Raw genomic sequence first — 110317 nt, 5'->3', positions numbered from 1 at the left:
GGTCAGCATCGACATCGGCGCGAAGAAAAGGCCACCCAACTGACCGCTGGCGCGCATCGCCTGCAACTTGTCCTCGATGTTGCCGGCGCGCTCGGCAAGCACGCCGAGGAGGAACAATACGAAGCCGCCGCCGACCCACAAAATGGCTGAGACGACGTGAAGGAATTTGACGATGGAATACCAGTCCATTGTTTGCTCCTGGGACATTTCTTGTTGTTCGCAGCCGGGCGGATATGCACCAGCCGTCAGAGGAGCGGGCGTTTAGCGTAGTGCCTGTTTCGGCACGATGTCGCGGAAAAACAGCTTTTGTTTCGGCGGTTTTCGATCAGCGCTGATTCTCGACAACCACCGATGCGCGGCTTCATTTTCTGCTATTGTCGGATGCGTCAGGGGGAGCGCGACATCGTCTGGAAACAGTACCGATGCTAGTGCGCCGAGGCCGGGAGCCCGGTGGCGACAGCAGACGCCGGACGATCAACCCATTCCCACAACGGGAAGAGGCAATGAGGGGGAACATTATGCAAGGGGTAGCACGCAATTTCTTCACGCTGGCCATCATCTATGCGCTGTGCGGCATGGCGCTCGGCATCCATATGGCGATCAGCGAAGACCATGGCCAGATGCCGACTCACGCTCACATTATGGTGGCAGGCTGGCTGATGTCGGCGGTCTTTGCCTTCTTCTACCATCTGTTTCCTACGGTCGGGCTAAAGACGATCGCCGTCGTACACTTCTGGCTGACCGCGATCAGCGGAATTGGGCTCATGATCGGCCTCTTCATTCTGCTTGCCGGCACGCCCGCAATAGAACCGCTGCTGGGGATAGCCTCGATCGGCTTCTATGCCGGCATGCTGCTGTTTGCCTTCATCGCTTTGCCGGTGGTCTGGAAGAAAGCCTGAGCCTGAAGCGAGCTTCGGGTCTGTGCTGTTACGGCACAGGAATGGGGCGTTCGGTCAAAAAACATCGGTGCCGTTAAAGGTTCATTAAGCTTTACAGGCGTTTACTATGCGCATCCAGTGATCTGGATTCTTACCGAGTGGTTGGAGCCACTTTGTTTGACGCCTCCCTGTTAAACTCCTGAGAGCCGCCTTATCCGCGGCTCTTTTTTTGTCCGCATTCCGGTGGCACGCCGGGTGTCGGTCCGCTGTTAACCTTCTGTTAAACATGTGCTTGCCTTCACCCCCGGCGAAGCGCATTTTCAAGCTTCAGTCAGATAGGGTGCCGGGTGTATCGGCAGTGAACCGAATCGGCCGGTTGCAAGTGCAGGGGCGTATCAATGAACGAGCCTTCGAAGGGCAGTGCGAAAACCGTCAAACTGGCGGAGCGCCGGGTTTTTTCGCATTCCTTCAAACCGCTCTACCAGGAAGGCATGGGGCTGGTCGAACAGGCGGCCGAGTATCTCGACGGCAAGGGCCGTGCCGAGGCCAAGAAGCTGTCGCGCCTGGCGGCCACGCTCTACGCGGCCGAATCGATGCGGCTGACGACCAGGCTGATGCAGGTTGCCTCCTGGTTGCTTTTGCAGCGCGCGGCCAATTCCGGCGAGATGACCCGCGACCAGGTCGCTTCGGAAAAGTCCAAGGTGCGCCTCGATACCGCTTCCGCGCATGACGAAGCCGCCGGCTGGGCCGAACTGCCCGAGGAGTTCCTCGACCTGGTCAACCGCTCGCTTCGCCTGCAGGCATTGGTGCGCCGCATGGACGACGAGATCTACGGCGCCGGCGCGGTAGTCGACATGCAGCCCATGGGCCGCCGGCCCAATCCGGTTTCCGACCAGATCAGCCTGCTCAACACGGCGTTCGCCCGCAACTGAGCGGCTTCGGAATATTTCCAGCTCGACAGGCCTCCGTTTCCGGTTTGTTCACATTTCGCTGGCATCGCTGTCCCCCGGAGGTAAAGTGACCGGATGGGGGACGTGATTCGCATCATCGGCATTGATCCGGGGCTCAGACGCACCGGCTGGGGCATCGTCGAGAGCCTCGGCAATTCCTTGCGCTTCGTCGCGTCCGGCACCGTGCGCTCCGAGGACAAGGCGGCGCTGGCGACGCGGCTCTGCCAATTGCATGACGGGCTCGCCGAAGTCCTGCATGCGGCAATGCCGCATGAGGCGGCCGTCGAACAGACTTTCGTCAACAAGGATGCCGTGGCGACGCTGAAGCTCGGCCAGGCGCGCGGCATCGCCATGCTGGTGCCGGCGCGTGCCGGCCTTGTCGTCGCCGAATACGCGCCCAATGCGGTGAAGAAGGCGGTCATCGGCGTCGGCCATGGCGACAAGAAGCAGATCCACATGATGGTGAAGGTGCTGCTGCCGAAAGCGACCTTCGATACCGAACACGCCGCCGACGCGCTGGCCATCGCGATTTGCCACGCGCATCACCGCCAGAGCGCCGCCTACCGGATGGCGCTTGCCGGCTAGCGATGTTCTTGACTTGTTCACGTTGAGCGGATAAGTAATACCTTGGAGGTATTACCATGCGCGTCACCACCAAGGGGCAAGTGACAATCCCCAAGCCGATAAGGGACCATCTGGGCATCGGTCCGGGTTCCGAGGTGGAGTTCGTGGCCACCGACGGGGGCGTTCAGCTGGTTGCCGTCAAGGAGAACCTCTCCGAGGAGGAGAAATTGCGCAGGCTCCAAGATGTCCTCGACCGGATGGAGGGGACGTTGGACCTGGGGGGCATGACCACCGACCAATACATGGAGTGGTCGAGGGGGCCGCGTGAAGATCTCGACGTTGATTGACACAAATGTCCTGATCGACGTTTGGGGACCAGCCGGGCCGATGAAAGAATGGTCGGCATCGGCGATCGCCTTCTGCCGCCGCGACGGTGCGTTGGTCGTCAATTCGATCATCTGGTCCGAGTTAGCACCGCTGATCGCGACAGAGGCCGCACTTCGAAAAGCCGTCGCCATGCTGGAGATGGATCGCGAACTTGTGCCCTGGGACGCGGCATTCCTTGCCGGCGTCACGCATTCCCGCTATCGCCGGGCCGGTGGCATCAGGGAAAGGACCTTGCCTGATTTCTTTATCGGCGCTCATGCAACCGTTGCCGGGCATCGTCTTTTGACCCGCGACGCCGCACGTTATCGCAGTTACTTTCCCGACCTCGACATCATTTCTCCGGAAACCCACCCATGAGGGCCCATCTTCCATGAAAGACCCGGCATGATAGGCAAGCTCAAGGGCACGCTGGACGAGATCGACGAGGATCATTGCCTCGTCGACATCCACGGCGTCGGCTATGTCGCCTATTGCTCGGCGCGCACGCTGGCAGCGCTGCCTTCGCCCGGCGAAGCGGTGGTGCTGTTCATCGAGACCTATGTGCGCGAGGATATGCTGCGCCTCTATGGTTTCCAGTCGCAGCTTGAGCGCGAGTGGTTTCGGTTGCTGATGAACAATGTGCCGGGTGTCGGCGCCAAGGTGGCGCTGGCCATCCTGTCGACGCTGGCCCCGGCCGACCTCGCCAATGCGATCGCGCTGCGCGACATCGCCATGGTTTCCCGCGCGCCTGGCGTCGGCAAGAAGGTGGCCGAGCGCATCGTCACCGAATTGAAGAACAAGGCGCCCGCCTATGCGGGCGCCGCCTCCGGCACCATCGGCCTGAAGCAGGAACTCGGTGAAGGTGTCGCCCCGGCCCCGATCACCGACGCGGTCTCGGCACTGGTCAATCTCGGCTATTCGCGCGACACCGCCGCCAATGCGGTGGCCGCGGCACTGAAGACGGCAGGCGAGGACGCGGATGCCTCGAAGCTGATCCGCTTCGGGCTGAAGGAACTGGCGCGGTGAGGGCTCGCTTGTCCCTCCTCTTGCCATATGCAAGGAAGACAGTATGAGCCTGTCGCCCCGTCTCATTGCGCCGGAAAAACGCGGCGAGGATGCCGATCAGACCTTGCGGCCGCAGACGCTCGCCGACTTTGTCGGCCAGGCGGCGGTGCGGGCCAATCTCAAAGTCTTCATCGAGGCCGCCAAGGGCCGCAACGAGGCGCTCGACCATGTGCTGTTCGTCGGACCGCCGGGGCTGGGCAAGACGACGCTGGCGCAGATCATGGCGCGTGAACTCGGCGTCAATTTCCGCTCGACCTCCGGACCGGTCATCGCCAAGGCCGGCGATCTCGCGGCACTGCTGACCAATCTCGAAGAAGGCGACGTGCTGTTCATCGACGAGATCCATCGGCTGAACCCGGCGGTGGAGGAAATCCTCTATCCGGCGATGGAGGATTTCCAACTCGACCTGATCATCGGGGAGGGGCCGGCGGCGCGTTCGGTCAAGATCGACCTCGCCCGTTTCACGCTCGTAGCCGCCACCACGCGGCTTGGCCTGCTCACCAATCCGCTGCGCGACCGGTTCGGCATTCCGGTGCGGCTCAACTTCTATACGGTCGAGGAATTGGAGCAGATCGTGCGGCGCGGCGCGCGCATCCTGCAAATGCCGCTCGGCGACGACGGCGCGCTGGAAATCGCGCGGCGCGCGCGCGGCACACCGCGCATCGCGGGGCGGCTGTTGCGCCGCGTGCGCGACTTCGCCTCGGTCGCCGGCGACGGCCATGTCGATCGCCTGATCGCCGACGAGGCATTGACCCGGCTGGAGGTCGACGCGCTCGGGCTCGATGCGCTCGACCGCCGCTATCTCTCGATGATCGCCCGCAATTTCGGTGGCGGTCCGGTCGGCATCGAGACGATCGCCGCCGGCCTGTCCGAGCCGCGCGACGCCATCGAGGACATCATCGAGCCCTATCTGATCCAGCAGGGTTTCATCCAGCGCACGCCGCGCGGCCGCATGCTGACGGCCAATGCCTGGCGCCATCTCGGCCTCGATGCGCCGAAGGATTTGGCGCAGCAGCAGATCAACCTGTTCCAGGAAGAATAGCCCCCAACCGTTCAGGCGCGGGTTCCCAGACCATCGATCAAGGATATGTGACCCGTCTTGCGCAAAATCTGCGCGTCCTCGCCGATTTGCCGGCGTAATCGTGGATTTTATCGGACGCGTGCGGGCAACCGCTGCGATCGAGGGGCCGGGAGCCAGTCCATGATCACCAGACGCGGGTTCCTGCGCTTCATCGGCGGGTCGTTCCTGACGGCTGCCGCGCTCGGCGCCTATGCGGTCGGCATCGAGCCGATGCTCTTGACCCATGTGAAGCGCTACGCGCTGACGCCGCCGCACTGGCCTGATGGCCTGAAGCTGCGGGTTGTGGCGCTCGCCGATATCCATGCCTGCCGACCCTGGATGACGCAGGAACGGATTGCTTCGCTCGCCGAAGACGCCAATGCACTGCAGCCGGACCTCATCGTGCTGCTGGGCGACTATATTGCCGGCATGCCGCTGGTGACGGGGCCGGTGACGCCATCGCAATGGGCGTCCGCGCTGTCGGGCCTCAAGGCGCCGCTCGGCGTGCTGTCGATCCTCGGCAATCACGATTGGTGGAACGATGGTTTCGCGCAGCGCGCCGGAGCCGGCCCGACCATTGCGCGCAAGGCGCTGGAAAAGGTCGGCATCCCGGTGCTGGAGAACGATGTCGTTCGCCTGGAGAAGGATGGCCATGGTGTCTGGATCGCCGGCCTGGCCGATCAGCTGGCGTTGCTGCCGGCCAGGAAGGGCGACGGGTTCAGGGGGCTCGACGATCTCGACGGCACGCTGGCCAAGGTTGGCGACACCGCGCCGATCATCCTGCTCGCCCACGAGCCTGATATTTTTCCGACCGTCCCGTCGCGGGTTTCGCTGACCTTGTCGGGCCACACCCATGGCGGGCAGGTGCGATTGTTCGGCTATTCGCCTGTCGTGCCGTCGCGTTTCGGCAACCGCTACGCCTATGGCCACGTCGTCGAGAACGACCGCAATTTGATCGTCTCAGGTGGGCTCGGCTTCAGCATCATGCCGGTGCGCTTCGGCGTGCGGCCGGAGATCCTGCAGATCGACCTCGGCTGATCTGAACAACGGCTCTCAGTGAAGCGAGCGGATCACGTCCATCACATCCGGCTCGACCTTGTCACTATTGAAGGCATCGACGATGCCGAAGGCGCCGCCATAACTCCACACCGACCATGAGAAACCATGCGCCTCGGCCCTGGCGATCATGTCCTTGACGTAAGCGGCGCGGTACGGCGCCGGCATCACATAGGCGTTGCCGTATTCCTGGCGGATCATGCCGAACTCGCCCAGCGTGATGTTTTCGGGCTTGATGCCGTTGGCCTTCGCCCATGCCTCGACCCTTTTGAACGGCGCGTCCATCAGGCCGAGCAGCTTGTCGGGGCTGTCCATGCGGGCGACCTGTTCGTCGAGATAGGCAAGCAGCCCGCTCTGCCGCGTCCACGGCGCCTCGGCCTTGATCCGGGCGCGGATGGTGTCGAGCGCCACGTCGAGCTGCGCATTCGGCACGGCATCAAGCGGATAGGGCAGGCCGGTCACATAGGGGATAAAGTCGCCGGCCCAGGTCGCGCCCTGGTGGGTGAGCAGGAACGGATCGTAGGAGTGGAAGGTCCAGATGACAATATTGTCGTCGGGGATCGCCTTGGGATCGATCTTCTCCAGGGACGAGGCGGCGGAATAGCAGGCTCCGGTCAGCACCAGCGTCAGTTTCCCAGCCGACGATCGTGCCGCGGCGAACAATTCGCGCTGGCGGTCCGGCCACAGGCTGGTGCCGTCGCTGTCGCAGTCGACGATCGGTTCGTTCATAAGCTCGAAGGCGACTTGGCCCGGATCTTCGCCGGCCAGGGTGCGGGCCATCTTGCGCACCATGTCGACGTAGCGGTCAAAGGTCCGCGGATCATCCATCACCTGCGCCATGCCGATCTTGCGGCTGCCGCCGGCCGGGATCAGGTGCATGTCGACGATCACCTTCAGGCCGGCACGGTTGATCATGCGCACCGAGTCCAGCACGCTGGCATAGAGGTCATGGCGCAGCGCCGTTGTCTGGTCGGACAGGAAAGGCGACGGGTCTACCGGCATACGCAGGAAATCGAAGCCTGCTTCCTTGAGCGCTCTGAGATCGTCATCTCCAAGGAATTTGCGCCATTCCGGATAGGGCAGTATGGTCCTGGCGTCGCCCCATTGATCCTCGCCGGGCCAGGTGACCCACTGGTCGAGATTGAGGCCGCGCTTCATCGTGAAAGTCGCTGCCTGGCCAGGCAGCACCAAGGCCATGAGCACCAGCAGCGCCGCCATCAAACTCTTGATCATCGCCGTCAACGGTGCCATCCGATGCTTTGTCGCGCGGAGAACAGGTGCCTCGTCGGGACTTAAAAAGGAAGCGCAATGGACGATCATGGTGAATCGGCGACGCTGCTGGCCGGGCTTTCCGGCGCGCTGACGGCGTTCGGCCACCGGCTGATGGCGCGGGTCTATTATGCCGACACCGATTTCTCCGGCGTCGTCTACCATGCGCGCTATCTCGAATTCCTCGAGCGCGGCCGCTCCGACTATCTCAGGCTCAGCGGCGTGCATCACACGGAGCTCGCCGACGGCAAGCATGGCGAGAAGATCGTCTGGGTGGTGCGGCGCATGGAGATCGATTTCCGCAGCCCCGCCCGCATCGACGACATCCTGACCGTCGACACCCGCACCGACACCATTTCCGGCGCGCGCATCTTCATGGCGCAGCAGCTCAAGCGCGGCGACGAGGTGCTGGTCGAAGCCAAGGTCGAGGCGGCGATCATCGGCGAGAATGGACGACCGCGGCGCTTTCCCAAGGAATGGGTCGCGGCGTTCATGCCCAAGTTTCGTGTTTCGCCTGATTAAACGGTTGGCCCGACAACGGAGCTTGTGTGCCTCCTGAAAATGGTACGACAGTGTCATACATTGTGCTACAAGGTAGGACAGGGAAGACATTCGCCATGAGAACCAGCAAACCCATAAGCGTGACGCTCGGCCGCCAGCAAAGCAGCCTGGACGCCCGCTTGGCGTCGGGAGCTTATGATTCCGCGAGCGAAGTCATGCGTGCCGCGCTTCGCGCCCTTGACCGCGAGGAGCAGGTCATCACCGCCATCATGCGAGCCAAGGTGCAGGAAGCTCTTGACGATCCTCGCCCGGATATCCCGGCCGAGGACGTGTTTAAGGCATTGCGCGAGCATCATGCAGACCGCCTGAAGGTCGCCAAGCGTGACGCATAGGGTCGTTTTCAGACCTTCGGCGCAGTCCGACCTCTTTGCCATTTACAATTACATCGAAAAGGAAAGCGGTGCCGCGCGCGCCGGTGGCTATATCGACCGCATCGAGGCCGCGTGCATGGCGCTATCAACGTTCCCGGAACGCGGCTCCGTTCGCGATGCCATCGGATCCGGAATCCGGGTTGTCGGCTTTGAACGGCGTGCGTCCATCCTGTTCCGGGTCGACGGGCAGCAAGTGCTGATCCTGCGCGTCCTCTATGGCGGGCAGGACTACCCCACCGACCACGTGGATGAGACGGACTCCTAGGGAGTGGAAGCGCATCGGTCTCGCCACCAGGCGCGGCAATGCGCCGCGCCTTATTCACTAACCCATCCTTAACCATAACGGTTCATGAAGAGATTGGTGAAGATTGGCGCTATCCAGCGCCTTCCTTTCACCAATATTTGCCCTGAAAAGGCCGCTAACGGCACGGTTTGGGGCGTCCGGTAGCTTCGTGCGAACCGACCACAAGGGATGCCAGGGGCCAGCCGCCAGCTTCGCCCGGAAATCTTAAGGACGTAACGATGGAAAATATCGCACTCGCCGAACCGGGCGCGCAATTGTCGATTTGGGCGCTGTTCATGCAGGCCAGCTGGGTGGTCAAGCTGGTCATGATCGGGCTGCTCTGCGCCTCGGTCTGGACCTGGGCGATCATCATCGACAAGCTGGTTGCCTATGGCCGCATGCGGCTGGCGCTGAACCGCTTCGAGCAGGTCTTCTGGTCCGGACAGTCGCTGGAGGAGCTCTACCGCACGCTCGCCGACCGCAAAACCTCTGGCATGGGCGCCATTTTCGTCGCCGCCATGCGCGAGTGGAAGAAGAGTTTTGAGAAGGGCGCCAAGACGCCGCTCGGGCTGCAGACCCGCATCGACAAGGCGATGGACCTGGCGCTGACCCGCGAGATGGAGAAGCTTGAGGGTCGTCTCGGCTTCCTGGCTACCACCGGCTCGGCGGCCCCGTTCATCGGTCTGTTCGGCACGGTCATCGGCATCATGACGTCGTTCCAGGCCATTGCCGGCTCCAAGAACACCAGCCTCGCGGTGGTCGCACCCGGTATCGCCGAGGCGCTGCTGGCGACGGCCATCGGCCTGCTCGCCGCCATCCCGGCGGTCATCGCCTACAACAAGCTGTCATCGGATGCGAGCAAGCTCGCGGTGCGCATGGAAGGGTTCTCCGACGAGTTCTCCGCCATACTCTCGCGCCAAATCGATGAAAAAGTCGCGCCGAAGGCCTGAGGAGTAGCTGATGGGTATGTCCGTAGGCATGGCGGGACGCGGCGGGCGCGGCCACAGGCGGCGCGGCCGTCACCATGGGCTGATGTCGGAGATCAACGTCACGCCGATGGTCGACGTCATGCTGGTGCTGCTGATCATCTTCATGGTCGCCGCACCCATGCTGACCGTCGGCGTGCCGATCGACCTGCCCGACACGCAGGCCAAGGCGATGAATGCCGACACGCAGCCGATCACCGTCTCGATCAACGCCGCCGGCCAGATCTATCTCCAGGAAACCGAGATCCCGATCGAAGAGCTGGTGGCCAAGCTGCAGGCGATCTCGAAGACCGGTTACGAGGAGCGCATCTTCATCCGTGGTGACAAGTCCACCGACTATGGCACGGCGATGAAGGTGATGGCCCGCATTTCGGCCGCCGGTTACAAAAATATCGGCCTGGTTTCGCTGCAGGAACAGGATCAGTAGACAAGAAGATGAAGACCGGCCTCACCACATCGGTGATCTTGCACACGGCGGTGCTGGCCTTCGGCCTGTTCACCCTGTCGGCGCCGGCCGCGCTCCCGTCCGCCGATGTCGAGTCGGTCGCGGTCGATATCGTGCCGATGGAGGCGATCGCGCAGACGCTGCAGGGCGACAAGAAGGCCGTGATGCATGAAAAACCGGCGCCACTGCCGACGCAGCGCCCGGATATCGTGCCGGCGTCGCAGAAGGTCGGCGAAAACAGCGTCGATACCGACAAGCCGATAACGCCGGAAGCCAAGCCGAAGCCCGTCGACATGACCTCGGCCCCGCCGCCCGCGCCGACTCCCAAAGAGACGCCGAAGACCGAGGACGTGCCGAAGCCGCAGGAAAAGCCGAAGCCCATTCCGGCGACCGAAGTGGCGCCCGCGCCGACGCCCAAGGAAGAGGTCAAGCCCGAGCCGGTCAAGCAGACCGAGCCGAAGCCGACGCCGGCCAAGCCGGCGCCGACCCCGCCGCCGCAGGACAAGACCGCAGCCATCGATCCGACACCCGAGGTCAAGCCGGATGCCGTCGCCGAGGCCATAGCCAAGGATCCGCCGACCGAAGAGACGCAATTGCCGAGCTCGGCGCCCGCGCCGGAAGCGCGGCCGAAGCCGCAGCCGGCACAGGCCGAAAGCGCCAAGGCGCCTGAACGCAAGGATGCCGACAAGCCGGTCAAGGAAGCGTCGTCGAAACCGAAATCCGACGACAAGCAGTTCAACGCGAACGAAATATCCGCGCTCCTCGACAAGCAGAAGCCCTCCGGCGGCGGGGCCAAGCGTTCTACGCAGCAAGCCTCGCTCGGCGGCGACAAGGACCAGGGCCAGAAACTGTCGAAGTCGGAGCAGGGCGCCCTGGAAAGCCAGTTGGGTGGGTGCTGGACGCTGCCGGTTGGCCTCGAGGGCTCGGAGAACTTCGTCGTCGTCGTGCGCTTCAACCTCGACAACTCTGGCAAGCTCGATGGCCGTCCCTCCGTCGAAAAGTCGAGCGGCAACCGGCAGTTCGATGAAAGCGCGGTGCGCGCGGTGCAGAAATGCGACGTGGCCGGCTTGCAGGTTCCTGCCGGCAAGCAGGACATCTGGAACGACATCCGGGTCACTTTCGATCCAAGGGAAATGCTCGGCCTCTAGGCCTGGCGCCCAACCAATCAAAAGAAGAGAAGCGAGAAGATATGAGATCCTTCCTCAAGCCGCTCCTGACGATTGCAGCCATGGCGCTGGGCATGACCGCCATTGTCCCCATGCCGGCATGGGCGCTCGTCGAGCTCAACGTCAACAAGGGCAATGTCGAGCCGCTGCCGATCGCCATCACGGATTTCCAGGGCGGTGACGCGCTTGGCGCGCAGATTTCCCAGATCGTCACCGCCGATCTGAAGCGTTCCGGCCTGTTCGCGCCGATCGACAAGAGCGCCTTCATCGAGAAGATCTCGAACCCGGATGCCGCACCCCGCTTCGACGACTGGAAGGTGATCAACGCCCAGGCGCTGGTCACCGGCAGCGTCAGCAAGGAGGCCGATGGGCGCATCCGCGCGCAGTACCGGCTTTGGGACACTTTCGCCGGACAGCAGATGTCGGGTGAGCAGTTCTTCGCCAACGACGCCAACCAGCGGCGCGTCGCCCACATCATCGCCGACGCCATCTACGAGCGGCTGACCGGCGAGAAGGGCTATTTCGACACGCGTGTAGTATTCATCGACGAATCCGGCGCCAAGAACGCGCGCAAGAAGCGTTTGGCCATCATGGACCAGGACGGCGCCAATGTCCGCTATCTCTCGGACGGCCGCTCGATCGTGCTGACGCCGCGTTTCTCGCCGAACCGGCAGGAAATCACCTACATGTCCTATGAGAGCGGCCAGCCGCGCGTCTATCTCCTGCAGATCGAGACCGGGCAGCGCGAACTGGTCGGCAATTTCCCCGGCATGACCTTTGCGCCGCGCTTCTCGCCCGACGGCCAGAAGGTGATCATGAGCCTTCTGCGCGACGACGGCAATTCCAACATCTTCGCCATGGACCTGCGCAGCCGCTCGACGACGCGGCTGACCAATTCGACGGCAATCGACACATCGCCTTCCTATTCGCCCGACGGCAGCAAGGTGGTGTTCACCTCCGACCGCGGCGGCCGCGCGCAGATCTATGTCATGGGCGCCGACGGCTCGGGCCAGACCCGCATATCCTTCGGCGACGGCGTCTATTCGACGCCGGTGTGGTCGCCGCGTGGCGATCTCATCGCCTTCACCAAGCAGACCGGCGGCGAATTCCAGATCGGCGTCATGAAGACCGACGGTTCCGGCGAGCGCATCCTGTCGTCCGGTTTCCAGCAGGAAGGACCGACCTGGGCGCCAAACGGCCGCGTCTTGATGTTCTTCCGCGACTCCAATGGCGGCCCGAAACTTGTTTCGGTCGACCTCACCGGCCGCAACGAGCAGCCGATTCCGACGGCGAATTTCGCGTCGGATCCCGCCTGGTCGCCGCTGTTGGAATAGCGTCGGCCGAATTGCCACACATGCTGAAAAGGGGCCGTTTCGGCCCCTTTTCCATGCCTTCGTCGCGTTTTGGCCGCATTTCCGCCTAGGGTCCGCGCCAACTGTGACCCCGGCTTAAAGGTTGCGGACGGGCAGCCTAAACCAAATTTTAACCGTGTTTCTTGAATGCCGGTTAACCCAAACGTGGTTACTGGGTGATCAACGAAATCACTCGAAATGCGAAGGAGAGGCGGCATGGGCCGTATCGCAGCACTTACCAGAAACCCGGTCATGATCGCGCTGGTGGCGATGCTCGCCATCGCCGGTTGCGCTTCGAAGAAGACGCCCAACAGCGCCGCTGATCTTGGCCTCAACGGTGCCGGCGCCGCAACACCCGGCTCGGCGCAGGACTTCACCGTCAACATTGGCGACCGTATCTTCTTCGATACAGACTCGTCCTCGATCCGCGCGGATGCACAGACGACGCTCGCCCGCCAGGCGCAGTGGCTGAACCAGTACAAGCAGTACGCCATCGTCGTCGAAGGTCACGCCGACGAACGCGGCACGCGCGAATACAATCTGGCGCTCGGCGCCCGCCGCGCCGCCGCCGCCCGCGACTTCCTCGTTTCCAAGGGTGTCGCTTCCAGCCGCCTGAAGACCATTTCCTACGGCAAGGAACGTCCGGTCGCGGTGTGCGACGACATCTCCTGCTGGTCGCAGAATCGCCGCGCCGTTACCACGCTCAGCGGCGCCGGTTCCTGAGTTGGCCGCGCGTCGAGAGACGCGATCGCGCCGGCTGGCAAAAATGCAACACAGCTTCGCGAAAGGCGGCCTTCGGGCCGCCTTTTTCATATCCGGGTGACCGAAACAAAATTTGGCCGAAGTCTCGCGTCCTGCTATGAGCCGAGGGCGCCTGGCTGGTCCCATCCTGATTGGAAGGCGCGAACAGACTAACGACACACCGCGAGAGGCACATGCATTTGAGATCGGTTCTGAGCGGCACGCTTGCGGCGCTGCTCCTATCAGGCTTCACCGCCCTGGCAAACGGTCCGGGGGCAAGCGGCCCAGGGCAGTCAACCGACAGCGGCTTTTCCTTCCATCTGCCGAGCCTCGAGTTGCCGAGCCTCTTCGGCGACAAGAAGAAACCCGACCAGGTCCAGCTCGCGCAGCAGTCGAACGGCGCCGGCGCCACCGGGCTCGAGGACCAGCTGCGCCAGATGAACGGCAAGATCGAAGAGCTCAATTTCCAGATCCTGCAGATGCAGGAACAGATGCGCAAGCAGCAGGAAGACAACGAATTCCGCTTCCAGCAGCTTGAAGGCGGCGCACAAGGCGGACAGCCTCCGGCGCAGAAGAAATCCGATGCCACCACCGACACCAACACCGACGTCGCGGCGGCCCCGGCAACCCAGGCTCCGGCCGATGCCGGCGCCGCGCCCGGCGGCAATCAGTCCGCGGGCGGCAAGACGGTCGAAGACGTCATCGTCGAATCGCCCGATGGCGACCCCGGCAAGGTGATTCCCGGCACGGGAGCCCCGGAAAAGACCTTCGGTTCCATTACCGTCGACAAGAACGGCAATGTGATCGATGCCGGCGGCAACACCCAGTCGACCGCGCCGACACAAGACGCTGCTCCGGCCACCAAGGCCCCGGCCAAGGCCGGCAAGTCCAACGCAACGATCGTCGCGGCGCTGCCTTCCACCAACGACCCGGAGGAGCTTTACCGCAATTCCTATCAGTTCATCCTGTCGGGCGACTACGGCACCGCCGAGCAGGGTTTTCGCGATCATATCTCGCGCTTCCCGCGCGATGCGAAGGCGGCGGACGCGCATTACTGGCTGGGTGAATCGCTGCTTGGCCAGCAGAAATACCGCGACGCGGCCGAGGTCTTCCTCGCCGCCAGCAAGGACTACCCCAAGGCCAAGAAGGCGCCCGACATGCTGTTGAAGCTTGGCGTGTCACTGGTCGGCCTCAAGCAGCACGACGTCGCCTGCGCCACCTTCAGCGAAGTCGGCAAGCGCTACCCCGATATCTCCAATGCACTCAAGGAACGCGTCAAGCAGGAGAAGGCCCTGGCTGCGTGCTGATGTTTCCCAGGCATGTCCTGGTCCCGGGACCGGGACCGTTTTTGGACGACATGCGTTGATGCTCGATACCGAGCCTGATCTTTCGACCAGACTTTTTTCGCCTATCGATTTTACCCGCGGCGCCATTGCGGCCGTGTCCGGCGGCAGCGACTCGACCGCCCTGCTTCTCCTTCTCAAACAGTATCTCGACCGAACCGCATCGCCCGCGAAACTGCTGGCCGTGACCATCGACCATGGCTTGCGTCAGGGTTCGGCAGCCGAGGCGCAAGCCGTGGCGAAGTTGTGCGCCGAGCGCGGCATTGCCCACCGCACCCTGACGTGGTCCGGGCGCAAGCCATCGACCGGTCTGCCGGCGGCGGCGCGGGAAGCGCGCTACCATCTGCTGGCCGAGGCGGCGCGCGCGGAAGGCATCGGCCTGATCGTCACCGGTCATACCGCCGACGACCAGGCCGAGACGGTGCTGATGCGGCATGCACGGGACCGGGAGCTCGCCGACATGGCAGGTCGTGGGCTTGCCGGCATGGCGCCGGCCACCCTCTATGATTGGCGCGAGTGGATCGTTCGGCCGCTTCTGGGGATGCGGCGCTCGGCGCTTCGCGATTTCTTGCGGCATGAACATGTCGGCTGGGCCGATGACCCGACCAATATCGACGAGGCCTTCGAGCGACCGCGCGTGCGCGCAGCACTTGCCGGCGAAAGTGTCGGCTATATGGAAAATGCGCTGCTGCTCGCCGGCCAGGCCGCCGTCGAGCGCAGGCAGCTTGGCGTCAGCGCAGCCGGTCTGATCCATCGCTTCGCCAGCCAGCCGAGCACGGGCCTCATCTGGCTCGATCCCGCTCTGCTGACCGCGGAAGACGACCGGGCGGCCGTCTATGCGTTGCGCATCCTGATGGCCACAGCCGGAGGCGTGGCCTTCCTGCCGGACCAGGCGCGCAGCGAGGCGCTGTTGGGCCGGCTGAAGACCGGATTTCTTTGCGCCACATTGTCGCGGACGGTGGTCGATTTCCGGCGTGCCGGCCTCTTCCTGCGCCGCGAGGCGCGGGGTTTGCCGCCCGCCGCAATCGCTGTCGACAACACCGTCTGGGACGGCCGCCGCCACATCACATTGAACGACAGGCCCGGCGCATTGTTGATCGCACCGTTGGGTGCGACAGCAGCGAGGCGGCTGGCAATCGATGAGGGAGAAACCCCGGCAAGCCTGATGCGCGCCGCAATGGCCGCGGAACCGACATCGCGGCAAGCCCTTGAAAACCCTGGTTTGCCGCCGCGTCAGCCGAGGCCACCAGCGTTCGCTGCGCGACCGGTCGTGTCGCCTTTTTCCCGCTTTCTGCCGTCCTTCGATCTGGCGCCGGCGCGGGCTGTCGCCGAGCTGATCGGCGCGTCACCGCTTCCCGCTTCGCCATTGGGCGGCCACGGTGCCAATTGATGGTGGTCGAAAGCTTAACCCAGACATGCTGTTCTGCTTGGCAAGGGGAGACGCTCTCCCTATGTTAGGCTCAAGTTTCCTCTCATGATGCTGTCCGTGCGCGGACGCCAACGGGACAATTGATGAATCCGAACTATCGCAACCTCGCGCTCTGGGCGATCATAGCGGTCCTGCTCATCGCTCTCTTCAATCTGTTCCAGACGCCGCAGACGCGCGGGGCTTCGAGCGATGTGCCTTATTCGCAGTTCTTGCAGGATGTCGCGGCCGGCCGGGTTAAGACGGTGACCATTGCGGGCGCCCGCATCACCGGCACCTACACCGACAATTCCACCGGCTTCCAGACCTATTCGCCCGGCGATCCCCAGCTGGTCTCGCGGTTGCAGGACAAGAACGTCACCATCAATGCGCGGCCAGAGACCGACGGTTCCAATTCGCTGTTCGGCTACCTGATCTCCTGGCTGCCGATGATCCTGATCCTCGGCGTCTGGATATTCTTCATGCGCCAGATGCAGTCCGGATCCGGGCGCGCCATGGGTTTTGGCAAGTCGAAGGCCAAGCTTCTGACGGAGGCGCATGGCCGCGTCACCTTCCAGGACGTCGCCGGCGTCGACGAAGCCAAGGAAGATCTGGAAGAGATCGTCGAGTTCCTGCGCGATCCGCAGAAGTTCCAGCGCCTTGGCGGCAAGATTCCGCGCGGCGTGCTTTTGGTCGGCCCTCCCGGCACCGGCAAGACGCTGCTCGCCCGCTCGGTCGCCGGCGAAGCCAATGTGCCGTTCTTCACCATTTCGGGTTCGGACTTCGTCGAGATGTTCGTCGGTGTCGGTGCAAGCCGCGTGCGCGACATGTTCGACCAGGCCAAGAAGAACGCGCCCTGCATCATCTTCATCGACGAAATCGACGCGGTCGGGCGCCATCGTGGCGCCGGCCTCGGCGGCGGCAACGACGAGCGCGAGCAGACGCTGAACCAGCTGCTGGTCGAGATGGACGGCTTCGAATCCAACGAAAGCATCATCCTGATCGCCGCCACCAACCGTCCCGACGTGCTTGATCCGGCGCTGCTGCGTCCGGGCCGTTTCGACCGCCAGGTGGTGGTGCCGAACCCCGACATCGTCGGCCGCGAGAAGATCCTCAAGGTGCATGTGCGCAACGTGCCGCTGGCGCCCAATGTCGACCTCAAGGTCGTCGCGCGCGGCACGCCGGGCTTCTCCGGCGCCGACCTAATGAACCTGGTCAACGAATCGGCGCTGATGGCGGCGCGGCGCAACAAGCGCCTCGTCACCATGGCCGAGTTCGAGGACGCCAAGGACAAGATCATGATGGGCGCCGAGCGCCGCTCGTCGGCCATGACCCAGGCCGAGAAGGAGCTGACCGCCTATCACGAGGCTGGCCACGCCATATTGGCGCTCAACGTGCCGTCGGCCGACCCGCTGCACAAGGCCACCATCATCCCGCGTGGCCGTGCGCTCGGCATGGTCATGCAGTTGCCGGAAGGCGACCGTTACTCGATGAGCTACAAGTACATGATCTCGCGCCTTGCCATCATGATGGGCGGCCGCGTTGCCGAGGAGTTCAAATTCGGCAAGGAGAACATCACTTCGGGCGCCTCTTCCGACATCGAGCAGGCGACCAAGCTGGCGCGCGCTATGGTCACGCGCTGGGGCTTCTCCGACAAGCTCGGCCATGTCGCCTATGGCGACAACCAGGAGGAAGTGTTCCTCGGCCATTCGGTGGCGCGCACGCAGAACATCTCGGAAGAGACCGCGCAGATCATCGACGCCGAAGTGCGCCGCCTGATCGACGAGGCCTATTCGACGGCCAAGTCCATCCTGACCAAGAAGAAGAAGGAATGGATCGCGCTGGCGCAGGGGCTGCTCGAATACGAGACGCTGTCGGGCGACGAGATCAAGCAATTGATCGCCGGCGAGAAGCCCGCGCGCGACCTCGGCGACGACACGCCGCCCAGCCGCGGCTCGGCCGTGCCGAAGTCCGGCGGCCGCCGCAAGAAAGGCCCCGAGCCCGAAGGCGGCATGGAGCCACAGCCGTCGAGCTGAGCCAGGGCGGACAGCAGATCCTCGGGAACAAGCCCGAGGATCACGGCTCAACGTCTGCGTGACCGCTTCATCCGCCGTATTCGATTTTTATGATTCAGCTTTTAGCCGCGCATTGCACAGGCTGTAATAACCGCCGCCCTTCTGGATCCAGCGAAGGCCGTTCAACGTACCCGCCTCCTTGTTGCCGTGGTAACCCTGCAGGCAGGTCTTCATCCGCGCCTTCGCGGGCTTTTCGGTCTTGAACTCGGCGGCGAGGGTGGTTGGGAATGTCACGCCTGCCGGCGCTACAGTGGGGGCGACCGCCGCGTCGGTTTCCTTTTTCGGCTGCGGCGCGGTTTTGACGGTATCCCCGCTGACACTCTCCGCAGCGGGCATCGCGCATTTCTCCTTGCGGAAAGCGGCCCAGTCCATGCCGTTCAGAGTGCCGCCTTCTTTCGCTGTCCGATAGGTCTCGCCGCATTCCTTCATCGTCAGTGCGCTTGCAGGGGCGACGCTCCAAGCAACCGATGCCGTCACAGCCAATACCGCCAATTTCAAATTGGGCATAAGATCCTCCCGGTTGATAACAAGTTAGACATCCTTTTGTATACTGTTTGTTCCCTATATGTTCAATTGGAATCTTTTGGGAGCTAGCGATAAGCCCGACGGTGGGCAGTGTGGGCGAATTGATGCCGACAGTTCCCGCGAAAGTGCGAGCAAGGCCCGGGTGTCGTCGCGAGCAACAAAAGGCCCGCGAAGCAGATGCATCGCGGGCCTTTGCCTGTCCTTGCCAGACTTTCCGTCTAACTCAATTCGATCTCAACCGGCTCATGCCTCATCGATCCGGGGGAATGCGTAGCTTAGCCCTTCAGCTTGGCATTGCACAGGCTGTAGAAGCCGCCGCCCTTCTGGATCCACTTCAGGCCGCCAAGCGCATTGGCGTCCTTGAGGACATAGTACTGGTCGAGGCAGGTGTGCATGCGGCCCTTTCCGGGGGTCTCGCTGGCATATTTCGGCGAGATCGCGGACGGGAAGGTGACGCCCTTGGGCGCAGCCGTCGTCGGCTTCGCCGGCTCCTTGGTGTAATTTGCTTCGCTCGGAGCTGGCACGCTGTCGTCATCGGAGGCGGCGGCGCCGCATTCGGCCTTGCGGAAGTCGTTCCACTTCTGGCCCTTCAGCGTGTTCGCCGTCTTCGCCGCCTGGTACTTGGTGCTGCACTCGGCCATGGTCAGGCCCTTGCCTTCGGCGGGAGCCGCGGCTGCCTTGGTGGTTGCCGGCTTGGTGGTGTCAGTGGCGGCGGATGCGCCGGCGGCGCATTCGGTCTTGCGGAAGTCGTTCCACTTCATGCCGTTCAGCGTGCCGGCGGCCTTCGCCGCCTGGTACTTGGCGCTGCATTCCTTGGCCGTCAGGCCTTTCGCGGCGCCCGCGTCGGCGGCCGCTGCCTTGGCCGCCTTGGCCGGCTTGGTTTCGGCTGCCTTCTTCGTGTCGGCCGGCTTGGTGTCCGTGGTGGCGGCGGCATCGGTGCCGCATTGCGCCTTGCGGAACTGGTTCCAGGTCTGTCCGGCCAGTGTCCCCGCATCCTTGGCGGCGTTATACTTCGTGCTGCACTCGGCCATCGTCAGTGCGTTGGCTGGCGCGGCCAGGAACAACGTCACTACGGCGAGGCCGGTCAAAGTGGCAAGTCGGTGGATGAGCATAGCGTTTCTCCGTTGCAGCAGCCCATTATACGTCCCAGCGAATCAATAACGCTCAACGGTCGGTTGCGCCAGATGCTAAGTGGCGTATATATCGCCCAAAGCTTGCTCCTCCCGATAAGGTGATGAAATCATTGCCCCTTGCCGGGTCAAGAACAAGATTTTCCGCGTGCAGCTGCGGCGTATAGCTCGCAGAACTGGTATATTGCAGCGCCGCGGTGCCTTCATGTTGGGCTGCTGCCTTGTTGTGTGCAGCGCACAACAATGATTTTCTAAGGATTGGTAACATATAATCACACAATGTGATCATGGCGCGCCGGTCAATTATGGCATTAAAATGCCCGGCAAAGAACCTTCAGGAATTGAACTCGCATGGCAGGGAATTACTTCGGCACGGACGGCATTCGCGGGCGCGCCAACAAGTTTCCGATGACCGCGGAAATCGCCATGCGGGTCGGCATGGCCGCCGGCCTTTCGTTCCAGCGCGGCAGCCACCGCCATCGCGTCGTTCTGGGCAAGGACACCAGGCTTTCCGGCTACATGATCGAGAATGCGATGGTGGCGGGTCTCTGCGCCGCCGGCATGGACGTGTTCCTGCTCGGCCCGATCCCGACCCCGGCCGTCGCCATGCTGGTGCGTTCACTGCGCGCCGATATCGGCGTCATGATCTCGGCTTCGCACAATCCCTATTACGACAACGGCATCAAGCTGTTCGGGCCGGATGGCTACAAGCTTTCGGACGAGATCGAAGAGCGCATCGAGAGCATGCTCGACAAGGATATCGAACTGACACTCGCCGATTCCGACGGGCTTGGCCGCGCCAAGCGTGTCGACGGCGTGCATGACCGCTACATCGAGTTCGCCAAGCGTACATTGCCGCGCTCGATGTCGCTTTCGGGCCTCAGGATCGTCGTCGATTGCGCCAATGGCGCGGCCTACAAGGTGGCGCCCGAGGCGCTGTGGGAGCTCGGCGCCGAGGTCGTGGCCATCAATGTCGAACCCAACGGCTTCAACATCAACAAGGAATGCGGCTCGACGCATCCGGCCGGCCTGCAGAAGAAAGTGCATGAAGTGCGCGCCGATATCGGCATCGCGCTCGATGGCGATGCAGACCGGGTCGTCATCGTCGACGAGAATGGCGCGATCGTTGACGGTGACCAGATCATGGCGATGATCGCCGAGTCCTGGCACCAGAGCGGACGGCTTGCCGGCGGCGGCGTGGTTTCGACGGTCATGTCCAATCTCGGCCTCGAACGCTTCCTCGGCGACATGAAACTGCAATTGCACCGCACCAAGGTCGGTGACCGCTATGTCGTGGAGCATATGCGCGCGCATGGGCTCAATGTCGGCGGCGAACAGTCCGGCCACATCGTGCTGTCGGATTTCTCGACCACCGGCGACGGCCTGGTGTCGGCGCTGCAGGTGCTGGCCTGCATCAAGCGCCAGGGACGCCCGGTCAGCGAACTGTCGAAGAAGTTCGAGCCGGTGCCGCAACTCTTGAAGAATGTCCGTATCGCCGGCGGCAAGCCGCTCGAGGAAGCTCCCGTCAAGGCGGCGATCGAGGATGCGCGCAATCGTCTCGGCAAGACCGGGCGTCTGGTCATCCGTCCGTCCGGCACCGAGCCGCTGATCCGTGTCATGGCCGAGGGCGACGATCCGCAACTGGTGGAGGCCGTCGTCAACGACATTGTCGAGGTCATTTCGGAGACCCGCAGCGCCGCCTGACCTCCCCCGTGCCCTCAGGCGTTACGTCGCTGCCGTCGCATCCAGCCCGCCCCTGAGGCGGGCTTTTTGTTGGCCGGAACCGGTCTTCTTGTTTGTCGAAATCATTCCCCAATTCCTCGAATTTTAGAGATTCGTGGTTAATCGACAGGGTTAAACGCCTTTTAACTTTTCCAATTCATTATCCACGCCTGAAAGCCAATCTCGTTCGGCCGCGATCGCGTTCCGAGGGTTCCTAGGGGTGACAAGCATGTTCAATACAGCAAGAAAGGCCCTGTTCGCGTTGCTGTTCGCGGGCCTGGCCTGGCCGGTGTTCGCAGCCGACCTGCCTGAGCCGCAGGTCGAAGAGGCACCGCCACCGGTCTACGAACAGCCGGTCGACGTCGGCGGCTGGTATATCCGCGGCGACATCGACTATCACAAGTCCGATGTGCGCGGCATCGACTACATGACCTACGGCATCGATCCCTGTAATTGTACGGTCATACCGGGCGGCAAGAGTTTTGATTACGGCAAGCTCAAGGGCGGCTTCTCGCTCGGCGGCGGCGTCGGCTACAAGATCAACGATCACCTGCGCACGGACGTGACCGCCGACTACTGGTTCAAGTCGAACTTCAACGGCGGCACCTCGGATCTCGTCTCGACGTCGACCGAAGTGTCGAAGATGAGCGCCCTGTTGCTCTTGGCCAATGCCTATGTCGATATCGGCACCTGGCACGGCATCACGCCTTATGTCGGCGCCGGTATCGGCGGCGCGCGCGTCAAGTGGGATACCGTCTACGATCCGAACACCACCGAGACCAACCCCGGAGCATCCAACTGGCGCTTCGCTTATGCTCTGATGGCCGGTGCCTCCTACTGCTTGACCGACAAGATCATCCTCGATGCGGGCTATCGTTTCTCCCATATTCAGGGCGGCCGCATGTTCGAATGGGATGCGAGCAGCGCCGGCCCGGGTTTCGACCGCGGCATCAACACCCACGAGGTGCGCGGCGGCCTGCGCTATCAGTTCGGTGGCAACAATGGGTGCGCGGCACCGGTGGTGGCCTACCAGCCCGAACCTGAGCCGGTCTACACCAAGTAAGAAATCTCCAAGTAAGAAATCTACTGCCTCCAATATACACGAACCGCCCGGCTTGACCGGGCGGTTTTCGTTTGAGCTGTCGCCAATGAAGTGCCCGGACAGGGAGGGCAATTTAGAGCGCCATGCATTAGCTGAAATGAATTCGCTAACGCTCTATTAGCCTTAACCGTGACTTAACCACTATGGTTAACAATGCTTCCTGAAACGATGGCTGCCGTGTTGATCGCAGGTGTCGTCAAATCCGGGAGTCGGGACTATGACACTCACATTGCGTATTGTGCTGGCGCTTGCCGGACTCGGTCTCTTGCCACTGACGCCGGCAATCGCTGCCGACTACGATCCGCCGATCTACACCGATCAGGCGCCCGACTATGTGCCGGTCGAGGTCGGCTCCGGCTGGTATCTGCGCGGCGACGTCTCTTATCTGGTGCAGAAGAGCTTCAAGAACGATGATTTCGCCTTCACGCCGGCGAGCTTCGACGAGAAAGAAGATCCGATCTTTGCCAGCATCGGCTTTGGCTATCACTTCAACGACTATCTGCGCGCCGATCTCAATCTCGGCTATCTGCCAGGCAACAAAATCGGCGTTGGCTATGACGATACACTGAGCGTTGTGCCGCCGGCAACCTCTACCGTCGCATCGGCGAACCTGAAGAATTACGCCTACTCGCTCATGCTCAACGGCTATGTCGACCTTGGCACTTATGTCGGGATCACCCCGTATGTGGGCGGTGGCGTTGGTATCGTACAGAGCACGCGCCAGCTCTCGGCCAACTATTTCACCAACAATGGCGACCCCACCGACGATTTCGTCCAGACAGACGACAAGACGAAGTACTCCTTGGCCTATACGCTGAATGCGGGCCTTGCCTACCAGGTGTCGAAAAACGTTTCGGTCGACCTCGGCTATCAGTACTTCTCCGCCCCGGATGCCGAATATGTCACGGCCGCGAGTCTGACCTCCTTCCCGGTCCACAAGGGCATCAGCAATCACCAGATCAAACTCGGACTGCGCTACGATCTCTGGTAGACAAGGGACCGGGCGAGACTTTAGCGGCGGATCCCAGCGGTCCGCCGTTCGCGTTTGAGATCACGCGATCCTGATCGCGGGAGCGCCGGTATCCCGGCAGCGACAAAAACTTTCCTCTTGACGCCCGAGGCCTGAACGCATATCGCCGTCCGTGGGCCACCCCTCCCCAACGAGGGGCCACTATCTGGAAGGATAGACCACGATGACGACGCATACGAAGCCCGGACTCCGTCCGGCAAACCCCAATTTCTCCTCAGGTCCTTGCGCAAAACGCCCCGGCTGGTCGGTCGAGGCGCTCAAGAATGCCGCGCTCGGCCGTTCTCATCGCGCCAAGATCGGCAAGACCAAGCTCGAACAGGCGATCGAGCTGACGCGCGAAATCCTCCAGGTTCCGGCCGACTACCGCATCGGCATCGTACCGGCGTCGGACACAGGCGCCGTCGAGATGGCGCTGTGGTCGCTGCTCGGCGAGCGCGCCGTCGACATGGTCGCCTGGGAAAGCTTCGGCTCCGGCTGGGTCACCGACGTGGTCAAGCAGCTGAAGCTGCCCGACGTGCGCAAGCTCGAGGCCGGCTATGGCGAATTGCCGGATCTGGCCAAGATCGATTTCGACCGCGACGTGGTCTTCACCTGGAACGGCACCACGTCGGGCGTGCGCGTGCCGAATGGTGACTTCATCCCGGCGGATCGCAAGGGTCTGACCATCTGCGACGCCACTTCGGCGGCTTTCGCGCAAAAGCTCGATTTCGAAAAGCTCGATGTCGTCACGTTCTCCTGGCAGAAAGTGCTGGGCGGCGAGGGCGCGCATGGCATGCTGATCCTGTCGCCCCGCGCCGTCGCACGGCTGGAGGGCTACAAGCCTTCATGGCCGCTGCCGAAAATCTTCCGCCTGACCTCCGGCGGCAAGCTGATCGAGGGCATTTTCAAGGGCGAGACCATCAACACGCCGTCGATGCTGTGTGTCGAGGACTATCTCGACGCGCTGCACTGGGCGAAGTCGATCGGCGGCCTCGATGCACTGGTCGCCAGGGCGGATGCCAATGCCGCCGTGCTCGACGGATTTGTCGACAAGTCCTCCTGGCTCGGCCATCTCGCCGTCCAGCCGGCGACGCGGTCGAACACCTCGGTCTGCTTGTCCTTCACCGATGCCGATGTGGCGGCGCTCGACGCCGACGGTAAGGCGGCTTTCGCCAAGGGGCTGGTCTCGGCGCTCGACAAGGAAGGCGTCGCCTATGACATCGGCTCCTATCGCGACGCGCCTCCCGGCCTGCGTATCTGGTGTGGTGCGACGGTCGAGACATCCGATCTCGAGGCGCTGCTGCCCTGGCTCGACTGGGCCTTCGCCGCGCAGAAGGCTTCGCTGAAAGCGGCGGCCTGAGACTTTCCGTGGCGGCCCGCGGGCCGCCCATTCCCGGATCAATCCCATTTCAAGGAGGCCGCCATGGCGCCCCGCGTTCTCGTCTCTGACAAACTCTCTCCCACCGCCGTGCAGATCTTTAAGGATCGCGGCGTCGAGGTCGACTATCTGCCCGACCTCGGCAAGGACAAGGAAAAGCTGCTCGAGGTGATCGGCCAGTATGACGGCCTTGCCATCCGCTCGGCGACCAAGGTCACCGAAAAGCTGATCAACGCCGCCACCAGGCTCAAGGTCATCGGCCGCGCCGGCATCGGCGTCGACAATGTCGATATCCCGGCGGCGAGCCGCAAGGGTATCATCGTGATGAACACGCCCTTCGGCAATTCGATCACGACAGCCGAGCATGCCGTGGCGATGATCTTCGCGCTGGCGCGCCAGATCCCGGAAGCCAACGCCTCGACCCATGCCGGCAAGTGGGAGAAGAACCGTTTCATGGGTGTCGAGATCACCGGCAAGACGCTGGGTGTCATCGGCTGCGGCAATATTGGCTCGATCGTCGCCACACGCGGCGTCGGCTTGAAGATGCATGTCATCGCCTTCGACCCGTTCCTGTCGGACAAGCGTGCCGAGGAGCTCGGCGTCGACAAGGTCGAGCTCGACGAGCTGTTCGCGCGCGCGGACTTCATCACGCTGCACACGCCGCTGACCGACAAGACGCGCAACATCATCGACGCCGGGGCAATCGCCAAGATGAAGAACGGCGTGCGCATCATCAATTGCGCGCGCGGCGGGCTGATCGTCGAGGCCGATCTGATCGCGGCGTTGAAGAGCGGCAAGGTGGCGGGCGCCGGCATCGACGTGTTCGAGGTGGAGCCGGCCGAGCAGAACGCCCTGTTCGGCATGGAAAACGTGGTGGCGACACCGCATCTCGGCGCCTCGACGGCGGAAGCGCAGGAGAATGTCGCGCTGCAGGTCGCCGAGCAGATGGCCGACTATCTGATCAAGGGCGCGGTCTCCAACGCCATCAACATGCCGTCGATCACGGCGGAAGAAGCGCCGCGGCTAAAGCCCTTCGTCAAGCTCGCCGAAGTGCTCGGCGCCTTTGTCGGCCAGGTTACCGAGGATCCGATCACGGAGGTTGAGATCCTGTTCGACGGCTCAACCGCGACGATGAACACGCGCGCGCTGATCAGCGCGACGCTGGCCGGGCTGATCCGGCCGCAGGTCTCCGACGTCAACATGGTTTCGGCGCCGATCATGGTGAAGGAGCGCGGCATCATCGTCGCCGAGGTCAAGCGCGACAAGTCAGGCGTGTTCGACGGCTACATCAAGCTGACGGTCAAGACCGAGCACAGGACGCGCTCGATCGCCGGCACCTGCTTTTCGGACGGCAAGCCGCGCTTCATCCAGATCAAGGGCATCAACCTCGACGCCGAGGTCGGCCAGCACATGCTCTACACCACCAATGCCGATGCCCCCGGCATCATCGGCCTGCTCGGCACGGTGTGCGGCGAGAATGGCGTCAACATCGCCAACTTCCAGCTTGGCCGCAACCGGCCGGGCGGCGACGCCATAGCGCTGCTCTATCTCGACGCGCCGTTCCCGGAAAAGGTGCTGGAGCAGGTGCGGGCGCACAAGTCGATCGACTCGGCCAAGCGGCTGCAGTTCGACGTCGGCGGCATCTGATCCAGGCTTTTCGCCAAGATTAGCAGGCGCGGCGTTTGTCGCGCCTTGCTGCTCAGCGCGCCTTGGCCGACCGGGTCATAGCGCTCTTGCGCCCGCTATGTTCGGCAAGCCAGATGCCGCCCAGCACGAGCACAAGCGCCAAGGCCTGATAGAGCTGGAACGTCTCGCCGACGATCAGCACCGAAAGCAACGTGCCGAAGATCGGCACCAGGTTGATGAACAGGCCGGCGCGGTTGGCGCCGATCAGCTCGTTACCCCTGATGTAGGTTATCTGCGAGACGACCGAGGCGCCGATCGCGGTGTAGACGATGACCGTCCAGCCGCGTGCGTCGGGCATGATGGCCTTGCCGGCGACGACCTCCCACAGCAAGAAGGGCAGCGAGGTGATGAGCGCGGCGATCGACATGGCCAGCATCAGGCTTTGCCAGCGCAGCGCCGGCTTCAGCCGCAGGCCGACCGAATAGCCGCTGTAGAGGACGACCGCCACCAGCATTATGGCGTCGCCGAAATTGAGCTCCAGCGTCAGCAGCCGGCGCGGATCGCCGTGGCAAGCGGTCAGGATCACGCCGGCAATGGTCAGCACGACGCCGGCGATCTGCGCCCAGTTTACGCGCAGCCGGAAGAAGACGAAATTGGCCGTCATGATCAGGATCGGCATCGCCGCCTGTTCGATCGAGACATTGATCGCCGTCGTGTAGTTGAGTGCCGTGTAGAAGATCACGTTGAACAACGTGAAGCCGCTGGCGCCGAGTGCCGCCAGAACGAGCCAGTGCCGGCGCACCACAGGCCAGTCCTCCTGGATCGTGCGCCAGCCGATCGGCAGCAGGATCGCCACCGCCAGCACCCAGCGCAGGAAGACCAGCATCATCGGCGAGACGTGGTCGACCGCCAGCTTGCCGGCCACCGAATTGCCACCCCACAGCAAGGTGGTGAGCAGCAGGAATAAGTAGGCGCTTCGATGCATCGCGGGATTCCGGCCGCGACGGATGCGTTGCGGTGTTTGCCGGCCTATTGCCCCTCTCAGCCCAAGTAAATGATGTCAAAGCCGAAAATTGTTGTGCCTCAGGGCATTTTCGGCGGCAAAGAAAGGTCGCACTCGCGAGGTCTTGACGCTATAGAGGCCTGTCGTTTCGAACCATATCCAAGCCGCTCGGCGGCGTCTCAAGGGAAAAGAAACATGGCCAATGTGGTGGTCGTCGGCTCGCAGTGGGGTGACGAAGGCAAGGGCAAGATCGTCGACTGGCTGTCGGAGCGCGCCGATGTCGTGGTGCGTTTCCAGGGCGGCCACAATGCCGGCCACACTCTGGTCGTCGACGGCAAGGTCTACAAGCTGTCGCTGTTGCCGTCGGGCGTCGTGCGGCAGGGCAAGCTGTCCATCATCGGCAATGGCGTGGTCTTCGACCCGCATGCTTTCGTGGCCGAAGTGGCGAAGCTCAAGGCGCAGGGCGTCGAAGTAACGCCGGATCGCCTGAAAATAGCCGAAAACACAGCGCTTATCCTGTCGCTGCACCGGGAGCTGGACGGATTCCGCGAGGACGCCGCGTCGAATTCCGGGACGAAGATTGGCACGACCCGCCGGGGCATTGGTCCGGCCTATGAAGACAAGGTGGGTCGACGCGCGGTGCGGGTGATGGATCTGGCGGATTTGGAAACGCTGCCCCTGAAGGTCGACAGGCTGCTGACGCATCACAATGCGCTGCGCCGCGGGCTTGGCCATGGCGAAGTCACGCATGACGCGATCATGGCCGAATTGACGTCGGTCGCCGACGAGATCCTGCCCTATATGGACCGTGTCTGGAAGATACTCGACGACAAGCGCCGCGCCGGCGAGCGAATCCTGTTCGAGGGCGCGCAAGGCACGCTGCTCGACATCGACCACGGCACCTATCCGTTCGTCACCTCGTCCAACACGGTGGCCGGCCAGGCCGCCGCCGGCTCGGGCGTCGGTCCGGGCGCCATCGGTTATGTGCTCGGCATAACCAAGGCCTACACGACGCGCGTCGGCGAAGGTCCGTTCCCGACCGAACAGAAGAACGAGATCGGCGAATTCCTCGGCACGCGCGGCCATGAGTTCGGCGTCGTCACCGGGCGCAAGCGCCGTTGCGGCTGGTTCGACGCGGTGCTGGTGCGCCAGGCTGTCGCCGTCAACGGCATCAAGGGCATCGCGCTGACCAAGCTCGACGTGCTCGACGGGCTGGACGAGATCAAGGTCTGCACCGGCTATCGCCTCGACGGCGAGATGATCGATTACCTGCCTGCGAGCCAGGGCGCGCAGGCCCGTGTCGAACCGGTCTACGAGACGCTGGAAGGGTGGAAAGGCACCACTGCCGGCGCGCGCAGCTGGAACGACCTTCCGGCCCAGGCCGTCAAATATGTCCGATACATAGAGGAGTTGATCGGCGCGCCGGTGGCACTCCTCTCCACCAGCCCGGAACGGGACGATACGATACTTGTGACCGATCCGTTTCAAGACTAGTTTCTGAAGCCTTTCCGGGCATCACGGCTGATTTGCGGGGGCCGGCGCGGAAGCAAAATACAGGTCGACTGAAGCATGGCAGATTTTGTTGCTGTTCTGAAAAAGGCGCTCGACAAGCACGGTGACGAGACGCCCGAAAAGCGTACGCGCATCTATGACAGCGTTCGTTCCATGCTGGCCAAGAAGCTCGCGGAATATTCGCCGCCGCTGGCCACCGAAGCCATAAGCGCGCAAAAGCGCTCACTGGAAAACGCCATTACGAGCGTCGAGCGCGAGTATGCCAAGAGCGTGCCGGAAACGGACCCGCTCGCGGAGCTGGAGCACATCTTTTCCTCGATCGACCGCAACAAGAACCAGCCGAGCCACACGCGCCAGCCGGTGAAGGCGGAGCCGGCGTGGCCGGCACCGCCCGCCGCCAAGGCCGAGCCTTACCGTCCCGCGCCGCCGCCTGCCGCCACGCCGGAACCTTACCAGTCCGCGCCTTCGCCCGTAGCCAAGGCCGAGCCAAGCTGGCAGAAACCCACGCCGGTGCAACCGGTGGCCCCCGATCTCGCCGATCCTGCCTTGCCGGGCATGGATGCGGACCAGGACGATGACCGCGCCGATGTCTTCCCGAACGATGAAGAGCCGGCGGCAGCCGACACTTTCCGCCTGCGTCCGGCCGAGCGCAAACGCAGCTATGGCGGGCTGATCGCCGCCGTCGTGGCCTTGCTGGTCGTTGCCGGCGGTGGCTATGGCATCTGGCTCAACAAGGACGCCTTCAGCAAGATGCTGGGCCTGGACGGCAGCAAGGTCGTCGCCAAGACCGAACCGGTGAAACCGGCGCCGGCCAAGCCGGCGACCGACGCCCCGGCGGCACCAGCGCCCGCGGCAGGTGCCGAGGCGACGAAATTCACGCAGCGGCTGACGCCCGAAGGTGGCGAAACCGACCCCGGCCCGGCTGGTGGCCAAACCGGTATAGGCGAGGGTGAATCCGTCGCCGCGCTGACGACACCGCCATCGGCGACGAATGCGCCGGCCAATCCGCCCCCGGCTGCAGCCGCGCCCGCGGCAGCGCCCGCCGCGGCAGCACCTGCCGCGACCGCACCCGCGGCGGGCGCCGCGCCCGCCGCAACCCCGCCTGCCAACGGAACTACACCCGCCGCCCCGGCCAATGCTGCCGCTACGCCGCCCGCCCCAGCGGGCGCCACGCCCACGGCACCGGCTGCCCCGGCGGCGGCGGCCTCGGTGCCGGTCGGCCAGAAGGCGATCTTCTATGAGGAGCGCACCAGCACCGCGCAGGGCTCGGCCGAGCCTGGCAGCATCGTCTGGTCGCTGGTGCAGGAATCGCCCGGTGGCGACCTGCCGCCCGAGCCGGCGATCCGCGCCGAGGCGACCATACCCGGCAAGGACATCCAGTTGCGCATGACCATCCGCCGCAACACCGACCAGACGCTGCCAGCCAGCCACATCATCGAGATGATCTTCCTGACGCCCGACGGTTTCGAGGGCGGCGGCGTCGACAACATATTGCGCGTCGCGATGAAGAGTTCCGAGCAGGATGCCGGCAGCCCGCTGATCGGTATACCGGCCAAGATCGCCGACGGATTCTTCCTCGTCGCGCTCAACGACACCAAGGCCGACGAGGACGCCAACATGACCTTGCTGCGCGGCCAGGACTGGATCGACGTTCCGGTCGTCTACAAGACCGGGCGCCGGGCCCTGCTGACCATGGAAAAAGGCATTCCCGGCGAGAAGGTGTTCGACGAGGCGATCAAGGCCTGGCAGGCGAAGACGGCAGGCTGAGAAGGCGGCGTAACGGCCGCCTTCGTTCAGAAGCCTTGTAACAGCATGTCGAGCGCGGCGACGATGTCGTCGTGGTGCTTCGTCAGGTTCAGCCGACTTTCACCCAATTCGCTCGCTGGAACGGTGGCAATAAGGTGCGTGGCCATTACCAGCTTTCGGCCGTTGATCTCGAAGGTCGGATGAAGCTTTCGCATCGGCGGCGGCACTGTTGCAACGGGCAGAAGCGGGACGACCACCCGCGTCTTGAAATTGTCGAGCAGGTCGGATTGAACGTCGAGCAGATAGTTGCCTTCGATGCGGCCAGCGAAGACGTCATAGCGAGGCATCAGAACTGCAGGAACTCTTCCAGCGGAATGCCGTGTTTCTCGAAGTAATCGTTCCAGGCATCCATGGTCGCGCGGTTCTCAAGTTTCCACAGCCGCGCTTTTTCCGCCGCAACCGCCTCCGCGATGCCGGCTTCCGCGGCGCGTGAGACATTCACGTCAAGCCCCTTGGCTTCCCTCATGAGGTTCGAGTCGATCGACAGATTGGCTGGCTGACGGATCGCATTCAAGGCAATCTTGCGCATAATAGCCTCCGCAACATGCGCATAATGTATGCGCATCTTCATGCGGGGGCAATAATGGAGTGGCTCTGGCTGCGGGTGAGAGGGCCTGGCCCTCCGCTATGGCTCCCAGCCCTTCGGGCGTTCAATCCGTTCCAAAGGTCCACTGGATCTTTCGATTCGCCTGAAGGCGAACCGGGCTTTCACCGTTCGTCGCTTCAATCGACAAATCGTTGTCGATCGATTGGCCTACGGCCGAACGCTCCTCACCCTTCCATCTCCTCGCGCAGCATCTCCAGCTCCAGCCACTCTTCCTCGAGCGCGGCCAGCGTCGCGCGCTCCTTGTCGAGGGCGGCGATGGTTTTCTGGAAGGAGGCCGGATCGCGCTCGTAATAGGCCGGGTCGGCGATGTTGTTCTCCAGCCGCGAGATCGACGCGGTCACCGCCTCGATCTTCTTGGGGAGCGATTCCAGGGCGAATTTCTGCTTGAACGACAGTTTCTTCGCCGGCCCTTTTGGCGCCGCCGGCTCGCTCTTGCCTTGCGCCTGTGCGTCAGGGGCTTCGGCCCTGGCGCGCGCCTTGCGGTCGTCGAGCCTTGTGCCGCCGCGTTGCGCCAGCATGTCGGAATAACCGCCGGCATATTCGACCCAACGGCCGCCGCCATCCGGCGCGATGATGCTGGTGACGGTGCGGTCAAGGAAATCGCGGTCGTGGCTGACCAGGATGACGGTGCCGGCAAAGCCGGCGACCAGTTCCTGCAGCAGTTCCAGCGTCTCCATGTCGAGATCGTTGGTCGGCTCATCGAGCACCAGCAGGTTTGCCGGTCGTGCCAGCACGCGCGCCAGGATCAGCCGCGCCCGCTCGCCGCCGGACAGTTCGCGCACCGGCGTGCGCGCCTGCTCCGGCTTGAACAGGAAATCCTTCATGTAGGAGACGACATGGCGCTGCTCGCCATTGATGACGAGGTTTTCGCCGCGTCCGTCGGTGAGGTATTGCGCCAGCGTCTCCTGCGGGTCGACTGCCTCGCGCTTCTGGTCGAGCGTGGCGATTTCCAGATTGGTGCCGAGCCGCACCGAGCCAGCATCCGGCGCCAATTCGCCGGTCAGCATCTTCAAAAGCGTCGTCTTGCCGGCGCCGTTCGGTCCGACGAGGCCGACGCGATCGCCGCGCTGGATGCGGGTCGAGAAGCCCTTGACCACGGTGAGGTCGCCAAAGCTCTTCTCGATGTTCTTCGCTTCGATCACCAGCTTGCCGGATTCGGCGGCGTCGCTCGCCACCATGGTCGCGGTGCCTTCGGCGCCCCTATGGCCGCGGAAACGCTGGCGCATGGTCTGCAACTCGCCGAGGCGGCGCATGTTGCGCTTGCGCCGCGCCGTCACGCCATAACGCAGCCAGTGTTCTTCACGCACGATCTGGCGGCCAAGCTTGTGCTGCTCGCGCTCTTCCTCTTCCAACACCTGGTCGCGCCATTCCTCGAAATGGCCAAAACCCTTGTCCAGCCTGCGGGTCTGGCCACGATCGAGCCAGACGGTGGCGCGCGACACGCGCTCCAGAAAGCGGCGGTCGTGCGAGATGACGATGAGTGCCGAGGAGGTGCGCACGAGCTCCTCTTCCAGCCATTCGATGACCGACAGGTCAAGATGATTGGTCGGCTCATCAAGCAGCAGGATGTCGGGTTCCGGCGCCATGACACGGGCCAGGGCTGCGCGCCTGGCCTCGCCACCTGAGAGATCACCCGGCCGTTCCTCGCCGGTGAGGCCAAGATGCTCCATCAGATAGGAGGCGCGGTAGGGATCGTCGGCTGGCCCGAGGCCCGCCTCGACATAGGCACGCACGGTGGCGAAACCTTCCATGTCGGGCATCTGCGGCAGATAGCGGACGGTTGCCGAGGGCTGGCGAAACACCTCACCGTCCTGCGGCTCGATCAGGCCGGCCGCGATCTTGAGCAGCGTCGACTTGCCGGACCCGTTGCGGCCGACCAGCGCGATCTTGTCACCGGCCGAAGCCGTCAAGGCAGCACCGTCGAGCAGCGGTGTGCCGCCGAAGGTCAGTCTTATCCCGTCGAGATTGAGAAGAGGCGGGGCCATGTCAGCTTTCAGGTAGTGGATACGGATGCGCGAGCAGCAGCGCGCGGCCGTGGCCGAGCGCGATGTCGAGGCGGCCCCGGACCTCGTTGGAAATGGTCAGCGACGAGCCGAACGCCACTACGACCTGGTTCAACGGCCATTTGGCGCCGGTGACGGTCAGGCCGGCAAGTTCGGAAAAGCCGAGGATCGAAAACAGCGTGCCGTCGGCATAGTCGAAGCCGGCCGTTCCCGACAGCAACGGGACACCTTCCTGGGCGCCGCTGGTCAACAGCACCTCGGTTCCGGCTTCGGCCAGGCGCAGGGCGAGCGCCAGATGCAGGAAAGCGTGGTCGGCGCGCTTGCCGCCGAACGCGCCCGCCAGCACCAGGCTAGTCGCGCCACGCTCGAGGGCTGCGGCAATCGCCAATTCGCCGTCGGTCTTGTCCTTCTCCGCCGGGAAGGTTCGGCGGGGCACTGCGGCGAGATCGGCGGGGAGATCGGCCGGCACCGAATCGAAATCACCCACCCATAGTTCCGGCACAAGGCCGAGCAGCCGGGCATGGCCGATGCCGGCGTCGGCGGCAATGATGCGCGAGCCGTCGACCTGGCGGTCGAGCCGGGGCGTGCGGATGAGATCGCCGCCAAGCAGGATGGTGAATGTGCTCATATCCGGTGGCCTGTACCAGCCCGGCAGCGGAAACGGAAGGCCGGCAAACTGCCACTTGCGCGGTTCCCCGGCCCGGCCTATGTGTCGAAACGCTCTAACGGGGTGCCGGACGCGATCTTCGCGGACCGGCTGAGAGGCAGTCTCGCCAACCCGCTGAACCTGATCCGGTTTGTACCGGCGGAGGGATTAGACGTTTCGGACAGTCCGGCGCCTCAATTCCTTGCAATTCGAACGAAGGAGGCGCCGATGCGCACGCTTTTATACGCTCTTGTCTCGACCATGGTCGTGGCGCTGTCCGGGCCGGCCTTGGCCAAGGACAAGCTCACCGTCTACACCTATGAAAGCTTCACCGCCGACTGGGGGCCAGGCCCGGTGGTGAAGAAGGAATTCGAGGCCGAATGCGGCTGCGACGTCGAGTTCGTCTCGGTCGCCGATGGCGTGGCCCTGCTCAACCGCGTCAAGCTAGAAGGCGCGTCAACCAAGGCCGACATCGTACTTGGCCTCGACACCAATCTCACCGCCGATGCCAAGGCTAGCGGGTTGTTTGCCCCGCATGGCGCGGTCTCCGATGTCAACGTGCCGGGTGGCTGGAGCGACGATACTTTTGTTCCCTTCGACTACGGCTATTTCGCCGTCGTCTACGACACCGAAAAACTGAAGACGCCGCCGAAGAGCCTGAAGGAACTGGTCGAAGGCAGTGCCGACGACAAGATCGTCATCCAGGATCCGCGCACCTCGACGCCGGGCCTCGGCCTGCTGTTGTGGGTGAAGTCGGTCTATGGCGACAAGGCGCCGGAAGCCTGGGCCAAGCTCAAGACGAAGGTGCTGACCGTGACGCCGGGCTGGAGCGAGGCCTATGGCCTGTTCACCAAGGGCGAGGCGCCGATGGTGTTGTCCTACACGACCTCGCCGGCCTATCACATGGTCGCCGAGAACACGCAGCGCTACCAGGCCGCTTCTTTCGAGGAGGGCGAATATTTGCAGATCGAGGTCGCGGGAATCACCACGAACGGAGCCAAGAACCCGCTGGCGGCAAAATTCATCGCCTTCATGACCGGGCCGAAATTCCAGGACGCGATCCCGGAGACCAACTGGATGTTCCCGGCCGGAAAGACCGACAAGCCGCTCAACCCGGCCTTCGACAAGCTGGTCAAGCCGACCAAGACCCTGCTGTTCAGCCCCGAAGAGGTTGCCGCCAACCGCAAGGCCTGGGTGGATGAATGGCTGGCGGTGATGAGCAAATAGTTTGGCCGTATGATCGAAAGATGAGTGCTCTACGGCGCCCCCCTCTGTCCTGCCGGACATCTCTCCCACAAGGGGGGAGATCGAATGCTATCGGTGATTTCGCCAATCGCCGACGCTATAGGTATGAGCGAGGCGCTGAAACAGCCAATCTCCCCCCTCGTGGGGGAGATGTCCGGCAGGACGGAGGGGGGCGCCAAGGAACGCAACCCTCTATAAGTGCCGCTATGCGGAGACTGGCGGTCGAGCGTGGAACGCGCTGATCCCCGCGTCAGCGCCGGCATCATTGCGCTCGCCGCAATCACGCTGCTGATCGGCGGCGCATTCGCGGGCCTGCTCGTCGAAGGCGCCGATGATTTTTCGGGAGCCTGGGCGGCCTTCGATCCCTACCTGCTGAGCGTCGTGCGCTTCACGCTTTGGCAGGCAGTCCTCTCGACCCTGCTTTCGGTGATCCCGGCGCTGTTCGTGGCGCGCGCCCTGTCGCGGCATCCGCGTTTCTTCGGCCGCGCCTTCATCCTGCAACTCTTCGCCGTGCCGTTGGCGCTGCCGGCGATCGTCGCGGCGCTTGGCATACTGGCGCTGTACGGCCGTGCCGGCTATTTCGCCGGCCTGTTCAGCGCCGCCGGCAGCCAGGGTTGGCCAGGCATCTATGGCTTGTCCGGCATTCTCGTCGCCCACGTCTTCTTCAACCTGCCGTTGGCGACCCGCCTGTTCCTCGAGGCGCTGCAGACGATTCCCGCCGACCAGTGGCGGCTGGCAAGCCAGCTCGGCATGGCGGCGGGGCCGGCCTTCCGGCTGATCGAATGGCCGACGCTGCGCGCCGCTCTGCCGGGTGTCGCCGGGCTGGTCTTCATGCTCTGCATCACCTCCTTCACCATCGTTTTGACGCTTGGCGGCGGACCGGCGGCAACGACGCTGGAGGTCGGCATCTACCAGGCGCTGCGCTTCGATTTCGATCCGGCGCGGGCGGTCGCCCTGACATTGCTGCAGATTGCCTTGACCTTCATCGTGGTGCTGGCGCTGACGCGGCTTGGCGCCAATGTCGTCGGCGACACCAACCTGCCGGTGGCGCCGCGCCGTTATCTCTCCGTCGACACGACCGAGGCGTCACTCAACGCCGTGCTCATCGTGCTGGCGCTGCTGTTCGTTATCGGACCGATGGCCGCGACCGTCTCGGCAGGCTTGGGCGCCGATCTCGGCCGGCTCGCCGGCGAGGCCGCTGTCCGGCAGGCGACGCTGACCAGTGCGGTGCTCGCTTTCCTGTCGGCGCTGCTTTCAGTGATGCTGTCGTTGGCGCTGACCATGGCGCGACGGGCACTCGCGTTGAGGCGCCGCGCCGGTCGAAGGACACTGCTCGAACACGCCACGGATACCGGCGCCGGTTTTGTGCTGGTCGTGCCGCCGATCGTCATCGGAGCCGGCTGGTTCCTCCTGCTGCGCCATGCCGGCGATGTCTTTGCCATCGCCCCGGTCATGGTCGTCACCGTCAATTCTGTCATGGCGATGCCTTTCGCGCTGCGCGCCGTCCGTCCCGCCTATGACGCGGCGAGCGAGCGCCACGAACGGCTCTGCGCGCAGCTCGGCATTTCCGGCTGGGCCAGGCTGCGGCTGGTCGACTGGCCGTCATTGCGGCGGCCGCTCGCCACCGCCTTCGCCTTCGCCATGGCGCTGTCGCTCGGCGATCTCGGCGTTATCGCGCTGTTCGGCAGTGATTCCGTGCAGACCTTGCCTTACCTTCTCCTGGCGCGCATGGGCAGCTACCGCACGCAGGACGCCGCCGGCCTGGCACTGTTGCTTGGCCTCGTCTGCCTCGCCTTGGTGCTGGCGGCGGACTGGCTGGGAAGAGACAAGGTCCGCAATGTCTGACGGAGCGATGAGAGGGAAGGGTGTTCCGGTGCGGCTGGACAAGGTCTCGTTCAGCTATGGCGAGGCGCCGCTCACCTTCGATGTCGCGTTCGCGGCGGCGGAAATCACCGCCATCATGGGGCCGAGCGGTTCGGGCAAGTCGACGCTGCTCAATCTGGTCGCCGGCTTCGAGACGCCGCAGTCGGGCCGCGTGCTGATCGGCGGGGCCGATGTCGGCGCAGCGCCGCCAGCCGCACGGCCGGTGTCGATGGTGTTTCAGGAAAACAACCTTTTTGCGCATCTCTCCGTCGAGCAGAATGTCGGGCTCGGCCGCTCGCCATCGCTGCGGCTGACCGAAGCCGATCGAACCGCCATTGCCGAAGCGTTGGAACGCACAGGCCTTGGCGGCAAGGACAAGCGGCTGCCGCGCGAACTCTCCGGCGGCGAGCGCCAGCGTGTCGCCCTGGCGCGCGTGCTGGTGCGCGATCGCCCGGTGCTTCTGCTCGACGAACCCTTCGCTTCGCTCGGGCCCGCCTTACGCGACGATATGCTCGACCTGGTTGCCGGCGTGCATGCGGAGCGCGGCATGACGGTGCTGTTCGTCACGCACCAGCCACAGGACGCCCGCCGCATTGGCCGCAATGTGGTGTTTCTGGACAATGGCGCCGTCGCGGCCACCGGCAGTGCGGAGGATTTCTTTGTTGGGGCTGGTCCGGAGGCGTTCCGGCGCTATGTCGGTGCAGGTGCCGGCAATGCCGTATCACGAGATATTGCCCGGAAGCGGACATAATTTACGGTCAAACCGGCATCAGGCAACGGGGCGCTTGCTTGCCATGGCAGAAGTAGTGTGGCTAGGTCCGCCCTATTGGTTTGGCACAAGCCGTGATTTGCCTACGGTACTCGTCACACGCCCCCTAGGGACGTGTGACGAGTACCGTAGAAATTTGTTTTTGCGCATGACAGGTTCCGGAGATCGCCCCCGATTTTCGTGGTCATGCGCCGGGACCTGAAAGGAAGCCGCTCTGGCGATCGGCGTCGACAAGCTACGAATGAACCCGCTAGCGCGCTTTCTGGCGCTGGCCGGCTTTGCCGTGGCGCTCGCAAGCTGCCAGATGTTCACGCCTCCGGAAGTCCAGGAATCCGGCTTCCAACCGTCCGACAAGCCGATCACGGTCGACAATGTCAGTGCCAACAACAAGCTCGCCGAACTGGCCAAGGCGCAGCATCCGCGCATCCTGGCGACCTATGGCGGCGAATATTCCGATCCCAAGCTTGAGCGCATGGTCGCCAAGGTCGTCGGCAATCTGACCGTTGTGTCGGCGAACCCGACCCAAACTTACCGCATCACCATCCTCAATTCGCCCAACGTCAACGCCTTCGCACTGCCGGGCGGCTATCTCTACATCACGCGCGGTCTGCTGGCGCTGGCGAATGATTCGTCCGAGCTCGCCGCCGTCATCGCGCATGAGATGGGCCACGTCACCGCCAATCACGGCCTGCAGCGCCAGCAGCTGGAGGCCGAGGAAGGCCTGGCGACCAAAGTGGTTTCCGACGTGCTCGGCGACAGCCCGACCGCCAAGGCGGCTTTGATCCGCGGCAAGCTCCGGCTGGCGCAGTTCTCGCGCAACCAGGAGCTGGAGGCCGACGCCATCGGCATCAAGTCGATCGGCGAAGCCGGCTACGACCCTTATGCCGCCGGCCGCTTCCTGCAGTCGATGTCGGCCTATACCGATTTCCGCTCGATCAGCGGCGCCACCGACGCCAGCCTCGACTTTCTGGCGACGCACCCCAACACGCCGCAGCGCATCGACCTGGCGCAGCGCCATGCCCGCCAGTTCGGCGCGCCCGGTGTCGGCACGCGCGACCGCGATTCCTTCCTCGCCGGCATAGACGGCCTGCTCTATGGCGATACGCCGGAGGAAGGCTATGTGCGTGGCGAGACCTTCCTTCATCCGGGCCTCGGCGTGTCCTTCACGGTGCCGGACGGTTTCATCATCGACAATTCGGCGGCGGCGGTGACGGCGACCGGGCCTGGCGACATAGCGATCCGCTTCGACGGCGTTTCGATCGACAAGAACCGCGCCTTGACCGACTACATCAGAAGCGGCTGGGTGGCCGGTCTGGACGACAGCAGCGTCAAGCAGGAAACCATCAACGGCAACGAGGCCGCGACGGCGCATGCCAGTGCCGAAGGCTGGCAGTTCGACATCGCGGTGATCCGTGCCGGCGGCCAGGTCTACCGGCTGCTCACCGCGGCACCCTCGGCCAGCACCTCGCTGGAGACGGTGGCACGCTCTGTCAGCGGGTCGTTCCGTATCCTGAGTGCCGCTGAAAAGGCGGCCTTGAAGCCGCTGCATATCCGCGTGCTTACCGTGCAGCCGGGCCAGACCATGGGCTCGCTCGCTGCGCAGATGGTCGGCGTCGACCGCAAGCTCGATCTGTTCCGGGTGCTCAACGCGCTGTCGCCGGGCGCCGCGGTTTCGTCCGGCGACAAGGTCAAGATCGTCACCGACAAATAAGAGTACGCAGCAAACTCACTTCGCTGGACGCTTGCCGCGGCTTTCTGTGCTTCCGGTTCTCATGGACTTAGAGACCACTCCGCTCCGGTTCTCGAAAACCAAGCCATTCGACTCAGCGGAGCGAGTTTTGACCGCACTCTTGTGCCGTGCCGTTGAAAGTTAGGCGGCCGTCGCCAGAAATTCCGGGTTCTGCTTCACCAGCGCCACTTTGAGCTTTTCCATGGCGCGGGCCTCGATCTGGCGGACGCGTTCCTTGGATATACCGAGCGTCTCGCCGAGAGCCTCGAGCGTGGCGCCCTCGTCGTTCAGCCGGCGTTCCTCGATGATCCTGAGTTCACGCGCGTTCAGCGCATGAAGCGCCTCCCGCAGCCAAAGCGAACGGCGCGCGATATCGATCTTGTCGCCGACGATCTCGTCGGGCAGGGGATCGTCGGAAACCAGGAAGTCCATCCGCTCGGTCGCGCCCGCATCGTCGGCAAGCGGCATGTTGAGCGAGGAGTCGGGCGCCGAAAGCCGTGAATCCATCATCGCCACGTCAGCCTCGGAGACGCCAAGCGCCACCGACACTTCGCGGTAGAGGGTTGTGTTGGAAAGCGGCTCGGCGCCGTTCGCCAGCCGGGCGCGCAGGCGGCGCAGGTTGAAGAACAGGGCTTTCTGCGCGGAACTGGTTCCGCCGCGCACGATCGACCAGTTGCGCAGGATGTAATCCTGCATCGAGGCGCGGATCCACCACGTCGCATAGGTCGAAAACCGCACTTCGCGTTCGGGCTCGAAGCGGGCGGCGGCCTCGAGCAGGCCGACATGACCTTCCTGGATCAGGTCGCCGAGCGGCAGGCCGTAATGGCGGAATTTCGAGGCCATGGAAATGACCAGCCGCATATGGGCAACAGTGATGCTGTGCAATGCGTTCTGGTCGTTGTCTTGCTTCCAGAGCAAGGCCAGCCGATGTTCTTCGTCGCGTTCGAGGTAGGGAGCCTTCATTGCCGCGCGGACCATGGTCCGTCCTGCCGTGTCTTCCATCATGAGGCGCTCCCTGGCTCCGGCGATCTAACCGACGTTACGAACTTGGCAGGGCACCGGTTGAAATCGCGGCGTCGCGCCCTAGAACAGCCAAAACTGCCATGCGCGAGAAAGGTTCCGCCGGCGCGGGCGGGCGAGAGTTGCTGTCCGGGCGATTTCGACGCGGTTGCCGGGGGCGGTCAGACGCTGCAAGAGATCATATTTAGAGAATTTGGTTTCAGGAATTCTTTGTTTTTGAAATCTGGTTCCTTATTCTTTCGGCTGGCATCTGTCATTTTCCAGCCCTCACAGCAGGCCAGACATCAGACCAAGGACGGGATCACAAAAATATGAAATGGCTCAAGTCGCTTATCGTCGCCGGAACGCTGCAGGCCCTGGCGGTCACATCAGGCCATGCCGGCGCCAATCTCGATCAGATCAAACAGGCCGGCATCATCAAGGTCGGCACGGAAGGCACTTACGCGCCCTTCACCTACCATGACGCGTCCGGCGCGCTGGTCGGCTTCGACGTCGAGATCGCCAAGGCGATCGCCGACAAGCTCGGTGTCAAGGTCGAGTTCCTGGAAGGGAAGTGGGACGGGCTGATCGCCGGCCTCGACGTCAAGCGCTACGACGCCGTCATCAACGAGGTCGGCATCACCGACGCGCGCAAGGCCAAGTACGATTTCTCCGATCCCTATATCGCCTCCAAGGCGGTGCTGATCGTTCGCGGCGACAACACCGACATCAAGGCTTTCGCCGATCTCAAGGGCAAGAAGTCGGCGCAGTCGCTGACCTCGAACTTCGGCAAGCTGGCCGAGGCGAACGGCGCCGAACTGGTCGGCACCGACGGCTTCGACCAGTCGATCCAGCTGCTTTTGACCGGCCGCGCCGACGCCACCATCAATGACAGCCTGTCGTTCCTCGACTTCAAGAAGCACAAGCCCGACGCCAATGTGAAGATCGCCGCGCAAGAGGAAAACGCCGACTATTCCGGCGTCATCGTACGCAAGGGCGATCCGGAACTGGTTGCCGCCATCAACAAGGCGCTGGCCGATATCAAGGCCGACGGCACCTACAAGAAGATCGCCGACACCTATTTCGGCCAGGACGTTTCGAAGTAACTTTGAGTGGGGCCGTTCGTCGCCCCTGCAACGCATCCAGCGGCGGGCCGTCTTTGACGGCTCGCCGCTTTTGTCGTGATATGGCCGGCGCATTCGCGCCTCGATGAAGCCATCTCGACCATTCTGGAGGGTCTTTCGTGCCGCACTGGCTGCAACTGATGCTGGAGTCGCTGCCTTCGCTGCTCTGGGCCGCCTTGATCTTCACTGTACCGCTGACGCTGTTGTCCTTCGTGCTGGGCCTGACGGTTGGCCTCGGGGTAGCACTCGGCCGGCTGTTCGGGCCGAAGCCGCTGGTCATGCTCGTGCGCTTCTATGTCTGGATCTTCCGCGGCACGCCGCTGCTGGTGCAGCTGTTCCTGATCTTCTACGGCCTGCCGTCGGTCGGCATCCTGCTCGATGCTTTTACCGCAGCGCTGATCGGCTTCACGCTCAACATCGGCGCCTACACGTCGGAGATCATCCGCGCGGCCATCGGCTCGGTGCCGAAGGGCCAGTGGGAAGCCGCCTATTCGATCGGCATGACCTGGAGTCAGGCGATGCGGCGCACCATCCTGCCGCAGGCCGGCCGGGTCGCGGTGCCGCCGCTCTCCAACACCTTCATCTCGCTGGTCAAGGACACCTCGCTGGCCGCCGCCATCACCGTGCCCGAGATGTTCCAGGCGGCGCAGCGCATCGTCGCCACCACCTATGAGCCGCTGATCCTCTATGTCGAGGCGGCGATCCTCTATCTGGCGATGAGTTCGGTGCTGTCGGCCCTTCAGACGCGGCTGGAGGAGCGGCTCAACCGCTATGGCGGCTTCCTGGAGGCACGCTCATGATCGGCCTCACCAACATCGAAAAGCGCTTCGGCGACAATCTTGTGCTCAAGGGCGTGACGGTCGCGATCGCCGAAGGCAGCGTCACGGCACTTGTCGGCCCCTCGGGCGGGGGGAAAAGCACGCTGTTGCGCTGCATCAACCTCCTGGAAATCCCGACTTCGGGCACGGTGCGCATCGGCGACGAGACGCTCGAGTTTCGCCCGGGCATCAAGGTGCCGGCCGCCGATATCAGGCGGCTGCGCCTGCAGACCGGCATGGTGTTCCAGAATTTCCAGCTGTTCCCGCACCGCACCGCCATCGAGAACGTCATGGAAGGGCTGGTGACGGTGCTGAAATGGTCGCCTGAGAAGGCGCGCGAGCGGGCGCTCGCCTTGCTGGAAAAGGTCGGGATGGCGCACAAGGCGGATGCCTGGCCGGCGACGCTGTCAGGCGGCCAGCAGCAGCGCGTGGCGATCGCCCGCGCCTTGGCGCCGTCGCCGAAGGTGCTGCTATGCGACGAACCGACTTCGGCGCTCGATCCGGAACTGGCGCAAGAAGTGGTCGACGTGCTCGGCAAGCTCGCCAGCGAAGGCACGACCATGGTGATGGCGACGCATGATTTGCGGCTTGCCTCCAAGATCGCCCAGGAGGCGGTGTTCCTAGATGCCGGCGTCATCGTCGAGCAGGGTCCGTCGGCGACCTTGTTCGGCAATCCGGAGCGCGAACGGACCAAGCGCTTCATCGCGACGCTGAAGCAGGAGGCGGAGAAGGAAGGCGGAGGTCAAGCATAGGCCCAGCCATTGCCTTGTCCGAGAACCAAAAAACCCGGCGCGAGGCCGGGTTTTTCGTGAACTTAAAGGCTCAAGAGCTCAGGCAGCTTCTTCCTGCTCGGCTTCCTCATTGTCGGCCTTGGCGCCGCGCTTAGGGCCCTTGTTGAGGTTGACCTCGATCAGGCGCACGGCTTCGGTTTCCGACATGCGGTTGACGGCCGCGATCTCGCGGGCCATGCGGTCGAGTGCCGCTTCATAGAGCTGGCGCTCGGAATAGGACTGCTCCGGCTGGTTGTCGGCGCGGTAGAGGTCGCGCACGACTTCCGAGATCGAGATCAGGTCGCCGGAATTGATCTTGGCATCATATTCCTGGGCGCGGCGCGACCACATGGTGCGCTTGACGCGGGCGCGGCCCTGCACGACCTTCAACGCGCGCTCGACATAATCCTCTTCCGACAGCTTGCGCATGCCAATGGAGGTCGCCTTGGCGACCGGCACCTTCAGGCGCATCTTGTCCTTCTGGAAGTCGATGACGAACAGTTCCAGCTTATGGCCGGCCACTTCCTGCTCGTCGATCGACACGATCTGGCCAACGCCATGCGCCGGGTAGACGATATACTCGCCGGTCTTGAAACCGTGACGCGCACCAGTGGACTTCTTCTGCGGGGTGATCGTTGCCATTACGCCCTGAACTCCTTGTTATGGGCCGGCGGCGGTGCCGGCTGAACTCGTGCGACCGGGGAAACCGATCGTTAGCCGCACAACAGATGAACCCACCGGAAAGGTCGGGACCGGCAAACCGCACGAACTGCGACCGCCTGACCCAGATCGCTCTGGTCCGGAATGGGATTTTCACCTTTCAGTGATTTGGGGCGTCTGCGCCATAAATCGACGTTGTGTCACCGGCATGTTTCGCTGATGTAGCACAAAAAGTCGGAAGAATCAAGGTTTTGCTGCGTAAGCGAAGGCCACAACCAATCGCCGCCTGTCAAGGCGGTTAATCCGATGTGCCTGTTACGCTGCGTCATACAAGCCTTTACGGCTGTATTGTCAATCGCCTTCGCCAGGCTCGGCGGAGAAGTATTTCTCGAACTTGCCGGCCTCGCCATCGAAGGTCTTGGCGTCTGCCGGCGGCTCCTTCTTGGCGGTGATGTTGGGCCATTTCTCGGCATATTCGGTGTTGATCTGCAGCCATTTGTCGAGGCCTGGCTCGGTGTCGGGCTTGATCGCGTCGGCCGGGCATTCAGGCTCGCAGACGCCGCAGTCGATGCACTCGTCGGGATGGATGACGAGCATGTTCTCGCCTTCGTAGAAACAGTCGACCGGACAGACCTCGATGCAGTCCATATATTTGCATTTGATGCAATTGTCGGTCACGACATAGGTCATCGGTCGGCTCCGGGACGTCCCAGCTTAATGGGCCAGTTTTCTTGGGCTTTTTCCGTGAGGTAACGCCTTTGTCTCTCGCTTGCAAGGGTTGCCATGCCCGACCGCTTCGGCGTTGGCGGAATGGAATTCCAGCCGGCAGGCACGGCGAGGGCGGCTGATGTCTTGTGGAGCATCTTGTTTGCCGGGCTCGGTTCCGTCCTGCGCCCGCCGTTGCCCGGGGATTTCGGCCCGCGGTCTGGCCGGCAAGCCTCAATCGTCACCAAGCAAGCGGTCGGTCTGGCGGCGCTCTCTTTTGGTCGGGCGGCCGCTGCCGGCCTCGCGCAGCGCCGGTATGGCGTCGGGAAGCGCCTCCCCCTTCGGTGTGGGCGGCGGCGACATGTCCTCGTAGAGGGTGCGGGCTTCCTCCGCCGGGCCGCGCCGGACACCCGCGCCAAGCACCTTCCAGACGAAAATGCGCCGGTCGAGCGTGATGGTCAGCACGTCACCCGGCTTGACCAGATCGGAGGCCTGCGCTGCTTTGTCGCGATTGATGCGCACGCGCCCGGCGACGACGAGCTTCGCCGCCAGTGAGCGCGATTTCACCGCGCGCGAGAAGAACAGCCATTTGTCGATGCGCTGGCGGCCTTCGGCAACCATCGAACCCTTCCGAGCCTACTTCTTCAGCTGGTCGCGCAAGGCGGCGAGCTTGGCGAAGGGCGAATCCGGATCGAAGCGCACCGGACGTTCCTCGCGCGGCTTCGGCTGGAAAGCGGGCTTTGCGCCTCCCTTGCCGCGATCGGGACCGCCCTTGCCCTCGGGCCGGCCACCCTTCCAGTCGGGTCGGCCTTCGCGGCGCTCGGGACGCTCGCCCTGCGGGCGGCCGTCACGGCGCTGTTCGCCTTCACCCTGCGGCTTGGGCTTGAACTTCGAACGGTCGAAGCGCGGCTTGCCGGCGCCGTCGCGCCGACCCTCATGGGCGGGACGTTCTCCGGGCGCGGCCGTGGCCGGTGCGCCGGCGGCATCGGCGGGTGCATTGTTTCGGCCGCGCGCTTGTCCATTGCGCTGGCGGTTGTTGCGACCTTCGTGATGGCGGGGGCGCTGTTCGAAACGGCCCTGGCGCCACAGCAGGATCGGCTTGGGCGCTTCGGCTTCGGCGATGGGCTCGCCGGTGGCCGCTTCGGCCACCACGGCAGGCTCGTCCGAAACCGCTTGCGTCGCCGGTGCAGCTTCGGAAACTGGCTCCGCCGGCGCCGCCTCGATCGACTCGGCTTCCGCTTCCGGCGCGGCAACAGGTTCAGCAACCGCTTCGGCGACAGCAATCTCTGTAGCGGGTTCTTCCACGGCTTCGGCTGGAGCTTCCGGTTGCGCTTCCGCGATCGGCTCCGCTGTCGTTTGCGCGATGACTTCGGCGGGAGTTTCGAGCGCGGTCTCGGCAACAGCCGGTTCCGAACCCTCGACCGCCGCCTCCGCGGCCGCGTCTGTAGCGGCAGCTTCGGCTGCCTTGGCCTGCTCGGCGCGCGCGGCTTCTTCCGCCGCGAGTTTCGCGGCAGCGGCTTCACGCGCGGCGGTGTCCTGCGCCTCCAGCCGCGCCTTCACCTCCGCCGCCGGCTTCGGCTCGGCGCGGTAGCCGAGGCCCTTGAGAATCTCTTCCATGTCGTCGGCGGTGGCACCAAGGATCGACATCATCGGCGGCGTCACCATGAAGGAATGGCCGTCATAGGCGCCGTCCGGACGCTGGCCGAGGCCGGGCTTCCAGTTGGTCGCCGGACGGATGAGGTCCGCCAGCCGCTCCAATATGTCTATGCGCACGGCGCGGCGGCCGAGATTGCGATAGCCGGCAAGCTTGTAGAAAGCCTTGTCGAAGGCAGGATCGATGACCACGGAGGTACGGCCGGACGCCAGCGCGTGGACGACGTCGCCGAAACCAGGCTTGTCCTTGCCGTCGTTCTGCAGCGCCCACAGCAAGGTCACCAGCCCGGCGGGGGCCGGCTTGATCAAAGCGGGCACGAAGACGTGGTAGGCGCCGAAGCGCACACCAAGGCGGCGCAGGGCCGCGCGACCCTCCTGGTCGAGCGACTTCATCTCCTCGGCGATATCGCGGCGGTTGATGAGGCCGAAATTCTCGACCAGCTGGAAGGCAATGCCGCGGCCGATGCCGGAAATCTGGTCGGCGTTCTTCAGGTCGACGAGCGGCTTCAGCAGCGTTTCGATCTGGAAATTGACGAAGCGTTCGGCGCGCGCGGCGACCTTGTCGCGCGCCGGGCCGGTCAGCTGTTCGTCGGCCAAAAGCACAAGGCGCGGCTTCAGCGCGTCTTCGCCCGAAACCAGCGTGCCGATCGGCGCGCCGATCCAGCGTAGCGTGCCGTCCGAGCCTAGCGCCAGGTCGCCATTGGCGCAGGCGCCGAAGCGTTCGGCGCGCGCCTCGAACTCGGCGGCAAGCGCCTTTTGCGCGGCCGTGCGCACGGCCTTGGCGTCTTCGCCGCCGGCGGTCTGGTCGGCGGTGAAGCGGAACCCTTGCAACTCGCCGACATGGTGGCCTTCGACAAGGACGGTTCCGGTAGGACTGATTTCGGCTTCAGGCATGGTATTTTCTCTAAGGCGCCGCATGAGGACGGAAGTCCTGCGGTCTACGAAGCGTTTCGTCAACCGCTCATGCAGCGCATCCGACAATCTGTCTTCGATTTCGCGCGTCTTTTCCTGCCAGTGTGCCTGATCGGCCAGCCAGCCGGGCCGGTTCGACACGAATGTCCAGGTGCGGATTTGGGCAATACGGTGCGACAGCGTGTCGATGTCGCCCTCGGTGGTGTCGGCGCGGCGCACCTGCTCGGCCATGTAGTTCTCGTCGACATGGCCATGACGGGCGAGGTCCATGTAGATGGAGGCGATGAGGTCGGCATGCTGGGCAGGCGCGATCTTCCTGTAGTCGGGCAGCGCGCAGGCTTCCCACAGCAGCGCCACGCGCTTGGCATCGGTGGCGAGCGCGCGGATGTCCTCGTCGCGGGAGAGATATTCGAGCGCCTGTGCGTCGACCGCCGGCAGGGCGCGCGTCAGGCCCTCGACCGGCGCGTTGGTCTCGATCGAGCGCTTCAGCGCATCGAGACTGGCGAAGTCGAAATGCGCGGTGCGCCACTGCAGCACCTTCACCGGATCGAAGTCGTGGCCCTCGATCTTCTTGACGAGGTCTTCGTCGAGCGGGTCGACCTGACCGGTGACGCCGAACGTGCCGTCGCGCAGATGCCGGCCGGCGCGGCCGGCGATCTGGCCGAGTTCGGCCGCCGTCAGATTACGGTACTGGTAGCCGTCGAATTTGCGGTTCTGGGCGAAGGCGACATGGTCGAGATCGAGGTTGAGACCCATGCCGATGGCGTCGGTGGCGACGAGATAGTCGACATCACCGGACTGGAACAGCGCCACCTGGGCGTTGCGGGTGCGCGGCGAAAGCGCGCCGAGCACGACGGCGGCACCGCCCTGCTGGCGGCGGATCAGCTCGGCGATGGCATAGACCTCGTCGGCGGAAAAGGCGACGATCGCGGTGCGGCGCGGCAGGCGGGTCAGTTTCTTCGAACCGGCATAGGCCAGGTGCGACAGCCTTGGCCGCGTCACCACCGAGACGCCCTTCAGCAGGCGCTGCAGGATGCCATGCATGGTGGCGGCACCAAGCAGCAGCGTTTCCTGGCGGCCGCGCAGATGCAGGATACGGTCGGTGAAGATGTGGCCGCGCTCGAGGTCGCCGGCGAGCTGCACCTCGTCGATGGCGACGAAGGCGGCGTCGGTCTCGCGCGGCATGGCCTCGACGGTGCAGACCGAATATTTGGCGCCTGGCGGCTGGATCTTCTCCTCGCCGGTGATCAGCGCGACCTTGTGGGCGCCGACCTTTTCGCAGACGCGCGCATAGACTTCCCGGGCCAGCAGCCTGAGCGGCAGGCCGATGACGCCGGTTTCGTGCGCCACCATCCGCTCGATGGCGAGATGGGTCTTGCCGGTGTTGGTTGGGCCAAGCACGGCGGTCACGTCGCGGCCCGACAAGATCAGCGGCTCAGTGTGTTTCGGCTGGATGTTCATCGACCTGGAAATAAGGCTTTCTGGCCTCTGGTTGTCGGGAGCGTGCCTCAACTGGCGCGTATGACAGGCGACACATAGGGATTTCGGGCGCGAAGCGAAAGCGGAATGTTCCACCGGCAGCTTCGAAAGCAACTCTGTCTGGCGCTAAATTGGCTGCTGCTTAACTGATGGAACGAGTCTGGAACGAATCAGCTACGAATCGGCGACTCGCTCAGATTCAGCTTTTGTTCACGGCTACATATGGATTTTGTGATGCTGAGTCTCACCACATGCTGAATCGTCGAACTGGCCCGTTTTATGCTGGGTGAGCCTTGTCCTTAACCTTTGCCGGCAAATGAACGGAGCAGGTCGGGGGCTATCGCTCAAGATTATGAAATTGTTAATCTTTCTGAATTTGCCGTTAAGGAAAAACAGCTGATTCCGGGGCATTAACGTTAACTTCCGCTCAAAGCCGGAACGAATCGGCGACAAATCAGCGCCAACGGGATTTTCCCGTTTTGTTCCCTCAATATCTTGTGTTGCGAACAGTTTATCCACCGAGGATTCACAGGCTTGTCCACAGGGTTCGCACAGACGGCGCTGTCGCCATTAACCTTTGCGTGCCGGATTGGGGCATCGCGCCGTGGCGGGGTATTTTTCCGGCCTCCAAGGCGTCAGGGGAAACGGACCGGTTCCCCGGTCCGTTCGTCACAATCCGAAGCCGTTGGACGTCTCAGACGAAGTACTGGCCGCCATTGGCAGTGATGGTCGAGCCGGTGATGAAGCCGGCATCCTGCGAAGCGAGGAAGACGACGCAGCGCGCGATCTCTTCCGGCTCGCCGAGGCGGCCGACCGGGATCTGCGGCAGGATGCGCTCGTTGAGCACCTTCTCGTCGATGGCCTTGACCATTTCGGTGGCGATGTAGCCGGGGCAGATGACGTTGACGGTGATGCCCGCGCGGGCGCCCTCCTGGGCGAGCGCCTTCGAGAAACCGATGTCGCCGGCCTTGGCGGCGGAATAATTGACCTGGCCGGCCTGGCCCTTCTGGCCGTTGATCGAGGAGATGGTGATGACGCGGCCGAACTTGCGATCGCGCATGCCGTTCCACAGCGGATGCGTCATGTTGAAGACACCGGACAGATTGGTGTCGATGACTTCTTTCCACTGGTCGCGGGTGATCTTGTGGAACATGGCATCGCGGGTGATGCCGGCATTGTTGACCAGCACCGAGACCGGGCCGAGGTCGGCCTCGACCTGTTTGATGCCGGCGGCGCAAGCGTCATAGTCGGCGACCCGACCATTTGTAGACCGGGATGCCGGTCTCGGCCTTGAACTTCGCCGCCGCTTCGTCGTTGCCGGCGTAGTTCGCGGCAACCGAATAGCCGGCGGTCTTCAAGGCGATCGAGATCGCCGCGCCGATGCCGCGCGATCCGCCCGTGACGATTGCTACCTTGGTCATGCATTTCCCCTTTTTGATATCGCCCTGTTTTCGGGCTTGGCAGGCACTGGATTCTGAACGGGCGGCTCGCGCCGCCCGCTCATCGTTTTCTCAGAGCGCTTCAACGCACATGGCGACGCCCATGCCGCCGCCGATGCACAGCGTGGCGAGGCCCTTCTTGGCGCCGCGGCGGCGCATCTCGTAGACCAGCGTGTTGAAGACGCGGGCGCCCGAGGCACCGATCGGATGGCCGATGGCGATGGCGCCGCCATTGACGTTGACGATCGAGGGATCCCAGCCCATGCCCTTGTTGACGGCGCAGGCCTGCGCGGCAAAGGCCTCGTTGGCCTCGACCAGGTCGAGATCGCCGACCGACCAGCCGGCCTTCTCCAAAGCCTTGCGCGAGGCGGGGATCGGGCCGGTTCCCATGATCGCCGGATCGACACCGGCGGTTGCCCAGGATGCAATGCGCACCAGCGGGGTGATGCCGCGCCTTGCGGCCTCCGCTTCGCTCATCAGCAGCGCGCCAGCGGCTCCGTCATTGATGCCGGAGGCGTTGGCGGCGGTCACCGAGCCGTCCTTGTCGAAGGCCGGCTTCAGCTTGGTCATGGCGTCGAGCGTGGCGCCGTGGCGGATGTATTCGTCCTGGTCGACAATGGTGTCGCCCTTCCTACCCTTGATGGTGAAGGCGACGATTTCGTCCTTGAATTTGCCGGCCTTCTGCGCGGCCTCGGCCTTGTTCTGCGAGGCCAGCGCGAACTGATCCTGATCGTCACGGGTTATCTGGAACTGGCGTGCGACGTTTTCGGCGGTGTTGCCCATGTGGTAGCCGTTGAAGGCGTCCCACAGGCCGTCCTTGATCATGGTGTCGATCATCTTGTAGTCGCCCATCTTGACGCCGGCGCGCAGGTGCTCGGCGTGCGGCGACAGCGACATCGATTCCTGTCCGCCGGCAACGATCACCTTGGCGTCGCCGGTGGCGATCTGCTGCATGCCGAGCGCGATGGCGCGCAGGCCCGAGCCGCAAACCTGGTTGAGGCCCCAGGCAGTGGTCTCCTTGGGCAGGCCGGCAATGATCGAGGCCTGGCGGGCCGGGTTCTGGCCCTGGGCCGCGGTCAGCACCTGGCCGAGAATGACCTCGTCGACCTCGGCTGCCTCGACACCGGCTCGCGACAAAAGCTCCTTGATGACGACAGCACCGAGTTCATGCGCCGGCGTGGCCGCGAAAGCACCGTTGAAGGAGCCGACGGCCGTGCGCGCGGCACTGGCGACAACGATGGAATTGGCAGAGGACATTTTCTTCTCCAGACTTCGAGCTGTCGTGTTTTCAGGCATTGTTGGCAACTTTTCTTGCCCTTTCCATGACCCAAGTCAAACCGGAAATCGGCATGGCGCCCATGCACGCCAAGCAGGTCGCGCGCCGCCATGCCGGCGGGCGGGCCGCTGCTGCGCAGCATATTTTGCCTGCTATGCAGCATTATATGATCCCGCACTGCACAAACTGCTTGGAATTATGAGGCTTTTGCGCATATCCTCAAAAAGGGCGCAATCGTTACCGGCTGCTTACTCAGGCGTGCCGGTGTCCGGGGAGGATGCAGATGGCCGCAAAAGACGACCCGATCATTATCAAGAAATACGCCAATCGCCGCCTCTATAATACGGGGACGAGCACCTATGTGACGCTCGAGGATCTGGCCGACATGGTCAAGAAGGGCGAGGAATTCACCGTTCAGGACGCCAAGACCGGCGACGACATCACGCATCCGGTGCTGACTCAGATCATTTTCGAGCTGGAGAACAAGGATGGGCAGAACATGCTGCCGATCCCGTTCCTGCGCCAGCTGATCGCCTTCTACGGCGACCAGATGCAGATGATCGTGCCGAGCTTCCTTGAACAGTCGATGATCGCCTTCTCCAAGGAACAGGAGCGCTTTCGCGAGCAGATGAAGGGCGCCATCGGCAAGTCGCCGCTCGATGTGATGAAGATGGCGACGCCGATCAAGGCGCTGGAAGAACAGACGCGCCGCAATATGGAAATGTTCCAGAACGCGATGCGGCTGTTCACGCCTTTCCCGCCCGCGGGCTCGGCGCCGGCCGCGGCCCCCACTGAGCCGGTCAGGAAGGACGCGCCGCCGGAGAAATCCGACGATCTGCAGCAGTTGAAGGACCAGATCGCGGCCATGCAGCGCAAGCTCGACACGATGTCGTGAACCGGCCAGCCGGCAAGGCTTAGGCCAGATCCGGCTGTGCCTTGTCCGTCAATGGTCGGGTGCCGCAATTCCCACGTTTCGCAAGGTGCCGACATCCGCCGCTCGAACGGACGGACGATATCAGCCGCGCCGGCTGGATCATGCCCGCAGAGCGCCAGGCTCCCTGCCTGAGGCGAAAGGAAGCTCTTCGTCCTGCCAGCCTGAAATGCCGCCGATCATGATCTTGACCGGCAGGCCGAGGCTGGCCAGTTTGAAGGCCGCCCGGTCCGCGCCATTGCAATGCGGCCCGGCGCAATAGACGACGAACAGCGTGCCTGCCGGCCATTCAGCCATCCGCTCGGCCGATATCTCGCGGTGCGGCAGGTGCAGCGCACCCGGCACGTGGCGGCGCTCATACGCATCCGGCGAACCGACGACATGCAGAAGCATGAAGTCCGGCTCGCCGCCGCGCAGTGCTGCAGCAACGTCCGAACAATCGGTCTCGACGGAAAGCCGGCGCAGGAAATGGTCGCGGGCAATCTCCGGCGAGGCTGGTGGAATGTCAGTCACATAGCTCATTATGGGCCTCCGTCGCTTTTGATGGAGTTGAGTAGCGCACCGGACCGGGCGATTGCAGCTGGCAGCTTTGCCATATATCGTCAAGATCATGCCAAATGTGCCTCCTGCCAACCCGCTGGTCGTTGCCGTCGCCTATGACGGGCTGTGCACGTTCGAGTTTGGCGTGGCGGCCGAGATGTTCGCCTTGCCCAGACCGGAGATGGGCGTGGATTGGTACCGCTTTGCCGTCGCCGGCATCGACGCCGGCGAAATGCGTGCAATGGGCGGCGTGCGCATCGTCACCGATGGCGGACCCGATCTGATCGGCGAGGCCGGCACCGTGATCGTGCCGGGATGGCGCGGTGTGGACTGTCCGGTGCCGCCATTGCTTATCGAGGCGCTTCGCGAGGCCAGTGAGCGGGGCGCGCGCATCCTGTCCATCTGCTCGGGCGTCTTCGTGCTTGCCGCGGCTGGCCTGCTGTCGGGCAAGAAGGCAACCACGCATTGGCGCTACAGCGACAGGCTGAGGGAGATGTATCCCGACATCACCGTGGTCCCTGACGTTTTGTACATCGATGAGGGAAACGTGCTGACATCGGCCGGCAGCGCGGCGGGTATCGACCTGTGCCTGCATCTGGTGCGGCGCGACTTCGGCACCAAGGCGGCCAACATGGTGGCACGCCGCCTGGTCGTGCCGCCGCATCGCGACGGCGGCCAGGCCCAGTATGTAGAGAGTTCCGTTCCCGAGCCGCACGAACGCGGCCGGCTTGGACCGTTGATCGACAGAATGCGCGCTGACATTGCCGACGACTATTCCGTCGCCACCCTGGCCGGTCTTGCCGGGATGAGCGAGCGGACATTTTTGCGCCGGTTCGCGGCCGCGACCGGTGTCACGCCGGCGCGATGGCTGCTTTCAGAACGACTTTCGCGGGCGCGCACTTTGCTGGAAGACACGAGCATGCCGATCGAGCGGATTGCCGAGACCGCCGGCTTTGGCGCTGCGGCGACGCTGCGGCATCATTTCCGCCGGCAATTCGCCACGACGCCCGCCGCGTACCGGGCGCGGTTCGGGACCAATGCCAACTCCGCCTGACGGCTGACAAAGTTGAGCCCGGGCGCGAAACCGCATCAGGCAAAAAGCTGTCAGGGCAACAGCCCTTCATAGCGGCCGCGTGGCCTGATGATGCTGCCGCTCATGATCTGTTCGACCATATGGGCTGCCCAGCCGACGCTGCGCCCAAGCGCGAACAGATGGAACGGCGCATCGCGCGGCAGGCCGAGGCTGCGCGTCAGCACGGCCAGGGCAAAATCGATATTCGGCTGGGCGCCGGTCGCTGCGATGGCGGCGATCTCCAGCAATCGCAAGGTCTCATCGGTGTTGCCGATGGCTGCCAGGAGTGCCGTGGCCCGGGGATCACCCTCGGGATAGAGTTGGTGGCCGAACCCCGGCAGCGGCCTGTCGTGGCCGAGCCAGCGCCGGATCGCGGCGTCGGCGCCATGCCGCGCCGCATCTTCAGCAAGCTGCATCACTGCTTCGCCGGCACCGCCATGGCGCGGACCGGAGAGTGTTGCCAGACCCGCCAGCAGGCAAGCGGCGGGCGAGGCGCCGGTGGAGGCCGCGACGCGGGCCGCGAAGGTCGATGCATTCAGCTCGTGATCGGCGAGCAGCACAAGGGCGCGCCGGATCGCATCGGCGCCACCCTCATCGACCGACCAGCCCCGTGCCAATCGCCGGTGCACCGGATCGGCCCCCGCCTCGGCACCGAGGGCGCCGGCCAGCACGCCGATTGCGCGCGCGGCGTCGGCACATATCGAGGCGGCGCTGCGTCCAAGCAAAGGCCGAGCCTGGCCGGCCAGCAAGGCAAGTTGCGCAAAGGCCGAGGCTCGGCCGGGCTGGCGTGGCGCATCCGGCAGCGGCGCTTCAAAACGGACCGGTTCAGGCAAGGCCCAAAGCACAGCGGCGGTTTCTTCCAGCGAGGCATGGTCGGACAGCATGGCGGCGTCCCGGCCCCGATAGATGAGGTGACCGTGCCGGACGGTCGAAATCGCCGTTGCGATCGACGGCTCGCCCCAGGCAATCGCGCTTTCGGCGATGGCCGAGGGGCTGCGTCCGCGCGCCCGGCGTGTTGCCAGCGCCGCGATGTCGTCGGCGCGATACTGGCTGCGGCGTGGATCGGCGCGGTCGGGACGCATGCCGATGCGCCCGCGGCTGACATAGGCATAGAGCGTCTGCGGCCGCACCCGCAGCCTTTCCAGCGCCTCTTCCCGCGATAGCCATTCCGACATTTTCGGCTCTGATATTGATTCTATTGATCAAGATTGATGCTTGGGTTGACCAGCCTTATCTCCGATCCGGAAAAGGTTCAAGGAGACAAGGCTATGGCGAATGGACTCGATGATGTGGTGGCGGCCGAAACCGTGTTGTCCGACGTGGATGGTCTGGGCGGCCGCCTGACGATCCGTGGTCATTCGCTGGCGGAACTGGCCGGACGCTGGAGCTTTCCGCAGGTCGTCCGGCTGTTGCTCGACGGCTTCTTCGAGGATCTGCCCGGCGATACCGAACTGGCTGCGCAACTGGGCGAGGCGCGTGTCGAGGTGTTCGAGCGGACCCGGCCTTCGCTGTCGCTGCTGGCGCCACTCTACATCTACAGCGCCATGCGCGCCGGCATGGCTCTGCTGCCAGACGGCGAAACACTGGCGGACGCGCTGCGGCTGATCGCGGCGCCCGCCGTGCTGACGCCTGCCTTGCTGCGCCTGCAGCGCGGCGAGCAGCCGGTCGCGCCGGATGGCAAGGCCGACCATGCCGCCGACATGTTGCGCATGCTTCGGGGCTCCGTTCCGTCGCCGGCATTGGCAAAAGCGCTCGACACCTATCTGGTGACCGTCTGCGACCACGGCCTCAACGCCTCGACCTTCGCCACGCGCGTCGTTGCTTCGACATTGGCTGGCCTGACCTCGTCGGTACTGGCCGGACTCGGCGCGCTCAAGGGGCCGCTACATGGAGGTGCGCCCGGCCCGGTGATCGAGATGCTCGACGCGATCGAGGCGCATGGCGATGCGGCCGGCTGGCTGCGCAACGAGATCGCGCATGGCAGGCGGATCATGGGGTTCGGCCATCGCATCTACCGTGTTCGCGATCCGCGCGCCGATGTGCTGAAAGCAGTCGTGCGGCAGCTTGGCGGCGAGGGCGAGACCGGCCGCCGGCTGGCTTTCGCCGAGGCGGTCGAAAAGACGGCGCTCGAGGTGTTGCGGATCGCCAAGCCGCAGCGCTCGCTGCAGACCAATGTCGAGTTCTACACCGCACTGGTGCTGGAAGCGGCTGGGTTCCCGCCACAGGCCTTCAGCAATGTGTTCGCCGCCGGTCGCGTTGCCGGCTGGATCGCGCATGCGCGCGAGCAGCAGACGACCGGACGGCTGATCCGTCCGCAATCGCGCTATGTCGGCCCGGTGCCCGATCTGGTCGCCTAGGCATCTCTGATCCAAGGACACAGCCTCTCCGCTTCGAGCGGAGGGGGCTTTTCTCTCATGACCGAAATTTCATGTGATCACGCGACCGTGTTCGTGTTCTTGCCTTGGTCCGTCCTTATATGCTGCACTGCAACATAGGCCGCCGATAGCTGCTTCCTTCCATGCGTTGGGGCAGGCTGGCCCATAAGGACGACAGGAACGCCATGACGAAGAACGGCAAGGCGGAGGAAAACAAGAAGATCAACATCGCACTTCAGGGCGGTGGTTCGCACGGTGCATTCTCCTGGGGCGTGCTCGACCGGCTGCTGGAGGACGGCAGGCTGGAGATATCGGCGGTGTCCGGCACCAGCGCCGGCGCCATGAACGCGGTGGCGCTGGCCGATGGATTTGTGCGTGGCGGGGTCGACGGTGCGCGGCAAAAACTCGACGATTTCTGGCGCGCGGTGGCGGCGAAGGGCCGGTTCAGCCCGGTGCAGCGCATGCCGTGGGACGTCGCCTGGGGCAATTGGTCGATCGAGAACACGCCGGGCTATGTCTTCTTCGACACCATGTCGCGGGTGTTCTCGCCCTATGTCGCCAACCCGCTCGGGCTCAATCCGCTGCGCGACGTGGTGGCGCAGGAGATCGATTTCAGCAATGTGCGCGCCTGCAAGTCGATGGAACTGTTCATCTCCGCCACCAATGTCGAGACCGGGCAGTTGCGGGTCTTTTCCGATGGCGAGATCGACCTCGACACGGTTATGGCCTCGGCTTGCCTGCCGCAATTGTTCCGCGCCGTCGAGATCAAGGGCGTGCCCTATTGGGATGGCGGCTATGGCGGCAACCCGGCGCTCTATCCGTTTTTCAAGACGGCGGCGACCGAGGATGTGCTGCTGGTGCAGATCAATCCGGTGGTGCGCGAAGGAACGCCCAGGAGCGCCAACGAGATCCAGAACCGCATCGACGAAATCACTTTCAATGCCGGGCTGCTGCGCGAATTCCGCTCGATCGCCTTCGTCAAGGAACTGATCGCCGCCGGCCGGCTGCCGCATGGCGAGTATCGCGACATCCGCATGCACCGCATCGATGCCGACGAGGCTTTCAAGGACCTGTCGGCGTCATCGAAGGTCAACGCCGAATGGGCCTTCCTGACCTATCTGCGCGATCTCGGCCGCACCGCCGCCAGCGACTGGCTGGAAGAAAACTACGATGCCGTCGGCAAGCGGCCGACGCTCGATCTCTCCGGCGAACTCGATGACGGTTTCAAGCCGGTGCGCGGCCCCGCACCCGGCCGGCGGGTCAAGGAATTCCTCGCGGTGCGCAAGAACCCGGAAGCGGAGCGCCGCCGCGCCTGAGCGGAACCCCGACACGCCTAGGCTTCATCAGGCTTTCAACGCCAGGTCGATCACCTTGACCAGGGCGGCGGCCGCCTGCCGCTGCCCCTCGGGATCGCTGATCCGCGCCTTCATGCCTTCCAGCCCATCGAGCAGCATGTCGGCAAGCAGTTGCGTCGACAGCCCCCTGGCCGCCAGGTCGACGCCGTTCCTGGCCGCCTCGCCATGGATCGCGGCGGCGATATGTTCGACAAGGCCGCCGCGCCAGCACCCGACGAGATCGCCGAGGCTCGATTTCATGTCCAGCAATTCGGCGCCATGAGGGGAGGCAACGACGGCGCTCATCATCGAGATGAAAGCTTCGTCGATGGCTCGCATCATGCGCTCGGTGAAAGCATCATCGCCGGCCAGAGCCATTTTTGCCGCAGCGACCGAGCGCGACAGCACCATCATGGCGATAGCGCGGAAAATGTCGGTCTTGTTCTTGAACTGAAGATAAAGCGCCGGACGCGACATGTCGGCGGCGCGGGCAATGTCGTCCATGGTGGTGCGGGAGAAGCCATAGGCCAAAAACACCTTCATTGCGCCATCCAGGATACGGACGCGTTTGGGGTCGATGGCGGCGATGTCTTCGTTCTGATTCATGGAGCGACATTATCCTGCAAAATCTCAATTGACAAAATGACGGAATTTGTCAATCTGTATCGAGACGAAGCGACCCAAGAGGGACGCTTCGCTCCAGGGCTGTGGACGACAACAAAAGGGCATCCCATGCGCCTCACCGTCGACGGGCAGTCATTCGACATCGACGCCGATCCGGCCATGCCGCTGCTGTGGGCGCTGCGCGATCTCATCGGCAAGACGGGACCGAAGTTCGGCTGCGGCATTGCCGCCTGCGGCGCCTGCACGGTGCATGTCGATGGTCAGCCGGTGCGCTCCTGCTCGCTTCCGCTCGGCCAGGTCAGCGGCGCTGTCACCACCATCGAAGGCATCGGCACGGCGGACAGGCTGCATCCGGTGCAGCAGGCATGGCTGGAGGAACAGGTCGCGCAATGCGGCTATTGCCAGGCCGGCCAGATCATGAGCGCGGTGGCGCTGCTCGACGAGATCGCCGACCCGAGCGACGCCGATATCGACAACGCCATGGGCGGCAATCTCTGCCGCTGCGGCACCTATCCGAAGATCCGCTCGGCCATCAGGAAGGCCGCGGCGCTCAAGACGGCGGGGCTCTGATCATGGCCAGTGTCGGAAAGATCGCCCGCCGCACGTTCCTGATCGGCGCGGCCGCTGTCGCGGGCGGCGTTGCCGTCGGCTACTACTATTATCGCAAACCGTTTCCGAACCCGCTCGAGGCCGATCTCGGCAAGGGTGAGGCGACCTTCAACCCCTATGTGAAGATCGGCGCCGACAACACCATCACCATCGTCGCGCCGCGTGCCGAGATGGGGCAAGGCATCTCGACAACGCTCGCCGTCATGGTCGCCGAAGAACTCGATGTCGGTCTCGACCAGATCAAGGTCGAGCACGGCCCGGCCTCCTACGCCTACTACAACACGGCGATCCTCGAAGAGGGCGGTCCGTTCGCCTTCTTCGACGAGAGCATGACCGCGCAGTCGGTGCGCTCAGGCCTCGGCGTGGTCGGCAAGTTCCTTGCTCTCCAGGTCACCGGCGGATCGGCTTCCGCGCGTGACGGTTTCGACAAGATGCGCCAGGCGGGCGCCGCAGCCCGGCATCTGCTGATCGCGGCGGCGGCGCAGAAACTTGGCGTTGCCGCCACCGATCTGGAAACGGCCAATGGCTCGATTGTCCACACGGCGTCCGGCAAGTCGCTGACCTATGGCGCGGTTGCGGCGGCTGCCGCGGCAACGGCGCCGCCAGCCGAAGTTAGGCTCAAGGACAGAGCCGACTGGAAGCTGTTGGGAAAGCCGCAGAAGCGCATCGACATGCTGGCCAAGGTCACCGGGGCGCCAATCTTCGGCATCGATGTCAGGCTGCCGGACATGCTCTACGGCACGGTCAAGATGAGCCCGCGCTTCTGGGCCAGGCCGATCAAGGCGGACCTCGCCAAAGCCGAGAAAATGCCCGGCGTGATCAAGATCGTCCCGCTCGAGACGAGTTACGGCCATGGCTTCGGCATCATCGCGCAAAACACCTGGGCGGCCTTCAGGGCGGCCGATGCCATCGACGTCCAATGGGCGGACCCCGAATATCCGCTCGGCAGCGCCGCCATATCAGACGTGCTGAAACAGGCCCTCGGCACAAAGGGTTCGGCAATGCGTGACAATGGCGATGTCGACACCGCCTTCGCCGACGCGCCGCGCGAACGGATGGTCGAGGCGGACTATGCCGTGCCCTATCTGGCGCATGCGACGATGGAGCCGATGAACGCCACGGCGCGGTTCAGCGATGGCGCGCTCGACATCTGGTGCGGCAACCAGGCGCCGACCCTGGTGCGGCACCTTTGCGCCAACGCGGTCGGCATCGGGCAAGACAAGGTCACCGTGCACACCACCTTCATGGGCGGCGGTTTCGGCCGCCGCGTCGAGATGGACTACGCGCTGTTCGCGGCGCTGATGGCGAAGGAGACAGGCGGGCGTCCGGTCAAGGTGACCTGGACGCGCGAGGAGGACATGCGCCACGATGCCTACCGGCCAGCTGCGGTGGGCAAGTTCCAGGCGCGGCTCGGCGACGACGGCATGCCGGTCGCCGTCGACATGAGGATCGCCTCGCCATCCATGATAGCCAGCACCTTGCGCCGGCTGTTCCCCTCTATATCGCCGATTGGACCCGACAAAAGCATCGTCGACGGCGCCTATGACCAGCCCTACACCATCCCTAACTATCGGGTGAGCGGTGTCGCCGCCCCTGTCTCGATTCCCGCCGGCGCCTGGCGCTCGGTCGGCAGTTCTATCAACGGCTTCTTCCATGAAGGGTTCATGGACGAGATCGCCACCGCCGGCAAAATCGATCCGGTCGAGATGCGCAAGAGATTGATGGCCGCCTATCCCTCGGCGGTGAAGGTGGTGGAGAAAGTCGCGGCGATGGCGAAATGGGGCGAGGTGCTGCCTGCCGGCAGGGCCAAGGGCATGGCCTTCATGCTGTCCTTCGGAAGCTGGGTCGGCGAGATCATCCAGGTGGCGGACACACCGACCGGCATCCGCATCGAGAAGGTATGGATCGCCGCCGATGTCGGCACCGCGCTCGATCCGGGCATCATCGAGGCGCAGCTGATCTCCGCCGCCGTCTATGGCCTGTCGGCGGCAATGGGACAGCAGATCACCTTCGCCGACGGCATGGTCGAACAGTCGAACTTCCACGATTTCGACGCCATGCGGATCTTCCAGTGCCCGACCTTCGAAGTCGCCATACTGGAGAATTTCCACAAGATGGGCGGCGTCGGCGAGGTTGGCACACCGCCGGCGGCACCGGCGCTGGCCAATGCCATCTTCGCGCTCACCGGCAAGCGCATCCGCACGTTGCCGCTGTCGACAATGGCGGCCTTCGCATGAAGAAGCTTCTCATCATGCTGACGCCTGCTGCCATCTTGTTTTCGGCGGCGCCTTTCGCAACCGCACAGGAGAGCCAGACATCACCGAGCCCGACGGTCGACATGGCCAAGGGCCTGTCCGAATGGGACAAGATCTATGCGGTGTTCTCACATCCGCGCTGCGCCGATTGTCATGTCGCGGACGACCGGCCGCGCTGGTCGGGTGCGCATTACGGCGCCACATCTGTGCACGCCTTCAACGTCCAGCGCGGCACCGACGGATCGGGCTTCGGCAATCCGGGCCTGCGCTGCACAACCTGCCATTTCTCCAGTAATTCCAATGCATTGCACGGACCACCCGGCGCCGAGGGTTGGCATTTGGCGCCGGCCGAGATGGCCTGGCTCGGTAAATCCTCGGCCGAAATCTGCGCCCAGATCAAGGATCCGGCGCGCAATGGCGACCGCAAATTGACCGATGTCGCGCTGCATGTCCGCGACGATAAACTTGTCGCCTGGGGCTGGGCGCCGGGCTCGGATCGTGAGCCGGCTCCGGGCTCTGCCGAAGCGACCTATCAAGCGATCGAAAACTGGATGGCGGCGGGTTCACCTTGCCCGATGCCGTAATGGCCTTGCAACTTTAAGGCTATATTGCAGTGCAACTTTGATGTAGAAGCGGCGCTCGCCGATCACGGCAATTTGAACACGGTCAGGCGCGCACCCATATCGGCGACGCGCCCGCGTCATGAAGGCGCGGTGCTGGCTGAACCCGCAGTGGAAAAATGACGATGCCTAAAATCAGGTTTCACAAGCTTGCAGCCATTGTTGTGCTCATTGGTTTCGCGGCGTGGATGGCGACAGGCGAATTCTCATCGGTCGGCAGCGTAGCGGCCAACAAGGCCAAGGCGGCCGAAGTCGAGCAGGGCAAGGCGCCGGACGCGAGCAAGCCAAAGACGGCGGAAGCCGAACCGAAGGCGCCGTTGCGCACCGTTGCCGTGGTGACGCCGCCGCGCAAGACCTATGCGCGCGCCATCCGCATTTCCGGCCTAACCGAGGCTGACAAGCGCGCGGTTCTGGCAACCCGCGTCGCCGGCGTCATCGACAAGCTGCCGGTCAAGCAAGGCGATCATGTCAAGACCGGCGACCTGGTGCTGATGCTGGCGGCGGAAGAAAAGATCTCGAACGTCGACAACGCCAGGCAGTTGCTGGTGCAGCGCAAGGCCGAGCTCGATGCCGCCGAGCGGCTCGCCCGGACCGGCAATCTGCCCAAGCTGCAGCTCGACACCGCCCGCTCCAATCTGACCCAGGCGCAATCCCTGCTGGATACCGCGCAGGCCGAACTCGACCGCAACGAGGTCAAGGCGCCGTTCGACGGCGTCATCGACCGGGTGCCAGTGGAGCTTGGCAGTTCGGTCATGCAGGGCGGCGAGGTGGCGACCATCCTCAAGCTCGATCCGGTGATCGCCCGCGGCGAGATCAGCGAGCGCGACCTCGGCTATCTCAAGATCGGCGACAAGGCCGGCGTCCGGCTGGTCAGCGGCCAGACCGTCGAAGGCACCGTGCGCTACATCAGCCGCGATGCGTCGTCGGCGACCCGTACCTTCCGCGTCGAGGTCGCCATCCCCAATGCCGACGGCTCGGTGCCGGCCGGCATGACGGCGGAAATCCAGCTCAGCGCGCTGCCAACCGACGCGGTCCTGCTGCCACGCTCGGTGGTGACACTGGGCGACAAGGGCGATCTGGGCATCCGCGCCGTCGGCAAGGACAACAAGGTTGCGTTCTTCCCGATCGACCTGGTCGACGACACCCCGACCGGCCTCGTGCTTGGCGGCATCCCGGCCGATGCGCGCATCATCGTCGCCGGCCAGGAACTGGTGAAGGAAGGCGATGAGGTCAAGCCGGTCGAGGCCGACCAGGCGACCATCAACAAGCTGATCGGCGAAGCCACCGCCGGGACGCAGTAGCGCAGCGACGCCGGCGCCGGGCTCTGCCCGGCGATGTCAGTCCGTTCGCCACTCCCGAAAGCAACAGGCATAAGTCATGGATATCGTCAGACTCGCAATCAACAATGCCCGGCTGACCATCTCGGTCCTGGTCTTCCTGCTGATTGCAGGCTGGGTCGCCTATCAGTCGACGCCGAAGGAAGCGGAACCCGACGTTCCGATTCCGATGATGTATGTCAGCCTGATCTATCAAGGCATCTCGCCGGAGGATTCCGAGCGCCTGCTGCTGCGGCCGATGGAAAGCAAGCTGAAAAGCCTGAAGGGCCTCAAGGAAATGCGCTCGGCCGCCTTCCAGGGCGGCGGCTATGTGCTGGTCGAGTTCCAGCCGCAGACCAATCTGGCGACGGCACTGCAGGATACACGCTCCAAGGTGCAGGACGGCAAGGCCGATCTGCCGCAAGCGGCCGAGGAGCCTGTCGTCACCGAGGTCAACATTTCCGAATTCCCGGTGCTTGTCGTCACACTGTCGGGCGAATTGCCCGAACGCGTGCTCGCCGCCGCGGCGCGCGAACTGCGTGATCGCATCGAGGAGGTGCCCGGCGTTCTCGAAGGCTCGCTGCAGGGCTCGCGCGACGATCTCGTCGAGGTCGTCATCGATCCGATGAAGCTGTCTTCATACGGGCTGCAACTTGACCAGCTGATCGGCGCCGTCGGCGCCTCCAACAGCCTGGTCGCCGCCGGCAATATCGAGGGCTCGCAAGGCAAATACGCCGTCAAGGTGCCGTCGCTGATCGAGACGCCGGAGGATGTCGCGGCGCTGCCGGTGGTTGCCGGCCCCAATGCCGTGGTGCAGGCCAAGGACATCGCGACGATCCGCTCGACCTTCGCCGACGCCACGACGATCACGCGCCTCAACGGCAAGCCGGCCATCGCCATCGAGGTCAAGAAGCGCATCGGCGCCAATCTGATCGATACGTTGACCAAGGTGAGGGCGGTGTCCGACGCCTTCGTCAAGACCATGCCCGAGGGGATGCATGTCACCTACACGCAGGACAAGTCGGTCTTCGTCAACCAGCTGCTGGGTGATCTGCAGAACCACGTGATGATCGCCGTCATCCTGGTGTTCATCGTCATCCTCTACGCGCTGTCCGGCCGTGCCTCGCTGCTCATCGGCCTCGCCATCCCGTCGTCCTTCCTGATCGGCATCCTGCTATTGGCGATGATGGGCTACACGATCAACATGATCGTGCTGTTCAGCCTTATCCTGGCGGTCGGCATGCTGGTGGACGACGCCATCATCGTCACCGAATTCGCCGAACGGCGGATGAGCGAAGGCATGCCGAAGCAGGAAGCCTTCGCGCTTGCCGCCAAGCGCATGGCCGGACCGGTCATCGCGGCGACGATGACGCGTATCGCCGCCTTCTCGCCGCTGCTGTTCTGGCCGGGCATCATCGGCGACTTCATGAAGTACATGCCGATCACGCTGATCGTCACGCTGTCGGCGTCTATGCTCTATGCGCTGGTCTTCGCGCCGACGCTTGGCGCGATCTTCGCCAAGGCGCCGGAGCATCACGCCGACGACAATCGCGACGGCTGGTACATGGCGGTCGTCAAGCAGGCGGTGCGCTTCCCCATCACGGTGCTGGTGCTCACCGTCGTCTTGCTGGCCGGCATCTTCGTTGGCTATTCGAAGTACGGCGCCGGCGTCGAGTTCTTCCCGAGCGTGGAGCCCGACTACGGCCTGCTCTATGTGCATGCCCGCGGCAACCTTTCGCTGGCCGAAATGGACACGGCGACCAAGATCGCCGAAAACCGGCTGCTCGGCTGGCCGGGCCTGAAGTCGGTCTATACCCGCGTCGGCAAGTCCGAAGGCGGTGGCCAGGATGTGCCCGAGGATGTCGTCGGCGTCATCCAGTACGAATTCATCGACTGGCGCGAGCGCAAATCGGCGAACCAGATCCTGAACGATCTGCGTGGCGTCATGGCCGGCATTCCCGGCGTCGACGTCGAGGTCCGCGTCCCGGAAGCCGGTCCGCCGACCGGCAAGCCGATCCAGATCAGGCTCTCGGCCATCGACCCAAAGGGATTGGACGAGAAGGCGCGTGCGGTTGCGGCGCGCATCGCCAAGGTTCCCGGCGTCATCGACGTTTCCGACGGCCTGCCGCCGCCCGGCGTCGACTGGGCACTCGAGGTCGACCGCGCCAAGGCTGCGCAGTACGGCATCAGCCCGACCTCGGTCGGGACGGTGGTGCAGCTCGTCACCAACGGCCTGAAGCTGTCGGAATACCGGCCTGCCGGCGCCGACAAGGCGGTCGACATCCGGCTGCGCTTGCCGGAGGACCGGCGCACGCTGTCGACGCTCGACGAGCTCAGGGTGCAGACCTCGCAAGGGTCGGTGCCGATTTCGAACTTTGTCGTCCGCAAGGCCAAGCCAAGCGTCGGCATCCTCAACCGCATCGACGGCGCCCGCACCGTTGTGGTGCAGGCCAACGTCGCCGCCGGCAAGCAGGTCGCCGCCGTGCAGCAGGAGGTCACCCAGGCCGTCACCGACATGAATCTCGGCAGCGGCATCCGCTGGAAACTGGCCGGCTCGAACGAGGACAGCGCCGAAGCCAGCGCCTTCCTCAGCAAGGCCTTCGGTGCGGCGATCTTCCTGATCTTCCTGGTGCTTTTGGCGCAGTTCAACAAGTTCACCAGCGTCTGGCTGGTGCTGTCCTGCGTGGTCATGGCGACGATCGGCGTGTTCCTGGGACTGCTGATAACAGGCGAGACGTTCGGCATCGTCATGTCGGGCATCGGCGTCATCGCGCTGGCCGGCGTGGTGGTGAACAACAACATCGTGCTGATCGACACCTATGACCGGCTGCGCGAAGAGGGCTGGGACAAGATGGATGCCGTGCTGCAGACCTGCCGCGAGCGTGCGCGACCGGTGGTGCTGACGGCGGTGTCGGCCATCCTCGGCGTGCTGCCGATCGCCTTCGGCCTCGGGCTGGAGATCTTCCATCACGAGACGACGATCAACGCGCCGTCGACGCAATGGTGGATTTCGCTGTCCTCGGCGATCGTCTTCGGCCTCTCCTTCGCCACGGTGCTGACGCTGGTGGTGACGCCGTCGATGCTGATGGTGTTCACCCGCGCCAAGGTCAAGCCAGGCGCACGGCGCGGCCTGATCAGCCGGCTGTTCCGGCGCGGCAAGGGCGAAATCTCGTCGGAGGCGCCGACGGCGGACGCCGGCGCGGAACCCGCGATCGCCTTTCCAAAAGCCGCCGAGTAGGCAGGCTTGCCAATCTGAAAGGCAAAGGCCGCCCGGAACAACCGGGCGGCCTTTTGCATTGTTCCCCCGGCGTCATGCGAAAGCATCGTCCTTGGGCAAACTTAATGCAGGGAATTTCTCATGCCGATCAGCACCCTTGTCATCATAGTCCTGATCCTTGTCCTGATCGGCGCGGTGCCAGCCTGGCCGCATTCGCGCTCCTGGGGTTATGGACCCTCTGGCATTGTCGGTGTGGTGCTGGTGGTGATCCTGGTGTTGCTGCTGATGGGGCGGCTCTGAGCCGCCTTTTCGGTTCGTGACGGACATGGCCCGACGGCTTAACTCAGGCAGCCTTCATGCTCTTCACAGTGGCGATGCCGATGTCCTCGAGGGCTTGGGCGACCGCCTGATCGAGCGGCGTGTGCGGGACTTCGCCGATGATGCCTTCCAGCCGCGTCGAGGCCAACCGATGCGGCTCGAAGCGCAGGTAGGACATCGAGACGATCTCGCGCCACATCGCCACGAACGGGCTGCCGGCGCGCAGCACCCACCAGGGCATCGAGGTCATCTTGAGCGGCCGGTCAAGCGCCTTTTCTGCAGCGGCCTTGATCTCAACATCGGTGACGGCATGGCCTGGAAAGTTCAGCGCCTCATAGGAGCCGAGCTTGTCGAGATTCTTGGCCAGTGCGACGAAGCCCACGGCGAAGTCCGGCAGATAAGCCCATTCATGCACGAGGTCGGCGGGACCGGGCGCGGTGTAGACGCCCTTGCTGATCTTGGCGGCGACGACCAGGTCGAACCAGGAGCCGCTGCCGGTGCCGCCGAAGAAGTCGCCGGCGCGCAGCAGAATGGTGCGCACCCGGCTGGCCTCTGCCTCGTGGCGGAACAGATCCTCCATGGCGCAGCGGATACGGCCCTTATCGGTGGTCGGATGGAACGGCGTGTCTTCCGTGATCACCGCCGGCATAGGCGAGCCGTAATTGTAGACGGTGCCGGGGAACAGATGCAGCGCGTTGTTGGCATGGCAGGCGGCCATGACGTTCTCGGCCATCGGCAAGCATTTGCCCCAGTCGGTGTAGATCGGGTTGAGGCCGTTGAAGATGATATCGACGCCCTCGGTGGCACGGATCAGCGATTGACGGTCCAGCGCATCGCCGGCAACCGCCGTGGCGCCTTCGAGCTCGGCCGGCACATTGCCGGTGCGGGTGACGGTGCGGACGTCGAAGCCGGCGTCGATGAAGGCCTTGGCAACCACGCGGCCGAGCCGGCCATTGGCGCCGAGAATTGCGATCTTGGTCATTGTTCGTCTCCTTGTTTAATTTGAAGCAACGGGGGTTTGAGGCGGCGGGACGCGCCCGCCGCTTTCTGGATCTTCCGCGGACCGCCGTTCAGCGGCTGCCGAAGAGGTCGCGGTTGCTGCCCTGGGGCTTCTGATCGGTGATCTCGGATTTCTCGATCGAGGTGGTGGTCGTGGCGTCGGTGCTGGCGACGACAGGCTGGCTGGCGTCGTTCGAGCCGAACTTGTCGCTGCCGGCAAAAGCCGTGCTGGCGGCGATAAGGAGGGCGGCGGCGGTGAGAGCGATCTTGGTCATTTTGAATTCTCCTGGTTGGTGGTTGCAGTCCGTATCGGTGTTTGCAGGGCGAATATGATTGCCTCACTGATGAATTGAAATTGACCATGGATGCAGTTCTGATATTCATTATTGAATGGCTGATATCGACTGGAACTTGATCAAGAGCTTCGTCACGGTCGCGGAAACCGGCAGCTTGTCGGCTGCCGCGCGCAAGCTGTCGGCCAGCCAGCCGACGCTTGGCCGTCACATCGGCGAATTGGAGCAGGCGCTCGGTGTCACGCTGTTCAGGCGCGGGCGTAGCGGCTATGCGCTGACGGAAGCCGGCGCCACGCTGTTCGAACGCGGCAAGACGGTCAGCGAGCAGGCGAGCGCGTTTTCACGCCTGGCGCTGGGTTCGGTCGAGGCAATCGAAGGCACGGTGCGCATCGCCGCCAGCGAAGTGGTGGCGGCCTATGTGCTGCCCGACATGACCGCACGGCTCGGCATCGAGGAACCCGGCATCGAGGTCGAGATCGTCGCCTCGAACCAGGTCGAGAACCTGCTGCGCCGGGACGCCGACATCGCCATCCGCATGGTCAAGCCGGCGCAGAACGAACTGGTGGCACGCAAGGTCTGCGACATCCCGCTCTGCGCCTGCGCGGCCATTTCCTATCTCGACCGGCGCGGCCGCCCGCTTGGGCCGGCCGACCTTACCGATCACCCCTTGATCGGCTTCGACCGCAGCGACGAGATGATCCGGGGCTTTACGCAATTCGGCCTCCCGGTCACCCGGAGCAGTTTCCGTTTCAGGGCGGACAACCAGGTCGTCCTGTGGGAGGCGGTGCGGGCGGGAAACGGCATTGGCCTCGGCCAGGAGCCGCTGGCCGATCGCGACCCGCTGGTGGAGAAGGTGCTGCCCGGCCTGCCGCTGCCAAGCCTGCCGGTATGGCTGGCGATGCATCGCGATGTGCGCAGCAGCGTGCGCATCCGCCGTGTGGCGGATTTTCTCCACGAGGAGTTGAAGCGCTATTCGGCGGGCACGGCGGCGAATTCGGCGCGGTGAGCGAGGCCCGCCATCAGCAAGACGACGATCAGCAGCACCGACATGGCGATGAAGATCGGTCCGAAGCTGGAATGCTCGGCGACGAAGCCGATCGCCGACGGCGCCACCAAGATGCCGGAATAGCCCATGGTGGTGACAACGCTCATGCCGGTGCCCGACGACATGCCTTCCTGGTTGCCGCCCGCCGAAAAGATGATCGGCACCATATTGGCGATGCCTGAGCCGCAAAGGGCAAAGGCCGCGATGGCGAGCCAGGGCGAGGGCGACAGGCCGGCGACCAGCATGCCGGTGGCAGCGACGACAGCCGAGCCGCGCAGCGTCGGCACCGCGCCGAAGCGGTTGCGCACGCCATCGCCGAAGAAGCGCATGATCGCCATGACGCCGGAAAAGGCGGCATAGGCAAGGCCGGCGACGGCAAGGTCGGCGCCGAGTTCTTGTCGCAGATACAGCGCCGCCCAATCGAGCACCGCGCCCTCGGAGATCATCGTCAGCAGAGCCATCAGGCCGATCAGGTAGACCAGCGGGTTTGCCGGCAGCGTGAATTTGTGATGCTCGGCCGCCTGTGGCCTGTCCTCGGCGACGAGATAGCCGACCGCCATCGCGATCGCCGCGAAGGCAAGCACGGTCACGACCGCGGCATGGGCGAGGTGGCCATAGTGCTGGATGGCAAAGCCGCCGAGGCCGCCGCCGGCGAAACCGCCGAGGCTCCAGAAGCCGTGCGAGGAGGACATGATGGCGCGCGACATCTTTCGCTCCACCACCACCGCATTGGCGTTCATGGCGACATCCATGCCGCCGATCGAGCCGCCGAAAATGAACATGGCGATGGCCGCCAGCGGCACGTTGGGCGCCAGCGCCACGACCAGCAGGCCGAGGCTGCCGCACAGGCCGAACCAGCGCAGCACGGTGCGCGAGCCATGTTTCGAGATCAGGTGGCCGCACCAGGTCATGGCGGTGACTGCACCGGCGCCGAACAAAAGGATCAGCAGGCCAAGCGTGAATTTCGAAATGTCGAGCCGGGTCAGGAACACAGGGATCTGCGGCGCCCAGCTACCGGTCAGGAAGCCATTGGCGAGGAAAATGGCCGCCACGGCCCATCGCCCGCGAATGGCAGTCTGCATGGCGTTTTGCGCATACATGGCTCGAATCCGGTCAAGAAATGGCTTTGCGCGGCAAATTAGATCGATTCAATTTTCAGTCAAGCACTCATTGCTCAAAGTTCTGGGCCAAGCGGAGGGCCAGCTGGCCACGTCTTCGTGCGGTGCCGCTGCGCATGTCCTGCCATCAAGGAAGGCCGGCATCCATGCTTTCTTGAGACCAGCGGCCAGATGAGAGATGATCCGTGCTGCGCCGCCGCCGGTGGCACGCTGCCCGGCCATGCCGAAGCACGGCGATCAAGCGTGGTTGCACCACCATTTGAAGACTTATAGGAGTATCGATTGCCGTCAACACGGACACCAAAAGACACATTCCTCGCATTGGTGCGCGGGATTTGCGAAGCAAGCCCAGATCTGCCGGAATTGTATGCGGAGAACACGTCGGTAGTACACCCATTCGACCCATTGAAACGACCTGAGCTTGTCGGCCGCGAAGCACTTCGGCGACATTTTGGGGCAATGAAGGGCACCCCGACGATTAGATTGGAGCCGACGAATATTCATGTCCATGAGACTGCCGATCCGGAGGTCATCGTGGCTGAATTCAGCTATGCGGGGCACGTGATCGAAAGCGGCCAGGCTGTTTCCTATCCCTGTATCTTCGTCATGCGCGTGCGAAATGGGGAGATTGTAGAATCGCGAGACTACGTTGATCACGTTGGATCGGCCGAAGCCCGTGGCATGCTAAGGACGTGTCGATAATTTATCGCGCTAATTTTTGGGATTGCGGCTTGATTGTATAGTTCCATTCACCGTGGAATTCGTTGCGAATGATGTTCAAGCTGGCCATGTCCTCGTCGGAGACTTTGATCCCGGCGGGATAGCGGTTTTCATCAAGTTCGCAACGAACGGTCAGTCCCGCCGTCGAGGTTGTGGCGCCGATGAGTTCGACGATGGTGCGATAATCGGTGAGCGGTCGTCCACGCCAGTTTCTCGAGATGAACGAGAAGAGGCGGTGTTCGATCTTGTTCCATTTGCTGGTGCCGGGCGGGAGATGGAGGACAGCGATGGTCAACCCCAACTCGTCGGCCAGCTTTTGGAGTTCGACTTTCCACAGGCGCACGCGCGAACCGTTGCTTCCGCCGCCGTCGGCGGTGATCGTCAAGGTATGAGCGTGCGCGTAGCGATCACGCCCCATGCTGATCCACCAGGAGCGTATGGCGTTGACGGCGAAGGCAGCGGTATCGTGGTCGATCCCGACGCTGACCCACCCTTTGTCATCGGCGATATCATAAATACCGTAGGGCGCGGCACGACCGAGCTTCGGGTCGACGAAATCATGGACGCGGACCGGCTCTGGTGCTCCGGCCGGTCGGTATTCACGTCCGCCATTCTTGAAGTCGCCGACGAGTTCTTTCTTCTTCGTATCGACGGAGATCGCAGGTTGACCGGCCGTAATGGCGTCCTTGACCGTCCTGGCGATGTGCTGGAACTGTGCGTCGCGATCGACGTGGCTCGATCCCTCCAGCGTCTTTCGATTGCCCTGAAGAGAATACCCAAGCGTTTTCAACAGAGTACCGACGACGTCATGACCGACACGATGGCCCATGGCGCAAAGCGCCGCCGCCAAGTTCCGCAAGCTTTTCGATGTCCACTTCAAGGGTGACATCGGATCGCCACGCGTGGCGGGGTCGACAAGCCTTTCCAGGTCGCTGAGAAGTGTCGGATCCGTCTGCGTCAAAGGTTTGCGTCCGGCACCCTTGCGCCGGATGCCGCCAAGAGCTGAATCCGGCGCCGCGCCGCGCAGTTCCCGCAATCCATATCCGATGGTGCTACGCGCGATCCCCGTTGCCGCGGACACCGCCGCGATCCCGCCCCAGCCCGCGGTGAGCGCTTCCGCCGCCGCAAAGCGGCGACGACCACGCTCGTCCAGCACGGGGCTAACCGCATCATAGCGGAGCTTTATAGCGGCGACATCGATCACCGCCCATGTCTACAAAGCAACGCAGGATTTCGGAATCCCCCAAAACGAGCTTTATCGATTCAGCAATTTATCGACGTGTCCTAAGCGATCTTATGGAGAAGATCAGGCAAACACGCCTGACCAGTTCTGCCGAGGCCGGCTAGACCAGCCAGTTCTTGACGCCAGCCGTGTCTTAGTGATCTTTCGGCCGTCTGGCCTCGAATTCGGCTTTCTTGGCGTCCGACGCTTCGGTCTGGTTGAGAGCCTGCCACTCGGCATAGGGCATGCCGTAGACGATCTCGCGCGACTGATCCTTGGAGAGATCGACACCTTCGGCATTGGCCGCCTCGCGATACCAGTTCGACAGGCAATTGCGACAGAAACCGGCGAGGGTCATCAGGTCGATGTTCTGCACGTCGCTGCGTTCCCTGAGGTGCTCGACCAGCCGGCGAAAAGCGGCGGCTTCGAAATCGCGCTTCTGCTCGTCGCTGAGTTTGGTCATCGGAACCTCCGTCATAGCGGCCCGGTGCGCGAGCCGAATATTTTTACCGCATGTATATCGGGACGGCGGTCTATCGCGTCAACGATTGGCGCCAAGCGCTCGGCCCAGGCAAGCGCGCCTTGCTGGTCCGCTATCAGGTCCTGGCGGATCTCGATCAGCGCGTGGGCATAGCCGTTGACGATGGCGTGCCTGAACATGGTGTCGCCACGCAGCGCGCCGTCATAGGGCTCGTTGTCGCCGACGATCAGGTTCTTGTCCTGCGCCAGCATATCGATCAGCGGGCGCGCAACCCGGTCGTCCAGATCCCACAGGATGCCGACATGCCACGGACGTTGCCTGCCCTGCATCACCGGCGTGAAGGAATGCACGGAGAAGATGAAGGGCGCCCGGCCGGAAGCCTGCGCGACCGAGGCGATCATGGCGCCGACGGCGTCGTGGTAGGGCCGGTAGAAGCGGTCGAGCCGCCTTTCGCGCTCTTCCGGCGCGATGGGATAGTTTCCCGGCACCACCGTGCCGTCATAGAGCTGGCGGATGAGCGTCGGATCGTCCTCGCCGCGATTGGGGTCGATCAACAGCCGCGAAAAATTGGCGATGACCGCCGGCACGTCGAGCAAGCCGGCGAGTTCGCGCGTCACCGCTTCGACGCCAATGTCATAGGCGATGTGCCGGTCGAACTCCGCCGCGGGCAGGCCGAGGCTGCCATAGTCGTCGGGCAGGTCGCGGCGGGCATGATCGGCCAGAAGCACGATGCCCCGCTTGCGGTCGCCCTCGACAATGTCGAAAGGCGCGAAAACTGTGGATCGGGTCATTGGCGGGAAATGGTCTGTTCGCTGGCTTCCGGGGAGGGTGCTATCGTCATTCCACGAAGACGACGCGTGCGCAATGCCGTTGTTTGGCCAAGGTTTATCGGGAAATCTGGCAAAGGGCGACGGATAGTGCGCCGGGAGCCTTCCTAAATCGATTGGAATTGATCAAAACGGCGCGTTGACATGCGCCCGGACTTTTCCGAAAAGGGGCGCAGAGAGATGCAGATGTGGTTCTTGAGGGGTTTTCGGATGGGTTCCGCTGGCAGGCAGCGCATGCGCTCTGCCTTTGCCATGCCGTTCCTGACCGTGGCCGTCGGCCTGTCGGCGATGGTCATGGCCTCGCCGGCGCGCGCCGATTTCCGTGTCTGCAACGCCACGCAGAACCTGGTCGGCGTCGGCATTGGCTATCGTGCCAAGGCCGGCTGGATCACCGAAGGCTGGTGGCACATTGAAGGATCGAGCTGCAAGACGTTGATCGAAGGGCCGCTGTCATCAAGGTTTTACTATCTTTATGCAGAAGACGCCGAGCGCGGTGGACGCTGGGACGGCCCGATCAACATGTGCGTGGCTGAAAAAGAGTTCAAGATCGCCGGCGTAAACGACTGCGTCGCCCGGGGCTTTCAGCGCGCCGGATTCCAGGAATATGACACGGGCGAACAGGCAAGCTGGATGGTCCAGCTGACCGATGAACCCGCAACGGGAGGCGCACCAGCCGCCCCGGGAACCAACAGTCAATGAGACGCAGCCGCAAGGTCAAGATCCTAGCCACAATCGGTCCGGCATCCTCCTCCGAGGAGATGCTGCAGAAATTGTTCGAAGCGGGCGCCGATGTGTTCCGCATCAATATGAGCCATACCGACCACGAACTGATGCGCACGCTGGTCGGCCGCATCCGCGCCGTCGAGGAAAAGGTCGGTCGGCCGATCGGCATCCTCGCCGACCTGCAAGGGCCCAAGCTGCGCGTCGGCAAGTTCGCCAATGGCAAGGAAGTGCTGACGCCAGGCCAGACCTTCACGCTCGACGACAATCCCGAGCCCGGCACGTCGACCAGGGTCTATCTGCCGCATCCGGAGATCCTGAGTTCGGTCGAGCCCGGTCACCGTCTTTTGATCGACGACGGCAAGCTCGAGCTGAAGGCGGTGAAGAGTGACGGCAAGTCGATCGTCTGCACGGTCGTCGCCGGCACGACGATTTCCGATAAGAAGGGCGTCAGCCTGCCCGATACCGACCTGCCGGTCGGCGCGCTGACCGAGAAGGACCGCAAGGATCTCGACGCGGTGCTCGCCACGGGCGTCGACTGGATTGCGCTGTCCTTCGTGCAGCGGCCCGAGGATCTGGCCGAAGCGCGCAAGATCGCGCGCGGCCGCGCCCTGATCATGGCCAAGATCGAAAAGCCGCAAGCCGTCGCCCGGCTGGCTGAGATCATCGAACTGTCCGACGCGCTGATGGTCGCCCGCGGCGATCTCGGCGTCGAGATGCCGCTGGAAGCCGTGCCCGGCATCCAGAAGCAGATCACGCGCGCCGCGCGCCGCGCCGGCAAGCCGGTGGTGGTCGCCACGCAGATGCTGGAATCGATGATCACCGCACCGGTGCCGACCCGCGCCGAAGTCTCCGACGTCTCGATCGCTGTCTTCGAGGGCGCCGACGCCATCATGCTGTCGGCGGAATCGGCGGCGGGTGCCTATCCCGTCGAAGCGGTAGCGATGATGAACCGCATCGCGACCAAGGTCGAAACCGACCCGACCTATGCCGGCATCATCAACGCCCAGCGCTCCGAGCCGGAAGCGACCGGCGCCGACGCCATCTCACTGGCCGCCCGCGAGATCGCCGAGACGCTGAAACTGTCGGCGATCATCACCTACACGGCATCCGGCACCACCGGGCTGCGCGCCGCGCGCGAACGGCCCCAGGTGCCGATCATCGCGCTGTCGCCGATCCTCAACACCGCGCGGCGGCTGTCGCTTCTGTGGGGCACGCACTGCGTCGTCTCGCCCGATGCCACCGATCTCGACGACATGGTCAACCGCGCCTGCCGCATTGCGCTGGAAGAAGAGTTCGGCAAGCCGGGCGACCGCGTCATCATCACCGCTGGTGTGCCGCTGAGGACGCCCGGCTCGACCAACATGCTGCGCATCGCCTATGTCGGCTCGGAAAAGCAGGGCAGCCGCTAAGCAGCTGATTTTGAGACTGAAGCGTGTCGCGCGGTTTCGTGCGGCTCGCCGTGGCTGGAATACAAAGCGCGGGACAAGGATCCCAGCCTTCATCTAGCCTCTGGCCGTCGCGATCCTGAGCGATCTTGCCGCGGCCTCCGGGTGGTCCCTGCGCTGAAGAAACCGACGCGCACGGAGAACTGCGTCATATAGATACTGATCCGGACCCAACATCTTTCGCCGGTTCAATTCGGTCGTGTCGAGCAGGTCGAAATCGACCTTCTGGATCGTGCAGTGCCAACCGGCACTGTGGGAGGTCCAGCCCTTTCGATGGTGCTCCAAAAGGCGCTCGCGGTCGGAGTAGCCGTGGTAGTCGAAAGCGATGACGCCGTTCGTCACATAGACATGGTTTCCTGAAAAGCCCTCGGCCGGAATGATCCGCTCCGCATAAAATCCTTCAAGCGGGGGATGCTTGAGGAAAGTGCCTGCAAGAATGTGGCATGCGCCGTAGCCGAAGAAGATGCGATCCGGCAGCGCCCATCGCTTTTCCGGGTTTTTCTTGATGCCGTGCTTGAGGACATACATCTCAGGTCGGCGCGAGTTCGGCCTGGGGCTCCTTGATGTCGGCGCACTTGCCCACACCATAGGCATCGCCGGCGATCCGCGCCTCGACCGTTCTGGCCATCGCCTCCAGGTCGACATCCCCGCCGGCTACCTTCTCGATGGCGCCGACGACGAGGTCCGAGGCGATCCAGTCCGGCTTGTGGCCGAGATTGTGCACCCAGACGAGCTCCGCGCCCGGTATATCGCGCGCCAGGCCGACGGAATGGATATGGGCATAGACGACCTTGTCTCGGTCGCCCGAAATGACCACGGTCGGCGCGCGGATCTCTTTGTAGTGCGGCGCGGCGCCAAGCGTATAGCGATAGAGGCCGGCGACGTCGGTGGCGTTGGCGCGAAAGGCCGCAGGCCGCAGCACCAGCGGGATCGCGGCCGTGCCGAGATAGTCGTCCGGCACCTTGTTGGGCGAGAATACGCAGGTCGTCGCATCGGCCATCTGAAATGTGCCGGCGGGATAGGCGAGCGTTTCGGAGAAGAGCCGGCCGATCACCGGGACGGTGGTCAGGTCGTAGTACCAGGATGTCGCGCCGCCCGGCCAGGGATGGGTCGCCGGCGCCAGAAAGACGAGACCGAGCGTCCTGTCGGCATGCTCGCGGCCGAAAGCCGCCGTCACCACGCCACCGAAGGAATGGCCGACGATGATCGCCTCCCTGATGCCGAGGCGGTCCATCAGGGCAGCGAGGGTATTGGCCTGCGCCGACGGATCCTCATTGTTGCCGGACCCGCGCCCCGACCAGCCGTGACCCGGCCGGTCGAAGAACAGCATTTCGGCGCGGCCCTCGAGCAGCGGCCGAAGCGGCAGCACCTGATCCCCGAGATTGGCGCTGGCGCCATGGATGAAGACGATCGGCGGCAGCTCCGCATTGGCGGCGGCTGGAATGTGGACATAATGGATGCGGGCGCCGCCGATGTCGGCGAATTCGCCAATGGGTGGATCGCGGCGCTCGATCAGCCACGAGCCGACGCGGGTCACGCCGACCAGGGCAAAGACGAGCGCGAGAAGGAAGGCGAACGCGGCGGAGATCAGGTTCATGTGGGGAGATACGGGGGTGGCGTGGGATAAGTTTGAGTAGGCAGTAGGCAGTAGGCAGTAGGCAGTAGGCAGTAGGTTGGTGTTTGCCGCCCAATCTTTCCCCTACTGCCTACGCCCTATTCCCTGCACTAAATTCCTTCGCCGGCAAGCTCTTCCGAAAGCGTGGCGACCTGGTCCTGGGCGCTGCGCATCATCGGATAAATGGCCAGCACCTTCTGCCAGGCCTCGAGCGCCGACTGCTTGTGGCCAGTCAGCGCCATGATCTGCGCCAGGCCCGACAGCGCGCCGAAATGGCGCGGCTCGAGTTGCAGCGTGTGGTCGATGTCGGACATCGACTTGCCGTAGTTTTTCATCATGAAATGCACCGTGGCGCGCCGGTTCCAGCCTTCGGCATAGGTCGGCTGCAAGGTCACCACCTGGTCGAGCAAATCGAGCGCGACGTCGAATTTCTGATTGTCCATCGCTTTTTGCGACCACAACATCATCAGGTCGATCGAGGCGCTGCCGGACTGGAACCATTCGCCCCAGATGTTGCCGGCGATGCGTTCGGCCGCCTTTTCGTTGCGTTCGCGCTTGAGGTCGGAAAACAGCTTGTCGAGCCGGGCCTGTTTGGTCATCGGCGCGGCGGGAGCCTCCGGGGCAGCCGGCGCCGCCGGCTGGTCGTCCGCGGCCCTGGCCGGCACGCTTGTGGCGCCGGAAACAAGCAGGGCTGTCAAAAATGCAAAAAGAATCCGCATCGCCCGATTCTAGTCCCGGGCGGCGGAACAGCAAAGTGATTTTAGCGTGAGAAGGTCGGCAGGCCGACAAGCATCAAGGGGCGGAGGCGAAAAGCCTCCGGCCTAAAGCTCAGCCCTGGCGCGCCTTATAGCGCGGGGCGGTCTTGTTGATGATGTAAACGCGGCCCTTGCGGCGAACCAGCTGGTTGTCGCGGTGACGCGCCTTCAGCGCCTTGAGCGAATTCTTGATCTTCATGGTCTTGCCTGTCGGTGTGGACCCGGTTCCGGGTCGAAATTTTAAGGCGCGCCAGAAGACGCGCCTTTTCAACGGTGGGTGGCTCATAAACGAGGAGCCTTGCCCATGTCAACCGCAAGCATGCTCCACACCTCCATATCATCAAATATCCGCCATATCAGCCGCTCGGCATTGCACGGTTCCGGGCGGGCTGGGATGATGCGGTGTATTTCAAGTGATTTGGGGTCGATCATGCGCCGAATATTGCTGTCCGCCTGCCTTGTCGTCCTGGCGGGAACGTCGATCGTGCGCGCACAGGAATGCGACCGCTCCGACGACAGCCAGCAGATGATGAACATTTGCGCCGGCGAGGACTACCAGGCCGCCGACGCCAAGCTCAATGCGGCCTATCAGGACCTGATCAGCTCCGATGATGCCAACGGCAAGAGATTGCTGCAGGTGGCGCAACGCGCTTGGATCACCTTCCGCGACGCCGAGTGCGCGCATAGCACAGCCGCCAGCGTGGGCGGCTCCATCCACGCGATGGAGGTCTCGCAGTGCCTGACCAGGCTCACCAATGACCGCATCAACCAGCTTGCGGCCTCGGCCAATTGCAGCGAAGGCGATGCCAGCTGCGCCAGCCCCAACGAGGGCAGCGACGAGGTGCAATAGCTCGTTTTGAGCTAAGTACGGCGGCTGATGCGGGTGAAATGGCCCATCTTGCGGCCGGGCCGTGCTTCGGCCTTGCCATAGAGATGCAGCATCAGATCGGGCTCGGCGAGCAGGGTGGGCACGCGCAGCACGTCGTCGCCGATCAAATTTTCCATCACGCAGTCGGAGTGGCGCCCCGGGCTGCCCAGCGGCAGGCCGGCGACGGCGCGGATATGCTGCTCGAACTGCGAAACGATGCAGGCCGCCTCGGTCCAATGGCCTGAATTGTGGACGCGTGGCGCGATCTCATTGGCCAGCAGCGAACCGTCGGAAAGCACGAAGAACTCGACGCCGATGACGCCGACATAATCTAGCGCCGACAGGATTTTTGCCGCGGCCGTTCGCGCCGCTTCAGCCGTTTCAAGTTTGACGCCGGCCGGCAGAGTCGAGGTGTGGAGAATGCCGTGGCGGTGGACATTCTCGGCCGGGTCGTAGGCAGCCACGGCGCCATCCAGGCCACGCGCCGCGATCACCGAGATCTCGCGCTCGAAGGGCACGAAGCTTTCCAGGATCAACGGCACATTGCCCATCGCCTCGCAGGTGCCGGCGAAGCCGCCCGCTTCCATGTTGCGGAAGACGCGCTGGCCCTTGCCGTCATAGCCCATGCGCCGCGTCTTCAATATGCCATTGCCGCCGAATGTCCTCAGCGCCGCCGTCAGTTCCTCGTCGGTGTCGACCGGACGAAAATCGGCGGTGGCAATGCCGATGCCGTTGAGGAATGTCTTTTCGCTCACCCGGTCCTGTGCCACGTCGAGCGCGCGTGCCGGCGGATAGACCGCAACCTTGGCGGCAAGCGCTTCTGCCGCCGCGACCGGAACATTCTCGAACTCGTAGGTGACGACGGCACTTGCCGCCGCCAGCTCGGCAAGGGCGGCCGGGTCGTCATAGGCTGCCGTGACCTGCCGGTTGGCGACCTGGGCGGCCGGACAATCCGGCTGCGGCTCCAGCACGATGGTGCGGTAACCGAGGCGGGCGGCGGCCATCGCCAGCATGCGGCCGAGCTGGCCGCCGCCGATGATGCCGATGGTCGATCCGGCGGGCAAGCTCACGGCGTGTCCGTCGGTTCGTCGGCGACCTTGGCGGTCTGCGAGGCGCGCCAGGCATCGAGACGCTGGGCAAGCTTGTCGTCGTTGAGCGCCAGCACGGCGGCTGCCAACAGGGCCGCATTGGCCGCGCCGGCCTTGCCGATGGCCAGTGTCCCGACAGGAATGCCGGCCGGCATCTGGACGATGGAGAGCAGCGAATCCTGGCCCGACAGCGCCTTGGATTCCACCGGGACGCCGAACACCGGCAGCGGCGTCATCGCCGCCGTCATGCCGGGCAGATGCGCGGCACCGCCGGCGCCGGCGATGATGACCTTGTAGCCGGCGGCCTTGGCGCCCTTGGCGAATTCATAGAGCCGGTCGGGCGTGCGATGCGCCGAGATGATCAGGCGCTTGTGCGGGACGCCGAGCGCCTCCAGCGTTTCGGCCGCCTGGCGCATCGTCGCCCAGTCGGACTGGCTGCCCATGATGATGGCGACGTCGGCGCGTTGATCGTTCAAGCTTGTTGCTCCCCGGCGACAAAGGCGCGCCTTAGCGGAATTCGCGCGGGGCCGCAAGGATATCAGGCCACCGGCAAGGCCGGTGGCTATAATCCAGCCTAAACCGCCGCTTTGCGGAAGCGGGCGACGAAGTCGTCGAGTTCGGGCCGTTCCATGTCGGAGATCGCCCAGTAAGAGAAGGCGCCGTCGCTCCAGTGCACCATCGAGAAGCCGCCGGACGAAAGGTCGTCCGGCTGGGTGGTCTTGCCGCCCTGCTGCGGTTCGGCGACCAGCGTGATCAAGTGTTCGCGGTGGCGGTAGACCAGGGCCGGCACCGGCCGGCCGGATATCACCTCGACCCGGCCGCCGATCAGCGCGTAGCCGTCCTGGGCAAGGTCGGGCGCCGGCGGCGAGACGCCAATGCGGGCGTCGAGCCAGGGCTTGACCGTATGGCGGTCGGACGAGACGATGTCGATCGGGCTCGCGGCAAGCAGGCTGCGGCGATGGCCGCTGGCGACCGCGGCGGCAAAGCCGTCATCGACGCCGCTCTGCATCACCCATTGTGTCGCCCCGCTGGCCAGCACCGCGCTGATCATGATCGACGCGGCCATGGCGCGCCAGTCGAACGAGCCGAAGCGGCGCGCTCTCGGCGATGGCCGCGCCTGGGATGGACGTGTCCCGGCTTCCCGCCGCTGGCCGCCGCCAGCGCCGGCAATCAACCCCGGCAGCGTCGACGGCGTGCCCCGCTGCGGCTCGGCCTCGACCGGCGCCTGCCGTTCGGTGCCCGCCATGCCGATCGACGCGATGCGGGCGCGAAACGCGTCGCTGACATCGGGGCGCGGCAGGCGGCTGACAGCGCCTTGCAATGCGACAATGCGGGCATGCTCGGCGGCAAGCTTGGGGTCGGCGGCGATGCGACGCTCAACGGCAAGAGCGGCTGCCGCATCAAGCTCGCCATCGACAAGGGCATGGATCATCAGTCTGATACCTTCGGGATCGTTGGGCAGCCCGTCGTCGTGCGTCATGACGCTCTCCCCAATTTAGACGCCAGCAGGCCACGGGCGCGGGCCAGCCTGGACATCACCGTGCCGATCGGCACGGCAAGCATGGCCGATATCTCGCGATAGCTGAGGCCGTTGATATCACGCAGCACCAGCGTCTCGCGAAATGGCTGCGGCAGAGCCGCGATCGCCGCCTCCAGTGCTGCAGTATCGGCTTTGGCGATCAGGCTCGCCTCCGGGCCGTCCTCGTCGGGCATGCTGGTGCCGTGCGCCGCCGCCATGTCATCGAGGTCGCTCAGATCGCCGACGGCCATCATGGCACGCGGCCGGTTGCGCGCCATCCAGGTGTATGAGGTGTTGCGCACGATGGTCAGCAGCCAGGCGCGGGCGTTGCCGCCGGCGTAGCCTGATATGCCGGCATGCGCCTTGATGCAGGCATCCTGCACCACATCCTCGGCATCGGCCGCATTGCCGGTCAGCCAGCGGGCCAGCGCCAGCGCATCGCCGAGATGCGGCAGCACCACTTCGTTGAAGCGTTCTGCCAGGGCCCTCTCGCTCAAAGCGGCACCATGATCCGATACTCCAGGCCGTGCCGCCTCAAGATGCGACGGCGACCTTGCCCTGCTCGCAGGGGCAAAGCCCCCGGAAGCAGGCAGAGCCGCCTGCCTTGCCGAAACTGAATTCATCTGCGTCACCGCTGTCAAGCGCCACAAAGGAGAGCCTGACGATCATCCTGCTTGCCAGCGCATCGCGACGGCTGCCGCCGTGTTCGCTGTCCTTGCAATGATGGGGCATGCCGGTCTCCTCAACGCCAGTGGTGGCGTATGCCGAGGAGACTTGTCGCGGCGCCGATTTATTCCCACAGCCCGCGATCCCGCTGTTCACAGTCGCGTGATCACTGATGGTTTGGGATGATTGGCCTAGCGCTCAATCCGGCCAGCGCAAGACGCCGGACGAATCCTTGCGGGCGGCCTTCATCGCATCGGCGGGACGGTCCTTCGCGGTCAACACTGCACGCAACCGCTCGGCGACGATCTCGGCCTCGCCGGGATGCAGATTGCAGGGGTCGAGGAAGAAATGGCCGCGCTCGACTTCGTGGTTGCGCACGATGATCGGCGGTGAGCCAGCCGCCAGCGCCGAGGCGAGGCCAGCGGCGCTGAAGCGGCTCTCCGGCGAGATGAATATCTGCAGCCGGTCGAGCGGGTTGGCAGTCGGGTCCGGGATGATCTTGGCAAAGATGCCCGGCAGTCCCTGCAAAGCGTCCTTCCAGAGGTTGAGCGCCGCCTCCTCGCGCCGGCGGATGCCGGCGTGATCGCGCTTCTCCCAGGCTTCGAGTGCCGCCATGGTGCCGGCGATGCTTTCCTTGCCGACCTTCATGGCCCGCGCCACGCCGCGGTTCTGCAGATAGGCGGCCCGCACCAGATCCTTGCGGCCGGTGACGATGCCGCTGGTCGGGCCTGAGAGGAATTTGTGGCCGCTGTAGATGACGACGTCGGCGCCGCGCGCGAGAAAACCGCGCAGATCATATTCGGACGCTGCATCGACGATCACCGGCACGCCCTTGGCGTGGCAGATCTCGCAGAATTCCTCCAGCGACAGCATGCCGTACTGCACCGTGTGGTGGGCCACGACGTAGAGGCCGGCCGCCGTGCGCTCGTTTATCGCTTCGCGCACATGATAGTCCTGGGTGACGCTGACCGTGCCGGCGGGCACCACCCTGGCGCCGGCGACGCGGATCGACTGGTCGATCGGGGCGCCGTAATTGACGATGTGGCCGAGCTGGATGACGACCTCCGATTTGAGGTCGCCGGTGTCGTCAGGCAGGCGCTCGATGGCGAGCAGGCTGGTTCCCGTCATCGCGCCGGCGATCGCCATGGTGATGCCGCTGGCGCAGCAGGCGGTGATGAAGCCGGCCTCGCCGCCGGTGAGGCGCGCCACCACAGTGCTCGCGGCGCGCTGCAGATCGTCCATCTCCACCCATTGCGAGGCCATTTCCGCCATGGCGCTGATCGCCTCCGGGACGATGATCGATGCGCCGAGCGCGGTCATGGTGCCGGAGACATTGATGATCGGCCGCAAGCCCAGCCGTTCGCGGATGGTGGTGTTGGAGCCGGTGTCGGAATAGGTTTTCATGTGAGCGGATCCCGTGAGTGGCAGGTCAGGCGGCGATCTCGACGACCGCCTCGATTTCGACAGTGATGTTTCCAGGCAGCGAGCCGACGCCGATCGCCGAGCGGGCGTGACCGCCGATCTTGTCGAAGACATCGGCGAACAGGTCCGAACAGCCATTGACCACTTTCGGGTGGTCGCTGAAAGTCGGCGTCGCGTTGACGAAGCCGAGCAGCTTGACGACGCGCACGATGCGGCCGAGATCGCCGGCGGCGGCATGCATGACGGCCAGCAGATTGAGCCCGGTCAGGCGCGCGTGCTCATAGGCCTGCTCGACGGTGACGTCCTCGCCGACCTTGCCGGTGCAGAGCGTGCCGTCGGCGCGCAGCGGCCCCTGGCCCGACAGGAAGATCAATCGCCCGCTCTCGGCATGGGTGACGAAGTTGGCGATGGGCGTCGGCGGCTCGGGCAGCGTCAGGCCGAGTTCGGCGAGCCGGATGTAAGGCGTCATGGAAGCAGGCTCCTTGGGACGGCAACGGCCGTCCAATGTCAGAAATGCGAGGCGCGGAAGCGCGCCAGGAAGGTGCGGAGGCGCTCATTGCTGGTTTCCGCCGCCAGGATCTCCTTGGGCGGCCCGACGGCGCTGACGCCGCCATCGGCCATGAAGACGATGCGGCTCGAAGCGTCGCGGGCGAAGGCCATTTCATGCGTCACCATCAGCATGGTCATGCCGTCCTCGGCGAGGCTGCGCACCACGGCCAGCACCTCGCCGACCAGCTCAGGGTCGAGCGCCGAGGTGATCTCGTCGAGCAAAAGGATTTTCGGCTCCATCGCCACCGCGCGCGCGATGCCGACGCGCTGCTGCTGGCCGCCGGAGAGCTCGGCCGGCAGGCTGTCGGCCTTGTGGGTGAGGCCGACGCGGCCGAGCCAGTGTTCGGCGATCTGGCGCGCCTCGGCCTGGCTCTTTCCCCGCACCTTGGTCAGTCCAAGCATGATGTTGCCGGCGGCGGTGAGGTGCGGAAACAGGTTGAAGCTCTGGAACACCATGCCGGTCTCGGCGCGCATCGCGGCCAAGTCGCGTTCGCTGCGGCGCTGGCGCGTTCCGGCCTCGCGATAGCCGACCTCCTTGCCGTCGATGCGGATCGAGCCTGAGTCATAGCTTTCGAGGAAGTTTACACAGCGCAGCAGCGTGGTCTTGCCGCTGCCGGAAGGGCCGATGACGGTGACCACTTCGCCGCGCTTCACCTGAAGGCTGACGGAACGCAGCACCTCGACGGCGCCGAAGGCCTTGGAGACATCGCGCACGTCGAGCAGCGCGGGACTGGCGTTTGTGGCGTCGGACATCGTGCTATTCCCGAATGAAGGCAAAGCGCCGCTCGAGCCGCCGGCTGGCGAGCGAGAGCGCGTAGTTGACCGCGAAATAGATGAGCGCGCCGAGGATATAGAGCGGCATCGCCTCGTAGGTACGGCCGATGACCTGGTTGATGGCCTGCATTAGATCGGTGATGCCGAGCAGCGAGACCAGTGCGCTGCCCTTGACCGCGTCGGTGACGCCGTTGATCCAGGGCGGCAGGAAGCGCCTGAACGCCTGCGGGAAGATGACGGAGGTGAGCCGCTGGCGGAAGGTCAGCCCGATCGCCATCGCGGCCTCGGACTGGCCTTTCGGGATCGAGGTGACCGCGCCCCTGAGATATTCGATGACCTGCGCCGTCTTGAACAGGGTGAGTGCCAGCACGGCGGCCCAGAAGGACGGCAGATGCAGCCCGATCGCGGGCAGGCCGTAATAGACGAAGAACATCAGCACCAGGATCGGAATGCCGCGGATGGTGTCGGAGAAGATGCGCACCGCCCAGCGCAGCGGGGCGGGGCCATAGACCAGGCCGACGCCAAGCAGGACGCCGGCGACGAGCGACAGGGTGACAACCAGAAGCGACACCCAAAGGGTCACGGCGAAGCCCTTGGCGAGGAAGGGCAGGGCGTAGAGGATCTGGCTCGCCATGTCAGCGCGCCGCCCGGAACCGGCGCTCGACGAGCCTGAGCCCGAAAAGCAGGATGTAGCCGGTCAACAGATACATCGCCGTCGTCACCAGATAGACCTCGACGATGCGGAAGGTGTTGAAGTTGATCCACTGGGCGCCGAAGGTAAGTTCCGGTACCGAGATGACCGAGGCGATCGAGGTGTCCTTGAACAGCGAGATGAAGGTGTTGGACAGCGCGGGCAGCGTGATGCGCAGCATGGTCGGGAGGCGCACATGGATGAGCCTTTGCCAGGGCGTCAGGCCGATCGCCTTGCCGGCATCGAGCTGGCCGCGCGGGACGGCCTCGAGGCCCGAGCGAAACACCTCGACCAGATAGGCGCCGCTATAGACAGACAGCGTCAGGACGAACGAGGTCGGCGCGCTGTAGGCCAGGTCGACCACGGTCGGTACACCGTAGAAGACGAGATAGACGAGCAGGATCAGCGGCACGTTGCGGATGAATTCGACATAGGCGGCGATGATCGCGCGCACGACGCGTCCGGCCGAGACGTACCAGACCGCGAGCACCAGGCCGATGACGGTGCCGATCGCAATCGAGATCACCGCAAGCTCGAGGCTGAGCAGCAGACCGCCCCACAGCTTGTCGAAATGCCGCCAGATCAGGTTGAAATTGAGGGCATAGCCCATGCGTCCGCCTCGGTGTGAGGGCCGTCGAGTGGATTGCGGAAGGGCTGGAATGCCGCCCTTCCGCGATCCGGGATCAGATGACCGGGAAGCCGGGGTGGCGTGCCGGCGGCTCCTGGCCGAAATAATCCTTGAAGGCGGCATCGTAGAGCGCCGATTCATGGCCGAACATGGCGATGGTGAAGGTCTGGTTGACGTAGGTCAGCCAGTCGAGATCGCCCTGCCGCAAGGCCGCGCCGTAGAGCATCGAATACCAGCTCTTGCCGGCGTCGAAGTATTTGTCCGGATTGCGCGAGGCGAGCCAGCGCACGGTGGACAGATCGACGGCGGCCGCGTCGGCGCGCTTGGATTCCAGCGCTTGCAGCACGTTGGCCTGGGTGTCGATCTGCAGCACTTGTGCCTGCGGCAAGGCATAGTGGACGGAGCTTTCGGCATCGACATTCTGCAGGATGGAGATGCGCGTCGCCGAACCGCCGGCAAGCAGCTTGTCGAAGGTCTTGTTCTCGGCGGTGGGCAGCGTCAGCAAGGCGACGCCTTCGACGTAGTACGGCCGGCTGAAGTTGATCAGCTGCGAGCGCTGCGCCGTCATCGTCATGAACTGGATGGTGATGTCGACCTTGTTGGTGGTGACGTTGGGGATGCGCTGCGCCGGGTCCTGCATGACGAACTCGACCTTGGTCGGATCGTCGAACAGTCCTTTGGCCAGGATGCGCCCCATGGTGATGTCCATGCCGACCAGTTCGCCGGCATCGTTCTCGAAATGCCAGGGGGCGTTGGTGCTGCCGGTGCCGACGATAAGCTTGCCGCGGTCGAGCACGGTGCGCAGCAGGCTGTCGGATGCGGCCTGGGCGGCCGCCTTCTGCGCATCGACGGTTGCCAGCACGCCGGCTGTCGCCAGTCCCGCCATTCCCAATTTCAGAAAATCACGTCTTCCGGATGTGTCGTTCACGGCGACCTCCTTTCGTGTTGTGTTCCCCATGCACAGGCAAGACACACGTCGATGATTTCAAAGCGATTGTCTCTTACAAGAGACGCATGTATCCTGTACAAGACAGATACTAACACCAGGAATCGACAATGCAAGATGGCAATGCCTTGGCCGTTTCGGCCGACGAAAAGACGACCGCCTCCCGCGAGAAGGGCCTCAACCGGGTGCTCGAGATCCTGGACTTCCTGCACGCGACGCAGCGGGCGATCGGCATCGGCGACCTAGCCAAGGGGGTGAACGCACCGCGCTCGACGACCTACACGCTGGTGCGGTCGCTGGTCGACGCCGGCCTGCTGGAAATGGCGGGCGACGGCAACCGCGTCTATTTCGGCAAGAAGCTCTATCTCTATGGAATGGATTATGTGCGCGGCAATGACCTGCTGCGTCGCGGGCGCCAGGAGGTCGACCATCTGTCGCGCGAGACCGGCGAGACGTCGGAACTGTGCATGCTGCAGAGCGGCCGCTATACGATCGTCCACTCCAGCCCAGGCACCAGGCCGTTCCGCATCAGCTCCGCCACCGGCCTGCAGATACCGCTGCCGTGGACCGCGTCTGGCCGGCTGCTTCTGGCGGGGCTGGAGCGGGCCGAGGTCGAAGCCATGGTGTCGGAAGACGATCTCGTGCTGCCCGACGGCCGCAAGCTGCGGCTCGACGATTTCATCGACGACATCGCCAAAGCTGGGGTGACCGGCTACTGCGTCACCTCGGGCCTGGTCGATGCCTATACGAAATGTCTTGCCGTGCCGGTCTTTTCAGCGCCGGGCAAGGTCGAGGCAACGATGTGCCTGGTGGTTCCCATCGACACCTCCGACGAGCGGACCGGCAGTCTCATCGGCCTGCTGCGCGATCGCGCGGCCAGGTTGTCGATCGGCGGATAGGGAAAGCGTTCAGGCGATGATGTCTGGAATGATCTTGTCTTCCAGCTTCATCAGCCGGTCCTTGAGCGCCAGCTTCTTCTTCTTCATGCGCTGGATTTGCAGCGGGTCGCAATTGGTGGCGATCATCGCGTTGATCGCCGCATCGAAATCGGCGTGTTCCTGCTTCAGCCGGGAAAATTCGAGGCGAATATCGGCCTGTTCCTGATCGGACATTCTCTACCGTCTGCACGTCTGCGGCGCCCAAAAACTGGGCCTGATTGGGCGGGGGTGGCAATTTCTGCCACCGGCGCGCAGGCCATATCACATTTCACCTTGTCGTGGAATGCTACCACGCAGCATTCGACATCGCAGTCGGAAGGTGGCAAAGTGTCATTGTGCCGTCACAGAACGACCTGCGGTGGACGCCCCGTGACGGCTGCAATCGAGGAAAACCATGAAAGGGAGAACCAATCATGTCTCTTGCATCCCATCTTGATGAGTTGCAGCGGAAACACGGCGACATCGAACGCGAAATCGATGACGCGATGAACCACCCGTCGGTGGACGACCTCGAAATCGTGAATCTAAAGCGACGCAAGCTGGCACTCAAGGATGCGATTGAGAAACTGAAAGCGCAACCGACCACGCATTGATGCCCGACTGACATAGCCGCCACTATGCGGTCTCCTTGCCGGCGGCAACCGCCGCCGGTGCTGTTGTTTTGATTTTCAACGCTAAGTCATAAGCCGCAGCTAATATCCCTCCGATCCCCCTTTTTGCCCCTGGCCATAGCCGGGTCTTGTCCTGTTCCAGCTCGCCGGCTGGGATCAATTGCTGCCAGTGGCGACCTGTCGCCATTGACAAGCCATCTTTGCTCCTCCACCTCATGCCCGAACCTCAGCGCATCGGCCCCGGGGAGTGCTTGTGCGTCCGAGTGGACGCACGGGGCTTCAGAGACAAAAGGCTGCCGGCATGACCGGATATTTTTCCTTTCCCTTCCCCCGCCGCACCTCGGTCGGCGTCGATGTCGGCGGCGTGGCCGTCGGCGGCGGCGCGCCTGTCGTGGTGCAATCGATGACCAACACCGACACGGCCGACATCGATCAAACCGTCGCGCAGGTCGCGGCACTGCACCGCGCCGGCTCCGAGATCGTGCGCATCACCGTCGACCGTGACGAGAGCGCCGCCGCCGTGCCGCGCATTCACGAACGCTTGCTGCGCCTCGGGATCAATGTGCCGCTGGTCGGCGACTTCCACTATATCGGCCACAAATTGCTAGCCGACCATCCGGCCTGCGCCGAGGCACTGGCCAAATACCGCATCAATCCGGGCAATGTCGGCTTCAAGGACAAGAAGGACCGGCAGTTCACGGATATCGTCGAAATGGCGATCAAGCATGACAAGCCGGTGCGCATCGGCGTCAATTGGGGCTCGCTCGACCAGGAGCTTCTGACCCGGCTGATGGACGACAACCAGGACAAGGGTTTCCCGCTGACGGCGCAGGAAGTGATGCGCGAGGCGATCGTGCAGTCGGCTATCCTGTCGGCCGAGATGGCCGAAGAGATCGGCCTTGGCCGCGACAAGATCATCCTGTCGGCCAAAGTCAGCGGCGTGCAGGACCTGATTGCCGTCTACACCGAGCTTGCGACCCGCTCCGACCATGCGCTGCATCTCGGCCTCACCGAGGCCGGCATGGGTTCGAAAGGCATCGTCGCCTCGTCCGCCGCCATGGGCATCCTCTTGCAGCAAGGCATCGGCGACACCATCCGCATCTCGCTGACGCCGGAGCCGAAGGGCGACCGCACACGCGAAGTGCAGGTGTCGCAGGAACTTTTGCAGACCATGGGGTTCCGCCAGTTCGTGCCGATCGTCGCGGCTTGCCCCGGCTGCGGCCGCACCACCTCCACCGTGTTCCAGGAGCTTGCGCAGAACATCCAGGCCGACCTGCGCAAGAACATGCCGGTGTGGCGCGAAAAATATCCCGGCGTCGAGAACCTCAAGGTCGCGGTGATGGGCTGCATCGTCAACGGCCCGGGCGAATCCAAGCATGCCGATATCGGCATTTCGCTGCCGGGCACCGGCGAGACGCCGACAGCGCCCGTCTTCGTCGACGGCAAGAAGGCGGCGACGCTGCGCGGACCGTCGATCGCGGCGGATTTCGAGAAAATGGTCGCCGACTACATCGAGCAGAGGTTTGGGCGCGGCGGCAAAGCCGCGGCGGAGTAGACGAAATGCAGCGTTTCCTCAGGGTGACGCTGGTTCTGCTTTGCGCCCTGGGTTGCTCGACATCCGTTCAGGCCGATCCGCCGCAATCGGCCAAGCAGCGGCTGATCGACAAGGTCTGCAACCTGATCCAGGCCCATGCCGACCAGAACGGCCTGCCCCGGGATTTCTTTGCCCGGCTGATCTGGAAGGAAAGCCGTTTCGATCCCAATGCCGTCAGTCCCGTCGGCGCCGAAGGCATCGCCCAATTCATGCCGGGCACCGCCAAGATGCGGGGCCTCGAGAACTCCTTCGACATCAACCAGGCGATCCCGGCGTCGGCGAAATATCTCGCCGAAATGAAAACCAGCTACGGCAATCTTGGCCTTGCGGCGGCCGCTTACAATGCCGGCGAAAGCCGGGTGTCGCGCTGGCTGGGCTCGGGCGGCTTCCTGCCGATGGAGACCGAGAGCTATGTCTTCGACGTCATGGGCGAGCCGGTCGACAAGTTCACCGACCCCGCCTATGCCGGAAAAATCGTGCCGCTCGATGCCAAGACGGATTTTGCCGTCGCTTGCCGCAAACTGCCTGTCATCATGTCGCAGACCGTGGCGATGGCCTCGATCAACGTCAAACCATGGGGCGTCCAGGTGGCCGGCAATTTCCGCCGCAGTGCCGCTATCAGCCAGTGGCTCAGGGTCAGGAGCCGGTTTCCGGCGCTGCTTGCCGGCCATGATCCGGTGGTGAGCCGGGTGCGCACGCCGATCGGCCGGCGCGGCATCTATGCGGTCAGGATCGGGATCGACGATCGTGCCGCCGCCAATGTCATCTGCCAGAAATTGCAGAGCGTCGGCGGGGCGTGCGTGGTGGTGCGCAACCGGTAGGCTGGTCCGAGAGAGGCGTTTAACGATGACAGCCAGGATCGTTCTGCTCAATGGCGTCGGCAGTGCCGGCAAAAGCTCGATTGCCAGGGCGTTGCAGACAATAACCGCCGCGCCGTTCCTGCATGTCCAGATGGACAGTTTCCTCGAGATGCTGCCCGAGGCCTTGCAGAACCATGCCGATGGCTTCTCCTACGAAACCGTCCGACAGGACGGCAAACCCGCGGTCGTGATCAGGGCCGGGCCGGTGGGCGAAAAAACCCTGCGCGGCATGCGCCACGCCATTGCCGCCATGGCCGGGCAAGGCAACGACCTGATCGTCGACGATGTGCTGTGCAACGGCGAACTATCGGACTATGTCAAACTGCTGTCGGCCTTCGATCTCCATCTGGTCGGCGTGATGGCGCCGCTGCAGGTTCTGGAAGCCCGCGAGGCCCGGCGACCCGACAGACTGCCGGGGCTGGCGCGCTGGCAATATCCCCACGTGCACGCGGGGATAAGTTACGACCTCGAAGTCGACACCAGCCTGCTTACACCGTTGGAGTGCGCCCGTCGCATCCAGCAGCGATTTCAATTATAGGCGGCGGTGAACTGGCCGGGGTTGCCTGCCTGCGATGAACGACGAGGGCAGCGGGATGTTCGACGCCTACATTATCTGCGGCACGCCGAGAACCGGCAGCACCTTGCTGTGCAAGCTCCTGGCATCCACCGGGACATCGGGCGATCCGCACTCCTTCTATCGGCGGCAGGACCTGCCGGAATGGGCCGAGGAGTGGAAACTGCCAGCCCGCGACACGATGGGCGAGCTTGAATTCGACGTTGCCTATCTCGATGCGGCAATCACCGCCGGCAAGGGCGGGACAGGCATCTTCGGCCTGCGCCTGATGCGCGAAAACCTGGATGAGCTTTCGGCGATCCTCGACCGGATTTTCCCAGGGCTGGCGTCGGACGCGGCGCGTTTCGGAAGAGCTTTTGGCCGCATTCTCTACATACATCTGTCGCGTGAGAACAAGCTTGCGCAGGCGATCTCGCTGATCAAGGCACAGCAGACCGGTCTTTGGCACATTGCGCCCGACGGCACCGAGATCGAAAGGGTCGCACCGGCGCAAGAACCCCACTATGATTTCGAGCGGATCAAAGGGGAACTCGCCAAACTCGAAGCCTATGACACGGCGTGGAACATCTGGTTCGCGGCGCAAGTCATAAGGCCGCTGCGCATCGGCTACGATCGTCTCTCCGCCGATCCGGCGGCGACCTTGCTGGCCATCTGCGAGGCCCTCGGCGTTCAACCGCCGAATGCCAGGAACATCCGGCCGGGCGTCGCAAAGCTCGCCGACGAGACAAGCCTCGACTGGATGCGCCGCTATCGTCAGGACGCGGCCGGCTGAGTATGGGGCCCGAGCAAGGCCGCAGCCTCGACGGCGGCGTGGATTGCGCCTGTCGCGCATCGCAAGCATTTGGGCTATAGGCCGCGGCATGACCGATCCGATCTACAATGATCCCGACTTCGTTCAGTTCTACGACATCGAGAATCAGGATGGCCGCGCCGATTTCGACTATTGCGTCGGTCTTGCCCGGGATGGCGGATCGGTTCTCGATCTTGGTTGCGGCACGGGTCAACTGGCCGCCGAGATGGCCCAAGGGCGCAACGTCACCGGTGTCGATCCCGCATCGGCCATGCTCGATATCGCGCGACGCAGGACCGGCGGTGACAAGGTCGACTGGGTTGTCGCCGACGCGCGAACGGTGCGGCTCGGGAGACGGTTCGATCTGGTGCTGCTCACCGGTCACGTTTTCCAGGTTTTCCTGACCGACGAGGATCAGCGGGCGGTGCTGCGTACCATCGCCGAACATCTCGGTCCCGGTGGGCGCTTCGTCTTCGACACGCGAAATCCCGCCGTGGAGGCGTGGCTGGAATGGACGCCGCGGCGCTCCGAAAGGATGGTGGAGCATCCCAGCCTTGGCACGGTCAGGGCTTGGTATGATGCCGACTGGGATGCCGCCAGTGCGGTGGTCACCTATTCGACCTTCTATGAAATTCCGGGCGGCAGGCCGATTCTGGGCGCGGAATCGAAAATAGCGTTTCCGAAGAGGGAAGATCTTGCCGGGATGCTGGATGACGCCGGCCTGCTGGTGGAGCAATGGCTCGGCGACTGGCAAGGCGAACCCTATGCGGACACCTCGCCGGAAATCATCCCGATCGGTCGGCTGCGCTGATCAGGCAGCCTGGCCGGATGTATCTCACGCCGTCTTGGCCACCACCGTCTCGCTGAGCCAGGTGCCGATTTTCGTCCCCAGACGATCGGGCGAAACCGGCTTCGGCAGATAGTCGTCCATGCCGGCATCGATGCACTTGTCGCGATCGCCCTTCAGCGCGTGCGCGGTGACGCCGATGATCGGGATGTGGCCGCCCGACGAGGTCTCGATCGCCCGGATGGCGCGGGTTGCCTCGTAGCCGTTCATCTCGGGCATCGAGACATCCATCAGGATCAGTTTCGGATGCAGCGACCGGTACATCTCGACCGCTGTACGGCCGTTGCCGGCGATGCGGTAACTCAGACCGAGCCCGTTGAGGATCTGGCCGAACACCAGCTGGTTCACCTCATTGTCCTCGGCGATGAGGATGTCGATCGGGCCGTTCGGCGTGGCGGTCGATTCCGGCGCTGCCATGACCGGCATGGCCGGGCCACGGATGACGGTGAAGGCAGGAGGTGCCGCCTGCGGGACCGGCTTCGGCTGGACCGGTTCGCGGATGAACTGCGCCTTGCCGACCTGCGAGCGGGCCTTCTGGATGACCGAGATGACCGTGCCGAGCAGGACCGCCGAGCGCGCCGGCTTGGTCAGATGCGCCGATATGCCGAAGTCGATGATCATTTTGCCGAAATCGACCTGATCGACCGAGGTCAGGATGACGATCGGAATGGCTGACAGCCGGCTGTCGGCGGCGATGGCCCGGGCGACATCGGCGCCATTCATGCCGGGCATTTGGTAATCGAGGATGATGCAGTCGACGCTGGCGCCGAGCTGGCAGGCCCGATCGAGGAAGGCCAGCCCCACCGCGCCGCTTTCGGCGGCAGCGCAGTCGAAGCTCCAGCTTTTGAGCTGCTCGAGCAGGATTTCGCGGTTGACCGGATTGTCGTCGATGACCAGCACGCGCGCGCCGGTGACGTCGACCGGCACGATCGCATCACGCGCCTCGGCATGATGCACGGGAAGCGGCACCGCGAACCAGAAGACGGAGCCGCGCCCGATCTCGCTCTCGACGCCGATCTTGCCGGCCATCAGGTCGACGAGGCGGGCGGCGATGGCAAGGCCAAGGCCGGTGCCTTCGTGACGCCGGGTCGACGAGCCGTCGACCTGCGCGAATTTCTCGAACACGTTCTGCAGTTTCTCGGCCGGGATGCCGATGCCGGTGTCCTCGACGCGCAGCCTGAGCTGGACGACATCGTTGATGGTTTCGCCGCCGACATCGATCAGCACGTGGCCCTTCTCGGTGAACTTCACCGCATTGCCGACCAGATTGGTGACGATCTGCCGGAAGCGGCCGGCGTCGCCGACGACATGGGCCGGCAGGCGCGGATCGACGCGCACGATCAGTTCGAGGTTCTTCTCGGCGACGCGTGCCGAGACCAGTGTCGCTACGTCCTCGACCGCTTCGGTGAGACGGAAAGGGGCAGGGTCCAGGGTGAGCTTTCCGGCGTTGATCTTGGAGAAATCGAGGATGTCGTTGATGATGGTGAGCAGCGCATTGCCGGATTTGACGATGACGTCGGTGAAGGTCTTCTGGCGCGGGGTCAGTTCGGTCTTGGCCAGCAGTTCGGCCATGCCGAGCACGCCGTTCATCGGTGTGCGGATCTCGTGGCTCATATTGGCAAGGAATTCCGACTTGGCGCGATCGGCGGCCTCGGCCTTGAACAGGGATTCAGCCGACTGGGCAAAGGCGCGGCGGATCGCCTGCTCCATCGGCCGGAAGATCCAGAAGGCGACGATGGCCAGGACGCCGAACAACAGGCCGCTCGCCCACAACAGCAACCGGTCGCTGGACGCGTCGGCCAGATGGCGCTCTTCATCCATCGCGGTGCGGACGCGGACCAGCATCGGCTGAACGAACAGGTCGTTCTGATTGCGGATTTCCCTATAGCTCCATTCATCGGCCTTCTGCGCCACCGACATGAGATTGAAGTTGCGCACCATGTCATGCGCCGACCAGAACAAATCGCCGTTGACCGACGCGGTTTCGAGTTCGTTGAGGGTCTTGGCCGACAGGCGCGAGCGCAGCGCGGCGAACTGGGCGGTCAGCGTGTCGATCTCACCGGTCAGGCGTTCGGAATGGTCGCGGGCCGAAGCGGTCAGCGCATCGCGCGTTTCGTTGCGCCAGGCGGAACCGGTGGTCTCGGCGAAGCTGGTGGCGTTGCGCAGGTCGCGGGTGAAGACGACGAGGTTGCTGCTCAGCGCGTCAACCTCATGACGGAAGGAATTGACACGGTTGAGCGCGACCATGATGGCCGCGGAAGCCAGTGCGAAAATCAGCAATCCTGAAAGATAGCGAATCCGGACAAACCGGATGAAGGAAGAATATTCCGGCATGCGCAACCCCAACACATACGCATTATTTTAACGACCGGGATTACGCTTCATTTACATTAAGATTTCGTTCGCGCGACCGCCGCGATTGCTCGTTCGTACGGCGATGGGGCGATCAGATCGACGCGGTGATGCCGCCGTCGACATAGAGGATATGGCCGTTGACGAAGGACGAGGCGTCGGAGGCCAGGAACACGCAGGCTCCGACCAGTTCCTCCACCTTGCCCCAGCGGCCGGCCGGGGTGCGCTTTTCGAGCCAGCCGCTGAAAGCCGGATCGGCGACAAGGGCGGCATTCAGCGGCGTGTCGAAATAGCCGGGGGCGATGGCGTTGCATTGCAGGCCGTGTTTGGCCCAGTCCGTCGCCATGCCCTTGGTCAGGTTGCCGACCGCGCCCTTCGTCGCCGTGTAAGGGGCGATGCCGGGGCGGGCGAGTGCGGTCTGCACGGAGGCGATGTTGATGATCTTGCCGCGGCCGCGGCTGATCATGTGGCGCGCGACCGCCTGGCCGACATGGAAGACGCTGGCGACATTGGTCTGCAGCAGCCGCTCGAAAGCATCGGCGGGAAAATCCTCGAGCGGCGTGCGGAACTGCATGCCGGCATTGTTGACCAATATGTCGATGGGGCCGCCGGACAGCTCGAAATTGTCGATTGCGGAACGGACACCGTCATGATCGGTCGCGTCGAAAACAAGTGTTTGCGCCCCGGGGATCTGCGCCGCCGCGGCGCCGAGCTTGGCTGCGTCGCGGCCGTTGAGGATCACGTTCGCGCCGGCTTGCGCCAGGCCCTTGGCAAGAGCGAACCCAATGCCTTGCGACGAGCCGGTTACGAGCGCCCGGCGCCCGCTGAGATCGAACAGATTGGCCGGCATCGAAGCTAATCTCCCGTTTGTCTCTCAACCCGCACCGACATCGGCGGGCACTCAGCTGTTGCGCGTCGCGATGAAGGTCGCAGCCTGCTTCAGCAGTGCCGCCTGGTCGCCAAAGGGGTCGAGCAGCGCGTGCGCCTGCCCGACAAGGCCGTGCAACTGGCTGCGCGCCCAGTTCGCGCCATGCAGCGCCACCAGTGTTCCCTTGCCGGCTGCGGCATCCTTGCCGGTCGCCTTGCCCATCTGGCTGGCGTCGGCGGTCAGGTCGAGCAGGTCGTCGGCAAGCTGGAAGGCAAGGCCGATGGCCGAGCCGAATTCGGCCAGTCTTTCGCGGTCCTCGGCCGCAGCGCCAGCGATGATGGCGCCGGCCTCGCAGGCGAAGCGGATCAGCGCGCCAGTCTTCATCGCCTGCAGCGTTATGATGCCTGCCTCGTCGGGCGGCGTCTGCTCGGCTTCGAGGTCGAGCTTCTGGCCACCGACCATGCCGCCGGCTCCGGCCGCACGGGCAAGCGCCAGCACCAAGGCCGCCCGCCGCTCCGCCGGCAGCACGGTTGCCTCGCCGGCGACGATGTCGAAGGCCAGCGTCAGCAAGGCGTCGCCGGCCAGGATCGCGGTTGCCTCGTCGAAGGCCTTGTGCACTGTCGGCTGGCCACGGCGCAGATCATCGTCATCCATCGCCGGCAAATCGTCATGGATCAGCGAATAGCAATGCACGCATTCGAGTGCCGCCGCGACGCGCAGTGCTGCTTCGCCGTCGGCGGAGAAAAGGGCAGCACTTTCCATGACCAGGAGGGGGCGCAGGCGCTTGCCGCCGTTCAGCACGCCATGGCGCATCGCCGCCATCAGGCGATCGGGCCGCGCGATCTCGCCCGAAAGCGGGCGATCGTCGAGCAAGCGCCGCAGCAGCACCTCGACGGCCGCTGCCCGCCTGATGAGCGCCATTTCGAACGCCATTTCGTCGTCATTCGTCATGGTCGGGACCGGTAGCCGACACTCAGACGTTGCGCAAGAAGGCAAGCGCCATTATGCCGGAGCGAGGAGAAGCACGGGTTGGGCGGCTTGGCGGAACCGATCGTCGATCATGAAACCGAAAAGCTGGACATGGCGACGAGATCGCGCGGCTTGAACCGCCGCGGTCTCAGGCGCTGGGTCCGGCGCGGCCTTGTCGTGGCCGCGGTGCTGGCGCTCATCCCGACAGTGCTGACCTTCCTTTACCTACCGTCCTTCGTGCACCCGGTATCGACGCTGATGCTGAAGGACCTAGCGACTTTCTCCGGCTATGACCGGCGCTGGGTGTCGATCGACGATGTCGCGCCGGTTCTGGCCCATTCCGTCATCATGTCGGAGGACGGGCAGTTCTGCTTCCACCGCGGCGTCGATCTCGGCGAATTGCGCGGCGTCGTCGACGATGCGCTGGCCGGCGAGGCGACGCGCGGCGCCTCGACCATCACCATGCAGACGGTGAAGAACCTTTTTCTCTGGTCGCGCCCACTGGGCTCGGTGCGCAAGGTCGTCGAACTGCCGCTGGCGGTCTATTTCGACGCGGTGATGTCGAAGCGCCGCATCATGGAGATCTATCTCAACATCGCCGAATGGGGGCCGGGCATCTACGGCATCGAGGCGGCGGCGCAGCACCATTTCGGCATTCCGGCAAAACAGCTGTCGCGCCGGCAGGCCGCACTTCTCGCCGTCACCTTGCCCAATCCGATCGCCCGCAATCCGGCCAAACCCGGGCCGGGCCTCAGACGGCTCGCCAATCTGATCGAGCGGCGCGCCGGCCGCTCCGGCGCCTATGTCGGCTGTCTGGAGTAGGGCGTGTCGATGTTCAGGTGATGCCGGCCTGCAAACGGCTGACACCTGCGCTTCCGGTGCTCACGTACTTCAAGTACGCTCCGCTCCGGTTCTCGGTATCCTCGTTTTCGACTCGGCCTGACCTGAACCTCAACACGCCCTAGCCTAGCCGACTCAAAAAAATTCATGGCAGCGCTGGCCAAAACGGTGTCAGGCGTGTATAGGCACCCGACTTTCTCAGATTTAGGCCCCGACATGGCCCTTTCACGAGGGCGGGCGGGGCTTTTGACCATGTAGTGGAGCATATCCATGGCCGTTCCGAAACGCAAAACCTCTCCGTCCAAGCGCGGCATGCGCCGCTCGGCCGACGCCCTCAAGGCCCCGACCTATGTCGAGGACAAGAATTCCGGCGAAATGCGCCGTCCGCATCACATCGACCTGAAGACCGGCATGTATCGCGGTCGCCAGGTGCTGACCCCCAAGGAAGGCTGAAACCAGCTTTTTTGAAGGATTGAGTTACAAAGGACCGGCCTCTGGCCGGTCTTTTTGCGTTTGGCGAACCTTAACGGGCTCGGGCTACGACCTCCATCCCGAGGATCCTGATCGGCAGCTTGAAGCTGCCTCCAACGGCGTGGCCAAGCGTGTCGGATTGGCGCGCCGCTTGATCCTCTCTGCCTGACGACCATCGACGCGACTTCCCCAAATCAAACTCAGCTTTCCAGCATCATTGCGACCATTGAATCCTGGGCTCGTTGTTTTTCGACGCGGGTGGGATTGTAATGGATGGTTTCTTATGCAATTTTCTTAATAATAGTCGGAAATCGACACCAATGGGGAATTACATGTGGGATTTCGTCAGCACGAGTGATCTCGACGACACCGAGCAGGCGGTGCTTTCCCAGCTCAAGGTCGATGGACGGATGTCGAGCGTCGATATTGCTAAGCGCATCGGCGTCACCGAAGCGACAGTGCGGCGCAAGATGGCGCGCGTCCTCGAGGATCCGGACATCTGCATCCAGGCGGTCGTGCGCCCCTTGCGCAGCGATGTCGGCATCGCTGCCATTGTTGGGTTCGACGTCGACCGCGAGCACATCATCAGCGTCGCCCGGAAACTGTCGGAATACTCGTTCGTCGACAGCGTCTACGCCATGACCGGGCCGTTCGACATCATCATCCAACTCACTTTGCCATCGACGACCAGCCTGCACGACTTCCTCGTCAGCGAACTGGCGAACGTTCCCGGAATCAAGGATTCCGAGAGCTACATGATCGGCCGCGTGTTCAAGCACTCAGGCCGGGCCTACCAGCGCAGCAAAACCGAAGAAAAAAAGAGGGTAACAATGGGTGAGTTCCTGTCCGCATCGCGCCGCCGCGTCCTGTCTCTGCTTGCCGCCGCGCCGCTCTTCCTGTCCTTCGCATCCGCCGCTCATGCCGATGGGCTGGTCGACCAGATCAAGCAGCGCGGCACAATCGTCGTCGGCACCGAGGCTGCATTCGAACCGTTCGAGTTCGTCCGTGACGGCCAGATCGTCGGCTACAACAAGGACATTCTTGACTACGTCGTCAGCCAGCTCGGCGTGAAGCTCGACCAGCTCAATCTGCCCTTCCAGGGCCTGCTGCCGGGCCTGCTGGCCAAGAAGTTCGACCTGATGGCGACGTCGACCGGCATCAACGCCGAGCGGGCGGCAAAATACGCCTACACAAGGCCGACGGGCTCGTTCGAGAACGTCATCGTCGTTCGTGCCGACGAGGAGCGCATAAAGAAACCCGAAGACATGAACGGCATGGTGGTGGCGACGCAGCTTGCTTCTTCAGTGCAGCCGGTCATCGAGGCCTATGACAAGGAGCTCAAGGACAAGGGCGGCAAGGGGGTCGGCGAGCTGAAGCTGTTCACCTCCTTCCCCGAGACGCATGTCGCTCTCGCCTCCGGCCAGGTCGATGCAATCGTCATCGCCTCGCCTTCGGCGGCGGTGCTGATGAAGAACGTCCCGGACACCTACAAGGTGGTTGGCTCGATCGGCGAGTTCTCCTACCTGTCCTGGGTGGTACGGCCGGAGGACAAGGACCTGCGTGAATTCATCAACGCCAAGATCGGCGAGCTGAAGGACAGCGGCAAGTTGAAGGAGCTGCAGCTGAAATGGTTCGGCTTCGAAATGAAGACGCCAGACCAGGGCTATCTTCCGCCCGGCGCGCTCTGAGCTCTCGCGACCCCTGAACTTGTCTGGCGCGGCGCAAGCGATGGGCTGTCGTGGCCATCGACGGCGCCAGGCGGTGCTCCTCCGTTCGAGCTGAAAAATGCTTCATTTTTCAAAGACGCTGACCTTCCTGCCGCAATTCTTCACCGGCGCCGGCATCACGCTCGGCGTCTCGGCGCTGGGGTTCATCGTCGGCACAGTGATCGGCTTCGGCCTGCTCGCCTGCGGCCGGTCGCGCTGGCGGGCGGTCCGCTGGATCGGCGCGCTCTACACCAGCTTCATCCGTGGCACGCCACTGATCGTGCAGATTTTCGTCGTCTACTACGTGCTGCCGGGCCTGGTCGGCATCGACTTGCCGCCGCTTCTGGCGGGCGTTCTGGCGCTCAGCTTCAACAGCGCGGCCTTCGTCGCCGAAATCCTGCGTGCCGGGCTGACCCGCATTCCCGCCGGCCAGTATGAGGCGGCCAAGGCGCTCGGCCTGAAGCCTGTCGTGACCTGGTTCAAGATCATCATGCCGCAGCTGTTCCGCGCCATCATTCCGCCGATGGTCAACGAGTTCACCATGCTGGTGAAGGCCTCGTCCATCCTGTCGGTGATCGCGGTGGTCGAGCTGACCCGCACCGCGCAAAACATCATGAATGTCACCTATCGGCCGGTCGAAGCGTTCTGCGTGGCGGCGGTGTTGTATTTCATCGTGCTGTTCTCCTGCAGCCTTTTGACCCGGCATCTGGAGCGCAACGCGGAGGGAGCGCGCGCATGACGTTCGACTTCTCCGTCATCGCGGACAATTGGCAGATCCTAGCCAAGGGCTTTGGCACCACGGTGCTGATGTGCACCGTGTCGCTGCCGCTCGGCTTCGCGCTCGGGGTCGTGCTGGCGCTGGTCAAGTTGAGGGGCGGGCGACTGCCGGCTGCCGTCGTCTCGGCCTACGTCGAAATCTTCCGCAACATCCCGTTCCTGATCCAGATCTTCCTCCTGTTCTATGCCCTGCCGATGTTCGGCATCCGGCTTTCGCCGGTAGTGGTTTCGATCGGCGCGCTGTCGGCCTATGCCAGCGCCTATTCCGCTGAGATCATCAGAGGCGCGATCCAGTCCATCTCTTATGGCCAGGTCGAAGCCGGCTATGCGCTGGGGCTGCGCTACCTCACCATCTTCCGCAAGATACTGATACCGCAGGTGCTCGGCTACATCCTGCCGGCCGCCACCAATCTCACCATCACGCTGATCAAGGAATCGGCAATCCTGTCGGCGATCACGGTTCCCGAACTCACCTACATGGCCCAGAACATCATCGGCCGCACCTTCTCGCCGGTGGAGATCTTCACCGCCATCGCATTGCTGTACTGGGGTTTGACCGCCCTCGTCGCGGCAGTCTCTCGCAGCCTGGAGCACAGGCTGCAGCCGCATCTCGCAGCCCGCCGTGGCGCCTGATCCAAAAGCCTTCAATGCAGAGGAGACCCCATGTCCAAACTCACCACCTCGCCTCGCGATGTCTTCCAGACATTCCTGAACTTCCCGCTGGTCGAGGATCTCGACACGCTGAAGGCCGATGTAGCCATCATTGGCATGCCCTATGGCGATCCCTATACGATCGACGAGCTGATCAACGACCAGACCAACGCGCCGACGGCGGTGCGGCGCGCCTCGCAGCGCATCAGCCAGAGGCTCGACCGCTATGATTTCGACATTGGCGGGCCGGTCTTCGCCGGCCAGGACATCAAGGTGGTCGATGTCGGCGACGTGCCCGGCAATGCCGCGGATCATGTCGGGCACTACAAGAGAGCTGAGGCGGCGATCCGAAAGATCCGCGCCGCCGGCGCCCTGCCGATAACCATTGGCGGCGACCATGGCATTCCGATCCCGATCTTCCGTGCGTTCGACGGCGAAGGCCCGATCACGCTGGTGCAGCTCGACGCCCATCTCGACTGGCGCGACAATGTCAACGGCGTTAAGGAGGGTTATTCCAGCACCATCCGCCGGGCCTCGGAGATGGCGCATATCAAGCACATCTTTCAGGTCGGCATTCGTGGCCAGGGGCAGCGCACGCACCGAAGAGGTTGAGGCGGCCCGCGCCTACGGCGCCAACATCATCACCACCAATGAATGGCAGGATATCGGTACAGCGGCGCTGCTCAAACGCATTCCAGACGGCGGCCGCTACTACCTCACCATCGATGCAGACGGACTTGACCCGGCGGTTATGCCGGCGGTTGAGGGGCCGCAGCCGGGCGGCATCAGCTACCGCCAGACGATCGAGCTGATCCAGGGGCTGGTCGGCAAGGGCCGTCTCGTCGGCATGGATATCGTCGAAATCGCGCCGGCGCGCGATGTCAACGAGATCACCTCGATGACGGCGGGCCATATCATCCTCAATGTCATCGGGGCCGCCGTGCGCGCCGGTTACTTCAAGCGCTGAGCCTCTGGCTCAAGCTTGCACCATGTCGACCGGGCAACCGGCTGACATGGTTGTTGCATCCGGTCTTCGACCGTGTTTGCGGCTTCGCACGAAAAATCTTGACGGCGTGGCTGTGGCGCATTCTACAGAAGGTGCCCCCATATGGAGACGCCAGATGTTCGGTGCCGTCCCGCTCTTGATCGTGCCTTTCATTCTCTACAATCTTGGCCTGCTCGGAATTTTCGGCGGCGGCGACGACCCGTGGGGGAGCGAGATCTTCTCGTTCCGCATGATGTCGGGCGGGGTGTTCTCGATGACGCTCGGCGACCTGATGATACTGATCGCGCTGATCTTCCTGTTCCTCGAAATGGTGAAGTCGGCGCGCACGACCAGCGCCTCGATCATGGACCATCTCCTGTCGACGCTGGTCTTCGTCGCCTTCCTGGTCGAATTCCTGCTGGTCAAGGGCGCGGCGCACTCGATCTTCTTCACGCTGATGATCATCGCGCTGTTCGACGTGATGGCCGGGTTCGCGGTGTCGATGCGGTCGGCGAGCCGCGACATCAATTTGAATTAGGTCCTCAGCGCAGACGTTTGGCTGGCGCTTGCGCTGACAGTCGGCGGAAACGTCCATCGGGTCGTCATCCTGGGGCGTAGCAAGGAGCGTAGCGACGCAGCGCAGACCCCAGGATCCATGCCGGGACTCCGAAGCGTCGCCACGGTCCAGAATTCTTCTCCGTTGTACCCGTCAGCAAGGTCGCGGAATGGATCCTCGGGTCTCCGCGACGGAGCTTCGCTCCAGCTCCGCCCGTGGATGACGAAGTTTCAGCCCGGATCCGCGGTGAAACCGGCGGCCTCGATGCCGGCGATGGCCGCGGCCTCGTCATTGTCCGACGTGTCGCCCGAAATGCCAACGGCGCCGATGATAGTGCCGGCCTTGTCACGGATCAGCACGCCGCCGACAACCGGCAGCACACGTCCACCCGACACGTCCGAGATGCCGGCGACCAGATGCGGGCGCTCCTTGGCGAAGGCCTCGACCTTGCGCGAGCCCATGCCGATGGCCAGCGCGCCATAGGCCTTGCCCGCCGACATTTGCGGGCGCAGGAACGAGGCGCCGTCCTGGCGCTCGAAGGCGACCAGATGGCCGCCAGCGTCAAGGACTGAGACGCCGAGCGGCTTGAGCTTGAGTTCAGCGCCCTTGGCGAAGGCGGCATCGATGATTTGCCGGGCCTTTTCGAGCGGCAGTGCGGTCATGGCAATCTCCTGTTGGGAAGGGGACAATCATCGACGGCCAGCCGGCCGAAGCAATCCCGGTTTCGGTTGAAATTGCTTCTTGTGAAGCGGCGGGATGAGGGGCCGCTGCCGCCAGGGCGGTGCCGGCGAGCGACTGGATCGACAGGCGAACGGTGTCGGCGGGTCAGGCCGGGTTGCCGAAGGGCCGTGCGGCTATTTCTTTTTGGCGCGGGCAGGCTTCTTGGCGGGCGCCGCCGGCGCGTTGGCTAGGTCTTCGGCTTCCTTGGCCAGCCGCAGAGCCCGCAGCTTGTCGGTCTTGGCCTTGCGGGCGTCGCTCTCGGCGGCATATTCCGCCATCGCCTTCTGGCGGACGGTGGCCGCCTCTTCCTGCTTCTTGAAGCGCAGATCGGCGCGCGCGCGGGCGGCATCCCGAGAGTTCTCAACCAAGACCTTAGCCAATCCCGTGAATTGTGGTTTCTGCTTCTTCTAGCAGAGCCGGCCTCGAAACGGGGGAAAATAGTTGGTTAGGCGGCCGGGCTGGCGCCGAGAGCCTTGCCGGCGACCACGGCTTGATAGGCGGCCTGCAGGGTCGCACGGACAGAAGGACCGGATGCCGTGTCGAGCGCCATACCCAGATGCTCATGGCGCAACTCGTCCATGAATTTCTCCCACATTGGCGGTCCGCCCTTTTCCAGCAGTTCGGCGCGGATCGAGAGTTCCTCGCTGGTTGGCAGCCAGACGCGGCCCCAAGCGCCGAGATGGGCCAGGATCGGCACCAGCGTGATGGCCATCTCGGTCAGGCTGTAGATCGCCTTCTGCTTGTGACTGGGATCGTCGGCCTTGGTCAGCATGCCCAACTCCATCAGTCGCTTCAGCCGGTCGGCAAGGATGTTGGAGGCAATGCCTTCGATCGATCCGTTGAGCAGTTCGCGGAAATGCCGCCTGCCGCCAAAAATCATGTCGCGAAGGATGATCAGGCTCCAGCGGTCGCCGAACACTTCCAGCGACAGGTTGATCGGGCAGCCGGACCGGCGATCGAGGCTCATTCGATTCTCTCCACGCAAAACCAGTTGCATTATCGTATCAGTTTTATTATGGTGCAACCGATTGCAAAATGCAATCAGATTAGGAGACTGAGTGATGACGACGATCAATCGCCCCGAGATCAAATCCGAAGTCTTCGGCGATCCCGAAAATCCCGCGCTGCTTTTGATCATGGGCGCGATGGCCTCGATGCTGTGGTGGCCGGAGGCGTTTTGCCGGGAGCTGGCGGATGCCGGCTTGTATGTGATCCGCTACGACAATCGCGATACCGGCCGTTCGACCAAATATCCGCCCGGCAAGCCGCCCTACACATTCGACGACATGGCGGACGATGCGATTGGTGTGCTCGACAGCCACGGCATCGGGAAGGCCCATGTCGCCGGCATGTCGATGGGCGGCATGATCGCGCAACTCGTGGCGCTCAAGCACCCCTCCCGTGTCGCGTCGCTGACGGTGATCAGCAGTTCGCCGGTGGGGATGGACACTTCGCATCTGCCGCAGACAACCGACGCCTATATCGAGCACTCGGCCGCGGGCGCCGATGTCGACTGGTCGGACTGCGGCCAGGTGATCGATTTCGTGGTCAAGGATGCGCGGGCGATCGCCAGCACCATACATCCGTTCGACGAAGCCCGAATGAGAGCCTTCATCGAACAGGACTACGACCGCTCCGGCGGGTTCCTGAGCGCAACCAATCATTTTTCACTCAAGGGTGGCGATGCGTGGAAGGGGCGGTTGCCGGGGATGGCGGTGCCACTGCTGATCATCCATGGCACTTCAGATCCGATCTTTCCGGTCGAACATGGCGAGGCGCTGGCCAAAACGGTCGCCGGCGCGAAACTCCTTCGTATCGCGGGCGGCGGCCATGAGCTTCATCCGCAAGACTGGCCCGACATAGAAGCCGCCATCGTCGCCCATATCAGGTCCAACTGAACCATCGCAGGCGGTCTTGACGGGCAAGGCATGTCGCAATAGTTAAGTAAATGCTTCAGTGTTGATCTCCCGATCGACGAACCACGAGACAGAAGAGCAAAGAATGTCCCTGACGCTGCATTTCCATCCGCTGGCCTCTTTCTGCTGGAAGCCGCTGATCGCGCTCTACGAGAACGCCACCGCCTTCAACCCGGTCATCGTCGATCTCGGCGACGAGCACTCGCGAGCGGCTTTCCTGAAGATATCGCCGAGCGGCAAGATGCCGGCGCTGCGCGACGATGCGCGCGGCCGCACGGTGCTGGAATCGACCATCGTCGTGGAATATCTAGCCGCGCACTATCCGGGGCCGGTCGAACTCGTTCCCGCCGACATTGACCTGGCGCTGGCGGTCCGCCAGGCCGACCGCTTCTATGATTTCTATGTGCAGGAGCCGATGCAGAAGATCGTTGGCGACCGGTTGCGACCGCAAGACAAAACCGATCCGTTCGGCGTCGAGCAGGCGCGCGGCCAGCTGCGCAATTCCTACGCCATCGTCGAGCAGGAGATGCAGTCGAAGACCTGGGCGGTGGGCGACGCCTTCAGCCTGGCCGATTGCGCGGCGTCTCCGGCACTCTTCTATGCCAACAAGGTCGAGCCGTTCGGTGACAAATATCCCGCCGTGAAGTGCTATCACGACCGCCTGCTGCAGCGCCCTGCCTTTGCCAGGGTGATCGAGGAGGCGCAGCCCTACTTCAAGTTCTTCCCCTACAATGACGGCTGACCGCGATGCTGCACGATCCCGCCCAGCTCGACCTGATGTTCCAGGCGCTTGCCGATCCGGCGCGGCGGCAAATGGTCGACCGGCTGTCGCGCGGTCCGGCCTCGGTCACCCAGCTGGCCGAGCCGCTGGCAATGTCGCTGTCGGCTGTCGTCCAGCATCTCAATCTTCTGGAAGCAAGCGGCCTGGTGCGCACGCAGAAGGTTGGACGGGTGCGGACTTGCCAGATCGAGCCCAAGGCGCTGAGGGCGGCCGAGCACTGGATCAACGAGCGGCGCCTCTCCTGGGAACGCCGGCTGGATCGGCTCGGCGATTTTCTGGCGGAAACCAAAGACGAAAACTGAAGGAGGCCATTATGACCGAACCATCGGTGACCCACGCAACAATCGTGCTGGAGCGCATCTACGAAGCCTCGCCGGCGCGGGTGTTCCAGGCCCTTGCCGACCCACAGGCGCGCGCCCGCTGGGGAACGCCGTCGAAAAATGTCGACCTGGTCTACGACAAGGCCGATTTCCGTGTCGGCGGGCTGGATATCAGCCGCTGCGGGCCGCGCGGCAGCCTGATTTACCGCGTCGAGACCCGCTACATCGATATCGAGCCGGAGCAACGCATCGTTTCGACCGAGCTCGTTTGCGAGGGTTGGAACCGGCTTTCCGTCTCGCTGGTCACGGTCGAGCTTCAGCCAGTGGGGACGTCAACGCGGCTGGTGCTGACCGACCAGATCGCGGCCTTTGGCGGCAAGGACATGATCGCCGGCAGCCAGGCAGGGTTTAGCGCTGCGCTGGACAATCTGGCGGTGGAACTCCGGCATCAGCCGGTTGATGCCTGAAGCCTAAGGGCCGGCAGGACCTATTTCGGCAAACCAGTTTACCAACAAGGACCCAGACATGATCGAACGATCCGTCGTCCATTCCACCTTCATCATAGAGCGTCTCTATCCGGCGGCGCCGTCGAAAGTCTTCTTCGCGCTCAGCAACGCGGACGCCAAGCGGCGCTGGTTCACCGATCCCGACAATCCGATGCCGGGCCGTTTTCAAATGGACTTTCGCATCGGCGGCAAGGAGGTCAATGCCGGCGGGCCGAAAGATGGCCCGATCCACGTCTACACAGCCACCTATCAGGACATCGTGCCGGACCAGCGCATCGTCTACAGCTATGACATGCTGTTCGGCGAAACCCGCATCTCCGTGTCGCTGGCCACGATCGAACTTTTTGCCGACGGCAAGGGCACGCGGCTGGTGCTGACCGAGCAGGGCGCTTTCCTCGATGGTCACGACACATCGTCGTCGCGCGAGCACGGGACCGGAGTGTTGCTCGATTTGCTCGGCGCTTTTCTGAACGAGAAGACCTGAAAGTGGCTGATCGCTCGCCCGCCAGAAACGGTCAGGCTTCCCAGAATTGATCGAGCCAGATGTTGAGTCTCAGGAAGCCGGCATTGCTTACCGTGTAAACGCGCCGCGTGCCTTCAGCCTTGGCGTTGACCAGTCCAGCGTCGAGCAACACTTTCAGATGCTGTGACACGGCCGGGCGTGAGACTGGAAGTCCGGACGCCAACTCGTTGACGGTCTTCGGACCGCGTCGAAGTTCTTCCAGAAGGTGGCGCCGATTGGGGTCGGCGATCGCCATGAAGGCGTCGGAAAACATCATGCCTCATTTGCGAGGCAAAGTTTTTCGAATCTCAACTGTCTGCTTCTGCTTTTCTTCTTGGATCAAGCCGCAATGCTTCCGGCGTCACCGAGCGGTCGGCCGGCTGCGTCTTGAAGGCGTCGCGATCGCCGATCGGCACCGGGGCGCGGCGGCTGATGCGCAGCAGCGTGTAGCCTGCCAATGACAGATGTGCGAAGGCGGTCGCCAGGAACAGGCCCTCCGGGCGCATCCAGCCCATCAGCGCCGCCGCCAGCAAGGGCCCGATCATGGTACCGAAGCCGTAAAGCAGCAGCAGTCCGCCGGACACCTTGACGAAGTCCTCGGCACGGGCGTGGTCGTTGGCATGCGCTACGGCGATCGAATAGAGCGTATAGGCGAAAGCGCCGTAAGCGGCGGTGGAGACGATGACGAAAATGCCGGAGCGCGGTTGAAACAGGAAGATCAGGAGCGCGAACAGCGCCGCGCCGAAAGCAGCACCGGCCAATACGAAACGCCGGTCGGTCTTGTCGGAGAGACGTCCGGCCGGCAGCTGCATGGCGGCACCGGCGACGACGACAAGGCTCATCATCAAGGCGATCTCGGCGGTGGAAATGCCGATGCGGGCGCCATAGACCGCACCCAGCGTGCCCCAGGCACCGTTGGCGATGCCGATCAAAACGCAGGCGATGGCCGATACCGGCGAGTTGGCGTAGAGCCCCTTGACGTCGAGCTTGACGTCTTGCAGCGGCTTGGGGTGCGACGCCGTCGAAACCGCGGTCGGGATCAGCGACAGGCAGAACAGTATGCCGGTGATCATGAACAGTGACGCCGATTTCACGTCGCCGCCGGCGACGATCATCTGGCCGCCCATGATCGAGGCATAGGTGACCATCATATAGAGGCCGAAGACGGTGCCGCGGTTCTCGTTGGTGGCCTTCTCGTTCAGCCAGCTTTCGATGACCATGAAGGCGCCGGCCATGGTGAAGCCGGTAAAGGCACGCAGCAGGATCCAGACATATTCATCGATGATCAGGCCTGTGAGCAGAGGGCCACGATGGCGCCGGACGCGGCGAAGGCGCCGAAGGCGCGCACATGCCCGGCGCGGCGCACGATGCGCGGGGCAAAGAAGCAGCCGGTGACGAAGCCGCCGGCCCAGGCCGTGCCCATCAGGCCGAGCGATGCGGTGGAGAACCCTTCCACCTGGCCGCGCAGGGGAAGCAGCAGCCCATGCAGACCCGATGCCGCCAGCAGGAAGGCAGTGCCGCGAAGCAGGGAGAGGATCGGTCGGTAGGATGCGAGCATTTATTGATCCGGCTGGACTCTGGAGGGACTCAAGGTCTGAAGACAGTCGCATTCGGGCTTTTCGGCGGCGGGGCTGTTCCACCGGTCTGCCTATCCGCGGCGGAACAGTGCCTCGGCGGCCGATTTGGTGTTGTCCTTGGCCTTGAGCTCCGCCTCCAGCCTGGCGATTTCGTCGCGAAGGATGCCGATGCGCTCCGACAGTTCACCGACGGAAAGCAGCGACAGGTCCTGCCCGATCTCGTGCGGGCGCGCCTTCTTCTTGGGTTCGTCGTCGAAGATCGCCATCGTTGCTCCTCCTCCGCCACACCAGATTGGCCATTTGCCTGATTTGGCAATCAGCATACATAGGGCAAGGGCGTCGATGCAAACAGCCGGTAGGAATGCGGCGAGGAAAGACGGGAAACTTCATGGCGAGCGGACAAAGAATTCCGGCAAGGATGACGGCAATCGCGATCTCGGAACCGGGTGGCCCACGGGTGCTGAAACCGGAAACGCGCGATGTGCCGCAGCCCGGCCCGGGCGAGATCCTGATCAAGGTTCATGCCGCCGGCGTCAACCGGCCCGATGTGCAGCA

The 110317-nt window shown here is 63.8% G+C and carries 115 protein-coding genes, 3 pseudogenes and 1 riboswitch (2 of these 119 only partly in view); of the genes and pseudogenes, 68 read left to right on the top strand and 50 right to left on the bottom strand.

Annotation, left to right across the window (positions count from 1 at the left end; translation table 11 throughout):
• Positions 1-189: the 5' portion of a DUF2269 family protein gene (locus ACVILI_RS01995; protein ID WP_038650278.1), read on the bottom strand. The gene continues 363 nt to the left of window position 1, outside the view; 189 of the gene's 552 nt are visible here — the first part of the coding sequence; the start codon lies at positions 187-189; its stop codon lies beyond the left edge, outside the window.
• A 329-nt stretch (positions 190-518) separates the two neighbouring features.
• Here ACVILI_RS01995 and ACVILI_RS01990 point away from each other — a divergent pair, with 329 nt between their 5' ends.
• The 8 genes from ACVILI_RS01990 to ACVILI_RS01955 all read left to right on the top strand — a co-directional run bounded on the left by ACVILI_RS01990 (position 519) and on the right by ACVILI_RS01955 (position 5921).
• Positions 519-899 carry a hypothetical protein gene (locus ACVILI_RS01990; RefSeq protein ID WP_019861748.1) on the top strand — a complete coding sequence of 127 codons (381 nt, stop codon included), beginning with the start codon at positions 519-521 and terminating at the stop codon, positions 897-899.
• Between the two features lie 377 nt (positions 900-1276).
• On the top strand, positions 1277-1810 hold the full coding sequence (gene rcdA, locus ACVILI_RS01985; protein WP_038650276.1) for a protease adaptor protein RcdA: 534 nt from the start codon (positions 1277-1279) through the stop codon (positions 1808-1810).
• Between the two features lie 93 nt (positions 1811-1903).
• Positions 1904-2413, top strand: a complete 510-nt coding sequence (gene ruvC, locus ACVILI_RS01980; protein ID WP_038650273.1) for a crossover junction endodeoxyribonuclease RuvC — start codon at positions 1904-1906, stop codon at positions 2411-2413.
• A gap of 56 nt (positions 2414-2469) precedes the next feature.
• Positions 2470-2739 (top strand): AbrB/MazE/SpoVT family DNA-binding domain-containing protein, encoded by a 270-nt coding sequence (locus ACVILI_RS01975; RefSeq protein ID WP_038650271.1) that lies wholly within the window; start codon positions 2470-2472, stop codon positions 2737-2739.
• Entirely contained in the window at positions 2717-3136 is a 420-nt protein-coding gene (locus ACVILI_RS01970; RefSeq protein WP_019861744.1) for a type II toxin-antitoxin system VapC family toxin, read from the top strand. The genes ACVILI_RS01975 and ACVILI_RS01970 overlap by 23 nt, the downstream gene beginning before the upstream one ends.
• A gap of 27 nt (positions 3137-3163) precedes the next feature.
• Entirely contained in the window at positions 3164-3784 is a 621-nt protein-coding gene (gene ruvA / locus ACVILI_RS01965) for a Holliday junction branch migration protein RuvA (RefSeq protein WP_038650268.1), read from the top strand.
• A gap of 43 nt (positions 3785-3827) precedes the next feature.
• Entirely contained in the window at positions 3828-4865 is a 1038-nt protein-coding gene (gene ruvB, locus ACVILI_RS01960; protein WP_010912034.1) for a Holliday junction branch migration DNA helicase RuvB, read from the top strand.
• A gap of 159 nt (positions 4866-5024) precedes the next feature.
• Positions 5025-5921, top strand: coding sequence for a metallophosphoesterase (locus tag ACVILI_RS01955; protein WP_027047495.1), 897 nt, complete (start codon positions 5025-5027; stop codon positions 5919-5921).
• Between the two features lie 15 nt (positions 5922-5936).
• On the opposite strand, the gene ACVILI_RS01950 is transcribed toward ACVILI_RS01955, so the two are convergent.
• Positions 5937-7190 carry a glycoside hydrolase family 5 protein gene (locus ACVILI_RS01950; protein WP_457102293.1) on the bottom strand — a complete coding sequence of 418 codons (1254 nt, stop codon included), beginning with the start codon at positions 7188-7190 and terminating at the stop codon, positions 5937-5939.
• A 57-nt stretch (positions 7191-7247) separates the two neighbouring features.
• On the opposite strand from ACVILI_RS01950, the gene ybgC reads away from it, so the two are divergent.
• From ybgC to ftsH, 11 genes are all read left to right on the top strand, one after another.
• Positions 7248-7730 carry a tol-pal system-associated acyl-CoA thioesterase gene (ybgC, locus tag ACVILI_RS01945; RefSeq protein ID WP_038650260.1) on the top strand — a complete coding sequence of 161 codons (483 nt, stop codon included), beginning with the start codon at positions 7248-7250 and terminating at the stop codon, positions 7728-7730.
• 95 nt (positions 7731-7825) lie between these two features.
• Positions 7826-8101, top strand: a complete 276-nt coding sequence (locus ACVILI_RS01940) for a type II toxin-antitoxin system ParD family antitoxin (protein ID WP_019861739.1) — start codon at positions 7826-7828, stop codon at positions 8099-8101.
• On the top strand, positions 8091-8405 hold the full coding sequence (locus ACVILI_RS01935; RefSeq protein WP_038650258.1) for a type II toxin-antitoxin system RelE/ParE family toxin: 315 nt from the start codon (positions 8091-8093) through the stop codon (positions 8403-8405). Before ACVILI_RS01940 ends, ACVILI_RS01935 begins: the two co-directional genes overlap by 11 nt.
• 257 nt (positions 8406-8662) lie before the next feature.
• Complete coding sequence (gene tolQ / locus ACVILI_RS01930; protein ID WP_019861737.1) at positions 8663-9373, top strand: protein TolQ; 711 nt, start codon at positions 8663-8665, stop codon at positions 9371-9373.
• A 10-nt stretch (positions 9374-9383) separates the two neighbouring features.
• Entirely contained in the window at positions 9384-9836 is a 453-nt protein-coding gene (tolR, locus tag ACVILI_RS01925) for a protein TolR (protein WP_027047494.1), read from the top strand.
• Positions 9837-9844: 8 nt separating this feature from the next.
• Positions 9845-11002 carry a cell envelope integrity protein TolA gene (locus ACVILI_RS01920; RefSeq protein ID WP_019861736.1) on the top strand — a complete coding sequence of 386 codons (1158 nt, stop codon included), beginning with the start codon at positions 9845-9847 and terminating at the stop codon, positions 11000-11002.
• Between the two features lie 80 nt (positions 11003-11082).
• The gene (tolB, locus tag ACVILI_RS01915; protein ID WP_223217914.1) at positions 11083-12354 is read left to right on the top strand and encodes a Tol-Pal system beta propeller repeat protein TolB; all 1272 of its coding nucleotides are present in this window, start codon (positions 11083-11085) and stop codon (positions 12352-12354) included.
• Between the two features lie 234 nt (positions 12355-12588).
• Positions 12589-13095: a peptidoglycan-associated lipoprotein Pal gene (pal, locus tag ACVILI_RS01910; protein ID WP_013892538.1), complete on the top strand. Its 507-nt coding sequence runs from the start codon at positions 12589-12591 to the stop codon at positions 13093-13095.
• Between the two features lie 212 nt (positions 13096-13307).
• On the top strand, positions 13308-14420 hold the full coding sequence (gene ybgF, locus ACVILI_RS01905; RefSeq protein WP_038650253.1) for a tol-pal system protein YbgF: 1113 nt from the start codon (positions 13308-13310) through the stop codon (positions 14418-14420).
• Between the two features lie 58 nt (positions 14421-14478).
• Positions 14479-15846, top strand: coding sequence for a tRNA lysidine(34) synthetase TilS (tilS, locus tag ACVILI_RS01900; protein ID WP_064981225.1), 1368 nt, complete (start codon positions 14479-14481; stop codon positions 15844-15846).
• A gap of 122 nt (positions 15847-15968) precedes the next feature.
• Entirely contained in the window at positions 15969-17897 is a 1929-nt protein-coding gene (gene ftsH / locus ACVILI_RS01895) for an ATP-dependent zinc metalloprotease FtsH (RefSeq protein WP_019861731.1), read from the top strand.
• Between the two features lie 87 nt (positions 17898-17984).
• Here the strand turns inward: ftsH and ACVILI_RS01890 are convergent, their stop codons facing one another.
• Both ACVILI_RS01890 and ACVILI_RS01885 read right to left on the bottom strand, forming a co-directional pair.
• Entirely contained in the window at positions 17985-18443 is a 459-nt protein-coding gene (locus ACVILI_RS01890) for a hypothetical protein (RefSeq protein WP_038650248.1), read from the bottom strand.
• A gap of 293 nt (positions 18444-18736) precedes the next feature.
• Positions 18737-19573 (bottom strand): hypothetical protein, encoded by an 837-nt coding sequence (locus tag ACVILI_RS01885; RefSeq protein WP_457102292.1) that lies wholly within the window; start codon positions 19571-19573, stop codon positions 18737-18739.
• Between the two features lie 369 nt (positions 19574-19942).
• Here ACVILI_RS01885 and glmM point away from each other — a divergent pair, with 369 nt between their 5' ends.
• The 5 genes from glmM (at position 19943) to serA (ending at position 26449) form a co-directional block, all read left to right on the top strand.
• Entirely contained in the window at positions 19943-21295 is a 1353-nt protein-coding gene (gene glmM, locus ACVILI_RS01880; protein ID WP_019861728.1) for a phosphoglucosamine mutase, read from the top strand.
• 247 nt (positions 21296-21542) lie between these two features.
• Positions 21543-22376 (top strand): outer membrane protein, encoded by an 834-nt coding sequence (locus ACVILI_RS01875; RefSeq protein WP_038650246.1) that lies wholly within the window; start codon positions 21543-21545, stop codon positions 22374-22376.
• Positions 22377-22632: 256 nt separating this feature from the next.
• Complete coding sequence (locus ACVILI_RS01870; protein WP_038650245.1) at positions 22633-23406, top strand: outer membrane protein; 774 nt, start codon at positions 22633-22635, stop codon at positions 23404-23406.
• A gap of 202 nt (positions 23407-23608) precedes the next feature.
• The gene (locus ACVILI_RS01865; protein WP_038650244.1) at positions 23609-24784 is read left to right on the top strand and encodes a phosphoserine transaminase; all 1176 of its coding nucleotides are present in this window, start codon (positions 23609-23611) and stop codon (positions 24782-24784) included.
• 63 nt (positions 24785-24847) lie between these two features.
• Positions 24848-26449: a phosphoglycerate dehydrogenase gene (serA, locus tag ACVILI_RS01860; protein ID WP_019861724.1), complete on the top strand. Its 1602-nt coding sequence runs from the start codon at positions 24848-24850 to the stop codon at positions 26447-26449.
• Positions 26450-26501: 52 nt separating this feature from the next.
• Here serA and ACVILI_RS01855 read toward each other — a convergent pair whose 3' ends face one another.
• A complete protein-coding gene (locus tag ACVILI_RS01855) occupies positions 26502-27413 on the bottom strand; it encodes a DMT family transporter (protein WP_038650241.1) in 912 nt (303 codons plus the stop codon).
• Between the two features lie 213 nt (positions 27414-27626).
• Between ACVILI_RS01855 and ACVILI_RS01850 the strand changes: the two genes are divergently transcribed.
• Both ACVILI_RS01850 and ACVILI_RS01845 read left to right on the top strand, forming a co-directional pair.
• Complete coding sequence (locus ACVILI_RS01850) at positions 27627-28925, top strand: adenylosuccinate synthase (protein ID WP_010912013.1); 1299 nt, start codon at positions 27627-27629, stop codon at positions 28923-28925.
• Positions 28926-29000: 75 nt separating this feature from the next.
• Complete coding sequence (locus tag ACVILI_RS01845; RefSeq protein WP_064981211.1) at positions 29001-30710, top strand: hypothetical protein; 1710 nt, start codon at positions 29001-29003, stop codon at positions 30708-30710.
• A gap of 26 nt (positions 30711-30736) precedes the next feature.
• Here ACVILI_RS01845 and ACVILI_RS01840 read toward each other — a convergent pair whose 3' ends face one another.
• From ACVILI_RS01840 to ACVILI_RS01825, 4 genes are all read right to left on the bottom strand, one after another.
• Positions 30737-31036, bottom strand: a complete 300-nt coding sequence (locus tag ACVILI_RS01840) for a CcdB family protein (protein ID WP_038650237.1) — start codon at positions 31034-31036, stop codon at positions 30737-30739.
• Positions 31036-31278, bottom strand: a complete 243-nt coding sequence (locus tag ACVILI_RS01835) for a type II toxin-antitoxin system CcdA family antitoxin (protein ID WP_038653479.1) — start codon at positions 31276-31278, stop codon at positions 31036-31038. Before ACVILI_RS01835 ends, ACVILI_RS01840 begins: the two co-directional genes overlap by 1 nt.
• Before the next feature lie 242 nt (positions 31279-31520).
• Positions 31521-33341, bottom strand: coding sequence for an ABC-F family ATP-binding cassette domain-containing protein (locus ACVILI_RS01830; RefSeq protein WP_457102291.1), 1821 nt, complete (start codon positions 33339-33341; stop codon positions 31521-31523).
• Position 33342: 1 nt separating this feature from the next.
• Positions 33343-33987: a thiamine diphosphokinase gene (locus ACVILI_RS01825; protein WP_019861718.1), complete on the bottom strand. Its 645-nt coding sequence runs from the start codon at positions 33985-33987 to the stop codon at positions 33343-33345.
• Positions 33988-34075: 88 nt separating this feature from the next.
• Positions 34076-34190: riboswitch (TPP riboswitch) on the top strand.
• A 43-nt stretch (positions 34191-34233) separates the two neighbouring features.
• Between ACVILI_RS01825 and thiB the strand changes: the two genes are divergently transcribed.
• The 4 genes from thiB (at position 34234) to ACVILI_RS01805 (ending at position 39593) form a co-directional block, all read left to right on the top strand.
• Entirely contained in the window at positions 34234-35232 is a 999-nt protein-coding gene (thiB, locus tag ACVILI_RS01820) for a thiamine ABC transporter substrate binding subunit (RefSeq protein WP_019861717.1), read from the top strand.
• 246 nt (positions 35233-35478) lie between these two features.
• On the top strand, positions 35479-37095 hold the full coding sequence (thiP, locus tag ACVILI_RS01815; RefSeq protein ID WP_038650232.1) for a thiamine/thiamine pyrophosphate ABC transporter permease: 1617 nt from the start codon (positions 35479-35481) through the stop codon (positions 37093-37095).
• A complete protein-coding gene (gene thiQ / locus ACVILI_RS01810) occupies positions 37088-37864 on the top strand; it encodes a thiamine ABC transporter ATP-binding protein (RefSeq protein WP_038650229.1) in 777 nt (258 codons plus the stop codon). The genes thiP and thiQ overlap by 8 nt, the downstream gene beginning before the upstream one ends.
• Positions 37865-38123: 259 nt before the next feature.
• The gene (locus ACVILI_RS01805) at positions 38124-39593 is read left to right on the top strand and encodes a M48 family metalloprotease (protein WP_038650226.1); all 1470 of its coding nucleotides are present in this window, start codon (positions 38124-38126) and stop codon (positions 39591-39593) included.
• A 159-nt stretch (positions 39594-39752) separates the two neighbouring features.
• Here ACVILI_RS01805 and ACVILI_RS01800 read toward each other — a convergent pair whose 3' ends face one another.
• Positions 39753-40616: an RNA polymerase factor sigma-32 gene (locus ACVILI_RS01800; RefSeq protein ID WP_038650224.1), complete on the bottom strand. Its 864-nt coding sequence runs from the start codon at positions 40614-40616 to the stop codon at positions 39753-39755.
• A gap of 326 nt (positions 40617-40942) precedes the next feature.
• On the opposite strand from ACVILI_RS01800, the gene ACVILI_RS01795 reads away from it, so the two are divergent.
• From ACVILI_RS01795 to ACVILI_RS01785, 3 genes are all read left to right on the top strand, one after another.
• Positions 40943-41716, top strand: a complete 774-nt coding sequence (locus ACVILI_RS01795) for an amino acid ABC transporter substrate-binding protein (RefSeq protein WP_038650222.1) — start codon at positions 40943-40945, stop codon at positions 41714-41716.
• A 137-nt stretch (positions 41717-41853) separates the two neighbouring features.
• Positions 41854-42534: an amino acid ABC transporter permease gene (locus ACVILI_RS01790; protein WP_038650219.1), complete on the top strand. Its 681-nt coding sequence runs from the start codon at positions 41854-41856 to the stop codon at positions 42532-42534.
• On the top strand, positions 42531-43304 hold the full coding sequence (locus ACVILI_RS01785; RefSeq protein WP_019861706.1) for an amino acid ABC transporter ATP-binding protein: 774 nt from the start codon (positions 42531-42533) through the stop codon (positions 43302-43304). The genes ACVILI_RS01790 and ACVILI_RS01785 overlap by 4 nt, the downstream gene beginning before the upstream one ends.
• A 78-nt stretch (positions 43305-43382) precedes the next feature.
• On the opposite strand, the gene ACVILI_RS01780 is transcribed toward ACVILI_RS01785, so the two are convergent.
• The 6 genes and pseudogenes from ACVILI_RS01780 to ACVILI_RS01755 all read right to left on the bottom strand — a co-directional run bounded on the left by ACVILI_RS01780 (position 43383) and on the right by ACVILI_RS01755 (position 51427).
• Positions 43383-43964, bottom strand: a complete 582-nt coding sequence (locus ACVILI_RS01780; RefSeq protein ID WP_010911999.1) for a CarD family transcriptional regulator — start codon at positions 43962-43964, stop codon at positions 43383-43385.
• Positions 43965-44333: 369 nt separating this feature from the next.
• Positions 44334-44672 carry a ferredoxin FdxA gene (fdxA, locus tag ACVILI_RS01775; protein ID WP_008873823.1) on the bottom strand — a complete coding sequence of 113 codons (339 nt, stop codon included), beginning with the start codon at positions 44670-44672 and terminating at the stop codon, positions 44334-44336.
• 249 nt (positions 44673-44921) lie between these two features.
• Complete coding sequence (locus ACVILI_RS01770; protein ID WP_019861705.1) at positions 44922-45308, bottom strand: RNA-binding S4 domain-containing protein; 387 nt, start codon at positions 45306-45308, stop codon at positions 44922-44924.
• 15 nt (positions 45309-45323) lie between these two features.
• Positions 45324-48713 (bottom strand): helicase-related protein, encoded by a 3390-nt coding sequence (locus ACVILI_RS01765; RefSeq protein ID WP_240564703.1) that lies wholly within the window; start codon positions 48711-48713, stop codon positions 45324-45326.
• 712 nt (positions 48714-49425) lie between these two features.
• A pseudogene (gene phbB, locus ACVILI_RS01760) lies at positions 49426-50152 on the bottom strand (acetoacetyl-CoA reductase).
• 90 nt (positions 50153-50242) lie between these two features.
• Positions 50243-51427 carry an acetyl-CoA C-acetyltransferase gene (locus ACVILI_RS01755; RefSeq protein ID WP_020629066.1) on the bottom strand — a complete coding sequence of 395 codons (1185 nt, stop codon included), beginning with the start codon at positions 51425-51427 and terminating at the stop codon, positions 50243-50245.
• 302 nt (positions 51428-51729) lie between these two features.
• Between ACVILI_RS01755 and phaR the strand changes: the two genes are divergently transcribed.
• Positions 51730-52341, top strand: a complete 612-nt coding sequence (phaR, locus tag ACVILI_RS01750; protein WP_027047491.1) for a polyhydroxyalkanoate synthesis repressor PhaR — start codon at positions 51730-51732, stop codon at positions 52339-52341.
• Positions 52342-52479: 138 nt separating this feature from the next.
• Here phaR and ACVILI_RS01745 read toward each other — a convergent pair whose 3' ends face one another.
• On the bottom strand, positions 52480-52899 hold the full coding sequence (locus ACVILI_RS01745; protein WP_027047490.1) for a rhodanese-like domain-containing protein: 420 nt from the start codon (positions 52897-52899) through the stop codon (positions 52480-52482).
• Positions 52900-52987: 88 nt separating this feature from the next.
• Between ACVILI_RS01745 and ftrA the strand changes: the two genes are divergently transcribed.
• A complete protein-coding gene (ftrA, locus tag ACVILI_RS01740; RefSeq protein ID WP_038653473.1) occupies positions 52988-53971 on the top strand; it encodes a transcriptional regulator FtrA in 984 nt (327 codons plus the stop codon).
• A gap of 50 nt (positions 53972-54021) precedes the next feature.
• Here ftrA and ACVILI_RS01735 read toward each other — a convergent pair whose 3' ends face one another.
• Positions 54022-55164 carry a citrate synthase gene (locus ACVILI_RS01735; RefSeq protein ID WP_019861697.1) on the bottom strand — a complete coding sequence of 381 codons (1143 nt, stop codon included), beginning with the start codon at positions 55162-55164 and terminating at the stop codon, positions 54022-54024.
• A 93-nt stretch (positions 55165-55257) separates the two neighbouring features.
• Between ACVILI_RS01735 and ACVILI_RS01730 the strand changes: the two genes are divergently transcribed.
• Both ACVILI_RS01730 and ACVILI_RS01725 read left to right on the top strand, forming a co-directional pair.
• Positions 55258-56346 carry a citrate synthase/methylcitrate synthase gene (locus tag ACVILI_RS01730; protein ID WP_038653470.1) on the top strand — a complete coding sequence of 363 codons (1089 nt, stop codon included), beginning with the start codon at positions 55258-55260 and terminating at the stop codon, positions 56344-56346.
• Positions 56347-56549: 203 nt separating this feature from the next.
• The gene (locus ACVILI_RS01725; protein WP_027047488.1) at positions 56550-57680 is read left to right on the top strand and encodes a patatin-like phospholipase family protein; all 1131 of its coding nucleotides are present in this window, start codon (positions 56550-56552) and stop codon (positions 57678-57680) included.
• A 27-nt stretch (positions 57681-57707) separates the two neighbouring features.
• Here the strand turns inward: ACVILI_RS01725 and ACVILI_RS01720 are convergent, their stop codons facing one another.
• Positions 57708-58304, bottom strand: a complete 597-nt coding sequence (locus ACVILI_RS01720) for a TetR/AcrR family transcriptional regulator (RefSeq protein ID WP_019861694.1) — start codon at positions 58302-58304, stop codon at positions 57708-57710.
• Positions 58305-58430: 126 nt separating this feature from the next.
• Here ACVILI_RS01720 and ACVILI_RS01715 point away from each other — a divergent pair, with 126 nt between their 5' ends.
• The 6 genes from ACVILI_RS01715 (at position 58431) to ACVILI_RS01690 (ending at position 66639) form a co-directional block, all read left to right on the top strand.
• Entirely contained in the window at positions 58431-58892 is a 462-nt protein-coding gene (locus ACVILI_RS01715; protein ID WP_019861693.1) for a (2Fe-2S)-binding protein, read from the top strand.
• 2 nt (positions 58893-58894) lie between these two features.
• Entirely contained in the window at positions 58895-61168 is a 2274-nt protein-coding gene (locus tag ACVILI_RS01710; protein WP_038650215.1) for a xanthine dehydrogenase family protein molybdopterin-binding subunit, read from the top strand.
• Positions 61165-61770: a hypothetical protein gene (locus tag ACVILI_RS01705; RefSeq protein WP_038650213.1), complete on the top strand. Its 606-nt coding sequence runs from the start codon at positions 61165-61167 to the stop codon at positions 61768-61770. Before ACVILI_RS01710 ends, ACVILI_RS01705 begins: the two co-directional genes overlap by 4 nt.
• A gap of 161 nt (positions 61771-61931) precedes the next feature.
• On the top strand, positions 61932-63107 hold the full coding sequence (locus ACVILI_RS01700) for an efflux RND transporter periplasmic adaptor subunit (protein ID WP_084791797.1): 1176 nt from the start codon (positions 61932-61934) through the stop codon (positions 63105-63107).
• A 76-nt stretch (positions 63108-63183) separates the two neighbouring features.
• A complete protein-coding gene (locus tag ACVILI_RS01695; protein WP_240564702.1) occupies positions 63184-66360 on the top strand; it encodes an efflux RND transporter permease subunit in 3177 nt (1058 codons plus the stop codon).
• A 120-nt stretch (positions 66361-66480) separates the two neighbouring features.
• The gene (locus ACVILI_RS01690) at positions 66481-66639 is read left to right on the top strand and encodes a DUF3309 family protein (RefSeq protein WP_019861688.1); all 159 of its coding nucleotides are present in this window, start codon (positions 66481-66483) and stop codon (positions 66637-66639) included.
• Positions 66640-66682: 43 nt separating this feature from the next.
• Here ACVILI_RS01690 and ACVILI_RS01685 read toward each other — a convergent pair whose 3' ends face one another.
• Both ACVILI_RS01685 and ACVILI_RS01680 read right to left on the bottom strand, forming a co-directional pair.
• Positions 66683-67639 (bottom strand): SDR family oxidoreductase, encoded by a 957-nt coding sequence (locus ACVILI_RS01685; RefSeq protein ID WP_038650205.1) that lies wholly within the window; start codon positions 67637-67639, stop codon positions 66683-66685.
• An 88-nt stretch (positions 67640-67727) separates the two neighbouring features.
• Positions 67728-67931, bottom strand: a complete 204-nt coding sequence (locus ACVILI_RS01680; protein WP_019861686.1) for a DUF680 domain-containing protein — start codon at positions 67929-67931, stop codon at positions 67728-67730.
• Positions 67932-68046: 115 nt separating this feature from the next.
• Between ACVILI_RS01680 and ACVILI_RS01675 the strand changes: the two genes are divergently transcribed.
• The gene (locus ACVILI_RS01675; RefSeq protein WP_019861685.1) at positions 68047-68955 is read left to right on the top strand and encodes a LysR family transcriptional regulator; all 909 of its coding nucleotides are present in this window, start codon (positions 68047-68049) and stop codon (positions 68953-68955) included.
• On the opposite strand, the gene ACVILI_RS01670 is transcribed toward ACVILI_RS01675, so the two are convergent.
• A complete protein-coding gene (locus tag ACVILI_RS01670; RefSeq protein ID WP_038650200.1) occupies positions 68919-70094 on the bottom strand; it encodes an MFS transporter in 1176 nt (391 codons plus the stop codon). The genes ACVILI_RS01675 and ACVILI_RS01670 overlap by 37 nt on opposite strands.
• 342 nt (positions 70095-70436) lie before the next feature.
• Between ACVILI_RS01670 and ACVILI_RS01665 the strand changes: the two genes are divergently transcribed.
• Complete coding sequence (locus ACVILI_RS01665; RefSeq protein ID WP_457102734.1) at positions 70437-70814, top strand: nuclear transport factor 2 family protein; 378 nt, start codon at positions 70437-70439, stop codon at positions 70812-70814.
• Position 70815: 1 nt separating this feature from the next.
• Here ACVILI_RS01665 and ACVILI_RS01660 read toward each other — a convergent pair whose 3' ends face one another.
• The 3 genes from ACVILI_RS01660 to ACVILI_RS01650 all read right to left on the bottom strand — a co-directional run bounded on the left by ACVILI_RS01660 (position 70816) and on the right by ACVILI_RS01650 (position 73326).
• The gene (locus ACVILI_RS01660; protein WP_038650363.1) at positions 70816-72036 is read right to left on the bottom strand and encodes an ISAzo13 family transposase; all 1221 of its coding nucleotides are present in this window, start codon (positions 72034-72036) and stop codon (positions 70816-70818) included.
• Positions 72037-72208: 172 nt separating this feature from the next.
• Positions 72209-72517 (bottom strand): DUF1244 domain-containing protein, encoded by a 309-nt coding sequence (locus ACVILI_RS01655; RefSeq protein WP_038653467.1) that lies wholly within the window; start codon positions 72515-72517, stop codon positions 72209-72211.
• Positions 72518-72528: 11 nt separating this feature from the next.
• Positions 72529-73326: an N-formylglutamate amidohydrolase gene (locus tag ACVILI_RS01650; RefSeq protein ID WP_038650197.1), complete on the bottom strand. Its 798-nt coding sequence runs from the start codon at positions 73324-73326 to the stop codon at positions 72529-72531.
• Positions 73327-73572: 246 nt separating this feature from the next.
• On the opposite strand from ACVILI_RS01650, the gene ACVILI_RS01645 reads away from it, so the two are divergent.
• Together ACVILI_RS01645 and pyk are read left to right on the top strand one after the other, a co-directional pair.
• Positions 73573-74061, top strand: a complete 489-nt coding sequence (locus ACVILI_RS01645) for a DUF1036 domain-containing protein (RefSeq protein WP_032920777.1) — start codon at positions 73573-73575, stop codon at positions 74059-74061.
• Positions 74058-75494 carry a pyruvate kinase gene (pyk, locus tag ACVILI_RS01640; protein ID WP_019861679.1) on the top strand — a complete coding sequence of 479 codons (1437 nt, stop codon included), beginning with the start codon at positions 74058-74060 and terminating at the stop codon, positions 75492-75494. Before ACVILI_RS01645 ends, pyk begins: the two co-directional genes overlap by 4 nt.
• A gap of 93 nt (positions 75495-75587) precedes the next feature.
• On the opposite strand, the gene ACVILI_RS01635 is transcribed toward pyk, so the two are convergent.
• The 4 genes from ACVILI_RS01635 to ykgO all read right to left on the bottom strand — a co-directional run bounded on the left by ACVILI_RS01635 (position 75588) and on the right by ykgO (position 78099).
• Complete coding sequence (locus tag ACVILI_RS01635; protein ID WP_019861678.1) at positions 75588-76058, bottom strand: hypothetical protein; 471 nt, start codon at positions 76056-76058, stop codon at positions 75588-75590.
• 1 nt (position 76059) lies between these two features.
• Positions 76060-77127: an alpha/beta fold hydrolase gene (locus ACVILI_RS01630; protein ID WP_038650194.1), complete on the bottom strand. Its 1068-nt coding sequence runs from the start codon at positions 77125-77127 to the stop codon at positions 76060-76062.
• A gap of 128 nt (positions 77128-77255) precedes the next feature.
• Positions 77256-77864 (bottom strand): tetratricopeptide repeat protein, encoded by a 609-nt coding sequence (locus ACVILI_RS01625; protein ID WP_019861676.1) that lies wholly within the window; start codon positions 77862-77864, stop codon positions 77256-77258.
• 109 nt (positions 77865-77973) lie between these two features.
• Positions 77974-78099, bottom strand: a complete 126-nt coding sequence (gene ykgO / locus ACVILI_RS01620) for a type B 50S ribosomal protein L36 (protein WP_006327841.1) — start codon at positions 78097-78099, stop codon at positions 77974-77976.
• A gap of 231 nt (positions 78100-78330) precedes the next feature.
• On the opposite strand from ykgO, the gene ACVILI_RS01615 reads away from it, so the two are divergent.
• Positions 78331-78750: a lysozyme inhibitor LprI family protein gene (locus ACVILI_RS01615; RefSeq protein ID WP_027047485.1), complete on the top strand. Its 420-nt coding sequence runs from the start codon at positions 78331-78333 to the stop codon at positions 78748-78750.
• Between the two features lie 11 nt (positions 78751-78761).
• Here the strand turns inward: ACVILI_RS01615 and ACVILI_RS01610 are convergent, their stop codons facing one another.
• From ACVILI_RS01610 to ACVILI_RS01560, 11 genes are all read right to left on the bottom strand, one after another.
• Positions 78762-79838, bottom strand: a complete 1077-nt coding sequence (locus ACVILI_RS01610; RefSeq protein WP_038650191.1) for a 5-(carboxyamino)imidazole ribonucleotide synthase — start codon at positions 79836-79838, stop codon at positions 78762-78764.
• Positions 79835-80332 (bottom strand): 5-(carboxyamino)imidazole ribonucleotide mutase, encoded by a 498-nt coding sequence (gene purE, locus ACVILI_RS01605; RefSeq protein ID WP_010911966.1) that lies wholly within the window; start codon positions 80330-80332, stop codon positions 79835-79837. Before purE ends, ACVILI_RS01610 begins: the two co-directional genes overlap by 4 nt.
• A 98-nt stretch (positions 80333-80430) precedes the next feature.
• On the bottom strand, positions 80431-81336 hold the full coding sequence (locus ACVILI_RS01600) for an anti-sigma factor family protein (RefSeq protein WP_038650188.1): 906 nt from the start codon (positions 81334-81336) through the stop codon (positions 80431-80433).
• Positions 81333-81872 carry a sigma-70 family RNA polymerase sigma factor gene (locus ACVILI_RS01595; protein WP_038650186.1) on the bottom strand — a complete coding sequence of 180 codons (540 nt, stop codon included), beginning with the start codon at positions 81870-81872 and terminating at the stop codon, positions 81333-81335. Before ACVILI_RS01595 ends, ACVILI_RS01600 begins: the two co-directional genes overlap by 4 nt.
• A 37-nt stretch (positions 81873-81909) precedes the next feature.
• On the bottom strand, positions 81910-82107 hold the full coding sequence (locus tag ACVILI_RS01590; RefSeq protein ID WP_019861671.1) for a hypothetical protein: 198 nt from the start codon (positions 82105-82107) through the stop codon (positions 81910-81912).
• Positions 82108-82239: 132 nt separating this feature from the next.
• A complete protein-coding gene (locus tag ACVILI_RS01585) occupies positions 82240-83445 on the bottom strand; it encodes an aminotransferase class V-fold PLP-dependent enzyme (protein ID WP_038650183.1) in 1206 nt (401 codons plus the stop codon).
• Between the two features lie 25 nt (positions 83446-83470).
• On the bottom strand, positions 83471-83932 hold the full coding sequence (locus ACVILI_RS01580) for a RidA family protein (protein ID WP_010911960.1): 462 nt from the start codon (positions 83930-83932) through the stop codon (positions 83471-83473).
• Between the two features lie 38 nt (positions 83933-83970).
• A complete protein-coding gene (locus ACVILI_RS01575) occupies positions 83971-84765 on the bottom strand; it encodes an amino acid ABC transporter ATP-binding protein (protein WP_038650181.1) in 795 nt (264 codons plus the stop codon).
• Between the two features lie 4 nt (positions 84766-84769).
• Complete coding sequence (locus tag ACVILI_RS01570; protein WP_038650178.1) at positions 84770-85420, bottom strand: amino acid ABC transporter permease; 651 nt, start codon at positions 85418-85420, stop codon at positions 84770-84772.
• Between the two features lies 1 nt (position 85421).
• Entirely contained in the window at positions 85422-86087 is a 666-nt protein-coding gene (locus ACVILI_RS01565; RefSeq protein ID WP_010911957.1) for an amino acid ABC transporter permease, read from the bottom strand.
• Between the two features lie 73 nt (positions 86088-86160).
• On the bottom strand, positions 86161-86991 hold the full coding sequence (locus ACVILI_RS01560; protein WP_019861667.1) for a transporter substrate-binding domain-containing protein: 831 nt from the start codon (positions 86989-86991) through the stop codon (positions 86161-86163).
• 170 nt (positions 86992-87161) lie between these two features.
• Here ACVILI_RS01560 and ACVILI_RS01555 point away from each other — a divergent pair, with 170 nt between their 5' ends.
• Positions 87162-87950 carry an IclR family transcriptional regulator gene (locus ACVILI_RS01555; RefSeq protein ID WP_019861666.1) on the top strand — a complete coding sequence of 263 codons (789 nt, stop codon included), beginning with the start codon at positions 87162-87164 and terminating at the stop codon, positions 87948-87950.
• Between the two features lie 9 nt (positions 87951-87959).
• Here the strand turns inward: ACVILI_RS01555 and ACVILI_RS01550 are convergent, their stop codons facing one another.
• Positions 87960-88163 carry a YdcH family protein gene (locus ACVILI_RS01550; RefSeq protein ID WP_010911954.1) on the bottom strand — a complete coding sequence of 68 codons (204 nt, stop codon included), beginning with the start codon at positions 88161-88163 and terminating at the stop codon, positions 87960-87962.
• A gap of 239 nt (positions 88164-88402) precedes the next feature.
• Here ACVILI_RS01550 and ACVILI_RS01545 point away from each other — a divergent pair, with 239 nt between their 5' ends.
• From ACVILI_RS01545 to ACVILI_RS01520, 6 genes are all read left to right on the top strand, one after another.
• Entirely contained in the window at positions 88403-88582 is a 180-nt protein-coding gene (locus ACVILI_RS01545) for a YdcH family protein (protein ID WP_010911953.1), read from the top strand.
• Positions 88583-88901: 319 nt separating this feature from the next.
• Positions 88902-90155 (top strand): flavodoxin-dependent (E)-4-hydroxy-3-methylbut-2-enyl-diphosphate synthase, encoded by a 1254-nt coding sequence (gene ispG, locus ACVILI_RS01540; protein ID WP_038650175.1) that lies wholly within the window; start codon positions 88902-88904, stop codon positions 90153-90155.
• 5 nt (positions 90156-90160) lie between these two features.
• On the top strand, positions 90161-91015 hold the full coding sequence (locus tag ACVILI_RS01535) for a lytic transglycosylase domain-containing protein (protein ID WP_038650172.1): 855 nt from the start codon (positions 90161-90163) through the stop codon (positions 91013-91015).
• Positions 91016-91040: 25 nt separating this feature from the next.
• Entirely contained in the window at positions 91041-91592 is a 552-nt protein-coding gene (locus ACVILI_RS01530) for a phosphotransferase-like protein (protein ID WP_027047482.1), read from the top strand.
• A gap of 55 nt (positions 91593-91647) precedes the next feature.
• Positions 91648-92400 (top strand): Stf0 family sulfotransferase, encoded by a 753-nt coding sequence (locus ACVILI_RS01525; protein ID WP_240564701.1) that lies wholly within the window; start codon positions 91648-91650, stop codon positions 92398-92400.
• A gap of 88 nt (positions 92401-92488) precedes the next feature.
• A complete protein-coding gene (locus tag ACVILI_RS01520; protein ID WP_019861661.1) occupies positions 92489-93229 on the top strand; it encodes a class I SAM-dependent methyltransferase in 741 nt (246 codons plus the stop codon).
• 24 nt (positions 93230-93253) lie between these two features.
• Here the strand turns inward: ACVILI_RS01520 and ACVILI_RS01515 are convergent, their stop codons facing one another.
• The 3 genes from ACVILI_RS01515 to ACVILI_RS01505 form a co-directional block, all read right to left on the bottom strand.
• Positions 93254-95599 (bottom strand): response regulator, encoded by a 2346-nt coding sequence (locus ACVILI_RS01515; protein WP_038653463.1) that lies wholly within the window; start codon positions 95597-95599, stop codon positions 93254-93256.
• A 112-nt stretch (positions 95600-95711) separates the two neighbouring features.
• Entirely contained in the window at positions 95712-96467 is a 756-nt protein-coding gene (locus ACVILI_RS01510) for an SDR family oxidoreductase (protein WP_019861659.1), read from the bottom strand.
• A gap of 51 nt (positions 96468-96518) precedes the next feature.
• A complete protein-coding gene (locus tag ACVILI_RS01505; RefSeq protein ID WP_038650167.1) occupies positions 96519-97436 on the bottom strand; it encodes a polyprenyl synthetase family protein in 918 nt (305 codons plus the stop codon).
• Positions 97437-97514: 78 nt separating this feature from the next.
• Between ACVILI_RS01505 and ACVILI_RS01500 the strand changes: the two genes are divergently transcribed.
• The 7 genes and pseudogenes from ACVILI_RS01500 to ACVILI_RS01470 all read left to right on the top strand — a co-directional run bounded on the left by ACVILI_RS01500 (position 97515) and on the right by ACVILI_RS01470 (position 103422).
• Positions 97515-98276, top strand: coding sequence for a biosynthetic peptidoglycan transglycosylase (locus tag ACVILI_RS01500; protein ID WP_019861657.1), 762 nt, complete (start codon positions 97515-97517; stop codon positions 98274-98276).
• A gap of 288 nt (positions 98277-98564) precedes the next feature.
• On the top strand, positions 98565-98747 hold the full coding sequence (rpmF, locus tag ACVILI_RS01495; protein ID WP_008873867.1) for a 50S ribosomal protein L32: 183 nt from the start codon (positions 98565-98567) through the stop codon (positions 98745-98747).
• A gap of 338 nt (positions 98748-99085) precedes the next feature.
• Entirely contained in the window at positions 99086-100453 is a 1368-nt protein-coding gene (locus ACVILI_RS01490) for a transporter substrate-binding domain-containing protein (protein WP_457102290.1), read from the top strand.
• Between the two features lie 97 nt (positions 100454-100550).
• Complete coding sequence (locus ACVILI_RS01485; protein WP_240564987.1) at positions 100551-101210, top strand: amino acid ABC transporter permease; 660 nt, start codon at positions 100551-100553, stop codon at positions 101208-101210.
• On the top strand, positions 101207-101881 hold the full coding sequence (locus tag ACVILI_RS01480) for an amino acid ABC transporter permease (protein ID WP_019861653.1): 675 nt from the start codon (positions 101207-101209) through the stop codon (positions 101879-101881). Before ACVILI_RS01485 ends, ACVILI_RS01480 begins: the two co-directional genes overlap by 4 nt.
• Before the next feature lie 30 nt (positions 101882-101911).
• Positions 101912-102866, top strand: a pseudogene (locus tag ACVILI_RS01475) (agmatinase).
• A gap of 154 nt (positions 102867-103020) precedes the next feature.
• Positions 103021-103422 (top strand): hypothetical protein, encoded by a 402-nt coding sequence (locus ACVILI_RS01470; protein ID WP_019861651.1) that lies wholly within the window; start codon positions 103021-103023, stop codon positions 103420-103422.
• Between the two features lie 248 nt (positions 103423-103670).
• Here the strand turns inward: ACVILI_RS01470 and ACVILI_RS01465 are convergent, their stop codons facing one another.
• From ACVILI_RS01465 to ACVILI_RS01455, 3 genes are all read right to left on the bottom strand, one after another.
• Complete coding sequence (locus tag ACVILI_RS01465; protein ID WP_038650156.1) at positions 103671-104102, bottom strand: GlcG/HbpS family heme-binding protein; 432 nt, start codon at positions 104100-104102, stop codon at positions 103671-103673.
• A gap of 192 nt (positions 104103-104294) precedes the next feature.
• Positions 104295-104528, bottom strand: a complete 234-nt coding sequence (locus ACVILI_RS01460) for a hypothetical protein (RefSeq protein WP_020629062.1) — start codon at positions 104526-104528, stop codon at positions 104295-104297.
• Between the two features lie 77 nt (positions 104529-104605).
• A complete protein-coding gene (locus tag ACVILI_RS01455; protein ID WP_038650154.1) occupies positions 104606-105127 on the bottom strand; it encodes a winged helix-turn-helix transcriptional regulator in 522 nt (173 codons plus the stop codon).
• Positions 105128-105221: 94 nt separating this feature from the next.
• On the opposite strand from ACVILI_RS01455, the gene ACVILI_RS01450 reads away from it, so the two are divergent.
• The 5 genes from ACVILI_RS01450 (at position 105222) to ACVILI_RS01430 (ending at position 108167) form a co-directional block, all read left to right on the top strand.
• The gene (locus ACVILI_RS01450) at positions 105222-106058 is read left to right on the top strand and encodes an alpha/beta fold hydrolase (RefSeq protein ID WP_038650151.1); all 837 of its coding nucleotides are present in this window, start codon (positions 105222-105224) and stop codon (positions 106056-106058) included.
• A gap of 103 nt (positions 106059-106161) precedes the next feature.
• Positions 106162-106818: a glutathione S-transferase family protein gene (locus ACVILI_RS01445; RefSeq protein WP_038650149.1), complete on the top strand. Its 657-nt coding sequence runs from the start codon at positions 106162-106164 to the stop codon at positions 106816-106818.
• A gap of 5 nt (positions 106819-106823) precedes the next feature.
• On the top strand, positions 106824-107159 hold the full coding sequence (locus ACVILI_RS01440) for an ArsR/SmtB family transcription factor (RefSeq protein ID WP_069090322.1): 336 nt from the start codon (positions 106824-106826) through the stop codon (positions 107157-107159).
• 11 nt (positions 107160-107170) lie between these two features.
• Positions 107171-107644, top strand: coding sequence for an SRPBCC family protein (locus ACVILI_RS01435; RefSeq protein ID WP_019861644.1), 474 nt, complete (start codon positions 107171-107173; stop codon positions 107642-107644).
• 58 nt (positions 107645-107702) lie between these two features.
• The gene (locus ACVILI_RS01430) at positions 107703-108167 is read left to right on the top strand and encodes an SRPBCC family protein (protein WP_038650143.1); all 465 of its coding nucleotides are present in this window, start codon (positions 107703-107705) and stop codon (positions 108165-108167) included.
• Between the two features lie 31 nt (positions 108168-108198).
• Here the strand turns inward: ACVILI_RS01430 and ACVILI_RS01425 are convergent, their stop codons facing one another.
• From ACVILI_RS01425 to ACVILI_RS01415, 3 genes and pseudogenes are all read right to left on the bottom strand, one after another.
• Entirely contained in the window at positions 108199-108462 is a 264-nt protein-coding gene (locus tag ACVILI_RS01425) for an ArsR/SmtB family transcription factor (protein ID WP_019861642.1), read from the bottom strand.
• Positions 108463-108493: 31 nt separating this feature from the next.
• Positions 108494-109743: pseudogene (locus ACVILI_RS01420) on the bottom strand (MFS transporter).
• A 90-nt stretch (positions 109744-109833) separates the two neighbouring features.
• A complete protein-coding gene (locus tag ACVILI_RS01415) occupies positions 109834-110028 on the bottom strand; it encodes a DUF1192 domain-containing protein (RefSeq protein ID WP_027047479.1) in 195 nt (64 codons plus the stop codon).
• Between the two features lie 122 nt (positions 110029-110150).
• Between ACVILI_RS01415 and ACVILI_RS01410 the strand changes: the two genes are divergently transcribed.
• Positions 110151-110317 carry the 5' end (the start) of an NAD(P)H-quinone oxidoreductase gene (locus ACVILI_RS01410; RefSeq protein ID WP_038650140.1) on the top strand. It continues 844 nt past the right edge of the window, so only the first 167 of its 1011 coding nucleotides appear in the window; it begins with the start codon at positions 110151-110153; its stop codon lies beyond the right edge, outside the window.

The organism is Mesorhizobium sp. USDA 4775 (assembly GCF_054062655.1).
This window is presented reverse-complemented; position numbering and strand designations above follow the sequence as displayed.

Coding starts and splice junctions, on each gene's coding strand:
- ykgO (WP_006327841.1), bottom strand. CDS start 78,099: ATGAAGATCAAGAATTCGCTCAAGGCGCTGAAGGCGCGTCACCGCGAC.
- ACVILI_RS01940 (WP_019861739.1), top strand. CDS start 7,826: ATGAGAACCAGCAAACCCATAAGCGTGACGCTCGGCCGCCAGCAAAGC.
- tolB (WP_223217914.1), top strand. CDS start 11,083: ATGGCGCTGGGCATGACCGCCATTGTCCCCATGCCGGCATGGGCGCTC.
- ACVILI_RS01565 (WP_010911957.1), bottom strand. CDS start 86,087: ATGGGCTATGCCCTCAATTTCAACCTGATCTGGCGGCATTTCGACAAG.
- ACVILI_RS01645 (WP_032920777.1), top strand. CDS start 73,573: ATGGGTTCCGCTGGCAGGCAGCGCATGCGCTCTGCCTTTGCCATGCCG.
- ACVILI_RS01490 (WP_457102290.1), top strand. CDS start 99,086: ATGGGGAATTACATGTGGGATTTCGTCAGCACGAGTGATCTCGACGAC.
- ACVILI_RS01560 (WP_019861667.1), bottom strand. CDS start 86,991: ATGGCGGGACTGGCGACAGCCGGCGTGCTGGCAACCGTCGATGCGCAG.
- ACVILI_RS01465 (WP_038650156.1), bottom strand. CDS start 104,102: ATGACCGCACTGCCGCTCGAAAAGGCCCGGCAAATCATCGATGCCGCC.
- ACVILI_RS01805 (WP_038650226.1), top strand. CDS start 38,124: ATGAACCCGCTAGCGCGCTTTCTGGCGCTGGCCGGCTTTGCCGTGGCG.
- ACVILI_RS01675 (WP_019861685.1), top strand. CDS start 68,047: ATGGCTGATATCGACTGGAACTTGATCAAGAGCTTCGTCACGGTCGCG.
- ACVILI_RS01525 (WP_240564701.1), top strand. CDS start 91,648: ATGTTCGACGCCTACATTATCTGCGGCACGCCGAGAACCGGCAGCACC.
- ruvB (WP_010912034.1), top strand. CDS start 3,828: ATGAGCCTGTCGCCCCGTCTCATTGCGCCGGAAAAACGCGGCGAGGAT.
- ruvA (WP_038650268.1), top strand. CDS start 3,164: ATGATAGGCAAGCTCAAGGGCACGCTGGACGAGATCGACGAGGATCAT.
- ybgC (WP_038650260.1), top strand. CDS start 7,248: ATGGACGATCATGGTGAATCGGCGACGCTGCTGGCCGGGCTTTCCGGC.
- ACVILI_RS01865 (WP_038650244.1), top strand. CDS start 23,609: ATGACGACGCATACGAAGCCCGGACTCCGTCCGGCAAACCCCAATTTC.
- ACVILI_RS01715 (WP_019861693.1), top strand. CDS start 58,431: ATGCGCCTCACCGTCGACGGGCAGTCATTCGACATCGACGCCGATCCG.
- ACVILI_RS01650 (WP_038650197.1), bottom strand. CDS start 73,326: ATGACCCGATCCACAGTTTTCGCGCCTTTCGACATTGTCGAGGGCGAC.
- ACVILI_RS01570 (WP_038650178.1), bottom strand. CDS start 85,420: ATGGCGAGCCAGATCCTCTACGCCCTGCCCTTCCTCGCCAAGGGCTTC.
- ACVILI_RS01585 (WP_038650183.1), bottom strand. CDS start 83,445: ATGAAAACCTATTCCGACACCGGCTCCAACACCACCATCCGCGAACGG.
- ACVILI_RS01835 (WP_038653479.1), bottom strand. CDS start 31,278: ATGCGCAAGATTGCCTTGAATGCGATCCGTCAGCCAGCCAATCTGTCG.
- ACVILI_RS01920 (WP_019861736.1), top strand. CDS start 9,845: ATGAAGACCGGCCTCACCACATCGGTGATCTTGCACACGGCGGTGCTG.
- ACVILI_RS01890 (WP_038650248.1), bottom strand. CDS start 18,443: ATGCCCAATTTGAAATTGGCGGTATTGGCTGTGACGGCATCGGTTGCT.
- ACVILI_RS01510 (WP_019861659.1), bottom strand. CDS start 96,467: ATGCCGGCCAATCTGTTCGATCTCAGCGGGCGCCGGGCGCTCGTAACC.
- ACVILI_RS01875 (WP_038650246.1), top strand. CDS start 21,543: ATGTTCAATACAGCAAGAAAGGCCCTGTTCGCGTTGCTGTTCGCGGGC.
- ACVILI_RS01795 (WP_038650222.1), top strand. CDS start 40,943: ATGAAATGGCTCAAGTCGCTTATCGTCGCCGGAACGCTGCAGGCCCTG.
- fdxA (WP_008873823.1), bottom strand. CDS start 44,672: ATGACCTATGTCGTGACCGACAATTGCATCAAATGCAAATATATGGAC.
- glmM (WP_019861728.1), top strand. CDS start 19,943: ATGGCAGGGAATTACTTCGGCACGGACGGCATTCGCGGGCGCGCCAAC.
- phaR (WP_027047491.1), top strand. CDS start 51,730: ATGGCCGCAAAAGACGACCCGATCATTATCAAGAAATACGCCAATCGC.
- ACVILI_RS01535 (WP_038650172.1), top strand. CDS start 90,161: ATGCAGCGTTTCCTCAGGGTGACGCTGGTTCTGCTTTGCGCCCTGGGT.
- ACVILI_RS01550 (WP_010911954.1), bottom strand. CDS start 88,163: ATGTCCGATCAGGAACAGGCCGATATTCGCCTCGAATTTTCCCGGCTG.
- ACVILI_RS01735 (WP_019861697.1), bottom strand. CDS start 55,164: ATGTCGGAATGGCTATCGCGGGAAGAGGCGCTGGAAAGGCTGCGGGTG.
- ftsH (WP_019861731.1), top strand. CDS start 15,969: ATGAATCCGAACTATCGCAACCTCGCGCTCTGGGCGATCATAGCGGTC.
- ACVILI_RS01685 (WP_038650205.1), bottom strand. CDS start 67,639: ATGACCAAGATCGCAATTCTCGGCGCCAATGGCCGGCTCGGCCGCGTG.
- ACVILI_RS01555 (WP_019861666.1), top strand. CDS start 87,162: ATGCAAGATGGCAATGCCTTGGCCGTTTCGGCCGACGAAAAGACGACC.
- ACVILI_RS01435 (WP_019861644.1), top strand. CDS start 107,171: ATGACCGAACCATCGGTGACCCACGCAACAATCGTGCTGGAGCGCATC.
- ACVILI_RS01635 (WP_019861678.1), bottom strand. CDS start 76,058: ATGTATGTCCTCAAGCACGGCATCAAGAAAAACCCGGAAAAGCGATGG.
- ispG (WP_038650175.1), top strand. CDS start 88,902: ATGACCGGATATTTTTCCTTTCCCTTCCCCCGCCGCACCTCGGTCGGC.
- rpmF (WP_008873867.1), top strand. CDS start 98,565: ATGGCCGTTCCGAAACGCAAAACCTCTCCGTCCAAGCGCGGCATGCGC.
- ACVILI_RS01590 (WP_019861671.1), bottom strand. CDS start 82,107: ATGCCCCATCATTGCAAGGACAGCGAACACGGCGGCAGCCGTCGCGAT.
- ACVILI_RS01800 (WP_038650224.1), bottom strand. CDS start 40,616: ATGATGGAAGACACGGCAGGACGGACCATGGTCCGCGCGGCAATGAAG.
- ACVILI_RS01695 (WP_240564702.1), top strand. CDS start 63,184: ATGGATATCGTCAGACTCGCAATCAACAATGCCCGGCTGACCATCTCG.
- ACVILI_RS01780 (WP_010911999.1), bottom strand. CDS start 43,964: ATGGCAACGATCACCCCGCAGAAGAAGTCCACTGGTGCGCGTCACGGT.
- ACVILI_RS01415 (WP_027047479.1), bottom strand. CDS start 110,028: ATGGCGATCTTCGACGACGAACCCAAGAAGAAGGCGCGCCCGCACGAG.
- ACVILI_RS01655 (WP_038653467.1), bottom strand. CDS start 72,517: ATGACCAAACTCAGCGACGAGCAGAAGCGCGATTTCGAAGCCGCCGCT.
- tolQ (WP_019861737.1), top strand. CDS start 8,663: ATGGAAAATATCGCACTCGCCGAACCGGGCGCGCAATTGTCGATTTGG.
- ACVILI_RS01705 (WP_038650213.1), top strand. CDS start 61,165: ATGAAGAAGCTTCTCATCATGCTGACGCCTGCTGCCATCTTGTTTTCG.
- ACVILI_RS01745 (WP_027047490.1), bottom strand. CDS start 52,899: ATGAGCTATGTGACTGACATTCCACCAGCCTCGCCGGAGATTGCCCGC.
- ACVILI_RS01670 (WP_038650200.1), bottom strand. CDS start 70,094: ATGTATGCGCAAAACGCCATGCAGACTGCCATTCGCGGGCGATGGGCC.
- ACVILI_RS01450 (WP_038650151.1), top strand. CDS start 105,222: ATGACGACGATCAATCGCCCCGAGATCAAATCCGAAGTCTTCGGCGAT.
- ACVILI_RS01710 (WP_038650215.1), top strand. CDS start 58,895: ATGGCCAGTGTCGGAAAGATCGCCCGCCGCACGTTCCTGATCGGCGCG.
- ACVILI_RS01840 (WP_038650237.1), bottom strand. CDS start 31,036: ATGCCTCGCTATGACGTCTTCGCTGGCCGCATCGAAGGCAACTATCTG.
- ACVILI_RS01870 (WP_038650245.1), top strand. CDS start 22,633: ATGACACTCACATTGCGTATTGTGCTGGCGCTTGCCGGACTCGGTCTC.
- ACVILI_RS01825 (WP_019861718.1), bottom strand. CDS start 33,987: ATGAGCACATTCACCATCCTGCTTGGCGGCGATCTCATCCGCACGCCC.
- ACVILI_RS01725 (WP_027047488.1), top strand. CDS start 56,550: ATGACGAAGAACGGCAAGGCGGAGGAAAACAAGAAGATCAACATCGCA.
- ACVILI_RS01440 (WP_069090322.1), top strand. CDS start 106,824: ATGCTGCACGATCCCGCCCAGCTCGACCTGATGTTCCAGGCGCTTGCC.
- pal (WP_013892538.1), top strand. CDS start 12,589: ATGGGCCGTATCGCAGCACTTACCAGAAACCCGGTCATGATCGCGCTG.
- rcdA (WP_038650276.1), top strand. CDS start 1,277: ATGAACGAGCCTTCGAAGGGCAGTGCGAAAACCGTCAAACTGGCGGAG.
- ACVILI_RS01625 (WP_019861676.1), bottom strand. CDS start 77,864: ATGCGGATTCTTTTTGCATTTTTGACAGCCCTGCTTGTTTCCGGCGCC.
- pyk (WP_019861679.1), top strand. CDS start 74,058: ATGAGACGCAGCCGCAAGGTCAAGATCCTAGCCACAATCGGTCCGGCA.
- ACVILI_RS01600 (WP_038650188.1), bottom strand. CDS start 81,336: ATGACGCACGACGACGGGCTGCCCAACGATCCCGAAGGTATCAGACTG.
- ACVILI_RS01785 (WP_019861706.1), top strand. CDS start 42,531: ATGATCGGCCTCACCAACATCGAAAAGCGCTTCGGCGACAATCTTGTG.
- ACVILI_RS01830 (WP_457102291.1), bottom strand. CDS start 33,341: ATGGCCCCGCCTCTTCTCAATCTCGACGGGATAAGACTGACCTTCGGC.
- ACVILI_RS01755 (WP_020629066.1), bottom strand. CDS start 51,427: ATGTCCTCTGCCAATTCCATCGTTGTCGCCAGTGCCGCGCGCACGGCC.
- ruvC (WP_038650273.1), top strand. CDS start 1,904: ATGGGGGACGTGATTCGCATCATCGGCATTGATCCGGGGCTCAGACGC.
- ACVILI_RS01730 (WP_038653470.1), top strand. CDS start 55,258: ATGGCGAATGGACTCGATGATGTGGTGGCGGCCGAAACCGTGTTGTCC.
- ACVILI_RS01885 (WP_457102292.1), bottom strand. CDS start 19,573: ATGCTCATCCACCGACTTGCCACTTTGACCGGCCTCGCCGTAGTGACG.
- ACVILI_RS01425 (WP_019861642.1), bottom strand. CDS start 108,462: ATGATGTTTTCCGACGCCTTCATGGCGATCGCCGACCCCAATCGGCGC.
- tolR (WP_027047494.1), top strand. CDS start 9,384: ATGGGTATGTCCGTAGGCATGGCGGGACGCGGCGGGCGCGGCCACAGG.
- ACVILI_RS01445 (WP_038650149.1), top strand. CDS start 106,162: ATGTCCCTGACGCTGCATTTCCATCCGCTGGCCTCTTTCTGCTGGAAG.
- ACVILI_RS01855 (WP_038650241.1), bottom strand. CDS start 27,413: ATGCATCGAAGCGCCTACTTATTCCTGCTGCTCACCACCTTGCTGTGG.
- ACVILI_RS01700 (WP_084791797.1), top strand. CDS start 61,932: ATGCCTAAAATCAGGTTTCACAAGCTTGCAGCCATTGTTGTGCTCATT.
- ACVILI_RS01615 (WP_027047485.1), top strand. CDS start 78,331: ATGCGCCGAATATTGCTGTCCGCCTGCCTTGTCGTCCTGGCGGGAACG.
- ACVILI_RS01545 (WP_010911953.1), top strand. CDS start 88,403: ATGTCTCTTGCATCCCATCTTGATGAGTTGCAGCGGAAACACGGCGAC.
- ACVILI_RS01845 (WP_064981211.1), top strand. CDS start 29,001: ATGGCAGATTTTGTTGCTGTTCTGAAAAAGGCGCTCGACAAGCACGGT.
- ACVILI_RS01850 (WP_010912013.1), top strand. CDS start 27,627: ATGGCCAATGTGGTGGTCGTCGGCTCGCAGTGGGGTGACGAAGGCAAG.
- tilS (WP_064981225.1), top strand. CDS start 14,479: ATGCTCGATACCGAGCCTGATCTTTCGACCAGACTTTTTTCGCCTATC.
- ftrA (WP_038653473.1), top strand. CDS start 52,988: ATGCCAAATGTGCCTCCTGCCAACCCGCTGGTCGTTGCCGTCGCCTAT.
- serA (WP_019861724.1), top strand. CDS start 24,848: ATGGCGCCCCGCGTTCTCGTCTCTGACAAACTCTCTCCCACCGCCGTG.
- ACVILI_RS01975 (WP_038650271.1), top strand. CDS start 2,470: ATGCGCGTCACCACCAAGGGGCAAGTGACAATCCCCAAGCCGATAAGG.
- ACVILI_RS01455 (WP_038650154.1), bottom strand. CDS start 105,127: ATGAGCCTCGATCGCCGGTCCGGCTGCCCGATCAACCTGTCGCTGGAA.
- ACVILI_RS01470 (WP_019861651.1), top strand. CDS start 103,021: ATGTTCGGTGCCGTCCCGCTCTTGATCGTGCCTTTCATTCTCTACAAT.
- ACVILI_RS01530 (WP_027047482.1), top strand. CDS start 91,041: ATGACAGCCAGGATCGTTCTGCTCAATGGCGTCGGCAGTGCCGGCAAA.
- ACVILI_RS01765 (WP_240564703.1), bottom strand. CDS start 48,713: ATGAACATCCAGCCGAAACACACTGAGCCGCTGATCTTGTCGGGCCGC.
- ACVILI_RS01950 (WP_457102293.1), bottom strand. CDS start 7,190: ATGGCACCGTTGACGGCGATGATCAAGAGTTTGATGGCGGCGCTGCTG.
- ACVILI_RS01770 (WP_019861705.1), bottom strand. CDS start 45,308: ATGGTTGCCGAAGGCCGCCAGCGCATCGACAAATGGCTGTTCTTCTCG.
- ACVILI_RS01575 (WP_038650181.1), bottom strand. CDS start 84,765: ATGTCCGACGCCACAAACGCCAGTCCCGCGCTGCTCGACGTGCGCGAT.
- ACVILI_RS01580 (WP_010911960.1), bottom strand. CDS start 83,932: ATGACGCCTTACATCCGGCTCGCCGAACTCGGCCTGACGCTGCCCGAG.
- ACVILI_RS01680 (WP_019861686.1), bottom strand. CDS start 67,931: ATGACCAAGATCGCTCTCACCGCCGCCGCCCTCCTTATCGCCGCCAGC.
- ACVILI_RS01485 (WP_240564987.1), top strand. CDS start 100,551: ATGCTTCATTTTTCAAAGACGCTGACCTTCCTGCCGCAATTCTTCACC.
- ybgF (WP_038650253.1), top strand. CDS start 13,308: ATGCATTTGAGATCGGTTCTGAGCGGCACGCTTGCGGCGCTGCTCCTA.
- ACVILI_RS01505 (WP_038650167.1), bottom strand. CDS start 97,436: ATGACGAATGACGACGAAATGGCGTTCGAAATGGCGCTCATCAGGCGG.
- ACVILI_RS01955 (WP_027047495.1), top strand. CDS start 5,025: ATGATCACCAGACGCGGGTTCCTGCGCTTCATCGGCGGGTCGTTCCTG.
- ACVILI_RS01515 (WP_038653463.1), bottom strand. CDS start 95,599: ATGCCGGAATATTCTTCCTTCATCCGGTTTGTCCGGATTCGCTATCTT.
- thiB (WP_019861717.1), top strand. CDS start 34,234: ATGCGCACGCTTTTATACGCTCTTGTCTCGACCATGGTCGTGGCGCTG.
- ACVILI_RS01630 (WP_038650194.1), bottom strand. CDS start 77,127: ATGAACCTGATCTCCGCCGCGTTCGCCTTCCTTCTCGCGCTCGTCTTT.
- ACVILI_RS01520 (WP_019861661.1), top strand. CDS start 92,489: ATGACCGATCCGATCTACAATGATCCCGACTTCGTTCAGTTCTACGAC.
- ACVILI_RS01480 (WP_019861653.1), top strand. CDS start 101,207: ATGACGTTCGACTTCTCCGTCATCGCGGACAATTGGCAGATCCTAGCC.
- ACVILI_RS01690 (WP_019861688.1), top strand. CDS start 66,481: ATGCCGATCAGCACCCTTGTCATCATAGTCCTGATCCTTGTCCTGATC.
- thiQ (WP_038650229.1), top strand. CDS start 37,088: ATGTCTGACGGAGCGATGAGAGGGAAGGGTGTTCCGGTGCGGCTGGAC.
- ACVILI_RS01430 (WP_038650143.1), top strand. CDS start 107,703: ATGATCGAACGATCCGTCGTCCATTCCACCTTCATCATAGAGCGTCTC.
- ACVILI_RS01990 (WP_019861748.1), top strand. CDS start 519: ATGCAAGGGGTAGCACGCAATTTCTTCACGCTGGCCATCATCTATGCG.
- ACVILI_RS01720 (WP_019861694.1), bottom strand. CDS start 58,304: ATGAATCAGAACGAAGACATCGCCGCCATCGACCCCAAACGCGTCCGT.